92 protein-coding genes and 18 pseudogenes (1 of these 110 cut by a window edge) are annotated in these 114678 nt (G+C 69.7%); 56 read left to right on the top strand and 54 right to left on the bottom strand.

Annotated elements, in window-relative coordinates:
• Positions 1-446: 446 nt before the first annotated feature.
• Positions 447-1255 (bottom strand): annotated as a pseudogene (locus ACFPIH_RS23915) (IS5 family transposase); the annotation flags it as partial.
• A gap of 45 nt (positions 1256-1300) precedes the next feature.
• On the opposite strand from ACFPIH_RS23915, the pseudogene ACFPIH_RS23910 reads away from it, so the two are divergent.
• A pseudogene (locus ACFPIH_RS23910) lies at positions 1301-1616 on the top strand (transposase); the annotation flags it as partial.
• Positions 1617-1640: 24 nt separating this feature from the next.
• Here the strand turns inward: ACFPIH_RS23910 and ACFPIH_RS23905 are convergent.
• Positions 1641-2288 (bottom strand): TetR/AcrR family transcriptional regulator, encoded by a 648-nt coding sequence (locus ACFPIH_RS23905; protein WP_381174864.1) that lies wholly within the window; start codon positions 2286-2288, stop codon positions 1641-1643.
• A 94-nt stretch (positions 2289-2382) separates the two neighbouring features.
• Between ACFPIH_RS23905 and ACFPIH_RS23900 the strand changes: the two genes are divergently transcribed.
• Complete coding sequence (locus ACFPIH_RS23900; protein WP_381174866.1) at positions 2383-3819, top strand: amidase; 1437 nt, start codon at positions 2383-2385, stop codon at positions 3817-3819.
• Positions 3820-4096: 277 nt separating this feature from the next.
• Here ACFPIH_RS23900 and ACFPIH_RS23895 read toward each other — a convergent pair whose 3' ends face one another.
• Entirely contained in the window at positions 4097-4399 is a 303-nt protein-coding gene (locus tag ACFPIH_RS23895) for a thioredoxin domain-containing protein (RefSeq protein WP_381174868.1), read from the bottom strand.
• Positions 4400-4646: 247 nt separating this feature from the next.
• Here ACFPIH_RS23895 and ACFPIH_RS23890 point away from each other — a divergent pair, with 247 nt between their 5' ends.
• The 3 genes from ACFPIH_RS23890 to ACFPIH_RS23880 are packed head-to-tail and all read left to right on the top strand — an operon-like array spanning position 4647 to position 8162.
• Positions 4647-6395, top strand: a complete 1749-nt coding sequence (locus ACFPIH_RS23890) for a bifunctional phosphatase PAP2/diacylglycerol kinase family protein (RefSeq protein ID WP_381174870.1) — start codon at positions 4647-4649, stop codon at positions 6393-6395.
• Positions 6396-7349, top strand: a complete 954-nt coding sequence (locus tag ACFPIH_RS23885; protein WP_381174872.1) for a YihY/virulence factor BrkB family protein — start codon at positions 6396-6398, stop codon at positions 7347-7349. It begins immediately after the preceding gene.
• Entirely contained in the window at positions 7350-8162 is an 813-nt protein-coding gene (locus ACFPIH_RS23880) for a phosphatase PAP2 family protein (protein WP_381174874.1), read from the top strand.
• Between the two features lie 247 nt (positions 8163-8409).
• On the opposite strand, the gene ACFPIH_RS23875 is transcribed toward ACFPIH_RS23880, so the two are convergent.
• The gene (locus ACFPIH_RS23875) at positions 8410-8757 is read right to left on the bottom strand and encodes a hypothetical protein (protein WP_381174876.1); all 348 of its coding nucleotides are present in this window, start codon (positions 8755-8757) and stop codon (positions 8410-8412) included.
• A 236-nt stretch (positions 8758-8993) separates the two neighbouring features.
• Positions 8994-9215: pseudogene (locus ACFPIH_RS23870) on the bottom strand (MarR family transcriptional regulator); the annotation flags it as partial.
• 12 nt (positions 9216-9227) lie between these two features.
• Here ACFPIH_RS23870 and ACFPIH_RS23865 point away from each other — a divergent pair.
• The 5 genes and pseudogenes from ACFPIH_RS23865 to ACFPIH_RS23845 all read left to right on the top strand — a co-directional run.
• A pseudogene (locus tag ACFPIH_RS23865) lies at positions 9228-9428 on the top strand (VOC family protein); the annotation flags it as partial.
• Positions 9413-9682 (top strand): annotated as a pseudogene (locus tag ACFPIH_RS23860) (IS701 family transposase); the annotation flags it as partial. The pseudogenes ACFPIH_RS23865 and ACFPIH_RS23860, both read left to right, overlap by 16 nt.
• 10 nt (positions 9683-9692) lie before the next feature.
• Positions 9693-10758, top strand: a pseudogene (locus ACFPIH_RS23855) (transposase); the annotation flags it as partial.
• A 193-nt stretch (positions 10759-10951) separates the two neighbouring features.
• Positions 10952-11785, top strand: a complete 834-nt coding sequence (locus ACFPIH_RS23850) for a PIG-L family deacetylase (protein ID WP_381174878.1) — start codon at positions 10952-10954, stop codon at positions 11783-11785.
• 606 nt (positions 11786-12391) lie between these two features.
• Positions 12392-13510 (top strand): NADAR family protein, encoded by a 1119-nt coding sequence (locus ACFPIH_RS23845; RefSeq protein ID WP_381174880.1) that lies wholly within the window; start codon positions 12392-12394, stop codon positions 13508-13510.
• A gap of 452 nt (positions 13511-13962) precedes the next feature.
• Here ACFPIH_RS23845 and ACFPIH_RS23840 read toward each other — a convergent pair whose 3' ends face one another.
• Complete coding sequence (locus tag ACFPIH_RS23840; protein ID WP_381174882.1) at positions 13963-15312, bottom strand: tetratricopeptide repeat protein; 1350 nt, start codon at positions 15310-15312, stop codon at positions 13963-13965.
• A gap of 353 nt (positions 15313-15665) precedes the next feature.
• Positions 15666-16205 carry a hypothetical protein gene (locus ACFPIH_RS23835; protein ID WP_381174884.1) on the bottom strand — a complete coding sequence of 180 codons (540 nt, stop codon included), beginning with the start codon at positions 16203-16205 and terminating at the stop codon, positions 15666-15668.
• 540 nt (positions 16206-16745) lie between these two features.
• On the opposite strand from ACFPIH_RS23835, the gene ACFPIH_RS23830 reads away from it, so the two are divergent.
• The 3 genes and pseudogenes from ACFPIH_RS23830 to ACFPIH_RS23820 all read left to right on the top strand — a co-directional run.
• Positions 16746-17651, top strand: coding sequence for a hypothetical protein (locus tag ACFPIH_RS23830; RefSeq protein WP_381174886.1), 906 nt, complete (start codon positions 16746-16748; stop codon positions 17649-17651).
• Positions 17652-17840: 189 nt separating this feature from the next.
• Positions 17841-18053, top strand: a pseudogene (locus ACFPIH_RS23825) (hypothetical protein); the annotation flags it as partial.
• Positions 18054-18471: 418 nt separating this feature from the next.
• Positions 18472-19077: pseudogene (locus ACFPIH_RS23820) on the top strand (Nramp family divalent metal transporter); the annotation flags it as partial.
• A gap of 15 nt (positions 19078-19092) precedes the next feature.
• Here ACFPIH_RS23820 and ACFPIH_RS23815 read toward each other — a convergent pair.
• Positions 19093-19509 (bottom strand): annotated as a pseudogene (locus tag ACFPIH_RS23815) (transposase); the annotation flags it as partial.
• A gap of 244 nt (positions 19510-19753) precedes the next feature.
• Between ACFPIH_RS23815 and ACFPIH_RS23810 the strand changes: the two are divergent.
• Complete coding sequence (locus ACFPIH_RS23810; RefSeq protein ID WP_381174888.1) at positions 19754-20092, top strand: cupin domain-containing protein; 339 nt, start codon at positions 19754-19756, stop codon at positions 20090-20092.
• Positions 20093-20324: 232 nt separating this feature from the next.
• Positions 20325-21143: pseudogene (locus ACFPIH_RS23805) on the top strand (ADP-ribosylglycohydrolase family protein).
• A 147-nt stretch (positions 21144-21290) separates the two neighbouring features.
• Here ACFPIH_RS23805 and rox read toward each other — a convergent pair.
• From rox to ACFPIH_RS23785, 4 genes are all read right to left on the bottom strand, one after another.
• A complete protein-coding gene (gene rox / locus ACFPIH_RS23800; RefSeq protein ID WP_381174890.1) occupies positions 21291-22835 on the bottom strand; it encodes a rifampin monooxygenase in 1545 nt (514 codons plus the stop codon).
• Between the two features lie 587 nt (positions 22836-23422).
• Positions 23423-23755, bottom strand: coding sequence for a hypothetical protein (locus ACFPIH_RS23795; RefSeq protein ID WP_381174892.1), 333 nt, complete (start codon positions 23753-23755; stop codon positions 23423-23425).
• Positions 23756-23810: 55 nt separating this feature from the next.
• Entirely contained in the window at positions 23811-24236 is a 426-nt protein-coding gene (locus ACFPIH_RS23790) for a hypothetical protein (RefSeq protein WP_381174894.1), read from the bottom strand.
• A complete protein-coding gene (locus ACFPIH_RS23785; RefSeq protein ID WP_381174896.1) occupies positions 24208-24696 on the bottom strand; it encodes a hypothetical protein in 489 nt (162 codons plus the stop codon). Before ACFPIH_RS23785 ends, ACFPIH_RS23790 begins: the two co-directional genes overlap by 29 nt.
• 421 nt (positions 24697-25117) lie before the next feature.
• On the opposite strand from ACFPIH_RS23785, the gene ACFPIH_RS23780 reads away from it, so the two are divergent.
• A complete protein-coding gene (locus tag ACFPIH_RS23780; RefSeq protein ID WP_381174898.1) occupies positions 25118-25648 on the top strand; it encodes a hypothetical protein in 531 nt (176 codons plus the stop codon).
• An 873-nt stretch (positions 25649-26521) separates the two neighbouring features.
• Here ACFPIH_RS23780 and ACFPIH_RS23775 read toward each other — a convergent pair.
• Positions 26522-27799, bottom strand: a pseudogene (locus ACFPIH_RS23775) (ISAs1 family transposase).
• A gap of 167 nt (positions 27800-27966) precedes the next feature.
• Here ACFPIH_RS23775 and ACFPIH_RS23770 point away from each other — a divergent pair.
• Positions 27967-29739: a serine/threonine-protein kinase gene (locus ACFPIH_RS23770; RefSeq protein WP_381174900.1), complete on the top strand. Its 1773-nt coding sequence runs from the start codon at positions 27967-27969 to the stop codon at positions 29737-29739.
• Here ACFPIH_RS23770 and ACFPIH_RS23765 read toward each other — a convergent pair.
• Positions 29690-30479 (bottom strand): annotated as a pseudogene (locus tag ACFPIH_RS23765) (MmyB family transcriptional regulator). The gene ACFPIH_RS23770 and the pseudogene ACFPIH_RS23765 sit on opposite strands and share 50 nt — an antisense overlap.
• Positions 30480-30643: 164 nt before the next feature.
• On the opposite strand from ACFPIH_RS23765, the pseudogene ACFPIH_RS23760 reads away from it, so the two are divergent.
• A pseudogene (locus ACFPIH_RS23760) lies at positions 30644-30858 on the top strand (tautomerase family protein).
• A 403-nt stretch (positions 30859-31261) separates the two neighbouring features.
• Here ACFPIH_RS23760 and ACFPIH_RS23755 read toward each other — a convergent pair.
• Entirely contained in the window at positions 31262-32131 is an 870-nt protein-coding gene (locus ACFPIH_RS23755) for a helix-turn-helix domain-containing protein (protein WP_381174902.1), read from the bottom strand.
• 186 nt (positions 32132-32317) lie between these two features.
• Here ACFPIH_RS23755 and ACFPIH_RS23750 point away from each other — a divergent pair, with 186 nt between their 5' ends.
• The 9 genes from ACFPIH_RS23750 to ACFPIH_RS23710 all read left to right on the top strand — a co-directional run bounded on the left by ACFPIH_RS23750 (position 32318) and on the right by ACFPIH_RS23710 (position 40839).
• A complete protein-coding gene (locus ACFPIH_RS23750) occupies positions 32318-32644 on the top strand; it encodes a carboxymuconolactone decarboxylase family protein (protein ID WP_381175154.1) in 327 nt (108 codons plus the stop codon).
• Positions 32645-32693: 49 nt separating this feature from the next.
• Positions 32694-33113: a (R)-mandelonitrile lyase gene (locus ACFPIH_RS23745; protein ID WP_381174905.1), complete on the top strand. Its 420-nt coding sequence runs from the start codon at positions 32694-32696 to the stop codon at positions 33111-33113.
• A 23-nt stretch (positions 33114-33136) separates the two neighbouring features.
• On the top strand, positions 33137-34123 hold the full coding sequence (locus ACFPIH_RS23740; RefSeq protein ID WP_381174907.1) for a quinone oxidoreductase family protein: 987 nt from the start codon (positions 33137-33139) through the stop codon (positions 34121-34123).
• Between the two features lie 105 nt (positions 34124-34228).
• Positions 34229-35263 carry an alcohol dehydrogenase catalytic domain-containing protein gene (locus tag ACFPIH_RS23735; RefSeq protein ID WP_381174909.1) on the top strand — a complete coding sequence of 345 codons (1035 nt, stop codon included), beginning with the start codon at positions 34229-34231 and terminating at the stop codon, positions 35261-35263.
• A gap of 469 nt (positions 35264-35732) precedes the next feature.
• On the top strand, positions 35733-36059 hold the full coding sequence (locus ACFPIH_RS23730; protein WP_359718245.1) for a carboxymuconolactone decarboxylase family protein: 327 nt from the start codon (positions 35733-35735) through the stop codon (positions 36057-36059).
• Positions 36060-36072: 13 nt separating this feature from the next.
• Positions 36073-36486 (top strand): (R)-mandelonitrile lyase, encoded by a 414-nt coding sequence (locus ACFPIH_RS23725; RefSeq protein ID WP_381174912.1) that lies wholly within the window; start codon positions 36073-36075, stop codon positions 36484-36486.
• Positions 36476-37606: an alpha/beta hydrolase gene (locus ACFPIH_RS23720; protein ID WP_381174914.1), complete on the top strand. Its 1131-nt coding sequence runs from the start codon at positions 36476-36478 to the stop codon at positions 37604-37606. The genes ACFPIH_RS23725 and ACFPIH_RS23720 overlap by 11 nt, the downstream gene beginning before the upstream one ends.
• A complete protein-coding gene (locus ACFPIH_RS23715) occupies positions 37603-38520 on the top strand; it encodes an alpha/beta hydrolase (RefSeq protein WP_381174917.1) in 918 nt (305 codons plus the stop codon). The genes ACFPIH_RS23720 and ACFPIH_RS23715 overlap by 4 nt, the downstream gene beginning before the upstream one ends.
• A gap of 21 nt (positions 38521-38541) precedes the next feature.
• Positions 38542-40839, top strand: coding sequence for an FUSC family protein (locus ACFPIH_RS23710; protein ID WP_381174919.1), 2298 nt, complete (start codon positions 38542-38544; stop codon positions 40837-40839).
• 147 nt (positions 40840-40986) lie between these two features.
• Here ACFPIH_RS23710 and ACFPIH_RS23705 read toward each other — a convergent pair whose 3' ends face one another.
• From ACFPIH_RS23705 to ACFPIH_RS23685, 5 genes are all read right to left on the bottom strand, one after another.
• Positions 40987-42381 carry a glucose-6-phosphate dehydrogenase gene (locus ACFPIH_RS23705; RefSeq protein WP_381174921.1) on the bottom strand — a complete coding sequence of 465 codons (1395 nt, stop codon included), beginning with the start codon at positions 42379-42381 and terminating at the stop codon, positions 40987-40989.
• 50 nt (positions 42382-42431) lie between these two features.
• Positions 42432-43646: an MFS transporter gene (locus tag ACFPIH_RS23700; protein WP_381174923.1), complete on the bottom strand. Its 1215-nt coding sequence runs from the start codon at positions 43644-43646 to the stop codon at positions 42432-42434.
• Between the two features lie 317 nt (positions 43647-43963).
• The gene (locus ACFPIH_RS23695) at positions 43964-44941 is read right to left on the bottom strand and encodes an aldo/keto reductase (protein WP_381174925.1); all 978 of its coding nucleotides are present in this window, start codon (positions 44939-44941) and stop codon (positions 43964-43966) included.
• 203 nt (positions 44942-45144) lie between these two features.
• The gene (locus ACFPIH_RS23690; protein ID WP_381174927.1) at positions 45145-45309 is read right to left on the bottom strand and encodes a hypothetical protein; all 165 of its coding nucleotides are present in this window, start codon (positions 45307-45309) and stop codon (positions 45145-45147) included.
• 165 nt (positions 45310-45474) lie between these two features.
• Positions 45475-46446: an aldo/keto reductase gene (locus ACFPIH_RS23685; protein ID WP_381174929.1), complete on the bottom strand. Its 972-nt coding sequence runs from the start codon at positions 46444-46446 to the stop codon at positions 45475-45477.
• Between the two features lie 245 nt (positions 46447-46691).
• Here ACFPIH_RS23685 and ACFPIH_RS23680 point away from each other — a divergent pair, with 245 nt between their 5' ends.
• Positions 46692-47594: a helix-turn-helix transcriptional regulator gene (locus tag ACFPIH_RS23680; RefSeq protein WP_381174931.1), complete on the top strand. Its 903-nt coding sequence runs from the start codon at positions 46692-46694 to the stop codon at positions 47592-47594.
• Between the two features lie 102 nt (positions 47595-47696).
• Here the strand turns inward: ACFPIH_RS23680 and ACFPIH_RS23675 are convergent, their stop codons facing one another.
• The 6 genes from ACFPIH_RS23675 to ACFPIH_RS23650 form a co-directional block, all read right to left on the bottom strand.
• Entirely contained in the window at positions 47697-48080 is a 384-nt protein-coding gene (locus ACFPIH_RS23675; RefSeq protein WP_381174933.1) for a nuclear transport factor 2 family protein, read from the bottom strand.
• A 21-nt stretch (positions 48081-48101) separates the two neighbouring features.
• A complete protein-coding gene (locus ACFPIH_RS23670; protein ID WP_381174935.1) occupies positions 48102-49694 on the bottom strand; it encodes a Na+/H+ antiporter in 1593 nt (530 codons plus the stop codon).
• A 51-nt stretch (positions 49695-49745) separates the two neighbouring features.
• Complete coding sequence (locus tag ACFPIH_RS23665; RefSeq protein WP_381174937.1) at positions 49746-50129, bottom strand: DUF2255 family protein; 384 nt, start codon at positions 50127-50129, stop codon at positions 49746-49748.
• A 311-nt stretch (positions 50130-50440) separates the two neighbouring features.
• The gene (locus ACFPIH_RS23660) at positions 50441-51484 is read right to left on the bottom strand and encodes an NAD(P)-dependent alcohol dehydrogenase (RefSeq protein ID WP_381174939.1); all 1044 of its coding nucleotides are present in this window, start codon (positions 51482-51484) and stop codon (positions 50441-50443) included.
• Between the two features lie 74 nt (positions 51485-51558).
• Positions 51559-51942 (bottom strand): DUF2255 family protein, encoded by a 384-nt coding sequence (locus ACFPIH_RS23655; RefSeq protein ID WP_381174941.1) that lies wholly within the window; start codon positions 51940-51942, stop codon positions 51559-51561.
• Complete coding sequence (locus tag ACFPIH_RS23650) at positions 51939-53345, bottom strand: MFS transporter (protein ID WP_381174943.1); 1407 nt, start codon at positions 53343-53345, stop codon at positions 51939-51941. Before ACFPIH_RS23650 ends, ACFPIH_RS23655 begins: the two co-directional genes overlap by 4 nt.
• Before the next feature lie 187 nt (positions 53346-53532).
• On the opposite strand from ACFPIH_RS23650, the gene ACFPIH_RS23645 reads away from it, so the two are divergent.
• Positions 53533-54432 carry a helix-turn-helix transcriptional regulator gene (locus ACFPIH_RS23645; protein ID WP_381174945.1) on the top strand — a complete coding sequence of 300 codons (900 nt, stop codon included), beginning with the start codon at positions 53533-53535 and terminating at the stop codon, positions 54430-54432.
• A 26-nt stretch (positions 54433-54458) separates the two neighbouring features.
• Here ACFPIH_RS23645 and ACFPIH_RS23640 read toward each other — a convergent pair whose 3' ends face one another.
• The 5 genes from ACFPIH_RS23640 to ACFPIH_RS23620 form a co-directional block, all read right to left on the bottom strand.
• The gene (locus tag ACFPIH_RS23640) at positions 54459-55493 is read right to left on the bottom strand and encodes a zinc-binding dehydrogenase (protein ID WP_381174947.1); all 1035 of its coding nucleotides are present in this window, start codon (positions 55491-55493) and stop codon (positions 54459-54461) included.
• A gap of 30 nt (positions 55494-55523) precedes the next feature.
• Positions 55524-55922: an aldo/keto reductase gene (locus tag ACFPIH_RS23635; protein ID WP_381174949.1), complete on the bottom strand. Its 399-nt coding sequence runs from the start codon at positions 55920-55922 to the stop codon at positions 55524-55526.
• Positions 55919-56116 (bottom strand): aldo/keto reductase, encoded by a 198-nt coding sequence (locus tag ACFPIH_RS23630; RefSeq protein ID WP_381174951.1) that lies wholly within the window; start codon positions 56114-56116, stop codon positions 55919-55921. The genes ACFPIH_RS23635 and ACFPIH_RS23630 overlap by 4 nt, the downstream gene beginning before the upstream one ends.
• A gap of 209 nt (positions 56117-56325) precedes the next feature.
• A complete protein-coding gene (locus ACFPIH_RS23625; RefSeq protein ID WP_381174953.1) occupies positions 56326-56739 on the bottom strand; it encodes a (R)-mandelonitrile lyase in 414 nt (137 codons plus the stop codon).
• A gap of 142 nt (positions 56740-56881) precedes the next feature.
• The gene (locus ACFPIH_RS23620; RefSeq protein ID WP_381174956.1) at positions 56882-57868 is read right to left on the bottom strand and encodes an aldo/keto reductase; all 987 of its coding nucleotides are present in this window, start codon (positions 57866-57868) and stop codon (positions 56882-56884) included.
• Positions 57869-58128: 260 nt separating this feature from the next.
• Between ACFPIH_RS23620 and ACFPIH_RS23615 the strand changes: the two genes are divergently transcribed.
• Together ACFPIH_RS23615 and ACFPIH_RS23610 are read left to right on the top strand one after the other, a co-directional pair.
• Complete coding sequence (locus ACFPIH_RS23615; protein WP_381174958.1) at positions 58129-59064, top strand: helix-turn-helix transcriptional regulator; 936 nt, start codon at positions 58129-58131, stop codon at positions 59062-59064.
• Between the two features lie 224 nt (positions 59065-59288).
• Entirely contained in the window at positions 59289-60497 is a 1209-nt protein-coding gene (locus ACFPIH_RS23610; RefSeq protein WP_381174960.1) for a low temperature requirement protein A, read from the top strand.
• A 438-nt stretch (positions 60498-60935) separates the two neighbouring features.
• On the opposite strand, the gene ACFPIH_RS23605 is transcribed toward ACFPIH_RS23610, so the two are convergent.
• Together ACFPIH_RS23605 and ACFPIH_RS23600 are read right to left on the bottom strand one after the other, a co-directional pair.
• Complete coding sequence (locus tag ACFPIH_RS23605; RefSeq protein ID WP_381174962.1) at positions 60936-61784, bottom strand: SDR family oxidoreductase; 849 nt, start codon at positions 61782-61784, stop codon at positions 60936-60938.
• Positions 61785-61959: 175 nt separating this feature from the next.
• Complete coding sequence (locus tag ACFPIH_RS23600) at positions 61960-62970, bottom strand: hypothetical protein (RefSeq protein WP_381174964.1); 1011 nt, start codon at positions 62968-62970, stop codon at positions 61960-61962.
• A gap of 753 nt (positions 62971-63723) precedes the next feature.
• On the opposite strand from ACFPIH_RS23600, the gene ACFPIH_RS23595 reads away from it, so the two are divergent.
• Positions 63724-63951, top strand: a complete 228-nt coding sequence (locus tag ACFPIH_RS23595) for a hypothetical protein (protein WP_381174966.1) — start codon at positions 63724-63726, stop codon at positions 63949-63951.
• Between the two features lie 384 nt (positions 63952-64335).
• Entirely contained in the window at positions 64336-64512 is a 177-nt protein-coding gene (locus ACFPIH_RS23590) for a hypothetical protein (RefSeq protein WP_381174968.1), read from the top strand.
• Between the two features lie 40 nt (positions 64513-64552).
• Here ACFPIH_RS23590 and ACFPIH_RS23585 read toward each other — a convergent pair whose 3' ends face one another.
• Positions 64553-64816 (bottom strand): hypothetical protein, encoded by a 264-nt coding sequence (locus tag ACFPIH_RS23585; RefSeq protein WP_381174970.1) that lies wholly within the window; start codon positions 64814-64816, stop codon positions 64553-64555.
• Positions 64817-64949: 133 nt separating this feature from the next.
• Positions 64950-65240, bottom strand: a complete 291-nt coding sequence (locus ACFPIH_RS23580; RefSeq protein WP_381174972.1) for a hypothetical protein — start codon at positions 65238-65240, stop codon at positions 64950-64952.
• 302 nt (positions 65241-65542) lie between these two features.
• Between ACFPIH_RS23580 and ACFPIH_RS23575 the strand changes: the two genes are divergently transcribed.
• The 8 genes and pseudogenes from ACFPIH_RS23575 (at position 65543) to ACFPIH_RS23540 (ending at position 74330) form a co-directional block, all read left to right on the top strand.
• Positions 65543-65860, top strand: a complete 318-nt coding sequence (locus ACFPIH_RS23575) for a hypothetical protein (protein WP_381174974.1) — start codon at positions 65543-65545, stop codon at positions 65858-65860.
• A gap of 22 nt (positions 65861-65882) precedes the next feature.
• On the top strand, positions 65883-66335 hold the full coding sequence (locus ACFPIH_RS23570) for a hypothetical protein (RefSeq protein WP_381174976.1): 453 nt from the start codon (positions 65883-65885) through the stop codon (positions 66333-66335).
• Positions 66302-66528 (top strand): annotated as a pseudogene (locus tag ACFPIH_RS23565) (LysR family transcriptional regulator); the annotation flags it as partial. The gene ACFPIH_RS23570 and the pseudogene ACFPIH_RS23565, both read left to right, overlap by 34 nt.
• A gap of 834 nt (positions 66529-67362) precedes the next feature.
• Entirely contained in the window at positions 67363-68919 is a 1557-nt protein-coding gene (locus ACFPIH_RS23560; protein ID WP_381174978.1) for a S8 family serine peptidase, read from the top strand.
• A 1473-nt stretch (positions 68920-70392) separates the two neighbouring features.
• Positions 70393-70662 (top strand): annotated as a pseudogene (locus ACFPIH_RS23555) (GNAT family N-acetyltransferase); the annotation flags it as partial.
• Between the two features lie 99 nt (positions 70663-70761).
• Positions 70762-71412, top strand: a complete 651-nt coding sequence (locus ACFPIH_RS23550; protein WP_381174981.1) for a uridine kinase family protein — start codon at positions 70762-70764, stop codon at positions 71410-71412.
• 816 nt (positions 71413-72228) lie between these two features.
• Positions 72229-73494 carry a glycosyltransferase family 4 protein gene (locus ACFPIH_RS23545; protein WP_381174983.1) on the top strand — a complete coding sequence of 422 codons (1266 nt, stop codon included), beginning with the start codon at positions 72229-72231 and terminating at the stop codon, positions 73492-73494.
• Positions 73491-74330 carry a transferase gene (locus tag ACFPIH_RS23540; protein WP_381174985.1) on the top strand — a complete coding sequence of 280 codons (840 nt, stop codon included), beginning with the start codon at positions 73491-73493 and terminating at the stop codon, positions 74328-74330. Before ACFPIH_RS23545 ends, ACFPIH_RS23540 begins: the two co-directional genes overlap by 4 nt.
• A 364-nt stretch (positions 74331-74694) precedes the next feature.
• Here ACFPIH_RS23540 and ACFPIH_RS23535 read toward each other — a convergent pair whose 3' ends face one another.
• Positions 74695-75555: a helix-turn-helix transcriptional regulator gene (locus ACFPIH_RS23535; protein ID WP_465270377.1), complete on the bottom strand. Its 861-nt coding sequence runs from the start codon at positions 75553-75555 to the stop codon at positions 74695-74697.
• 154 nt (positions 75556-75709) lie between these two features.
• Here ACFPIH_RS23535 and ACFPIH_RS23530 point away from each other — a divergent pair, with 154 nt between their 5' ends.
• From ACFPIH_RS23530 to ACFPIH_RS23520, 3 genes are all read left to right on the top strand, one after another.
• The gene (locus ACFPIH_RS23530; protein WP_381174989.1) at positions 75710-75958 is read left to right on the top strand and encodes an SDR family NAD(P)-dependent oxidoreductase; all 249 of its coding nucleotides are present in this window, start codon (positions 75710-75712) and stop codon (positions 75956-75958) included.
• Between the two features lie 219 nt (positions 75959-76177).
• Entirely contained in the window at positions 76178-77170 is a 993-nt protein-coding gene (locus ACFPIH_RS23525; protein ID WP_381175156.1) for an aldo/keto reductase, read from the top strand.
• 428 nt (positions 77171-77598) lie between these two features.
• Positions 77599-78579 carry a threonine ammonia-lyase gene (locus tag ACFPIH_RS23520; RefSeq protein WP_381174991.1) on the top strand — a complete coding sequence of 327 codons (981 nt, stop codon included), beginning with the start codon at positions 77599-77601 and terminating at the stop codon, positions 78577-78579.
• 118 nt (positions 78580-78697) lie between these two features.
• On the opposite strand, the gene ACFPIH_RS23515 is transcribed toward ACFPIH_RS23520, so the two are convergent.
• On the bottom strand, positions 78698-78883 hold the full coding sequence (locus ACFPIH_RS23515; RefSeq protein ID WP_381174993.1) for a hypothetical protein: 186 nt from the start codon (positions 78881-78883) through the stop codon (positions 78698-78700).
• Positions 78884-79402: 519 nt separating this feature from the next.
• Positions 79403-79770 (bottom strand): annotated as a pseudogene (locus ACFPIH_RS23510) (transposase); the annotation flags it as partial.
• Positions 79771-80329: 559 nt separating this feature from the next.
• On the opposite strand from ACFPIH_RS23510, the gene ACFPIH_RS23505 reads away from it, so the two are divergent.
• From ACFPIH_RS23505 to ACFPIH_RS23495, 3 genes are all read left to right on the top strand, one after another.
• Positions 80330-81124, top strand: a complete 795-nt coding sequence (locus ACFPIH_RS23505) for a CAP domain-containing protein (protein ID WP_381174995.1) — start codon at positions 80330-80332, stop codon at positions 81122-81124.
• A 333-nt stretch (positions 81125-81457) separates the two neighbouring features.
• Positions 81458-82171, top strand: a complete 714-nt coding sequence (locus ACFPIH_RS23500) for a GntR family transcriptional regulator (RefSeq protein WP_381174997.1) — start codon at positions 81458-81460, stop codon at positions 82169-82171.
• A gap of 36 nt (positions 82172-82207) precedes the next feature.
• A complete protein-coding gene (locus ACFPIH_RS23495; protein WP_381174999.1) occupies positions 82208-83374 on the top strand; it encodes an NAD(P)/FAD-dependent oxidoreductase in 1167 nt (388 codons plus the stop codon).
• A gap of 487 nt (positions 83375-83861) precedes the next feature.
• On the opposite strand, the gene ACFPIH_RS23490 is transcribed toward ACFPIH_RS23495, so the two are convergent.
• On the bottom strand, positions 83862-84503 hold the full coding sequence (locus ACFPIH_RS23490) for a nucleotidyltransferase domain-containing protein (RefSeq protein ID WP_381175001.1): 642 nt from the start codon (positions 84501-84503) through the stop codon (positions 83862-83864).
• 341 nt (positions 84504-84844) lie between these two features.
• Entirely contained in the window at positions 84845-86509 is a 1665-nt protein-coding gene (locus ACFPIH_RS23485; protein ID WP_381175158.1) for an FAD-dependent oxidoreductase, read from the bottom strand.
• Between the two features lie 56 nt (positions 86510-86565).
• Between ACFPIH_RS23485 and ACFPIH_RS23480 the strand changes: the two genes are divergently transcribed.
• Positions 86566-87288 carry a TetR/AcrR family transcriptional regulator gene (locus tag ACFPIH_RS23480; RefSeq protein ID WP_381175003.1) on the top strand — a complete coding sequence of 241 codons (723 nt, stop codon included), beginning with the start codon at positions 86566-86568 and terminating at the stop codon, positions 87286-87288.
• A 409-nt stretch (positions 87289-87697) separates the two neighbouring features.
• Here ACFPIH_RS23480 and ACFPIH_RS23475 read toward each other — a convergent pair whose 3' ends face one another.
• The 3 genes from ACFPIH_RS23475 to ACFPIH_RS23465 form a co-directional block, all read right to left on the bottom strand.
• On the bottom strand, positions 87698-89296 hold the full coding sequence (locus ACFPIH_RS23475) for an FAD-dependent monooxygenase (protein ID WP_381175005.1): 1599 nt from the start codon (positions 89294-89296) through the stop codon (positions 87698-87700).
• Positions 89297-89409: 113 nt separating this feature from the next.
• Entirely contained in the window at positions 89410-90036 is a 627-nt protein-coding gene (locus tag ACFPIH_RS23470; protein ID WP_381175007.1) for an acyl-CoA-like ligand-binding transcription factor, read from the bottom strand.
• A 492-nt stretch (positions 90037-90528) separates the two neighbouring features.
• The gene (locus ACFPIH_RS23465) at positions 90529-91539 is read right to left on the bottom strand and encodes a questin oxidase family protein (RefSeq protein WP_381175009.1); all 1011 of its coding nucleotides are present in this window, start codon (positions 91537-91539) and stop codon (positions 90529-90531) included.
• A gap of 112 nt (positions 91540-91651) precedes the next feature.
• Between ACFPIH_RS23465 and ACFPIH_RS23460 the strand changes: the two genes are divergently transcribed.
• Positions 91652-92062 (top strand): VOC family protein, encoded by a 411-nt coding sequence (locus tag ACFPIH_RS23460; RefSeq protein ID WP_381175011.1) that lies wholly within the window; start codon positions 91652-91654, stop codon positions 92060-92062.
• 187 nt (positions 92063-92249) lie between these two features.
• On the opposite strand, the pseudogene ACFPIH_RS23455 reads toward ACFPIH_RS23460, so the two are convergent.
• Positions 92250-93200: pseudogene (locus ACFPIH_RS23455) on the bottom strand (IS30 family transposase); the annotation flags it as partial.
• A gap of 38 nt (positions 93201-93238) precedes the next feature.
• Between ACFPIH_RS23455 and ACFPIH_RS23450 the strand changes: the two are divergent.
• Positions 93239-93429 (top strand): annotated as a pseudogene (locus ACFPIH_RS23450) (IS701 family transposase); the annotation flags it as partial.
• Between the two features lie 60 nt (positions 93430-93489).
• Here ACFPIH_RS23450 and ACFPIH_RS23445 read toward each other — a convergent pair.
• Both ACFPIH_RS23445 and ACFPIH_RS23440 read right to left on the bottom strand, forming a co-directional pair.
• Positions 93490-94116 (bottom strand): TetR/AcrR family transcriptional regulator, encoded by a 627-nt coding sequence (locus tag ACFPIH_RS23445; protein ID WP_381175013.1) that lies wholly within the window; start codon positions 94114-94116, stop codon positions 93490-93492.
• A gap of 550 nt (positions 94117-94666) precedes the next feature.
• Positions 94667-95455, bottom strand: a complete 789-nt coding sequence (locus ACFPIH_RS23440; protein WP_381175015.1) for an enoyl-CoA hydratase/isomerase family protein — start codon at positions 95453-95455, stop codon at positions 94667-94669.
• Positions 95456-95900: 445 nt separating this feature from the next.
• Here ACFPIH_RS23440 and ACFPIH_RS23435 point away from each other — a divergent pair, with 445 nt between their 5' ends.
• The 5 genes from ACFPIH_RS23435 to ACFPIH_RS23415 all read left to right on the top strand — a co-directional run bounded on the left by ACFPIH_RS23435 (position 95901) and on the right by ACFPIH_RS23415 (position 102754).
• Positions 95901-97259, top strand: a complete 1359-nt coding sequence (locus ACFPIH_RS23435) for an FAD-dependent oxidoreductase (RefSeq protein ID WP_381175018.1) — start codon at positions 95901-95903, stop codon at positions 97257-97259.
• A 164-nt stretch (positions 97260-97423) separates the two neighbouring features.
• Positions 97424-98293 (top strand): branched-chain amino acid ABC transporter permease, encoded by an 870-nt coding sequence (locus ACFPIH_RS23430; RefSeq protein ID WP_381175020.1) that lies wholly within the window; start codon positions 97424-97426, stop codon positions 98291-98293.
• Positions 98294-98306: 13 nt separating this feature from the next.
• Entirely contained in the window at positions 98307-100850 is a 2544-nt protein-coding gene (locus ACFPIH_RS23425; RefSeq protein ID WP_381175023.1) for an ATP-binding cassette domain-containing protein, read from the top strand.
• 26 nt (positions 100851-100876) lie between these two features.
• Entirely contained in the window at positions 100877-102088 is a 1212-nt protein-coding gene (locus tag ACFPIH_RS23420; RefSeq protein WP_381175025.1) for an ABC transporter substrate-binding protein, read from the top strand.
• Positions 102089-102394: 306 nt separating this feature from the next.
• Positions 102395-102754, top strand: a complete 360-nt coding sequence (locus ACFPIH_RS23415; RefSeq protein ID WP_381175027.1) for an MmyB family transcriptional regulator — start codon at positions 102395-102397, stop codon at positions 102752-102754.
• 220 nt (positions 102755-102974) lie between these two features.
• Here the strand turns inward: ACFPIH_RS23415 and ACFPIH_RS23410 are convergent, their stop codons facing one another.
• From ACFPIH_RS23410 to ACFPIH_RS23400, 3 genes are read right to left on the bottom strand one after another with little or no spacing between them, the layout of a single operon-like run.
• On the bottom strand, positions 102975-103997 hold the full coding sequence (locus ACFPIH_RS23410; RefSeq protein ID WP_381175029.1) for a TolB family protein: 1023 nt from the start codon (positions 103995-103997) through the stop codon (positions 102975-102977).
• Positions 103994-105268, bottom strand: coding sequence for an MFS transporter (locus tag ACFPIH_RS23405; RefSeq protein WP_381175031.1), 1275 nt, complete (start codon positions 105266-105268; stop codon positions 103994-103996). The genes ACFPIH_RS23410 and ACFPIH_RS23405 overlap by 4 nt, the downstream gene beginning before the upstream one ends.
• A gap of 5 nt (positions 105269-105273) precedes the next feature.
• Positions 105274-106164, bottom strand: coding sequence for an alkaline phosphatase family protein (locus ACFPIH_RS23400; RefSeq protein ID WP_381175033.1), 891 nt, complete (start codon positions 106162-106164; stop codon positions 105274-105276).
• 193 nt (positions 106165-106357) lie between these two features.
• On the opposite strand from ACFPIH_RS23400, the gene ACFPIH_RS23395 reads away from it, so the two are divergent.
• Positions 106358-107023, top strand: a complete 666-nt coding sequence (locus ACFPIH_RS23395; RefSeq protein WP_381175035.1) for a nitroreductase — start codon at positions 106358-106360, stop codon at positions 107021-107023.
• 18 nt (positions 107024-107041) lie between these two features.
• Here the strand turns inward: ACFPIH_RS23395 and ACFPIH_RS23390 are convergent, their stop codons facing one another.
• From ACFPIH_RS23390 to ACFPIH_RS23370, 5 genes are all read right to left on the bottom strand, one after another.
• Complete coding sequence (locus tag ACFPIH_RS23390) at positions 107042-108301, bottom strand: SGNH/GDSL hydrolase family protein (RefSeq protein ID WP_381175037.1); 1260 nt, start codon at positions 108299-108301, stop codon at positions 107042-107044.
• Positions 108298-110661, bottom strand: a complete 2364-nt coding sequence (locus ACFPIH_RS23385; RefSeq protein WP_381175039.1) for a glycosyl hydrolase family 95 catalytic domain-containing protein — start codon at positions 110659-110661, stop codon at positions 108298-108300. Before ACFPIH_RS23385 ends, ACFPIH_RS23390 begins: the two co-directional genes overlap by 4 nt.
• A gap of 50 nt (positions 110662-110711) precedes the next feature.
• Positions 110712-112532 carry an alpha-galactosidase D gene (locus ACFPIH_RS23380; RefSeq protein WP_381175041.1) on the bottom strand — a complete coding sequence of 607 codons (1821 nt, stop codon included), beginning with the start codon at positions 112530-112532 and terminating at the stop codon, positions 110712-110714.
• A 42-nt stretch (positions 112533-112574) separates the two neighbouring features.
• The gene (locus tag ACFPIH_RS23375; RefSeq protein ID WP_381175043.1) at positions 112575-113756 is read right to left on the bottom strand and encodes an ROK family protein; all 1182 of its coding nucleotides are present in this window, start codon (positions 113754-113756) and stop codon (positions 112575-112577) included.
• A gap of 145 nt (positions 113757-113901) precedes the next feature.
• Positions 113902-114678 carry the 3' portion of an alpha-L-rhamnosidase gene (locus ACFPIH_RS23370; protein ID WP_381175045.1) on the bottom strand. The gene runs 2436 nt beyond the window's last position, so only the last 777 of its 3213 coding nucleotides appear in the window; the start codon falls outside the window, past its right edge — the gene reads right to left on this strand; it ends in the stop codon at positions 113902-113904.

The raw sequence follows: 114678 nt of genomic DNA, 5'->3' as shown, positions 1-114678 counted from the left end.
CTGGGCATGAGATTGTCCTACGGTTTTGGCGCGGGATTACTCCGCTCATTCGTAGGTTCGGCGAGTTCGAGAACTCCGGGTACGGCAGTTGGCTTGTCGCCGTTCAACGGCTGAAAACTTGGCCGCTCGGGAACTGCTGACGGTCAGTCGCGTTGAACCTCGGGGGAGGTCGACTGTCCGCTCCTGCGGGAGCTTCGACGGGTGATCTGCCTGGCTATAGGGGTGATCGCGACCCAGGTGATGAGCGATTCCGATTCTCTGAACTATTAGTGTGCAAGCCGGAGGTCAGGGACGCGGTGCTGCCGAGCCTTGCCGACTGAGTGGCGCCGTGGGAAAAGTGGAGGACGAACCGCGCCGCGGCTGGAGCGGAGTGGCGGTGGTCCGGGCGACCGTCAGTCCCTCTCGTTCTCGCGGGATGCCGGCTGGCTGGTGCGGCGGGACTGCCTGCGGGTGATGCGCCTGGTCATGAGCGTGATGGCAGCCCAGGTGATCAGAGACTCCGAGTGCTGGACAAGCCGTTCGTAGTCGCGGGCGTATCGGCGGGCGTGCATGATCCAGGCCAGCGAGCGTTCGACGACCCAGCGGCGGGGCAGGATGACGAACCCGACGGCGTCCTTCGGCCGGCTGATGGTCTTGAGCGTCAGGTTCAGGTGCTTCTTCGCCCAGGTCACCGCCCTGTCCGGCATAGCCGGAGTCCGCCCAGACGATGGTGACCTCCGGGTGCATCAGCCGCAGCCGGAACAGCACTTCCTTCGCTGCCTCGCGGCCTCGCGGTCGGTCATGTCGGCCGGGGTGACCAGGACGAACAGTGGCAGGCCCTTGGTATCCACGACCAGGTGCCGCTTGCGGCCGTTGATAATCTTCGCGCCGTCGTAGCCGCGCGAGTCCTTTCCGACGGTCTCCGCGGCCTTCACTGACCGGGAGTCGCTGACGGTGGCGACCACGCCGGGCGCCCGTCCCATTTCACGGCGGATGCGTTTGCGGAGCTGGTCACGGATCTGTCCGACGACGCCGCAGGCGGCCCAGCGGGCCATGAATCCGTAGCAGGTCCGCCAGGGCGGGAAGTCCCGGGGCAGGCCCGCCACTTGCAGCCGGTATCGACGACGTACCGAATCGCGTCCACGATCTCGCGGCGGGGACGCTTTTCCGGGCGTCCCCCCTTGGGCAACTCGCAGGCCGCGGTGGGCAGCAGCGGTTCGAGCAGGACCCATTCGTCGTCGAAGGTGTCCGAGGGGTAGCCGCGTCGCCGTGCCAACGTGTCCCTCCCCGAAGACGGGGCGGTACCGGCCGCGCTTCGCGGGGAATCCCCTGGAAATACCTCCCGCACGACTTCCCGAACCACGGCACCGTCTACGCCTACTACGCGGCGTGGCGCGACGAAGGAATCTTCGCCCAGCTCAATGACGACCTGACCAGCCAGGGAACCGATGCGGCCAAGAAGATCGTCGGCAGGAAGCGCGGCATCCATCGGTTGGATCATGATGCACCGCCGTCTCGCCCGCGACTACGAGACCCTCACCGCCAGCTCCGAAGCCATGATCCACATCATCTCGGTCGACAACCTCACCAGGCGCATAACGGACGAGACCACCCCTACCTGGCGAGGAACTTACTAGGGCATCAAGGGTAATCTGCCTACTTCAAACGCCCTCTGAGACGGCCTCTCCGGGACGGCTGGTGGGGAGGCGTTCCCAGAGGCGGACCAAATGCGCGTGCAGGGCGTCCTCGGCCTCCTCGGTGGTCAAGTGCCCTATGAGCACATGGCTGGTCAGGCCGTCCGCGAGGGCCAGCAGGGCCCGGGCCTCGCGCTGCGGATCGAGCGTCGCAGCGTCATCGTCGGCCGGGCCGCTCTCGCCAGCCTCCGTGATGAGGCGGCCGAGTAGACCATGGAGAGCCGCGTAACTGATTCGGAGTTTGGCGGCGAGTGGCTCGCTGACGGCGGCCTGGGCGACGAACGCGAGCCACACCCGCGCCTCGGCGCGGTGCTGTCTGCGGAGCAGGGCGATCTCGGTGGCCGCGTGACCTAGGGCGGTAGCGGCCGACTGGGCCGGGCTGCTGGACAGGCGGGCCCGTACACGTTCGGTGATGCGCTCGCCGACGTGGTCGACGGCGAACAGGAGCATCTCCTCCTTGTTGCGGAAGCAACGCTGAACGGCACCCAGGGAGACCTCCGCGCGGGTGGCGACGTCGCGCATGGTCACTCCCTCAGGTCCGTGTTCGTCAGCGAGGAGGCAGACGGCCTCGGCGATCCGTCGGCGTCGGCTCTCGTAGTCCACCTGCTTGGGCATGTTCGGGCGCCTCCTTTTCCAATACGATCGTATCGCTTCTGGGTTATGGTTCCGACGCGAGCGCTTCGACACATGAATCGGGAGGACAGGAATCGTGCGGGACGCCCTATGGAAGATGCCGGCCGCAGCCCAGGCAGAGGCAGTCCGGAATGGAGACGTATCGGCTGTCGAACTGGTCGACAGCCACCTGGACCGCATCGCCGACGTCAACCCGCAGGTCAACGCGGTCACTCAGCTGATGGCCGAGCGCGCCCGTGAAGCCGCGGCGCAGACGGATTTACGCCGGGCCGCAGGCGAAGAGCTGGGGCCTCTGGCAGGGGTGCCGTTCACGGTGAAGGAGACCACCGCCGTCGAAGGTGTGCCGACCACGATGGGAATCGCGCGCTTCCGCGATCTGGTGGCGACGACCGACGCACCCCCGGTGGCCCGGCTGCGTGCCGCCGGAGCCATACCGATCGGGCACAGCAACATACCCACCCTGATCCTGGCCGGGATGCACACCCGCAGCGAACTGTTCGGCGACACCGTCAACCCGTGGGACCGGAGCCGGACTCCGGGAGGCTCCAGCGGCGGCGACGGAGTGGCCGTCGCCACCGGCATGGCCGCGCTCGGGCTCGGCAACGACTCCGGCGGATCAGTACGGATCCCGGCCTCGTTCTGCGGCGTGGCGGGACTGAAGCCCACCGTCGGGCGATTCCCCGCCGACCACCGTATTCTCGGCCCGGACGACCCAGGACCGGCCTCACAGATGCTGGTCACCGACGGGCCCCTGGCCCGCAGGATCGCCGACCTGCGGCTGGCATACGAGGCGCTGGCCGGGACCGACCCGCGGGACCCGCGGGCCGTACCGGTGCCCGTCCGTGGTGAGCCGCTGCCGGGACCGGTGAAGGTCGCGGTCGTCGCCGATCCCGGCGGCCACGGCGTCCACCCCACGGTCCGCGGTGCTGTCGCGGCCGCGGCCGACGCGCTGAGGGACGCCGGGTACGCCGTGCGGGAGATGGCGGACGTTCCGCGGCTGGACGAGGCACTTGAGGCGTACCACCGGATCGTCGTGACCGAATTCGCCCCGACCTGGCCGGTGGTGCGGACACTGCTCGGCGAGGGCGGAGATCGCTACATCGAGATGACGATGGAGAAGACCCCGCCCGCCACCGCAGCGGAGTTCATGCAGCTGATGGGCGTCTGGCTGGGCATCCGCCGCTCCTGGGCGGAGTTCCTCGACGAGTACCCGCTGCTGCTCGGGCCGGTGTTCACCGAGCCGGCCGTCGAGCCGGGGCTGGAGTCACGCGACCAGGCAGGACGGGAACGAGTCGGCTCGGCCATGCGCCTGTGCACGGTGACCAGCTTCGCGGGCGTTCCCGGGGTCGCCGTACCGACCGGAGTGACCGACGGCCTGCCGTCCGGCGTGCAGATCGTCGGGCGCGCGTTCCGGGAGGACCTGTGCCTGGATGCTGCCCAGGAGGTCGAGGACCGCCTCGGAGTGCTCACACCGATCGACCCTCGCCCGGAAGTCCCAGCGGCCACGCGGTAGGCAGTCCTACGACAGTGGGCAGCGAAACAGGCCTCCTTTCTGGCCGAGTGCCATCGTCTGCCGACAGCTGATCCTCGACAACAGCGCCTGCACCCCATCGGACGTAGCGCGCCGAATCGCCGACGCCATCCCACAACTGCCGCTAGCGTCTGCTCTCTCGCCAAGCCCTCCCCCCAAGGAACATGAGCGGACAACCAGCACAACCCGTCATCGACACCCACGTCATCGTCCGCGACGGCGACAAGATCCTCTTCTCGCAGTGAGGCGGCCCGTACGGCTACGGCCGGCGGCACATGCCCTCCGGCAAGCGACTGCGCTCCCCGTGTCTTCTGGCCGTCAGTGTCGGCCTCGTCGCGCTGGGACATACCGTGAAGTCCCCTTGATGGCGCGGGCCAGCCCTCGAGGTTGAACGCCAGGCTGATCCCGGCTCACGGCCCCCTGTCCTGGCCACAGCCGCCTCGCCTCTGTTGAACAGCAGCAGCGTGGGAAGTCCACGCACACGGTACTTCGAAGCTGTGGCCCGAATTTCGTTGACGTTGAGCTTCGCGATGGTCAGACGTCCCTCGAACTCCGCGGCCATCTAGTCCAGGGACGGGGTCACGGCGGCTCCTCGTCCGCCGTGAGCGGCGAGGACCGGTGTCCGGCCCCGAGCCGTCGACCGACACCCCACCGGCATCGTCCGTGCGTCTCAGGGGCGCGGCGCGGAATCGTGGATTCCCACGTCACGGAGCGTCTGCGCCTCCGCTTCGGGGGCACACGACGGTGGATCGGGTGCGAATGCCACCCAGCCGAAGACCGCCGCGAGCCGCAGACCCGTGGGAGCCCCGATGCCGACCACCGTGCCGGAAAGAGCCGCAGGAGCGACTGGAGAAGGACCCGAAGCGGTCCGGCCGGACCGCTCGTCCGTCCTGCCCCGCGGTACCGGCAGGACCGTCGCGCGCATCGGCGTACTGACCGTCTGCCAGGGCGCCCTGATAGTGGGCTTCGGGCTCCTGATCACGGGCCCCGCCCGGAAGGTGTGGCCGCTGACGGTCGAGGACAAAGTCAACGAGGGATTCGAGCGGATCCGTACGGGCCCGCTCACCACCCTGTCGTACCTCGGCTCGGAGGCGGGCAACACCCTCACGGTGATCACCATCACCCTGCTGAGTTGCGTGGCCCTCCTGCTCATACCCCGGCTGCCGATGTGGCGCCAGGCGGTCTTCCTCGCCCTCGCCGTCTCACTCCAGTCGCTGGTGTTCCTGGCTGTCACCGAGTCGGTGGACCGCACTCGCCCCGACGTGCACCGTCTCGACGCCTCCCCGCCCACGTCCAGCTACACCTCCGGCCACACCGGCGCGGCCACCGCGCTCTATGCCGGACTCGCGGTACTCGTGCTGTCCCGGGTCCGCAGGCCGTGGCGGTGGCCCCTGGCCGGGCTGCTGTTCCTCGTGCCGCCGGCTGTCGGCGTCGCCCGCCTCTACCGGGGCATGCACCACCCCACGGACGTGATCGGCGGAATGGCCAACGGCGCCCTGTCCCTGCTGGTCGTCGGCCGTGCCCTGTTCACCGACCGGTCCGTGGCCGCCGTCCCCTCACCACGGACCGGGCACACGGACGCGACCGCCGGGACCGAGGAGCGCGAGCCCGGCAGCACCGCCGTGATCTTCAACCCCACGGCGACCGGCGGAGCGGCCCGCGAGAAACTGCGGCGGATCCTCGAACAACACGGCCACCGCGCACCGGCGTTCATCGAGACCACCGCCGACGACCCCGGCACCGGCCAGGCGGCTCGCGCGGTCCGTGACGGAGCGACACTGGTCGTGGTCTGCGGCGGCGACGGAACCGTCAGGGCGGCGGCGGACGCCCTGGCCGGCAGTGGGGTACCGCTCGTCGTGGTGCCCTGCGGCACCGGCAACCTGCTGGCCCGCAACCTCGGCCTGCCACTCACCCCCGCCGCCGCGCTCAACGCCGCGCTGTCCGGCACCCCGCACCGTCTCGACCTCGGCCGCATCGAGGGCGACGGCCTCTCCCCCACCCACTTCGCCGTGATGTCCGGGGCCGGGCTCGACGCCGCGATGCTGGAACACACCGACGACCGCGCCAAGTCCGCCCTCGGCTGGCCCGCCTACGTACTCGCCGCCCTCGGCACACTGCGCACGCCCCGGATGCGGCTGACGGTCCGGCTCGACGACGCGCCCGTCCTGCACCGCACGGCCCGCATGGTGCTCGTCGCCAACGTGGGCGCCGTACAGGGCGGTCTCACGCTCCTCCCGGCGGCCCGGCCCGACGACGGACTGCTCGATCTGCTGATCCTCGACCCTCGCGGCCCAGGCGGCTGGATGCGTGCCCTGGGCGTCCTGATGAGCGGCGGCAGGCGGAACTCCCGGCCCGCGACCGTGGACACGCTCGCCCCCGAGGGCACCGGCACGAAGGGCGTTCCCGTGGAGTTCCTCACCTTCCGGCGGGCCGAACTCACCTTCGCCGCACCGCAGTCGCGCGAACTCGACGGGGACCCGGTGTCCCACGGGCGACGTCTCACCGCCGAGGTCAGGCCCGGCGCGCTGACCGTGCTGCTGCCCAACCGGGAGAAGTGAATGGGCACCGCCACCAAGGTCCCCGAGACCCGCGACATGACCGGCGACGAACTCTCGGCCGACGAGGCGCTGGCGTCGCTGCGCCGCTACGGCCGCTGGCCGCTGCTGCGCGACTCCTTCGTCCGGTTCCGCTACGCGGACGGCTTCAGCCACTCCCGCGCGCTCGCCCTCCAGACGGTGCTGTCGGTGATCCCGCTGGCCATCGCCTTCGTCGGGCTCTCCACCACGCTGCACACGGAGAACATCGGCAGACTCGCCGAACTGACCATCCACCGGATCGCGCAGGGGCCCAGCGCCGACGTCGTCGACGACGCACTGGCCCGAAGCCGCCGCAGGGCGGGCGACGGTGCCCAGATCGCCCTCTGGTTCGGCCTTGTCTTCTCACTGGTCAATGTCACCACCGCGATGTGCCAGATCGAACGCGGCGCCAACCGGATCTACGGGAACGAACGGGACCGTCCCTTCCACCAGAAGTACCTGCGCGGGCTCGTGATGTCCCTCAGCGCCGGGATCCCCCTCGGCCTCGGGTTCATCGTGATGGTGGCCGGCGGCGACCTGGCCGCAGAGGCGGTGACGGTGTATCACCTCGACGGCGACGCCAGAACCGTCTGCGAGATCCTGCGCTGGCCCTTCGGCCTGCTGTTCGCCCTTCTTTCGGCCAGCGCGATCTTCCGCCGTTCCCCCCGGCGCCGACAGCCCGGCTACACCTGGCTGGCCTTCGGCGCCGCCGTGTATCTCGTGCTGTGGACGGCCCTGACCTGGCTGCTGAGCCTGTACCTGGGCATCAGTGGGTCCTTCGACGCGGTCTACGGCCCGCTCAGCGCCTTCATGTCGCTGCTGATCTGGTCCTACCTGACCTCCATCGCCCTCTTTCTGGGGCTGTCCTTCGCCGCGCAGCTGGAGGCCGCGCGGGCGCTGCGGCCCTGTCCGATCACAGCCGACCCGGGAGTCTGAATGGTGGTCCGCGCCACGGCCCAGCGCCTTCGTGACCGTCGCCGCCGGGCGGCCGACCGGAGATTCGGCATCCGTCTGCTCGGTTCGGCCGCCGTCGCCGCCTTCGCCGCCGTCCCCTTCGGCCTGCTACTCGTCCTGGTCGAGGTTCACTGGCAGCCGCTGCGCCGTCTGGACGCGGGCGCGGCACGGCGGTTGCACGAGACCGCCCTCGAACACCCGGCGTGGACCGACACCCTGCGTTTCCTGTCCGACTGGGTGTGGGACCCGTTCACCCTGCGGGCGGTCGTCGCGCTGCTGACTGTGTGGCTGGTGTACCGCCGGGCCTGGCGACTCGCCGCCTGGGCCGCCGTGACGGCCGTGGCCGGCGGAGTCGTCGGGCTGCTGGTCAAAACGGTGGTCGCACGGGTCAGGCCCTCCCTGGAGGACCCGGTCGCGCACGCCCCGGGATTCTCCTTCCCCTCGGGGCACGCGATGACCGCGACCACCTCGTTCGCCGTTCTGCTGCTGGTCCTGCTGCCCGTGGTGCCGCGCGCTCTGCGGGTGCTGTGCTGGTGCGCCGCGGTTGTGTCTGTGCTCGGCGTGGGCTTCACCCGGATCGCGCTCGGCGTGCACTGGTTCAGCGATGTCGTGGGCGGCTGGCTCCTGGGCCTCGCCGTCGTCGCTCTCACCGCCTGGGCCTTCGAGGCCTGGCGCGCCGACGCAGGCCGCGGACATGCCAGGTTGAGGGAGGGACTGGAGCCCGAACTCACCGGTGCCCACCCCGAACCGGGCCCCTCCGGCCGGGAACACGGCGACGGGTCCGTACGCGACTGACGGCCGAGTCGGCCGAGTGAACTCGTCTCCGAGCGGCAGGGCCGGTCCCATCGGAACCAGCCACCAGGTCATCATCAACGGCCCCAGCTACCGCCCGAACAAGCGCCCCGAGAACCGGAGCGCCAAGCCGGACATCACAAACATCAAATAGCCGCTGTCGTGACGCCGGCAGGCCAACGGATGATGCGGCTGCGTGCAACGCTTCGAACACACCAGCAGTCCACTTCCGGAGGAGCCCATGTCCTGGTCAGCCGGCCACAGCGCGGTCGAACACGAAGACCTGCCGAAGCTTCGTGACCTTCTCGACGACGGCTACGACATCGAGGACGACAACGGTGACGGCTGGACCCTCCTGCGACACGCCGTCGATGTCGAAGTCGACGGCCACATACAAAGCGGCGAACCCTTGCACATCGACATGACCGCGTTCCTCCTCGCCCGCGGAGCAGATCCTCTCCGCAGAACCAACGGCGTCCTCCCAGAGGACGAGGCAGTCTCTCGCGGACACTGGCTGGCTGCCGAACTCATCAGGGCCTGGACCACACGACCAGCCGCACCTGGCGACAAGCTGGGCTGAGAACCCGATCGCCGACACTGCCTTCTCGGGCTGCCGGGGCGAATGCCGCGGCGGTCCGGGTGACCTCGTCGTGGCCGCCGTAGTTGATGCAGATAGTGAGCCTGAGGGAATGGACGAGGCCCTCGGGCAGCTTGTCGGCTCATCGCAGAGTTGGGTGTGGTCGGGGGCTGTCGGTTTTCGAGGTCGCCTGCACGGATTTCCACGCTGGGCTGCGCTCCTGTCCGGGCGTGGTGAGACGGGCGCCGGGGAGCGAGCTATGCACCGTCGTTGTCATCGCGCAGGGAATGAATCATGCTCGGCAGGATCCGGAACGCGGCTGACTGCTCGGTCCCGGTCATGCCGGCCAGCATTCTGACCTCGACGGACCGGACCGCTACGGTCGCCTTCTCCAGGCTCCGTCGGCCGCGAGGCGTGAGCCGCGCGGCAAGCACGTTCATCGACTGCCGTGTCACGAACGCGCCACGCGCGAGAAGAGAAGGAGCATCATCATGCCCGCCACCGGCCCCGACTTCATCTCGCTCCAGGCGCGCGACCTCGACGCTTCGCAGGCGTTCTACGAGCAGTACCTCGGCCTCGTCCGCTCGCAGGCCGGACCTCCGCACGCCGTCGTCTTCGAGACGAAACCGATCGCGTTCGCACTCCGCGACATCGTTCCCGGCACCGATCTCGCATCCGCCGCCCAGCCTGGAGCCGCTGGGTCACCCTCGCCATGCTCGCTCATGCCGTCCTCGCCGTCGTGCGCGCCGACGAGTACGCCCGTCGCACCGGACCGGAGGACCTGGCCCCGCTGACCTGTAAGGAGATCCAGCACCTGTTCCTCGCCATCACCGTCCGGCCGCTGAACGGTCTCGTCCAACGGCTCGGCTGGTCCGACTGGCGACGCCGCCATCAGGCACGATCACAGACCAGCCCCTACCGACGACAGGCCGCAGCCCGGACATGAAGATCACGATCTACAGCTGGACCACGCCGTGTTGCTCTGCCGAGTGGTCGAGCCTGACAACTGGTGCCCTTCCTGCGACTGTCCGGGGGTGCCTCGCGGCAGCGTGCTGTGCCGACCGGCGCACGTCCCGCTCGGCCGGCGGGCAACGATCCCGCACGTCCGCATCCGCCGCTACCGCTGCCCGGGCTGCGGGCAGGTCTGGCGTCAGGACGCGACCGCGGCCGACGCGCCGAGGGCGAAACTGTCGACGCAAGCGGTGATGTGGGCGTTGAAGGTTGAAGAGTGTCGTCATAGACCGAATGTCGATCTCCCGGATCGCCGCCGGGCTCGGGGTGTCCTGGCACACCGCCAACGACGCCGTCTTCGCGATCGGCCAGCAGTTGCCGATCCCCGACCCGACCCGCTTCGACGGTGTCCAAGTCCTGGGCGTGGATGAGCACGCGTGGCGCCACACCCGCCGCAGGGACACGTTCTTCACCGTCGTCATCGACCTCACCCCGGTCCGCGACGGCGCCGGACCGTCGAGACTGCCGGACATGGTCGAAGGCCCGTCCCAGCAGGTGTTCAAAACCGGCGATGCGCTGGACCGACGCCGCCAACGCGTCCAGCAAGAGACCTGCGGGCACCACAGCCGGGTCGGTGATCCGCTCTACCGCATCCGCAGCGTGCTGCGCACCGGCGTCGGCCTGCTCACCGACCGCCAACACGCCCGACTCGCCAGGGTATTCACTGCTGATGAGCACACTGCGGTCGAGGCAATCTGGGGCACCTACCAGCGCATCGTGTCCGCCTGCCGACATCCTGACCGCCGCGTCGGCAAGACCGGCCTCACCGCCGTCATCAAACAATCAGCCACGGCGTCCCGGCCGGACTGCCCGAGCCAAGTCGACTCGGCAGAACGCTGAAACAACGCGCCGCTGACATGCTGGCCTGCTTCGACCCACCCCGCACGTCCAACGGCCCGACCGAGGCCATCAACGGCCGACTCGAACACCTCCGCGGCACCGCCAATCGGCTTCCGCAACCTGACCAACTACATCAGCCTCAGCCTGCTCGACACCGGCGGCTCAGGCCCCGACTACACCCCCTTCCGCGATGAGCCAGTTTGTCGGGACGGCCGGACCGGCGGAGGCGCACGTCCAGGTCACGGAGGGACCCTCGTCGAGTTCGCGCTGGACTGCCTCCATAATCGTCATGATTTTGAGAGGCGACCGCTCATACGCCCGCCGCGGACTCAGACCGAGGCCTTTTCACACAGGAGGATGTTTCATGAATGACTGGCCCTTGACGCTCATGGCGGTACACGCCCACCCCGACGACGAGGCCACCGGAACAGGAGGTGTCCTCGCCCGGTACGCGGCGGAGGGCATTCGCACGGTCCTCGTGACGTGCACCGACGGCGGTTGCGGTGACGGACCGGGGGGTGCCAAGCCGGGCGGTCCCGGGCACGATCCGGCGGCCGTCGCCTTGATACGGCGTGAAGAACTCGAGGCAAGCTGCGAAGTCCTGAAGATCAGTCATCTGGAGATGCTGGACTACGCCGACTCCGGGATGATGGGCTGGCCTACCAATGACGCCCCCGGCTCCTTCTGGCAGACACCGGTGGAGGAGGGCGCTGCCCGACTCGCGGAACTCTTGCGGCGCTACCAGCCCGATGTGGTGGTCACCTACGACGAGAACGGCTTCTATGGCCACCCCGACCACATCCAGGCCAACCGCATCACGATGGCGGCGCTGGCGATGACCGCGCTGACACCGAAGGTGTACTGGACGACGGCACCCCGCTCGATGATGCAGCGGTTCGGGGAGGTCATGCGCGAGTTCGGGGTGGACGGGCAGGAGCCGGATCCCGCTGAGGCCGCCGCGATGGCCGAGATCGGACTCCCCGACGAGGAGATCACCACCTGGGTGGACACCACCGCGTTCGGCGGCCAGAAGTTCGATGCGCTGGCCGCGCACGCCAGCCAGGGCGAGAACATCTTCTTCCTCAGGATGGGCCAGGAGAGGTTCACCGACTTGATGGGCGTCGAGACCTTCGTACGTGTCCAGGACACCACCGGCGCGGCCGTGCCCGAGAGTGACCTCTTCGCCGGACTGCGCTGATCCGCCCGCCCACCAGGGGTCAGAGAGCTCATGGTCCGTACGGCTCGATCGGGCGTGCTCGCACACCCGGAGGCTCGTTCACGTGGGTTCCGCTCCGGCGGCCCTTGATCATCAGGGTGGCACTGCTCGGTCGCGTGGCGGTTACGAGGACGCCAGTCCCCCGAGGCTGCTATATCGCGTCAAGCCGCTGGGGCGAGATTCCCGGAGTCCCTGCCGGCGTCTCGGTCGGAATGTTCGAGGATCTTGAAGAGCTGACGGCAGATTGCTCGCTTGAGGCAGCGTTGCGCGTCGCGAGAGGTCTTCGGTGCGGGGGTGATACGGGATCTTGAACCAGTCCGGGGAGGAACGACGGCCGGGATGTTGCCGTAGTAGTGCGCGCCCCAGCCCGCGTGCAGAGTCGGTCAGGTGCAGGCCGTGCCGGGCGGCCCGTACATCGGCCATCCCTAGCTCGCGCAGCGGGACGCGGACGGGTACCAGACGTAGGCCACCATGCGGTTTCCCGCCCACCAGGCGTCCTTGTGGCCCATCTCCAGCTTGCCGTCAAGTACGTCCGCACGGCGCGAAAATTCAAGATCACCTCGGCGGCCACTGCGACACAATCACCGGATGATCGGCAACCGGATCACCTATCGCACCGCGGACGGCGTCCGCATACCCGGAACCTGGCGACACGCCTTCATCCGCAACGGCAGCTACTTCCTGACCGACCTCTTCATCTATGCCGACGGACTCATCGACTGCTGGGGCCTGGTCACCATCGAGGAGTTCGAGGAGAAGCTCCGGTCCGGGTGGGTTGCTACGACCCTGCCGGACGGTGCTGAGGCATCCGCGCATGACCTGGCGTACTGGAGGTTCAGCGAGCCCCGGAGCTGGCTCACCCCTGAACTGCTGGTCGCCGAAGTCCGCGACACCATCGACCAGCTCAACGGGCGCCCCGACTCGACGGGTCGCTGCCTGGCCGCCGTCGACACCTTCCTCGCCGATCGGACAGAGGAGAACAGGGCCGCAGCCCGCTTGGCGTTCCTGGCCATCCCCGCCTCCCAGCGCCGATACGCGCTGGGCGACATGGACAGCAAGGACGGGCCGCTGCGGGTACTGGTGGCAGGGCCCGGAGGCCGGACCTACCTGCCCATCGACCCGACGGTCACACAAGAGGCCTACGACAGGGCCCTCGCGTACTTCGAGGAGCGGGCCCACTGGAGGGCCGAGCGGCAAGCCCACGTCTCAGCTGACGGGCCGGCAGCTCCGCACGCTCCCGCGGTCCACCTCTACCACTCCCATCCGAACAAGCCGGTGCCCGACCCCGGCCTACTCGGCCTGCGCAACGACTACCCCGCCCCGATCACCGTAGGAAAGGTCAGCTACCCCTCGGTCGCCCACGCCTACTGGGCCCTGTCGGTCGCTCAGCCAGAGGTCGGCGTCACGGTCGCGACGGCGGACACCGCTGCCGCAGGACGCAAGATCGCGGCCGGGGCACCGCGCCGCGAGGGCTGGGAGCAGGCCCGCACCGCCGTTATGACCAGCCTGCTGCGCGCCAAATACGATCAGCATCCCGAGCTGGCCGAGATCCTGCTGGCGACGGACGACGCCACGGTGATCTACGACGACGTGGACTCGGCCTTCTGGGGTGACAACGCCGGCCGAGGCCGCAACTGGACCGGCCGTCTCCTCGAACTTGTCCGCTCCGAACTGCATATGCGACGAACCACGATTCCCGGGCTGTAGGCGGAAGGTCCGTGTTCGCCGGCTGTCGGCCTCGGTGGGCGCCGTGCCCGTCGACCACCGAGGCCGACGTCGTGCACGAGTGGCTGACATGGGCGTGGGTCGGGATGGAGGCGTTGGTCTTCAAGAAGCTGGACGACGCCTACCAACCCTCGGTCAGAGGCTGGCAGAGATACAAGATCCGCGAGACGAGCGAGGCGATCGTCGGCGCGGTCATCCGTGGGCAGGCTGGGCGTCGACGTCGCCCGCGGCACCTCCGGCCGGTGGCGCCACCCCGCACGCCGGCACCTTGCCCGCCCGGCCTCTCCCCACGCCGGGACCCCGTGCCCGCCCGGCCTCTCCCCCGCCGACGCGCAACCGGCTGAGCAACGACGGCACAGTTCAACTCCGGGCAACCGGCACACCGCTCTCCAGGTGACGGGACGCTACCCAGCGGGCCCGGACCGGGCAGGGCCTCAGAACGGGGGATCGTCGTGCCAGGGGCCGTCCGACAGCTCTGGCGGGCGGGGGGTGCGCCGCTGGAGGACGGCCAGGGCGTCCTCGACGCGGCCGAGGTCGATGAGATGGCCGGCCAGGTCATCGCTGTTCGCGGGGGCGTGGGGGCGCAGGACGGCGACGGCCTCCCCGGTGCGTCCGGCGCCGGCGAGCAGCTCGGCGATGCGCGACGCCGCGTACGAGGTGGCGCCCTCGGGGTGGGAGCGGGCCTGTGCGATCGCTTCGTCGACGCCGTCGCGGGCGGCGATCAGCGGCAGCCGTATCCAGTACAGGTCCCAGTCCTCCTCGCCCCCGCGGGCGGCGGCGAGGGCGTCGAGGTGTGCCAGGCCGTCCTCGGGGCGGCCCTGGCCGAGGCACAGGTCGGACAGAGTATGGAGGATCCAGTCGTCCCCGTTGCGGGCGTCGGCCTGGACACGCATCACGTCGATCGCTTCGTTCCCCCGACTGTGCCGGGCCAGGAGCTGCGCGAGCTCGAAAGCCGAGTTGGGGTCGTGGGCCACGGGTCCGTCGGCCTGCCGGTATGCCGCGATCGCCCCTTCCACGTCGCCGCGCTCCTCCAGCAACCTCGCGAGCCGTTGTACGGCGTACCCCGAGTCATCAGTCGCCGCAGCTGCCCGAAGGTCGTCGAGCCGGCCGTGCCGCGCGAGCAGCGCGGCCAGTTGCTCACGGTTGTTGAGCAGCATGGTGCTGCCGGTGCGCAGCAAGGCGATCGCCTCGTCGGTGCGGCCCTGGCGCTCGCGGATCCTGGCGAGGAGCCCGATCGCCGTGTCGCGATCGAGGCCTCGGCAGCACCACGGGAAGTCGGAACACCGGTGCTCGGTCCGGGCGGAGACCAGCGCGGCGGCTTCCTCGTCGCGGCCGGCGGCGGCCGCGACGTCGACCAGTACCACACCGAGGGACAGCTCGCCGATGTGCGGGCGCAGCAGGGTGAACGCCTCCTCGGCGCGGCCGTGCCGGGCGAGCAGGCGCGCGTAGGACTCCAACGCCATCGGGTGTCCGGCCTCCATACGGACCCGGGTGATCTCGATCGCCTCGTCGACGCGGCCCCAGCCCTCCAGCAGCTCGGCCGCGGCTACGACGGCCGTCCACCAGCCGGTCGCCAGGTACGGGGCGAGCACCTCCAACGCGTCGGCCTGCCGGCCCTGCTCACCCAGCAACCGCGCCCACGCCAGCGCGCAGAACCACTCCCCGCGCCCGGCCTGCAGCTCCACCACGTCGACGTGGCCGCGTTCGAGCAGCCGCGAGACCAGCTCCGGCGGGATGCAGCCGGACCGCGTCCGGGCCCGGTAGTCAAGATCAGCAGCGTCCACGGCCACGCACCCTAGCGCTCGCCCCCGACACCTCGCCGACACCCCCGGCAGTTTCGATTACAGCACGGTTGGAAAGACGCTCCCCGCCAATCGGGGCGTCGGCGTGGAAGGCCGCCCGGCGCGAGACGTACGCCACCGATCAGGGAACACCGACCTCGCTGATCGCCTGTACTCCGCAGTGCCGATCGACGCCTTCCACCTACAGATCTGGGCTGAGCCTCAAAGCGATCCAGAAGGCCTTCAGTTCATCCGCCAGGGCGTAAGAAAGGCGCTCCAGGGGGCACCTGACGGCCGCCGCGGTACGCCGACCTTGCTTGACCTGGCTTAACTCCCTGAGCTCGAAAAGGGGTTGGTCACTCGGGCGGTGTATCCGTGGCGGTTCGAGTCGGTGGCGACGACCTGACCGGGGAGTACGAGAGCTCCCACGGACTGTCCGGGACGTGTCCCCGCCACAACAGCACCGCGTTCCTCTTCTCCCAGCGTGCTGCGATGCCGGCCCGGATCAGCCAGTCCAGTGACATCCACAGGGGGGTCAGGGATAACCAGGGGCTCAAGGTCAGCCCCATGACCAGTGTCGGCACCAGCAGCACGGAGAAGAAGCCCCTATTGACGAGGTTGTGACGCAGGGAGTAGTCGGCGGGTCGGAGGATTTCGGGGTTCTCCAGCGGAACTGCTTCCTCGAAGATGTGAACCTCACTGACCCACTTGAGCCGGGAAGCCTCGAGCATTCCGAAGAGCACGTTGCAGCCGAGCATGAGAAGGATGACCTTCCACACCGTGCCGTCGGCCACGGCAGGTATCCCGCGCACCCCGAAGGCCACCGGCGCACTGACGACGCAGGCGCACACCGCCATGGCGACGCCCATCAGTTGATGGTGAACGTACCTGGTCATCGCGCCCCTGTACTCCCGGCGCCGAGGGTCACCCCCCACCTCCGACATCTCCGCCCCGCACCGCGGCATCCAGCCCAGGCCCAGCCTCCGTAGCAGTCCCGTGAGAGCAGCCGCGCCGGGTGCCGTATGTCCTGAACGCCACCAACCGTAGTTTCAGCGGCCCGGTTCAACCACCCCGTTTGCCGTTCGGTATACACCCCCACTCCGACGGTGCCCACCAGAATGCCCGCGGCGAGCTGATCTTGAAGTATCAAGATTTACTCGGCGGTTGGGACAGATGACCCTGGTGCCGGAAGTGTGCCTCCTCCGAACATACGGCCTGTGGGGTTGCTGTGATTCGAGGGGCTGGTGCAACAAGCCCTCGTCCGCCTCTCCCCGAGTGGTCGACGGAGACATCGGAAGGAAGGGAGGTGGGCACGCTCCGCCCCCGATGCGATGCCTCGCGGAGTTCACGCAAGCGTCACCCGCCCGCCGGATGGCCGACGCGGCCCGACAAGCCCACGGTCAGCAAGATCACGATCCAGGGAGCAACCAATGGAAATGACCCCACCCCCCGTCGCTGGACGGGCGTCCGGCGTAGGTGCGCACAAGCGCCGTTCCCGGTGGCTCAGCGGGAAGTTCCTGGTGCTCTTCCTCGCCGTGGCGACACTGCTGGGCGGCGGAACGTGGTTTGCCACGTCCCAGGGACAGCAGGCGAGCGCCGCCGTCGACGACGGTAAGGTCTTCCAGTTCCCGACGGAGAAACTGGATACCGCGATCGCCTACTGGATGAGCCGGGGTTTCCCCTTCGGCAGGCGGACCGACAGAATCGACATGACCGACCCCAACGATCCCACGAACTCGGCGACAAACCGGGTCGGCTTCATCATGCGCGGAGGCTTCTTCCTCGACGCCGCCTCCGGGGATCTCACCGAGTTCATCCGGAACATACCCGGGACGCAGGAGCCGCAGCTCCTTGAGTACGACATCGACATCCGGCCGACCCGGGGCACGAATCGCGGTGACGAGCGGATCGTCCGGGACAACGTCAACGGCTTCATTTTCTACACCCCCAACCACTACACGGACTTCCACCTCTATCAGTACCTGGAAGGCCCCAACGCATCGGACGTGACCATGCCCGTGCCCGCCCCCGTGTGCCGGGAGAGCGGAGGAGCCATCACCTGCCCCAACCCCACAGCAGGCGCCGCCGATCTGCAGGTCACGGAGGAGACGCCCACCGCCGAGGAACTGGCCGACCAGCCCGCAGAAGGGCCCACGACCCCCGGCCCCGACAGCAACGACGCCCCCGTCAACAACCCGGAGTTCGAAGCAAGCAACAGTGACCTCCTGGGGATAGCGCAGCAGAGGGGCGACAACCAGGCGTCGGAGTGGGCGGTCCTCATCACCGCACTCTGGAAACTGTTCCTGGACCCCAGTAACAGCAGCCCCAAGACCGAGCTGTGAGCGTCGGCCTGAACGCTTCACCCGGGCCTTTGTCCGGACCACGAGTGGTGAGATGCCGTTGTCCCATCGATCACGAGGACGATCCGATCGAACCGGGTATCTGACCGGGGTATCTCGACCGGTGCCGCGCATGGCCGCAGAGCCTCTTGGTAGCCCGGGGATGTCGAAGTCCGCGGTATCAGGAGGCCCTGCGGCGCTCGTTCTCGGACCCAGCTCAGCCCATCCCTCAAGAGGCACTACCCCCATCCCCTCTCGGAACGAAATCACGCCTGCACCGTGCGTGGAGCCGTTTCCCCCAGGAACAAGAACTCCGCCCGCGTGATGCTCTTCCGGGCCGATCCGGCCCCGGCTGGTGCTGATCGCAGAAGACCAGGCGGGGCGCTGCCCTACCTGGCAGTGTGAGCTGGAATTCCCCGGTCAGCCCTGGAGGGTGGGGAATCTCCTCTCCTCAGGGAGGAGAGCGTCAACACCTTGTCTCTGGTTCATGTCCCGATCGGCCTTTCGTTGATGGTTCCTTGTGAAGGTGGGGGGTCACAGTGGTGTGGTGTTCTCCGTCTGTGTGCGTGTCGTTTCTCGGGGGCGTAGCGGAGGGTGTCGGGGTTGTCCGGACGGTGTTGGGCGCCATGAGTTCGCTGACCGCGGCCGGGCGGTGCACTTCGCCAGGTGGCGCAGGACTCGCAGGATCGTGGTGGTGGAGGTGCTGGTGACCGGGCGGTTGCGCGGTGCTCAGTACAGACGACGGCGTCGTTCTCCTCGATGCCCGCGCCGACGATCGACGTGTAGGCACGGCAAGCCGGCGTACATCGTGAACACGTTCTCCATGGGTCGCTTCGTCGCCGACATGCCCGGACTGGCAGGAGGGCGGCGATGCGTTCTCCGTCCCGTCGCCGACCCTCGGCGAAGTCGGCCAGGAAGAACCGCAGCAGCCCCGGCCCTCGCACCGGCCCCCTCCGTCCGCCGAACCGTCCGGCGTCGTCGACTGGCCTTCTACGGCCCCGCGTTCGTCGCCGCCGTCGCCTACGTCGATCCCGGAAACTTCGCCACCAACTTCCAGGCGGGAGCCCGGCACGGCCACCTGCTCGTGTGGGCCCCCGTCTCGGCCTGTGCGGTCGCGATGTTCATCCAGTACCTGTCCGCCAGGACGGGCCTGGCCACCGGCCGTGACCTGCCCACACTGTGCCGGGACAGCTTCCGCCACCCGGTCGTCGTGGGGCTCTGGGCGCAGGCCGAGGCCGGTGGTCATGGCCACCGGCCACGCGGAGTTCGTGGGTACTGCCATCGGCCTCTACCTGCTCTTCCCCCCGTCCCCAAGCTGCCCGCCGCGCTGATCACCGCCGTGGCGAGCTTCGCGATCCTCGCCCTCCAACGGCGCGGATACCGCCCGTTCGAGCTGGCGATCGTCTTCCTGCTCGCGGTCATCGGCCTGGGCCTCGCGTACACCCACCGCGGCCACCACCGAGTGAGGCCAGCCCGGGACCATCTGATGCATGCCCTCGCCCCGGCCGAACGTGTGGCAAAAGGCCCGGTCAGCGAACGTGTTGGCGTCCGGCCGCAGCCGCGGCGAGACATCCACAACCAGCCAGCACCAGCCGACCATCCGCTGCCCTCGACAACGGCACCCCGAACAGGGCTCGATGCAGCCCGTGCGACATCGATCCGCCCTTGGTTCAGCCCGCCGTACAGAGCCCCGTGACCACGACGGTGCTCTGGCGCGAGCGCGAGATCAACCAGCGTCCGCACCGGCCCGTCCGTGCACAACAGCGCGTCGCACAACTCGAACAACGCCTCGCCCCGCGCCGTCAGACACGCGTACAGCTCCGACCGGAAGTGTGACACTTCCGCGAACGCAATCCCGCAGGACGCCTTGATGCACCAAACTCACGACCACGGCCTTCGCGCTGATCCCCTCTGTGACGGAGCACAGGATCAGACGGAGGCCACCTTCACGTCCGCTGGACTGCGAAAACGCCGACCGAGTTCGAGCCGCGTTCGACACCGGACCACAAATGACAAGCTTAGGCTCCAGTCTCCGACCCGTACGTCACGTCTCCAGCGGGCTCCGGCCGACCCCGGCTCCTTGCTGCTTACAGAAGGTCACTGTCGTGAAGAACGAGCGGGAATTCTTTTCACCGGACGCCGAACAGTGGCGCACCGGGCCGCAGCCCGGGACCGCCGAGAGGATTCTGAGCAGGGACAAGGCTGATCCGGAGGTGCTGACCCGGCTGGTGCGCTGGGATCCCGGCCTCGACACCTCGCTCTCCGGCGTGATCCGGCACGAGTGGTTCGAGGAGGTCTATCTACTCGAAGGCGACCTGCACGACCTGACCCTGGATCAGACCTTCTGCGCCGGAGACTTCGCCGCCCGGCCCCCGGGCATGGAACACGGCCCATACCGGACAACCGGAGGCTGCGTGATGTTGGAGATCCGCTACCGGCCGTAGGTGCGCGGCGGCGGAAACGTCGCTTGCGGAGCGGCGAGGGCCGCGTCAATGGCGAGTTTGATGTCCCAGCGGAAGAAGTCGCCGAGATCGCGGAGCATCTCCAGCGCCCGCGCGGTGGCTTCACCGAGCCGGACGCGCTACACGGTCTGCCGCGGACGGGATGTCCACCGGCTTGAGGCACGCCATCTCCATCGCATGGTCGGCCCGGTAGGGCCGCGCGGTCGTCGGCTCAGTGGTGGGTGACGCCCTGGGCGGCCCCTTCGAGTTCGGTCCCCAGGGAGCGTTCTCCGCGGTTTCCCGCGCCTGGTGCCGGTGGCGAGATGTGCGGAGGCGGTGGCTGGGACCCCGGCTAGGCCACTGACGACACGCAGATGGTCGTCCTGGTCGCGGAGTCACTGCTGGAGCGGGGCGGACTGGATCTGCCGGACATCCTCGCCCGCTTCCAGCGGTGGGCAGCATCAGAGCCGAAGGGCATCGGCTTGCAGACCGAAGACGTCCTGACCAACGGCATGCCCTGGGACCTCGCCGCCGCGATCCGCTTCGCGGCCGCCGACCAAGAAGCCACCATGGACGCGGCCCGCCGCATCGCTGCCCTCCCCCACGGTGACCGCGCGGCCTGGGAAGGTACCGCGATCTTCCACGAACTCATCCGCGTCACGTTCGAGGACACCGACCCCCTCACCGCGCCCCCGGACATCCTGGCTGTTGTCCACCGCGACCACCGCGACCGCTACGCCACAGTCCTCGCGCCCGACTGGCACCCCGATCAGGCAACCGAGTTCAACGGTGCCATCTGGCCCTGCCTGGGCTCCGCCGTCTGGGCCTGCGCACCACCACCAGTTCCGAAGACGCGATACGCGCGGCGATCGACCTCGGCGGTGACACGGACACCGTCGCCGCCGTGACCGGAGGCCTCGCGGGGGCGTGCTACGGGCTGGATGCGATCCCCGCCCGCTGGACCCAGCCGCGCCATGTCCCCCTCCCAGGATTCGATGGACGGGTGCTGCACCTGGCAGAGTTGCTGCACCTTGCCCACCGCCTCGGAGGCTGAACCGGGCGCCACTCGGAGGCTAACCTCCTCGCAGGCCGACCCTGGAGCCAGAGCACCACGGCTGATGCTGCCTCCAGCCTTCCGATGGTCAGTCGCTACGGGCCGTTCCGATCCTCCTCACGGGCCTTTTCGGTTGCTCGGGCGAAGTCAGTTGGCGGGCTTGCCGAACCAGCGGGAGAGGTGGTCGTCCAGGTCCTGCTGATCGTCGCCGATCCAGGCGACGTGGCCGTCGGGGCGTAGCAGGACGCACGGCACATCCAGTGCCGCAGTGGGGTCCGCGAGGTAATCGACCCGGTCTGACCAGCCGCCGACGGTCAGGCGTTCGGTGCGGTCCAGCAGCAGGCCGCGGCCGCGATGCAGCAGACCGTAGAGGTGGCCGTGTTTCACATCGATGTCGGGCAGGCGGCGGCCGAGCAGGTCGGGGCCTTCGCCAAAGTCGTAGCGGATGCCGATCGCGGTGATCTTCTCGATGAGATAGCGGTTCACCTCGTCGAAGTCCATCAGTTCGGTGAGCAGCCTGCGCACGGCCTGCGGGCCCGGTTCGGTGGAGTGCAGTTCCATCTGGGCGCGGGTGTTGTCCAGCACGTCCTCGGCGACCGGATGGCGTTCGGCCTGGTAGGTGTCCAGCAGTGTTTTTGGCGCCCAGCCGCGGATGTGTGCGGCCAGTTTCCAGCCGAGGTTGAATGCGTCCTGAACGCCCAGGTTGAGGCCCTGTCCGCCGGTGGGTGGATGGATGTGTGCCGCATCGCCGGCCAGCAGCACCCGCCCGACCCGATAGCTTTCGGCTAGCCGGGTGGCATCCCCGAAGCGGGACAACCAGCGCGGTGAGTGCACGCCGAAATCGGTTCCGGCGATGGTGCACAGCTGTTGTCTGAAATCCTCGAGGGTGGGTGGTTCCGTGCGATCGCTGACTCCCGCGGCGGGGACTACGACGCTATATGCCCCTTCACCGAAGGGCCTGAGCCAGAATCGCTTATTGATCTCACCGATTTCGGCCACCTTGGCGGCGATCTCCTCCTGCGGCACACCCACTTCCATCTCGCCCATCAGCGTCTCGGTCCGCGAGGGCTCACCGGGGAAGCCGACGCCGAGCAGTTTGCGCACCGTGCTGCGCCCGCCGTCACAGCCGACGAGATAGCGCGAACGCAGTTGTTCGCCGTCGGCGAGCTCGACGGTCACCCCGTCGTCGTCCTGCTCGAAATGGGCCACCGCGCAACCGCGCCGGACCTGCGCACCCAGTTGGGTCGCATGTTCTTCGAGCAGGTGAACGATGACCGGCTGCGGGATGCCCAGCAGATAGGCGTGCGCGGAATCCAGGCCCTGGGGCGCGGGTTTGTTGATGGCGGCGAAGAATCCGCCGGCCGGACGCTGTCTTCCGTGTTCACGAATGCGATCCAGCAGTCCGCGCATTGCCATCAGCTCAAGACTGCGAATGTGCAGACCGACGATGCGGACGAACGACACGGGCTCGGTTTCCTTCTCCAGAACGAGTACCCGCACATCGTGCAGCCGCAGTTCGGCGGCCAGCATCGCGCCAGTCGGCCCGCACCCGGCAATGATCACATCGAACATGAGGGGCGCGCGATCGGCGCCGGAGCCCGACGACCGGAGTCCGGGGACGCCGCCCAGGGTGAAGTCGCGCTCGACCGTGTCGTTCGAGGACGGCTCGGCGGTGAACTGCGAAGAGGGCATAGGTGTTGCCTTTCGGGAGTGCCTTGTTGGCGAGGCTCTCCCGGCGACACCTACGTCAATCGCCCGCCCGTGACGGGAAGGGGGAGCACCCACATCGATACAGCGTTCATGGGTCTCACCTCCTTGGGTGGTGTCACGGTCGACTGCAAGCTACAAGCCCGAGCATCACCCCGTCCAGTCCTTTCCCAGCCACGTGATCACGACTCCGAACGGGCCCTACGTCCTGGCTGCCCCCCGAGGCGGACCGGGTCTCGGAAGGCACTGAAGCGGACGCCAAGTCGGGCACCCGTGAGGTTGCATGCGGCTATACCGAGCCCGAGCAGCCACAGGACTCTGCCCTCCGCGGCCAACGCAAACGGAAGATCCGCATCCCCGAAACCTGGCCCTGGCCCACCAACTCGCCACCCGCATCGAGTTCCTGCACCGCACACGGTCAGGCGCCGCGCGCCGATCGAGATGTGAGCCCCACCCCCCAGTGGGCTGTCGCCACGATCGACGCCTACCCCGACGTCGCACGGAAAGCCGCGTGACCGGCCGCCCCTCGCGGCTACTTTGCACCGTGGGCCAGAGATAGGAGACCGGGGCCGTCACGGGGAGGGATGCCACGGTGCCGCCGGCCTGGCGGAGAGCGTGTGGTTGGCGTAGGCGGTGATGGTTTCACGCGCCTCCCGCTGCTCGGCCGCGTGTGGGGAGCGCAGCGTGCGTTCCGCCTTCTTGAGGCGGGCGATGTCCGCCGTCACGGTGTCGGTCTGCGGGCGTGGCGGGTCCGGTGTCCGGAGCAATCCGGTGATGATCTTCGCCGAGCGTGAGCGGTAGTAAGTGGCGCGCGAGATACCCGCTTCCGTGCACAGCGTGGAGACGGTCAGGGCGCCGCTGGTGTGTTCGGGGTTGCCGATCACGATCCGCTCGAAGGCATGCACGACAGCCTGGTCGGTGCCCGGCCCTACGGGAACACCGACTGTTCCAGGGTGCGCCTCAGCCGCAGCGCGGTGAAGTCAGCGCGGCCGTCTGGAGGCCGGACAGTCCCGCCGGGGCGTCGAGCGGGCGCTGCGCCTGGGCGCGGGCGGTGGTCAGGCGGGGCAGGTGGACGCTGGGGCGGCGGGCATTGGGGCAGGTCAGGCACATGGTCAGCAGCGGCAGGGGCCGCCCCGTGTGCTGGGCCCGCTTCGCGCAGAGGGCGGTGGAGTGCTGGTAGAAGCAGTCGTTGTGGACGCCGGGGTGAAGAGTCTTCGTCAGGTGCTGGAGCATGATGCGCGGCCGGGCGGGGCTAGCGGCGATGCCGGGCAGGTCGCCCAGCTCCCGGCGGATCCGGTCGAACTCGGCATCGACAGGGCCGGCGGCGCCGCCGCTGGTGCGGTGGCCGTCGTTCCAGTCACGGTAGAGGTCCTCGACGTAGTCCAACTGGGCGATGGCGCGCTCGGCAGCGAACCCGGAGGCCGAGGTGTCCGCTTAGCCTTCGAACAGGGCGAGTTCGGCGTGCCGGGGGCAGGGCGACGGCCTGGTGGACGACGTCGAGCACGACCCATTCGGCTTTGTCGCCGGTGAGTTTGCGGTCCTTGAGGGCCCTGCCACGCAGCTTGTGGCGGATACGGCCGTCCGGGCCGTTCTCGGTGAACGCGCAGTCGGGGGCGAGCTCCCGGACTTCGGTGTCCCTCATTCCGGACAGGTACGCGATCACGATCCAGCAGGCCGTGCGCATCTGGACCACTTCGGTGGTCAGTTCCAGCGGGCCAAGGCCCGGTCGCCAAGGGCGTCCGCTGCGGGGCCAGTTCGACAGCGCGGTCCGCAGGCCGCCGGTCTGGTAGCCGAGTTCGGCGGCAGCCTCGGTGAGGTATCGGCGGACCTCGGCTGAGCTGGACACTCCGGTCAGTCGCGCGAGAAGGGCGAACTTGGGCGCATGCAGGACCCTGTCGATCGTGGGGACGCCCGAGTGGTGAAGGGCCTGGCGTGCGGGCAGGGCGAAACACCGCGGCCGGTGGCATGCAGCTCGGCCACGTACGCCTCGATCCGGGTCCGGGCGGAGCCATCCGGGTCGTAGAGCGAGTACTGAAGCGCTCGGACGACGTCGCGCCAGGTGCAGGGCATCCGCCGTACAACCCTTTGAGCGTCCAACGGGTCTCACCTTACGTCCGAAGTGTTCCGGGAAATCCGGAGGTGGCCGCTTCGCGCTACGGGGACCTGCGCTGACCACGCATGCCTTGTCGGTGTCCCCCACATCGGAGCACGTCTCAGCACGTGTCATGACACATGGCTCAACCACAACGAGCAGGGGGAAACACCACATGCGTCATCTCAAGATCGCCACTGCGGCGCTGGCCTGCGCCTTCGCCCTCATCCCGGCCGGAGTCGCCACCGCCGGGACCGGCCCGGCGCCCGCACCGACGGCACGCACCACCACTGCGGCGGCCTCCACCGCGCCGTCTGCCGACGGTAACCCGGCGAGCCTGCGGGCCCGGGCGGCCGGGGTGTGCGCGGACGCCTACCAGATCGGTTCCACCGGGTACATCACGCGCGCCGGCAAGACGGTCGCCTCCGTCAAGCAGTTCTACTCGCCGTCCTGCGGCAAGAACTACGGCTACGTCTGGGTCTGGCAGAGCTTCCGCGACGCCGTCGGAGACTACGACGTGACCTCCGCCGTCTACAGCTACTCTCAGGACGAGGTCCTGGGCAAGCGGTCCTGGACCAACACCACCGCCCAGGAGTTCTGGTCCAACGGCACCAGCACCGTGAGCGAGTGCACGGCCGGGTCGGGCACCGTACGGGCCGCCGGTGACCCCGCACCTGTGGGGGGTTACTCCAGCAAGCGCTGCTGAACTCATGCCCTCGGCGGGGGAGGTGACCAACGGCTTCCCCCGTCGGAGGGACAGCGCCATCGGCTCCGACATCATGGTCGGCGGGGCTGCGCCATCGCGGTCTTCTTCGCCATGGAATTCCGGTACTCCAAGTTTATGAGCGCGTTCCAACATCCCGTGTTCGCATGCTTTTCTACCCATCCTCGATCCTGGTGGCGTTACCCTCGACCGCTCGCGGGGTGTGGGTGGTGGTGAGGGCCCCGAGGACAGCTGCGCGGTCGTGCCGCGTGCCGCTGTGCGGAGTTCTCGTTGTCCGTCCAGGCGGACGTCCGCGAGCCAGATGTCGAAGGCCAGGTGCTCATTGCGCCGCTCCCCCACAACAGGGACAGGCGCCGGGCGTACTCGGTGGTCGTGGCCAGCGCGGGACTGCGTTCACACAAGTCGTCGAGGCATTTACGCTCGCGGAACAAGGTGTCCTTGCCGGTGGTGATGGCCATACGCCCGGACAGACGTGGTCCCGCACGGCCGCCCAGGAAGGGGGCGATGTCCGTGAGTTGGGCGGTGAGAGCGTCCGTGCGGCGCGCGTGCCGCCGGGTCGGGGCGGGGATCTGCTCGGCGAACGTCCTATGAGAACAACGGTCGTTCCCGCACACGAGACGACGTGTTCGCAGATCAAGTCGTACGTGTCGGCCGGCGACAGGACGGTCTGCCAGACACCGCTGGCAACAGCAGTGCACCCGCGAGGATCTCTGCCCGTACTCCGGACAGGCAGCCGACACCGCCAGCGACCGCACGACAAGACGGACCTCGGTGTCCTCGACTGCCAGCTGCTCGACCGGCACCCCGATACCCCGATACCCGGGAGGTGAATGTCGGCGACGTCTACCGCATCCATCACACCCAGGTGATGCCCACCCGTCCACGGTCGCAGCGCTCCCCCAAATCCAGGGCCCTTCGGCGTCCGGCGGCGGTGTTGACGTACCCGGCGAGCTTGAGCGCGCCGCGGATCAGGTCGCGGACGGCAGCGAGCACGGCAGGTGCATTGCGGGTTCTGACCTGGGATTTGTCCTCGCCGAAGACGACCTCGCGCACCCAGTGGACGGTGTTCTCCACGGTCCCATGACCGCGGGCCCAGGCGGCGACCTCGGCCGCGTCGGCCTGCTCGGCGGGCAGGTCGGTGATGGCGTAGACGGTCTCGCTGGACCACTTCTTCGCCCCATGCAGGCGGCGTCTGCGCTGGATGCGCAGGACCTGGCGGGCGTGCGGGAAGAGCAGGCCGTCAACCGTGACGACCTGCACGTAACGCTGCTCGTGGCGGCCGTGGCCGCGGGCGTCGTCACGGTGGATCACGGGCACCTCCTTCCATGGCAGCCGGTGGAGTTGGCGGGCCTGACCGCGCTGGTTGTTCTTGATCGTGAGGAGGTAGTGGGCGCCGCGTTCGCGCAGGTAGACGGCGTGAGCGTGCTGGGCGTGGAGAGCATCGGCGGTGATGACCGCCCCGGCGGGGTCGGCATCGTCGACATGGTCGAGCAGGGGCGCGAACTGGGGGATTTCGTTTGTCTTCGCGCCGATCTCACGCGAGGCCAGGGTGATGCCGTCGCCGTGGCGGACCGCGGAGAGCACGAAAACCTGGCTGCCGTCCGGGCGTCTTGGCCCGCGCGGGCACTTGCCGTCCACCGCGATGGCCCGGCGCCTGCGGCGCACCGGATCGGCCTGGACGGCAGCCCGGTGGGTCCGGCGCTGCTCGCGCTCCGGGCCGCCGTCGGGCATCAGCGGCGCCGGAATCGCGCGCTCGTCGGGAAGCAGGTACGTCACGTAGGCGAACCCGGCCGCGCTGAGCCCGGCCGGATCGAGGCGTCCCAGCACGGCGCGCAGGGTTCTCGCTCGGCACTCGGTAGCGGCCCAGGAGCGGGTGGTAGGCCAGGCCGAAGGCGGCCAGTTCCTCGGGGGCCGCATGCCGGCACCACTCCGCTGCCGCGGTGATCGAGTTGTGGCCCGCGGCGGTCATCGCGCAGACCACCGGGCCAGCAGGGAGGAGAGCCGGTAGCGCACCCCGCCGGCTCCGCGCGGATCGGTGAGCGACTCGAACTCGGCGACCAGGCTGCGGACTTGATCCCGATCGGCATCCTCGCGCAGGGCTTGCAGACGGGGTACGGGGCAAACGGGCTCCAGATTCGAACAAGCGGCAGTCGCAGCGGGGCCTCTCAGGCTCAGTTCTGGGTCACCGCGAAGGGGTCGATCCTAGGGCGGCGCAGCCACCGCGGGTCAGCTTCTGTTCGAACCGGTAATGTCTTCGCCGCGCAGGGCAAGTTGACGCATACGGGGAGAGCGGGGCACGGATGCAGGTCCTGGAGCCGGGGGATCCGCGGCGGATGGGGGACTTCACGCTGCTCGGCAGGCTGGGTTCCGGCGGCATGGGCCAGGTCTTCCTGGGACGTTCCGCGGGCGGGCGGGCCGCGGCGGTGAAGGTGGTCAAGGCGGCGCTGGCCGAAGTCCCCGAGTTCCGGGCCAGGTTCCGCCAGGAGGTCGCCGCGCTGCACCGGGTGGGCGGTGAGTGGACGGCGCCGGTGCTGGGCGCCGACACCGAGGCCGCGGCACCCTGGGTGGCCACCGAGTACGTGCCTGGACCTTCACTGCACCAGGTCGTCGAGTCGAGCTATGGGCCGCTGCCCGAGGCCACACTCCATTCCTTGGCCGGGCGGCTCGCCCGCGCGCTGCGCGCCATCCACGGCGCGGGCCTGGTCCACCGCGACATCAAACCGTCGAACATCCTGCTGACCGTCGACGGCCCGCGCATCATCGACTTCGGTATCGCCCGGGCGCTCGACACCGTGGCGGGCAGTCTGCGTACCTCCACCGGGGTCGTGCTCGGCTCGCCCGGTTTCATGTCGCCGGAGCAGGTGCGCGGGCAGCGGGTGACGCCTGCCGCGGACATCTTCAGCCTCGGCTCCGTGCTGGTGTATGCGGCGACGGGGCGGCTGCCGTTCGGCGCCGCCGAGCTGGGACTGCACGCGCTGATGTTCCGTATCGCCGAGGAGGAGCCGGACCTCACCGGGGTGCCGCAGACGCTCACCGGTCTGGTTACCTCCTGCTTCGCCAAGGACCCGCAGCGGCGGCCCACAGCCGAGCAGCTCGCCGTCCACACCCGCACCGACGCGGACGGCCCTTGGCTGCCCGCAGAGCTGCTGGCTGAACTCGGCCAGCTCGCCGCTCGGATGCTCACCGCCGAGACACCGCCGCAGGGCTCGCCGACGCACTCCAAGCGGCGGTGGCGGCCAGTCCTCGCCGGAGTCGTGGCACTCGCCGCGGTGGCCACGGGCACGGCGCTGGCGCTGCGTGGCGACGGCGAGAAGGACCCCGCGGCGGGCGGCGCACCCTCGGCGACCGCGTCAGCCTCGGAATCGGCGTCGCCGAGCGCCGAGCCGGGCATCCCGGACGAGTTCGTCGGCGCCTGGGAAGGCGTACTCGAGGGCAATTCCGAACTGCCGAAACGGGTACTGCGACTGGAAGTCTCACCGGGTCGGCCGGGCGACAAGGTCGCCGCGTACATCGACACCGACGGCGATCTGCAGTGCACAGGGCGCAGCAAGCTGGTCTCCGCCGATGCCGACACACTGGTCGTCGGCAAGGGCCAGGTGACGGCGGGGGTGCCGCAGGGACGCTGCACGCCGCTCTCCCAGCAGACTCTCACGGTGCGGTCGCGGGACGTACTGGTGTGGAAGTCCGGCGGCCTGACGGCCGATTTCTACCGGTCGACCGGCGGACGGGACGCGGTGCCGGACCAGTACGTCGGCACCTGGGTGCCGGCCAACGAGACCTATCGAGAGCAGGAGTTGATCCGGATCACCCAGGGCCCGGTCGGTGGCCGCCTGGTGCGGATGTCGGTCACGGCGGGCATGGATGACGGCACGGAACAGTACTGCGACGGCACCTTCGTCATCGGTGCTGTGTCCCCGGTGCTGGCGCTCAGCCCTGCGACATACACCGCGGAGTCGGGCAAGGGCTGCCGCCAGCCCGACTCGGTCTTCTTCACCGCCGCCCGCGACGGCCACCTGCTGCTGTTCAGCATGGACGCGGACGCAGAGCCGGCAGAGTACGTGCGGAAGTCCTGACCGCCGCGCCGCCTTCGGTGCGGGAGGCGCCCTCAGCCGTCGCCGTGTCCTGCGTGCCGATGACGCCGAGCAGTTCAAGCTGAACGGCGCCCTCGGCACCGGGCGGGGCCGTGAACCACAGGAGGCGTTGGCGGCCGTCATCCCGGCGACCTCGGTGTCGCGGCTCCGGCGGGCGGCGACTGCCTGTAGGTCGGCGACGAGGACCCGTGAGTGGGGCGGATGGTCCTCGGGCGGGTAGACCGCGCGGGCGGCCGGGTCGGTGAACCAGCGGTACGCGAAGCCGGTGGCGGGGCCGCGCGGTTCCGGAGCCCGGCCGAGCAGTGCCGCGGCCGGCTCGTTCTGGACGAGGGTTTCGTGCGGGTCGGCGATGACCTGGGCCGGGGTGGTGGTGACCGGCCGGTCCAGCAGCCCGAGCAGGGCGGGCTGGACGTGTCGCGCGCTCGCGCCGTGCGCCGACGCGGGCAGCGGCCGGTCGGCGAGATGGAACAGGTGGTCGCGCTGGTCGCCGCCCAGCCGCAGCGCCCGGGCGAGGGGCGGCCAGTGTCAGGGACGAGGGCTGGGCGCCGCGTCCGCGCTCCAACTCGGTGTAGTAGTCGGCCGACAGGCCCGCCAGCTCCGCGACCTCCTCGCGCCGCAGGCCGGGCACCCGGCGCCGGGACCCGGCGGGCAGGCCGACGTCAGCCGGGCCGGATCCGATCACGCCGGGACCGGAGGAACGCCGCAAGCTCGGGAAGATTCACCCTCTCGTCGTCGCCTCTCCGGCAGGGTCCGAGCCAGGGGCTGGTGACCCCTGCGTGGGCTCAGCCCTGGCCAGAGCAGGTGACTCGGACGGATGGTTGCCCACCGGGGTCGGCCTCCTGCTCGTCGTGAGCAGCTCCGGCGGCCCCCGTACGAAGAGAGCACCATGCCCTTCGCGAACTTCAAGGTCCCCGCCGACGCCTCACCGCAGAGCAGAAGGAGCAGATCATCACGCGCACCACCGACCTGTACACCGGGATCTTCGGCAACGGCGCCCGGGCCACCACCCTCGTACTGGTCGAAGAGGTCGCCGACGCCGGATGGGGCATCGGCGGCGGTGTCCTGACGCTTGCCAAGATCCGGCAGACGCCGCGGGAATGACGGCGCCCCGGCCGGTCGCCGCCCGCAGCTCGGCCGTATTCGTCGCCACATGGAGGGCGGCGCGGATCTCGACGAGGCCGCGCCCACGGCGCGGTGCCGCGTCCCGGCACGCGCCGCCGCCCGTGGCGCGGGAACTCGTCGACGGTCATGAAGCCGTCCGGGAAGCCCTTCGGCCGGAACCGGGCGCGGTGGCGGGGTCGGCGGGCGGCTCGACGGGTGGGCCGCCGTCTCGGCCCGGTGCGCGAGGGAGCCCGGACCGCCGCCGAAGACCCGGGCCCGGCAGCGATCCCGGTCGGACATCCAGGACTCAGCGCTGCCTCGCTGCCTCCACGGCCTCCACGGACTTCCCCGCCGGACGATGACCGGGCGCCTGGGCCGGCGCATACCGTGTGGGTGGGGCCGGTCAGTCCGCCGGGCGGGTGACGGACTGGGGCCGGCCGGCGGCCCAGGAGGCAAGGATGCGCAGTCCGTCGTGGGTGGGGGAGCCGACTTCGGCAGTCCAGACCACCAGTTGCTGGTCGGGGTCGGTGCTGGCGGTCAGGGTGTCCCAGTCGAGGGAAAGCTCCCCGGCGACCGGATGGTCGAGGACTTTGGTACCGACGCTCAGCATGGCGACATGATGAGCCGCCCACCACTTGCGGAAGTCCGCGTCCTGTACGGACAGCTCACCGACCAGAGAAGTCAGTCGTGGATCGTCCGGGTACTTCGCCGCCGCCATGCGCAATTGCGCCACGCAGGTGCGGGCCACGCTCTTCCAGTCCGCATAGAGGGTTCGCATGGCCGGGTCGGTGAAAAGGATGCGCACATAATTGCGATGCTTTTCCGGAATGGCGCCGAAGTCGGTGATGAGAGCCGCCGCGAGAGGATTCCAGGCGATGACATCCATCCGGCGGCCCATGACGATCGCCGGGGTGGAGGTGAGGTCGTCCAAAACCCTGCGCAGCTGCGGCTGGACCTTCTGCAAAGGGCGACGGCGGGGCCTGCCGGTTTCCTTTCCCGCCAGGCCGAAGAGGTAGCGGCGCTGGTCGTCGTCCAGGTGCAGCGCCTCGGCCAGCGCTTGCAGAACAGGCGCTGAGGCGGGCATACGGCCCTGTTCCAGCCGGGTGTAGTAGTCCGTTGAGATCGCCGCGAGCTGGGCGACCTCCTCTCGGCGCAGCCCGGCGACCCGGCGGGGCCCGGAACTGTCGGGCAGGCCCACGACACGGGGGCTCAGCTCGGCCCTGCGGGCCTTGAGGAACTCGCCCAGCTCGTTGAGGTGCGGTGTCGGACTCATGCCTCCAGTGTGACAGCGGACCGGCCCAGGCTGAGGGGGAGAAAACTCTCCCAGGATGTTTTTCTCCCAGGAGGTAACCCTCCTCTGCACAGGGGAGCGCACGCGTGCAAGCCTGGAGCGCAGAACGGCAAAAAGGATCAAGCGGAATCGGCCGGCCGATGAATCAGCATGGAAGGAAATGCGTTCATGACCGAAAAGGAATCACCGGCGCAAAGGGCGCTGGGTGATGTGGCGCCGAAGATGGTGGAACTGACCGACGAGGTGCTTTTCGGAGACGTGTGGGAGCGACCCGGACTTTCTCCCCGCGACAGGAGTCTGGTGACGGTCACGACGCTGGCCGCCCTTTACCGGGGCGAGCAGCTCACCTTCCACTTGCGGCTGGCGCTGGACAACGGGCTGAGCCGCGAGGAGCTCGCCGAAGCACTGACGCACCTGGCCTTCTACGCGGGCTGGCCCAACGCCATGGATGCACTCACCCGCCTCAAGCACATCACCGCCCCGACCACCGCCTGAGTCGGGCCCACCCCGCACCCGGCGTCGGTCGTACGAGAGGAACAGCGAGATGGAATTCGTCAAGCCCCAGTCCACCGGCAAGGGACCGCAGGACTGGTTCAACGGTGACGTCTGGTTCGACGTCATCCACGCAGGCCAAGAGCCCTCCCGGATCCGGGCCAACATGGTGCGCTTCGCGCCGGGCGCCCGCACCGCCTGGCACCACCACGCCGTCGGCCAAACCCTGCATGTCGTAGCCGGCATCGCCCTGATCGGCACGCGGGACGGCACCGTTTTCGAAGCGCACCCCGGCGAGACGGTGACCTGCCCGCCCGGCGAGGAGCACTGGCACGGCGCGACTGAGGACCGTTTCATGCAGCACCTCGCCCTGTGGGACGGCACCGCCCCCGGCGGCCACCAGCCGGAGACGACCTGGCTGGAGCACGTCACCGACGAGCAGTACCGCGCCTCCCGCACCCGCAGCCACTGAACCACGCGAAGGGAAACCCGCTCATGCCCGTCACCATGACCGCACTGTTCGGCGGCATCGGACCCGACTGGGCCCCGCGACAGGTCCCCGTCCCCGAACCGGGCCCGGGGCAGGTCGTGGTGCGCGCCCGCGCGGTGGCGCTCAACAACGCCGACGCCTCCATGCTGGCCGCCGCCGACCCCACATCCGGCGGCACGGGCAACGAGTACCAGGCCGGCTACGAGTTCGCCGGTGAGGTCATCGCCATCGGCGACGGAGTCCAGGCGCCCGCGGTGGGAACCCGGGTGATGGGCACGACACCCGGCAGTTTCGCCCAGTACGTCCTGGCCGACCACCGGCACGTCCTTCCCGTGCCCGACGAACTCGGCCACGAGGAGGCGTGCGCGCTGCCCACCGGCATGCTCACCGAACACGGAGCCCTCTCCGTGGCCGGATTCCGAGCCGGGCGTTCGGTGCTGATCACCGGTGCCACGTCCAGCATCGGCCTGATCGGCGTGCAGATCGCCCGCGCTCTCGGTGCGAGCCGGATCATCGCCACCACCCGCAGCGCCGCCAAGAGCGAGCTGCTCAAGCGGGCCGGCGCGGACACCGTCGTGGTCTCCGGCGAGCAAGACCTCGCCCGGGCCGTGCTCGACGCCACCGACGGCGAAGGCGTCGACGTGGCCCTGGACCACGTCGGCGGTCAGACCTTCGCCGCTTGCCTGCCCGCCACCCGCACCGACGGCGCCGTGGTCAACATCGGTCGACTCGACCAGGCCGCTTCCACCATCGACCTCGATGCCCTGTCCTACCGCCACCTCCGCGTCTGCGGAGTGTCCTTCGGCTTCACCCGCGCTGCCGAACTCGGCGCCGTCATCGCGGCCGCCGGCAAGGCGCTGCTTCCCGCCGTCGCCGAAGGACGGGTACGGCCCCTGGTCGACACCACCCTGTCCTTCGACACCGCTGCCGCGGCCGCCGAACGGCTCCGCTCCCACCAGGCCCACGGAAAGATCGTCCTCACCGTCCCCTGAACGCCGGCCGGCAGCAGCCTGCTGCGACGGCCGCGCCCCTGCCGTCCCTGCACCCAGCTGACAGCCCGACGTCCAACCCCCTGCAACGAAAGCGAGTTGTCCCCCATGCGGGCCACCTTCATGTACGAAGCCGGCGACGTACGCGTCCAGGACATATCCGACCCGGTCATCGAACAGCCCACTGACGCGATCGTGCGTGTCGTGCGCTCCTGCGTGTGTGGGAGTGACCTGCACCCGTACCACACCATGTCGGCAGCCGACGGGCCCGTTCCCATGGGCCACGAGTTCCTCGGCACGGTCGAGGAAGTCGGCTCCGAGGTCTCCGCTCTGAGGCGCGGCGACCTGGTGGTGGCGCCGTTCGCGTTCGCCGACAACACCTGCGAGTTCTGCCGCGCGGGCCTGCACACCTCCTGCCCCAACGGCGGCTTCTTCGCCGCAGGCATCGGCGGCGCCCAGGCTGAGGCCGTCCGCGTCCCCCAGGCCCAGGGCACCCTGGTCAAGCTCCCGGGCGATGTCGACGAGAAGCTGCTGCCCTCTCTGCTCACCCTCGCCGACGTCTACGGCACCGGCTACCACGCGGCCCACCAGGCCCGCGTCAAGCCCGGTGACTCGGTCACCGTCATTGGTGACGGCGCCGTGGGCCTGCTCGCCGTCCTGTCGGCCAAGCAGCTCGGCGCCGAGCGGATCATCCTCATGGGCCGACACAAGAGCCGCACCGACCTGGGCCGCTACTTCGGCGCCACCGACGTCGTCGCCGAGCGCGGAGAGCAAGGCATCGCCAAGGTCCGCGACCTGACCGGCGGCCGCGGCACCCGTGCCGTCCTCGAAGCCGTCGGCCACCTGCCCGCCTACGAGATGGCCGTCGGTACCGTCCGCCCCGGCGGCGTCATCAGCCGCGTCGGCGTCCCCCAGTACGACGACGCCCCCGTCGGCTTCGGCAGCCTCTTCGGCCCCAACGTCACCCTTACCGGCGGGCCGGCCCCCGTACGCGCTTACATCGAGCAGTTGCTGCCCGATGTTCTGAACGGCACGGTCGACCCGGGTCGCGTCTTCGACCGCACCGTCACCCTTGAGCAGACTCCGGAGGGCTACCGCGCCATGGACCAGCGCGAGGCGCTGAAGGTCCTCGTCACTCCCTGACCGACGAACGACCGGCTACTCCTTGTGCGGTGAGAACGCAGTACCACCGCGGAACCCGCACGCGAAGCGCGCTTCCCCGCAGCGCCCCGTGCGGGTTCAGTGCTGTGATCGCGGTAGGAGGCAGGTATCTGGAACCGACCAGTCTGCGCTCGGCTGCCGTGCATGTGAAGGGCCCTGTCATGCCCCTGAACGCTGCTCCCCGGCACGGCGCGGTCTGTCACGCGCCGCCACCGGCGAGCAAGCTGTACACGAAACGAAGATCACCTCTCCGGGCAAGGGCCTCGTCTGCGTGCAGCGATTCCGGTCGTCGCATCTCCACCATGTCGCGAAGATACCGAATTCGCCGGACTGCCCGACGCGCAGGCAGGCCGGCCTGCCGCGCCTCGAGCGGTACAGCGGCAATCGTCCCAAGACTGCCGCCCCATGGCGCCCGAGCGCGAGACGGAATACGAAGAAAGGCGGCACACACATGGCACAGGAACCCTCGCGGGCCCAGCAACTCCTCGGCGACCTCGCGCCGAAGATGGTCCAGCTGACCGACGACGTGCTGTTCGGCGACGTGTGGAAGCGTGAAGGCCTGTCCCCGCGGGATCGCAGCCTGATCACCGTCTCCGTGCTGGCTGCGACGTACCGCCCGGAGCAGCTGAACAGCCATCTGCGTCTGGCGCTGGAGAACGGGCTGAGCAGGGACGAACTCGTCGAGGCCCTCACCCACTTGGCCTTCTACGCCGGATGGCCCAGCGGGATGGGAGCGCTCACCCAGCTCAAGGCCATCGTCGACGACGAGACGAAGTAGCGGGGCGGGGTCCATGAGGTTCCTCGAGAAGAAGCCCTCGGCCATGGCCCCTCCGGAACGGTTCACCGGTGATGTGTGGGTGGACACCATCACGGAGGCCCAGGAGCCCTCGCGTCTGCGTGCGGCCATGGTGCGGTTCTCGCCCTGCGCCCGCACCGCCTGGCACCGGCACGCGCTCGGGCAGACCCTGCATGTCACCTCGGGTATCGGCCTGGTTCAGTCCCGCGGCGGTGAGGTCCTGGTGATGCGCCCGGGCGACACCGTCCACACACCCCCCGGCGAGTGGCACTGGCACGGTGCCGCCCCCGACCACTTCATGACCCATCTCGCCCTGTCGGACAGCACCGGAGATCCCGCCGTGCCCGACGTCGAGTGGGGCGAGCACGTGCGCGATGACGAGTACGAAGGAAACACCAGTGAAGCGTAGAGACATGGTCATGGGGCTCACCGCAGCCGCTGCGGCTCCGGCGGTCGGACTCGCCTCCAGCGCGCAGGCCTCCAGCAAGGGTGAAGACGACGACATGACAGCAGCCGCCGACGGACACGGTTTCGCGCCGCTGACGATTCAGGAGCAGGGCAGCTTCGCGGTCGGCGGGACCGTGGTCACCAGTCCCGGGACCTTCGATCCCCGCAACCCGACCAACCCCGCCGGCCAGACGCTGCACGGCGACCACGCCCGCGTCTTCTTCCAGAAGCCGGTGCGCGCCCGCAGGCTGCCGCTGGTGCTGTGGCACGGCTACAAGCAGTCCGGAGCCGGTTGGGGCACCACCCCGGACGGACGCGAGGGCTTCCAGACCATCTTCCTGCGCCGCCGGTTCGGCGTGTACACCCTCGACCAGCCCCGCCGGGGCAGCGCCGGGCAGACCACGGTGAGCACCGCCACCGACGCCTCGACCTCCGACCAGTGGTTCTACAACCAGTTCCGGTTCGGCCTGTGGCCCGACACCTATCCCGGCGGGCAGTTCCCGAAGGGCCCGCAAGCGCGCGAGCAGTTCTTCCGGTCGATGCTCCCCGACACCGGCCCGATCGACGGCGAGGTCCTCGCCAACGGGGTCTCGGCGCTCTTCGACGAGATCGGCCCGGGCATCCTCGTCACCCACTCGCACGCCGGCGGCTTCGGCTGGGACGCGACGATGAGAAACCGGAACATCAAGGCGGTCGTCGCACTGGAGCCGGGCAGCGGCTTCGTCTTCCCCGAGGGCGAGGTGCCGGACCCGATGCCGAGTTCCGCGGGCACCCTCACGGGCGAGTCCGTACCGCTGAAGGAGTTCCGGCGGCTGACGAAGGTCCCGATCGTCGTCTACTACGGCGACAACATCCCGACCGAGCCGACCGGCATCGCCGGCCGGGACAACTGGCGCGTCCGGCTCGCGATGGCCCGGCTCTTCGTCGACGCCCTCAACCGCCACGGCGGCGACGCCACCCTCGTCCACCTCCCGGAGATCGGTATCACCGGCAACTCCCACTTCCTCTTCTCGGACCTCAACAACGTCCGGATCGCCGACCAGATCTCCGACTTCCTCGCCGAGAAGGGCCTGAACCGATGACTCAGAAGGTCAGCTTCCCGCACGGCACGCACCAGGTCGTGGGAAACCTCTTCCTGCCCCCGGGCTTCGACGAGGGCAGGACGTACGCCGCCGTCGTCGTCACCCACCCGTTCGGCGGTGTGAAGGAGCAGACCTCGGGCCTGTACGCCGAGAAGCTCGCCGAGCAGGGCTTCATCGCCCTGGCCTACGACGCCTCCCACTACGGCGAGAGCGGCGGCGAGCCGCGCCTGTACGAGGTCCCCGGCGACCGCGTCGAGGACATCCGGTGCGCGGTCGACCACCTCGGCAACCACCCCCAGGTGGACCCGGACCGCATCGGCGCCCTGGGCATCTGCGCGGGCGGCGGCTACACCGTCAACGCGGCGCAGACCGAGGCGCGGATCAAGGCCGTCGGTACCGTCAGCGCCTTCGACGTCGGCTCGGCCCGCCGGGAGGGCGTCCCGCGCGGGCTGTTCTCCGAGGAGTTCCGCGTCCGGCGTCTCAAGGAGATCGGCGAGCAGCGCACCAAGGAGGCGGCGGGCGAGCCTCTCCGCATGATCAACTTCGTGCCCATGTCCGCCGAGGAGATCACGCAGGACACACCCGAGCTGTACCGCGAGGGCTACGACTACTACTGCACTCCCCGGGGGCAGCACCCGAACGCGCCCGGCAGGTACGTCTTCACCAGCCTGGACAAGCAGATGGCGTTCGACGCGTTCGCGCATGTCGAGTCGATCTCTCCGCGGCCGCTGCTGATGATCGCCGGTTCCGAGGCGGACACCCGCTACTTCAGCGAGGAGGCCGTCGCCCGGGCCAAGGAGCCCAGGGAGGTGTTCGTCGTCGACGGCGCCACGCACATCGACCTGTACGACAAGCCGGAGTTCGTGCCGCAGGTGGTCGCGAAGCTGACGGACTTCTACGCCAAGCACCTCTGACCCGGACGGATCGTGAGAGCGGTGCAGACATTCAGCCGTATCCGGCTCGGGCCGGCCGCATCGTGGCTGCGTGACCACGATCCCGAGCTGGCGGCCACCCGGCGTGCCGGGCGGACGGCCGTCGTGATGCCCGCCCTGTTCGCCCTGTGCAGCCAGGTCATCGGCTCGCCGACGATGGCGACGTTCGCCGCGTTCGGTTCGTTCTCGATGCTCCTGCTCGTGGACTTCACCGGGCCGATGGTGCAGCGACTACGGGCACACCTCGGTCTGGCGGTGGCCTGGGCCGCCCTCATCTGCCTGGGGACGCTCGTGGCCGACGAGACCTGGCTCGCGGTCGCCGTCATGGTCGTCATCGGCTTCCTGGTGCTGTTCTCCGGCGTGGTCAGCTCCGTCCTCGCAGGCGCGTCCACCGCGCTGCTGCTGGCCTTCGTCCTCCCGGTGACCTCACCCGTCCCGTTCTCCGACCTTCCCGACCGGCTCGCGGGAACGGGCCTCGCGGCAGCCGCCTCCATGCTGGCGATCACCTTCCTGTGGCCCCGCCCCGCCGCGGACCCGCTTGCCGCACCCGCCGCCCAGGTCTGCCGTGCCGCTGCCGGGCAGCTGCGCACCGACGCATCCCTCCTGGCAGGCGGTCCGGGCGCGCCGAGCACCGGACAGTGCCGCGCCACGGCCGACAAGGCCTCCGCCGCGGCAGCCGATCTGCGCACCGTGTTCGATGCCACCCCCTATCGCCCCACCGGCCTGTCCACCAGCTCGCGCGCCACGGTCCGTCTCGTCGACGAACTGACGTGGCTCAGTGGCATCCTGGCCGACAGCGCCCCCTCCCCCGACGGCCACCCGGCGTGCGACGCCGACGCCCAGACCGTACGGCGATCCGCTGCCGCCGTGCTCGACGAGGCGGCCGCCCTGCTCGATGCTCCGCACGGCTCGCCGGACGGGCTGCGCTCCGCTTCGGAGTGCCTGCGTACGGCCATGGCCGACATGGAACGCAACGCCACGGCCCGCCTGCCCGTGCACCGGGGCGGAGCCGGTACGCCGTCGCAGGTGCACCCCGTCATCGGCGCCCTGGACCTGTCGTTCCGGGCGCAGGAGCTGGGGTTCGCGACGCTGCAGATCGCCGGCAACGTGGACCGGGCCGCGGCGGCCGAACGCAGGAGCTGGTTCGAACGTGTGCTCGGCGGCGAGCCCGGTGCCGCGGCCACGCCGCTGACCTCGGCGCGTGAGCGGGCCGCCGCCCACCTTCGACCGCAGTCCGTCTGGCTGCACAACAGCCTGCGGGGAGCGGTAGGTCTCGGTATCGCGGTCGCCCTCGCGAACGTGACGGGCGTCCAGCACTCGTTCTGGGTACTCCTGGGCACGTTGTCGGTGCTGCGCTCCAACGCCCTCAACACCGGGCAGAACGCGGTGCGCGCCCTGGGCGGCACCGTCGCGGGTTCGATCGTCGGCACCGTGCTGCTGCAGCTCATCGGTCACCACGGCACGGTTCTCTGGTTCCTGCTGCCCCTCGCGGTGCTCCTCGCCGGCATCGCCCCCGCCGCGATCTCCTTCGCCGCCGGTCAGGCGTCCTTCACCATCACGCTGGTCATCATGTTCAACATCGGCCAGGACCCCGACTGGCACATCGTGCTCCTGCGGATCCAGGACATCGCGATCGGCTGCGCGGTGAGCGTGCTGGTGGGGCTCTTCTTCTGGCCCCGTGGCGCGACGGCTGCGGTCGACCGTGCTCTGGCCGAGGCGTACCGAGAGAGCGCCCAGTACCTGGCGGTCGCGGTGGAATACGCCGTCGGCCGCTGTGGCACCGAGCCCGTCTCCGCCGATGCCGCGCTGCAAGAACGCTTCGAAGCCGCGGCAGCCGCACGGAGGCTCGACGACGCCTTCCGCAGCTACCTGGCCGAACGCGGCCCGAAACCGGTGCCCCTGGCCGAGATGACCACCCTGGTCACCGGCATCGTGGGGCTGCGCCTGGCGGCGGACGCGGTGCTGGGACTGTGGCAGCGTGCCGGCGCCTCGCAGCCCGAGCCGGACCGGGCCGGTGCTCGCCTCGTCCTCCTGGGCGCGGTGGGCCGCGTCTCCGGCTGGTACCGGGACCTGGCCGCCGTCCTGGGCCAGGACACCCCCGTCCGGGATCCGCTGCCGCGCAATCCCGTGGCCGAAGCGGAGCTGGTCGAATCCCTCCGCCGCGATCTGAGCGACGAGCACGGACAGGCCACGGACACCGCCGTACGCATCATCTGGACCGCCGACCACCTCGACGCCGCCCGCCGCCTCCAGCCGAGCCTGGCGGCCGCCGCGGGGGCGGGGGTGGGCAAGCCGTCCTGATCCAGCCCGAACAGAGTCCCCGTCGCCGGAACGACTCTCCGACCGAGCTGGGTACGCGGGTCGCCGCGGTGGTACGTGCGGCGTCGAGTCACGCCGCGTCTCTGCCGGTTCTTCACGCTTGCGCCGATCACGGATGCGGACCGGCGGCTACACGTTCTCCAGCGGAAACCAGCGTTCGTCGGTGACCAGCCGGTCGGCCTCCGCGGGGCCCCAGCTGCCGGGCCGGTAGACGACGGGCTTCCCTTCGGAGGTGAGGAGGCCGCCGACGATGCGCCAGCACTCCTCGACCATGTCCATCCGGCAGAAGCGACGCGGGTCGCCGGTGAGGGAGTCCTCGAGAATGTGCTCGTACGCGCTGGTGTCGCTGCCGGTGAGCCGGGTGAAGTCGGTGGTGACGGTGACCTCGTCCAACAGCGTTCCGTCGCCTCCGTGTTGGGCGAGCAGGCTGAACGTGACGCCGGAGCGGGGCATGAGACGGAAGCGGACGAGGTTGGGGCCGGCGGTCTGCGCGCCCTGTGTGTGATGGTGGCCGGGCACCGGCCTGTCCAGTTCCACGACGATCTCGGTGGAGGTGGTCTCCATGTCCTTGCCCGCGCGGATGGTGAAAGGGACACCGGACCAGCGGTCGGTGTCGACGTAGGTGCGCAGGGCGGCGTACGTCTCGGTGGTGGAGTCCGGCTTCACGCCCTCGGTGTCGAGGTAGCCCGCGTACCGGCCGCGTACGTAGTCCTCGGGGCGGACGGTCCGGACGGCCTTGAGGGCGCGGGCACGTTCGGTGAGAGTGTCGGCGGCCGAGCCGGACCGGGGAGCCTCCATGACGAAGTAGGCCAGGGTCTGCAGAAGATGGTTCTGGACGACGTCGCGCAGGCAGCCGACAGCGTCGTAGAAGCCCCCGCGGTCGGCGACGTCGAAGTCCTCGGCCATCGTGACCTGGACGCTGCGCACGTGGTGTCGGTCGAGGACGGCGCGCATCAGCGTGTTGGCGAAGCGGAAGGTGAGCAGGTCCTCGACGACGTCCTTGCCGAGGAAGTGGTCGACGCGGCGCAGGCGCTCCTCGGGAAAGTACTTCGTCAGTTCGCTCTGCAGTTCGCGGGCGGAGACGAGGTCGTGTCCGAAGGGCTTCTCCACGACCAGGCGCGCGTTCTCGTTCAGTCCGGCCCCGGCGAGACAAGTGGCGGCCCTGGCGTACAGGACGGGCGGGATCGCCAAGTAGTGGGCGAGATGGCCACAGCCCGCGGTCTGCTCGGCGATCGAGCGGAAGCTGCCGGGGTCGTCGTAGTCGATGGTGGCCAGCCGCAGCAGGCCGGAGAAACGTGTGAACGCGTCCTCGTCGACAGGGCCCTGGGCGGCGACGGCGTCGTGGGCGTGCCGGCGCAGCCTGTCCAGGGTCCAGCCGCCGCGGGTCACGCCGACGACCGGCTCGGTCAACGCGCCCCGCCGGGCGAGCTGGTAGAGGGCGGGCAGCAGCATCTTCCTGGCGAGGTCGCCGGTGATGCCGAACAGGACCAGGGCTCCGGCGCGCGGAGCAGTCGGATCGGACATGGCACGTGTCCTGTCTCTCGGGTTCTGCTGCGGGTGCGTGCCGCGGTCGCTCACTTGATGCCGCGTACGCCGACGAGGGTGAAGGCGGCGGCCGCGGAGCAGACGGCCCCGACGGTGAACAGCAGGGGGTAGTTGTCGTCGGAGCCGATCAGCACCGGGCCGTACAGCGGAATCAGCATCTGCGGCAGGACCAGGCCGAGGTTGTAGACCCCGAGTTCCTGGGCGGCGTCGTGCGGGTCGGGAAGCACCCGGGTGATCATCGGCAGGTCGTCGGCGAGGGAGCCGCCCTGCGCGATCCCGACGATCAGCATCCCGGCGAGGAAGATCCCGAAGCTGTCGTCGATGGTGAGGACGAGCAGACCGGCGGCAGCGGCGGCCGCGCCTGTCCGCAGGAAGGGCTTGAGCCGTCCGGTGCGGTCGCCGAGCGAGCCGAAGAGGACGGAGGCGGCGATCGATCCGGCCACCATGACCAGCGTCGACTGGAAGACCTTGTTCGCCGTTGCGTCCGCCGTGTATCCGATGCGGTCGGAGACGATGTAGGTCTGGTAGGTCAGGATGATGAAGACGCCGGAGAACATCAGGAAGCGGCTCAGGAAGGCCCATGAGTACGCCGGATAGCGGCGCGGGTTCACGTAGAAGGTCTGCAGCAGTTCCTTCGGCCCGAGGTGGGGCAGGGATGCCTTGTCGGCCGGTGAGTCGGGGACGACGCCGACGAGCAGAGCCGCGGCGGCGACGCCGATCAGGCCGGGCACGAGCAGCATCAGAGCGGGGCTCGAAGCGGTCAGACTGACGGTCAGAGTGCCGCCGACCATGCCGATGGGCATCCCCGCACCCATCAGCCCGCTGATCCGGCCGCGCATCGTGTCCGGCACGTGCTCGGGCAGGATCGCCTGGCAGACCATCAGCGTGCCCGACCAGCCGGCCTGGGCCAGCACCCAGCCGACGATCAAAAGGGCCACTCCGTCGCCGAAGCCGATCAGGGCGAGTCCGACGAACCCCAGTACGGGGCCGATCACCAGCCACGACCGTCGCTTGCCGAACCCCAGCGTGGTCCGGTCCGACAGCCGGCCGAGCAGTGGCGAGGCCACGGCGCCCGCCAGTGCCCCGACGGACAGGACCGTGCCGAGCACCGAGACCTTGCGGTCGGCGCCCACCACGTCCACGACGCGCAGCGCCATGCTGACAGTCGGCGGGGTCATGACAGCTATGTACGCGCCGTAGTAGGCGAGGACCAGGGCGATGGGGACGATCCGGCGGGTGCTCACGGGACCAGCCGGGGCCGACGAGGAAGCGGCCGGTACCGAACAGGTGGGGGACGACGTGGAGATGGGCGGGGTGGGGGGACCCGGTGCTGCGGCCTCCACATGGTCCTCGGCGGTCATGCGGTCCTCGCTTTCGTAGGCCTTGGCCCCGGTCCCTTTCGGATGGTGAGGCGGTCTTCCCGATTTCCCCGCTGACGGCCGGCTCGCGGGCATGGACAGGACTCCGAGTGCGGTGCGGCCTGACGGACTTCGGGATCGTGGACAGGCCGTTCTCGATGTGCCGGCGGAGGATGAGCCGTGTTTGTTGATGCGGGCGGCTGTCAGCGGCCGAGCAGCCGCGTGCCCGCCTCGTCGTGGTGGTCGCCGACGGCCGGGGTGAGGTTGTCGAGCTTGGCGAGCTGCTCGGCGCTCAGTTCGATGCCGTCGGCGGCGGTGTTCTCCTCAACGCGTTCGACCCGCTTGGTGCCGGGGATCGGGGCGATGTCGTCACCCTGGGCCAGCAGCCAGGCCAGGGCCACCTGCGCGGGGGTGGCACCGGCCTCGTCGGCGACGGCCTTGACCTCGTCGGCCAGGCGCAGGTTGCGCTGGAAGTTCTCACCGGTGAAGCGCGGGTTGTTCTTGCGCCAGTCGTCGTCGGCGAAGTCGTCCGTCGAGCGGATCTGTCCGGTGAGGAAGCCGTGGCCCAGCGGGGAGTAGGGCACGAAGCCGACGCCCAGCTCGCGCAGCGTCGGCAGTACCTCGGGTTCCGGGTCACGGGTCCACAGGGAGTACTCCGACTGCAGAGCGGTGATCGGGTGGACGGCATGGGCACGGCGGATGGTCTCGACCCCCGCCTCGGACAGCCCGATGTGGCGGACCTTGCCTTCCTCGACCAGCTCGGCCAGCGTCCCGACCGTCTCCTCGATGGGCGTGTCCGGGTCGACCCGGTGCTGGTAGTACAGGTCGATGTAGTCGGTGCCCAACCGCTTCAGGGACCCCTCGACGGCGATACGGATGTTCTGCGGGCTGCTGTCCAGGGCGCCGGCGCCGTGGTCCGTGTGCGACATGAAGCCGAACTTCGTCGCCACCACGACCTGGTCACGACGCCCCTTGAGGGCCCGGCCCACGAGCTCCTCATTGGTGTACGGGCCGTAGACCTCGGCGGTGTCGATGAGGGTGACGCCCAGGTCGAGTGCCCGATGGATGGTACGGATCGACTCGGCGTCGTCCGAGCCCGCGCCCGTGTAGGCGTGGGACATCGACATGGCTCCCAGACCGATACGGGAAACGTCCAGGTCTCCCAGTTTGATGTGCTTCATGAGTGCCGCTCCCTGGTTCCCGGGTGCCTGTCACGCGAATCTGATCTTCAAGCTGATGACAGTCTGCTGCCTTCGCTCACCACGAGGGAGACCGTGCTGTGCCGGGGAGTGGTGTTCCAGGGTGTGACAGGGCCCCTTAGAACCACCGAGCCGGGTAGCATGCTGTCCTGATTTTCTGATGCGGGTTCTGTTGTGCCGTGCCCTCAGGCGAAGAGCCGCCCGTCGAAGCTTCGGGAGATCTCGGCGTGGCCGTTCGCGTGCATGCGCACCGAACCGTCGCCAGTCCGTCGGCCCACCGCGGCCTCCTCGGCGATGACCCGCGTGGCCACCACCTGACGGACCGGGATGCGCGCCCTCGTGTCGAGCACGTGGTGCGGTCCGTTGCACCAGGCACGCCGGGAGACCCCGGACGCGCACAGCGCACGGCCCCGGAGGTTCGCCACACCCCGTGATATCGGGAGCCGCCCGTCCACGCCCCCGTGTCGTCGGACGGGGACGGGGACGGGTACGGGGACGGACGGCCGGGGTTCGAATCAGCGGTCGGACAGCCCCATGGCCGCCTCGTCGAGGCGCTCGCCCGCGGCCGGGGTGAGGTTGTTCAGCTTCTCGATCTGCGCGGCAGTCAGTTCCACGCCGTCGGCAGCGGTGTTGTCCTCCAGGTGGGCCACGCGCTTGGTACCGGGGATCGGGGCGATGTCGTCGCCCTGGGCCAGCAGCCAGGCCAGGGCCACCTGGGCCGGGGTGGCTTCGGCCTCGTCGGCGACGGCCTTGACCTCGTCGGCGACCCGCAGGTTCTGCTCGAAGTTGCCGGGGAGGAACCGCGGGTTGTTCTTGCGGAAGTCGTCATCGTCGAACCAGTCGGTCGAGCGGATGGCGCCGGTCAGGAAGCCGTGGCCGAGCGGCGACCAGGGCACGAAGCCGATACCCAGCTCCCGCGTGGTCGGCAGGATCTCCGCCTCCGGGTCACGCGACCACAGGGAGTACTCGGTCTGCAGCGCCGTGATCGGGTGTACGGCGTGGGCGCGGCGGATGGTGTCCGGCGCGGCCTCGGACAGACCGATGTGGCGGATCTTGCCCTCCTGGACCAGCTCGGCGAGGGCCCCGACGGTGTCCTCGATGGGTGTGTCGGGGTCGACGCGGTGCTGGTAGTACAGGTCGATGTAGTCGGTACCGAGGCGCTTCAGCGAGCCCTCGACCGAGATCCGGATGCTCTCCGGGCTGCTGTCGAGGCCATCGCGGCCCGTGTGCGAGATGAACCCGAACTTCGACGCCAGCACCACCTGGTCCCGGCGGCCCTTGAGTGCCTTGGCGACGAACTCCTCGTTGGTGAAGGGGCCGTAGACCTCGGCGGTGTCGATGTGGGTGATGCCCAGCTCGAGGGCCCGGTGGACGGTGCGGATCCCCTCGGTCTCGTCGGTGTCCTTGCCCGTGTAGAAGGCGTTCATCGGCATCGCGCCGAGGCCGATACGGGAGACCTCCAGGTCGCCCAGTCTGATGTGCTTCATGCCTGCCGCTCCGTGGGTTACTCGGGTGCCCGTGGGTCTCCGGCACGCCGCATGGGTGCCGGGGGCCGGGGTGGGGACGCGGGCGGGTCTCCCGCGTGAGAGCCTGGTCCTCAGGCCGACTCCAGCCTGCTGGCCGGGCTCGCCCGGTGGCAGGGCGAACTGTGCCGGGGAGCGGTATTCCGGGGTGTGACAGGGCCCCCCAACCGCCTACCGGGCAGGTCACGGGGCACTGCACACTCGACGGCATGACACCTCAGCAGCAGCACGGCACCGAGCTGGGCCGCTTCCTGCGCGCCTGCCGGGCCCGGGTGACCCCCGGGCAGGCCGGCCTGCCGACCGGCGCCGGCCTGCGCCGCACCCCCGGCCTGCGCCGCGAGGAACTGGCCATACTGTCCGGCATCAGCATCGACTACTACTCCCGGCTGGAGCGTGGCAAGGAGACCCGCCCCAGCCCCTCCGTCGTCGACTCTCTCGCCCGTGCCCTCCTGCTGGAACCGGACGAGGCGGAGCATTTGCGCAGCCTGGCCGCCATCGCCGCCAGGACGGCACCGGAGCCTGTGGCCGCACCTAGCCGGAACGTACGGCCCGGTGTCAAGCTCCTGCTGGAAAGTCTGCGGCCGGCCCCCGCGTACGTGGTCAGCCGTACGAACGACCTGCTCGCCGCGAACCCTGCCGGGCTCAGGCTCCTCACCGGGATCGAGGAATGGCCGGCCAAGGAGCGCAACATCGCCCGCTATGTCTTCCTGCACCCCGCCGCCCGCGACCTGTTCGGCGACTGGGGCAACCAGGTCCGTGGCTGCGTCGCCCACCTCCGCACGCTGGCCGGCACCGACCCCGACGCCCCGGACCTGACCCGGCTGGTCGGTGAACTCCTGCTGAAGAGCCCGGAGTTCGCTCGCCTGTGGAAGCGCTACGACGTCAAGAACCGCTCGTACGGCAGGAAGGCCTTCCACCACCCCGAGGTCGGCGACCTCACTCTCGGCTACCAGGCCCTGCAGTTGGAAGGCACCCCCGGCCACCACCTGCTCGCGTACAACGCCGAACCCGGCACCCCCGACCACGACGCGGTCGCCCTCCTCGACCTCCTGGCCCGCCAGCCGACTTCCAGGCCGGCGACACCGGGTACGACATCGTCCACCTCGTCCTGACCCCAGGCCGGTGGGTTCCGTGTCAGGACGTTGGCATGTCGGCCACGACTTCGGCATACCCGCTCGCCGATCTCCGCCCTCGGCGGGCCGACCGCCTATGTGTCACCAGGTCGTTGCCACTGAGCGCAGCGCGGTCCACGTTTCGCCGTCCCGGGCGTAGTTCATGGTGAATTGCAGCGGCCAGTCGGCGTGGGTGCCGTAGACCGTTGCCTCCGTGACGATGCGGCCGACGAGCCGGGCCGTGTCGTCCTCAACGTCGACGGCGACGTACTTCTCGTTCACGCTGTGGTAGATGAACTGGCCGGCTCGCATCTGGGACAGCCACTCGGCCTTGGGCTGTTGGTACCCGGTGATGTGGGTGAGGGTGAAGCCGCTGTCGAGCAGGTCGTCCAGGGCGTCGGTGTCACCGTCGGCCATCGCCCGCAGGTGGGCGCGGTAGGCGGTGAGGACTTCTTCGCGGGCGTTCGCGTCAGGGGATGCGGGCATGGTTTCTCCTGTCCTCGTGGGTCATTCGGCGGCTTGGCGTCGGGACAGCCGTACTTCTTCGATGTCGAGCTGGCGCTGGACGTGGCGCAGCACGGTGTCGTCGATCTCGTGGTCGTCGCGCAGGCGGACCAACGTGGCGCGTTTGTGGGCGAGGAGGGCCAGGCGCAGGGCGGTGTAGTGCCGGTGGTGGCGCAGGACGTCCTCGTCCTCGTCGTCGCTGTCACCGCCGCCGGCCCGGACGACGAGCAGGTGGGTCTCGTACTCCTGGCGCATGCGTTCGGCGACGGCCGGGGCGGTGCCCAGGTCGTCGACGAGTTCCGGGAGGGCTTTGAGGGCCTCCTCGGTGGCGGTGGTCTCGGCGAGGAAGCGTTCTTCCTCCACCGACGTGTCGTGGGGCAGTCGGGCCCAGCGCACCACGGCCGGCAGCAGCAGCCCCTGTACGACCAGCGTGGTGACGATGACGCCGGAGGTGACGAACACGATCGTGTCGCGGTCCGGGAAGGGCGCGCCGGAGTCGAGCGTCGTCGGCACCGACAGGGCCACCGCCAGCGAGACCGCGCCCCGGAAGCCCGCGATCGAAGTGACCACCCGGGCGCGGTGGTTCATCCGGCGCAGGCGCTGCTGCGGACGCCGGTCGAGCAGGCGGATCAGGTACGGGACGGAGAAGTTGAACGCGAAGCGCGCCGCGACGACCACGGCGGAGACGGCCGCGACGGCGATGAGGGCATGGGTGAGTTCGCTGCCGTGCAGCTCGCGTACGGCGGCCTGTGCCTGCAGGCCGACGAGGACGAACAGGGAGCCGTTGAGCAGGAAGGTGGCCAGTGACCAGGACTCCTCCGCCTGACGGCGCATCGCGGCGCCGGCCACACGTGGTCCGGCCTGGCTCATGATCAGGCCCGCCGCCACGGCCGCGAGGACGCCGGAGGCATGGATCAGCTCGGCGAGCAGGTAGGCGGTGAACGGGGTGAGGATCATGGCCACGTTGCCCAGCAGCGGGTCGTCGAAGACCCGCCGCACCCTGATCACCAGCCACGCGGTCACCGCTCCGGCCGCGGCTCCGCCGACATAGGAGACCGCGAACAGCCAGGTGACGTGTGGGAGGGTGAAGTGCTCCTCGCCGACCGTGATGCCGACGGCCAGCCCGAAGACCACGAGCGCGGTGCCGTCGTTGATGAGGCTCTCGGCGCGCAGCAGGGTGACGTTGCGGCGCGGCAGTGCCTTCGCGAGGACGCCGACTGCGGTCGCGTCGGTCGGGGCCACGGCCGCACCGAGGACCCAGGCCGGACCCCAGGCCAGGCCCAGTTCGTGTGCCACGGTCGCCACGGCTCCGGCGGTGCCGATGACCAGCAGGGTGCTCATCAGGATGATGCCGCGCAGGTCACGGCGGATCTCCCGCAGGGAGGTGGTGAGGCTCTCCCAGTACAGCAGCACCGGCAGGAAGATGAGCAGGACGGCTTCCGGCGGCAGTTCCACCTCGCGCAGCGCGGGCACGAAGCCGAGCAGCGCGCCGAAGACCAGCAGCACGACGGGAGGGGCGATCCGGAAGCGGTCCCCGGCGGCGTTGCCCAGGAGTACCGCCATGCCGAGGACCACGACGAGTTCGAGACCGATCACGGCATGTCTCCCAGCGCGTTGACAGTGAACATGGGCCTTCTCCCGCGGCGTTCAGCGTGGCAGGAGCCGCATGGTCGTCGAGCCCGCGGTGGAGCTCGTGATGCGCTGGATGGTGTTGGCGGAGTAACGGCCGTACTTGGTGCGGTAGGCGGTGTCGACCGCGTCGTTGATCTCGCCGTCGACGTCCTCGAACGCCACGTCCTTCTCGACCCCGCCGGCCTCGATACGGCCCTCGTGGCGGGCTCGGGTGCCGCGGAACCATGCGGAGGTGGGGCCGTTCACGGAGCGGACGTAGATGTCGTCGTCCACGCGCACGACCCAGATGGTGCGCCAACCGCCCAGCTCGCCGTCCCGGCGCCGGGAGGCGACCTCCAGTTCCTCGGCCGATCCGACCCGGTCGAGTTCGTCGTCGGTCCAGGGAGCAGTGGTGGTCATCCGCTCATCTCCTCGGTTCTCGTGTGGCTGTTTCTGCGGGGCGGGCTTGAACAGGCCGGGGAGCGCGTCGGCCGGAGCAAGGGAGATGGACAGGTGGACTCCCGTAGGCGCAACAGGATCTTCGATGAGTGTCGAGCCTGGTCACCGTTCTCGCATCACGGCACCGTGCCATGCCGGGAGCCGGCGTTCCAGGGTGTGACACGGCCCCCCACGCCGCCCCCGCTCCTCTCTGTTCGGCGGCACCCCGTACGAGGGCTCTCGGGGGGCGCGGCTCCTCGTACGGGGTGGTCTCAGGTGGACGTGGCCGTTGGTCAGGCCAGCGTCGAGGTGTCGATGACGAAGCGGTAGCGGACGTCGGAGGCGAGGACACGTTCGTACGCCTCGTTGATCTTCTCGGCGGAGATGACCTCGATCTCGGAGCCGATGCCGTGCTCGGCGCAGAAGTCGAGCATCTCCTGGGTCTCGCGGATGCCGCCGATCAGCGAGCCGGCGAAGGACCGGCCCCGCATGAGGAGCGAGAACACGTTGAGCGACAGGGGCTCGGCGGGGGCGCCTACGTTGACCAGGGCACCGTTCACGGCCAGCAGGCCGAGGTATGCGTCGAGGTCGAGCTTGGCGCTGACCGTGTTGACGATGAGGTCGAAGGTGCCGGCGAGCTGCTCGAAGGTGGCCGGGTCGCTGGTCGCGCGGTAGTGGTCGGCGCCCAGGCGCAGGCCGTCGTCCATCTTCTTCAGCGACTGGGACAGCACGGTGACCTCGGCGCCCATCGCGTGCGCGAGCTTGACGGCCATGTGGCCCAGGCCGCCGAGGCCGATGACGGCGACCTTCTTGCCGGGTCCCGCACCGTAGCGGTGCAGCGGGGAGTAGGTCGTGATGCCCGCGCACAGCAGCGGGGCCGCCTCGTCGAGGTCGATGCCGTTGGGGATGCGGACGACGAAGTCCTCGGTGACCACGACGTGGGTGGAGTAGCCGCCCTGGGTGATCGTGCCGTCCTTGTCGATGCCGCCGTAGGTGAGGGTGTTGCCCTTCAGGCAGTACTGCTCCTCGCCCCTCAGACACGACTCGCACTCGCGGCAGGACTCGACCATGCAGCCGACGCCGACCCGGTCGCCGACGGCGAACTTGCCGACCTCGGCGCCGACCTCGGTGACGATGCCGGCGATCTCGTGGCCGGGCACGATCGGGTAGACCTGCTCGCCCCACTCGCTGCGGGCGTGGCTGATGTCGGAGTGGCAGATACCGCAGTACTTGATCTCGATGAGGACATCGTGCGGGCCTACGTCACGGCGCTCGACGGTGGTCGGGACGAGGGGTTCGGCAGCGGCCGTGGCGGCATACGCGTTGACGGTGAGCATGGTTTCTCCGGTCTGGTGGTTCTGGTGGAACTGGTGGAACTGGTGGAACTGCCGTTGTCCGTAAGGAAATTCGGTCAGCGGGGTTCGAGCCGCATCGTGGTGGAGCTCGCCTCGGGGCTGGTGATGGCCTTGATGATGGACGCGGCGTAGTGCCCGTACTTGGTCCGGTAGGCGGAGTCCACGGCGTCGTTGACGTCGTCCGCGGCGTCGGTGATCGTGACGTCCTTCTCGATCCCGCCGGCCTGGATACGGCCTTCCTGGCGGGCCCGGGTGCCGCGGTACCAGTCGGAGCCGGGACCGTTGACCGAGCGGATGTAGATGTCGTCGCCGACCCTTACCACCCAGATGGTTCGTCGGCTGCCCAGCTCGCCGGAGCGTCGCAGGGAGGCGATGTCCAGTTCCTCCGCGTTTCCGATGGCGGCGAGTTCCTGGCTCGTCCAGGTCGATGTCGTGGTCATGAGGTCTTCTCCTTGAGGAGCAGGGACGCCGCCGCGGTCGCGAGCACGAGGAGCGCGGCGATCAGGAGGCTGGTGCGCAGCCCGTGCAGGAAGTGCGCGTGGTTGGAGACCAAGGCGCCGAAGACGGCGACGGACAGGGCGCCGCCGAGCTGGCGGGAGGCGTTCAGCACGCCGCTCGCGGTGCCGGCGCGCTGGGCGGGGACGCGGTCGAGGAGCAGTGAGGTCACCGCCGGTACGGCGAGGCCGCCGCCGGTTCCGACCGGGACCATCAGCAGGACCAGCAGCCAGGCGGGCGCGGACGCCGGCGGGACGCAGAGCGCCACCAGGCCCGCGGCCATCAGGAGCTGCCCGGCGACGACCGGCGTCCGCGGCCCGAACCTCGCGGCGAACCAGGCGGCCGTGGGGCTGACGACCGCGGTCAGCAGCGTCATCGGCAGGAACGCCAGCCCGGTGGCCATCGGCGACAGGCCCCGGTCCTGCTGGAGGTACAGGCCGAGCAGGAAGATCATCCCGTAGAAGCCGACGTTGAGCGCGAAGCCCACGGTCGCCGAGAGCGCCATCGTCCGGGCGCGCAGGAGCTCCAGCGGCACCATCGGGTTGCGGCCGCGCGCCTGGGCCAGGAGGAAGGCCACCGCCGCGACCACGGCCACCGCCAGCGCGAGCAGCACGCGCGGCGCGCCCACGCCCACGGCGCCGGCCTCGATCGCCGCGTAGGTCAGGCCGCCCATCGCCGCCACCGCGGCGATCTGTCCGGTCCAGTCGAAGGGGGCATCGCCCCGGCGGGGCGAGCGGGCGGTCCGGGTGAGCAGGAACAGCGCCAGCACACCCACCGGCAGATTGACGAAGAAGATCATCCGCCAGCTGAGCTCACTCAGCACACCGCCCAGCACCGGCCCGGCCGCGGCGCCCACCGAGCCGCCCATCGCCCATACCGAGATCGCCCGGGCCCGCCGGGCCGGGTCGGGGAACGCCTCGCGGATCAGCGCCAGCGACGCCGGCACGATCACCGCGGCTCCCGCGCCCTGGACCAGCCGCGCCCCGACCAGCACACCCAGATTCGGTGCGAAACCGCAGGCCGCCGAGGCGACGGTGAACACCACGAGCCCCGCTCCGAACGCCTGCCGTGCACCGACCCGGTCGGTCACCGACCCCGCGGACAGCAGCAGCGCGGCGAACATCAGCGTGTAACCGTCCACCACCCACTGCAACCCCGTCATCCCGCCACCGAAGCCGCGCCCGATCTCCGGCAGCGCGACGTTCACGATCAGGGCGTCGAGTGTCATCACGAAGAAGCCGAGCAGCGCCGCCGCCAGCGCCCAACGGGCACCGTTCGCGGTGCCGCGCTGCCCGGCGGCGGTATCGGCCGACGCGGACGGCCTGTCCGAGGTAACAGAACTGGACACTGATGGATCTCCTGATCACGAAACGAGTTCTCGGTACGGAATGTGTTCCTCAACCGCCGTCCAGCCTGCTCGCCGGACGCGTCGCGTGGCAGGCCGAGCTGTGCCGGGGAGCGCTGTTCGGGGGTGTGACAGGGCCCCCCTGGTCCAGCGCATGGATCCGTCCTGCCCGGCCTGCCACACTGGCCGCATGGCACGTGAGCAGCGCAACGGCAGTGACGGCACTGAACTGGGCCGCTTCCTGCGCGCCCACCGCACCCGGGTGACACCCGAGCAGGCCGGTCTCAAGGTCGGCCCCGGCCTTCGCCGCACGCCGGGGCTGCGCCGCGAGGAGCTGGCCACCCTCGCCGGCGTGAGCATCGACTACTACACGCGCCTGGAACGCGGCAAGGAGTCCCACCCCAGCCCGTCCGTCGTCGACGCGCTCGCCCGTGTCCTGCTGCTGGACAAGCACGCGCACGACCACTTGCGGGACCTCGCCGTGTGCGCCGCCCGCCCCGCCGCCTCCGCGCCCCCGACGGCGCCCACCTCGTCGGTAGGACCCGGGATCACCTTGCTGTTGGAGAGCCTGCGACCCAACCCCGCGGTCGTGGTCAGTCGCACGATGGACCTGCTCGCCTGGAACCCGGGCGGGCTGCGGCTGTTCGTGGGGATGGAGCAGTGGCCGGCCGAGAAGCGCAACGTCGCGCGCTGGGTGTTCCTCAACCCCGGCGCCCGAACGGTCTTCGACCACTGGGACGAGCAGATCCGCGCCTGTGTGGGGCGCCTGCGCGCCCTGGCCGGCACCGACCCGGACGCCCCCGACCTTGTCGGGCTCGTCGACGAACTGCTCACCGAGAGCCCGGAGTTCGTACAGCTCTGGGACCGTTACGACGTACGGGCGCACACCCACGGCAGCAAGACCTTCCACCTCCCGGACGTCGGCACTCTCACCCTCGACTACCAGTCCATGCAGCTGGAAGGCGCCCCCGGCCACCGGCTGGTCGCCCACTACGCGACCCCCGGCACCCCCGACCACGACAAGATGGTCCTGCTGGACATGGTCGCCACCGGGTCGAACGTGGAACCCGCCGAAGAGAAGCGGAATTGACGGCGGCGGAGTCGCTCTCGACTGGGTCAGGGCCGGATCAGGACCTTCAGAGCGGTCCGGTCGGCCATGGCCCGGTAGCCGTCCGGTACCCCTTCGAAGCCGACGGTGTGATCGAAGACCCGGCCCGGCTCGACCGTGCCGTCGAGGATGTCGGGCAGCAGTTCCTCGATGTAGGCACGGGCCGGGGCCGCGCCACCGGTGACCGTGATGTTGGCCATCATCGACGGGAACCCGAGCGGGATGTCGGTGTACTGGGCGACACCGAGCCGGCTGATCACACCGCCGTCGCGGACGATGCTCAGCGCCGTGTCCATCGCCTGCGTCGCGCCGACCGCCTCCACCACCGCGTGCGTACCGTCGCCCCCGGTCAGCTCGCGTACCCGCTCGATGCCTTCCTCGCCGCGCTCGGCGACGACGTGGGTGGCGCCGAAGTCGCGGCCCAGGTCGGTACGGTCCGTGTGTCGGCCCATGAGGATGATCTGCTCGGCGCCGAGCCGTTTGGCGGCCAGTACCGCGCACAGGCCGACCGCACCGTCGCCGATCACCGTCACCGCCTTTCCGGGCCCGACCCGGGAGGTCACGACGCCGTGGTGGCCGGTGCAGTACACGTCGGACAGGGTCAGCAGGGACGGCAGCAGCGCCGAGTCCTCGGCGACCGGCAGCTTCACCAGCGTGCCCTGCGCCTGCGGCACGCGCACGGCCTCGCCCTGACCGCCGTCCACACCGTTCGGGCCCCACTGGCCGCCGTGGCGGCAGGAGGTGTGCAGCCCTTCGGTACAGAAGTCGCAGGTGTTGTCCGCCCAGACGAAGGGTGCGACCACCAGGTCACCGGACTTCAGCCCGGCCACCTCCGAGCCGACGTCCTCGACCACACCGAGGAACTCGTGGCCCATGCGCCGGCCCTCTTCGGAGGAGGGCATCGATCCGTACGGCCACAGGTCACTCCCGCAGACGCAGGAACGCACGACGCGTACGACGGCGTCCGTGGAGTTCTGGATCTTCGGGTCGGGTACGTTCTCGACGCGGACATCGCCGGCGCCGTACATCACTGTTGCTCGCATGAGCCTTCTCCCAACGTGCGATGGTGCTGATCAGAAATAGCGGCCGCCCGTAGGCACAGGCAGCGCATCGAGTTCGGCGAGGTCCGCGGCGCTCAGTTCGACGTCCGCCGCCCCGGCGTTGTCCGCCAGGTACTTCGGCGTCTTGGCCCCGGGGATGGGGACGACGTACTCACCCTGCGCCAGCACCCACGCCAGCGCCACCTGCGCCGGAGTCGCCCCCATGCGCTCGGCGATCTCCCGCACCCGCTCGGCGATGGCCAGGTTGGTGCTCAGCGCCTCCTGCTGGAAGCGGGCCAGGCCGCGCCGGAAGTCGTCCTCGGGCAAGTCGTCGTGGGACGAGAACCGGCCGGTGAGGAAGCCCTTGCCGAGGGGCGAGTACGGCACGAACGCGATGTCCTGCTCCTGGCAGTAAGGCAGCACCTCCGTCATCCAGCCCCGTGTCCACAGCGACAGTGCTCCGGGCGGTTGTTGAGGCCCATCACGGGGTTGCCCCGGGTGTCGCGGGTGAGAGCGCCGACCTTGGTGGCCAGCACTGCCTGGTCACGACGGCTCTTCAGAGCCCGGCCGAGGAGTTCCTCGTTGGCGAACGGGCCGTACACGTCGGAGGTGTCGAGCAAGGTCATCCCCAGGTCCAGGGACGATGGGGGTCCCCCCGGTCGAGCGAAGCCGGGACTGGGGGAGGATCGCCGAGATCAGGGTGGCCTCGTCGCGCGGGGTGGCCTGGTCGTAGCTGAAGCTCATGCCCATGCAGCCCAGGCCGATGACACCGACCTCGGGTCCGTCGGGGCCGAGAGTGGTGGTGCGCATATGTCGTTCCTTCGGGGTTGGCCGTTCAGCGGGTGCTGCTGCTCGGCGCGTTGTATTCGGCGTCGTCGACCTTCTCCAGCCAGGTCGTCTCAGGGCTGCCGTCGCCCGTGCCCTCCCACATCGCGAGGTGGGTCATGAAGTGGTCGGGGGTCGCACCGTGCCAGTGCTCCTCGCCCGGCGGCGTGTGGATCGTGTCGCCGGGGTGAGCCTCGATGACCGTGCCGTCGCGCGTGCCGATCAGGGCGATGCCGGAGACGATGTGCAGGGTCTGGCCCATGGCGTGCGAGTGCCAGTCGGTGCGCGCGCAGGGCGAGAAACGCACCATGTTGGCGCGTATCCGCGAGGGCTCCTCACCGGCGTGGATCACGTCGAACCAGACGTCGCCGGTGAACCAGTCGACGGGCGCCTTGACGGTGGGCTGCTTCTTCAGGATTTCCAACGCTCCGCTCCTTGCTGTCTTGCTCTGGCTCACTCGTTGCGTGATCGCGCTTACGGCGTTGAGTCACCCGGCGTGGAACGCCAGGTGGGTGACGGCCTCGACCAGCTCGTCCTTGTCGAGCCCGTTCTCCGGGGAGTCGGGTTCAGTTGTGGTCGATCATGTCCATGTGGTCCTTGCCGAGGCGGTCACCGACGGCCGGCGTGAGGGTGTCGAGTTTCTGGAGGACCTCGGCCGTCAGCGTGATGCCGTCGGCGGCGACGTTCTCCTCCAGGTGGGACACATGCCGGGTTCCGGGGATCGGGGCGATGTCGTCGCCCTGCGCCACCAGCCACGCCAGACACAGCTGACCGGGCGTGATGCCGACCTCGTCGGCGATCGCCTTGACCTCGTCGGCGACGCGCAGGTTCTGCTGGAAGTACCCGGCGTCGTTGAAGCGCGGCATGGTCGCGCGCAGGTCGACCTCGGCGTCGAACCAGTCCGTCGTACGGAACCCGCCCGCCAGGAAGCCGTGGCCGAGCGGCGCCCAGGGCACGAAGCCGATGCCCAGCTCGCGCGTCACCGGAAGGATCTCCGTCTCCGGGTCACGGAACCAGAGGTTGTACTCCGTCTGCACCGCGGTGAGCGGGTGCGTGGCATGGGCGCGGCGGATGGTTCCCGGCCCGGCCTCCGAAAGGCCGAGGTGGCGGACCTTGCCCTCCTTGACCAGGTCGGCCATGGCGCCGACGGTCTCCTCGATGGGCGTGGCCGGGTCGACCCGGTGCTGGTAGTACAGGTCGATGTAGTCGGTGTCGAGCCGCTTGAGGGAGCCCTCCACCGCGGCCTTGACGTTGGCCGCGGTGCTGTCGAGGCCCTCCCGGCCGGTGTACGAGACGAAGCCGAATTTCGACGTCAGCACCACCTGGTCACGGCGGCGACCCTTCAGCGCCTTGCCGACCAGTTCCTCGTTGAGGAAGGGGCCGTACGCCTCCGCCGAGTCGATGTGCGTGACGCCCAGGTCGAGCGCGCGGTGGATGGCGCGGATGCCTTCGGCGTTGTCCGCGTTGGCGCCGGTGTAGAGGGCGTTGATGGGCATCGCGCCCATGCCGATCTGGCTGACGTCCAGCTCGCCGCCAAGCTTGATGTGCCTCATGTGGTGCTCCCTGTGGGGTCGGGTGCTGTTCGCGGAGGCTCTCAACCTGCGGCCAACCGAAGTTCCGGGCCGGCGCTCCGGACGCAGGCTGTCGGCGCCGGGACCAAGGAATCTCCGACGGAGATCTCCGATGGCATCGACTCTCTCCGCCTCGCGCGCCACGTGACAGGGCGGGCTGTGCCGGGGAGCGGCATTCCGGGGTGTGACAGGGCCCCCCACGCATATGCCGCGGAGGGAGCGGGGACCGCAGACTGGATGACATGAACAGCGAGCAGCAAAGCGGTGGGGGCACCGAGCTGGGGCGCTTCCTGCGCGCCCGCCGGGCCCGGGTGACCCCGGAGGAGGTCGGTCTGACGGCCGGTGCCGGCCTGCGCCGTACGCCCGGGCTGCGCCGCGAGGAACTGGCCACCCTGGCCGGGATCAGCATCGACTACTACGTCCGCCTGGAGCGGGGCAAGGAGACCCGGCCCAGCGCGTCCGTGGTCGACTCCCTCGCCCGCGCCCTCCTGCTGGAGGACGACGAGCACGAGCACCTGCGCAGCCTGGCCGCCCGCGCCGCGCGCACCGCGCCCGAGCCTCCGTCCGCGCCCAGCCGCACCGTCCGGCCCGGCGTGAAGCTGCTCCTGGAGAGCCTGCGCCCGCACCCCGCGCACGTCGTCAGCCGCACCAACGACCTGCTCGCCGCCAACCCCGGCGGAATGCGGCTCCTCCCCGGCATCCAGGACTGGCCGGCCAGGGAGCGCAACATCGCCCGCTACCTCTTCCTCCACCCCGCCTCGCGTGAGCTGTTCCACGACTGGAACATCCAGGTCCGCGGCTGCGTGGCCCGGCTGCGCGCCCTGGCCGGCACCGATCCCGACGCCCCCGACCTCACCCGGCTCGCCGGTGAACTCCTGCTCAAGAGCCCGGAGTTCGCCCGCCTGTGGGAGCGCTACGACGTCAAGGGACACTCCTACGGCCGCAAGACCTTCCACCACCCCGACGTCGGGGACCTCACCCTCGGCTACCAGTCCATGGAACTGGAAGGCACCCCTGGCCACCGCATGGTGACGTACTACGCCGAGCCCGGCACCGCCGATCACGACGCGATGGTCCTGCTCGACCTGCTCGGGCAGGAGCAGCCCACGAAGAGGACGCCGGCGCACGACGACCGGTTGGCGGCTGTGGAGGACGATCCCGCCTCCCCCTCGTCCTGACCCTTCCTCGGCCTTCCTCGGCCTTCCTCCCGATCGAACGCGGTCGTGTTGCCACCCGCTCCCCCGGCGGACAGCCTGAAGGCCGGCCCTGACGGCAAGGAGCCGGCCGAAGCGGCCTGCCGCGCCGATGCATGCCTTGCCCCACCCCCGTCATCCAGGCCGTCTCCAGCCCCGAGGCGGGTTCCACGACCACGCCGCTCGACCCACGCTCCGAGGACACGTAGTTGGAAAACGAGCAGTACGGACCGCTGCAGGGCAGCCCGCTGACCGGCGCACGCAAGGCACTGGCGAGCAGCCGGGTGACCACCTTCGAGCTGTTCTTCGACCTGGTGTACGTCTTCACGCTCACCCAGATCACGCAGTACATGGCCCACCACCACACCGGCACGGGTGTGCTGCACGGAGTGCTTCTGCTGGCGCTGGTCTGGTTCTCCTGGTCCGCGTACGCCTGGCTGGGCAACCAGGCCCGGGCCGACCGCGGCGTCGTACGCGCGGGCATGGCGTTCGCGATGGCCGGGGTGTTCGTGGTCGCGCTGACCGTCCCGGAGGCGTGGGAGGACCTGCCCGGCGGTCTGAACGGTCCGCTGATCCTGGCCTGCGCCTACCTGTTCGTACGTGTCGTGCACCTGGTCCTCTACAGCGTGCTGGCGCGTGGCGACCGTGGGCTGCTGCGGCAGATCGCCGTCTCCTGGCCGCCGGTCCTGGCCGGCTCCGGGCTCCTGATCGCCGGCGCGGCGGTCGGCGGCCGGTGGCAGACGGCACTGTTCACGGTGGCGATCGCGGTGGACTGGGGCGGTGTGTACGCCACCTCCCGCCGGGGCAGCTGGCGCATCCACAGCGCCCGCTACTTCGCCGAGCGGCACGAGCTGTTCATCATCATCGCGATCGGCGAATCCCTGCTGGCCATGGGCGCCGGGGCGACGGACCACCCGGTCGGCGCAGGGCTGCTTGCCGCAGGCGTCCTGGGCGTGGCCGCCGCGACGGGCCTGTGGTGGCTGTACTTCGATCTGGCGACCCTGATCGGCGAACGCCAGCTGGACAAGGCCCAGGGCCAGGCCCGCCTCGGCCTGGCGGTCAACGCCTACGGCTATGCCCACTTTCCCATCATGGCCGGTGTCGTCCTGACCGCCCTCGGCGTCGAGGGCGTCGTCGCCCACGCCGACGACGGCAAGGTGCTGGGCGGCTTCTACGCCTGGGCCCTGTGCGGCGGAGCCGCCCTCTACCTGGGCGGGTTGCTGCTGTTCGGCCGGATCATGCTGAGCGTATGGGGCGGCTTCCGCCTGACGGCCCTGTGCCTGCTGCTCGCGGGCACCCCCGCAGCGGCCGCACTCCCGCCGGTCGCCGCCCTGGCGGGCGTCGTCGTCATCCTGGCAGCGGTGGCCGCCGCGGAGACCCGCTGGTACGCGGAGCTGCGCCGCCACGTAGTCCGGTGAGCTTCTTGACGGGATCGTGGTCGGGCCGGGCGGGAAGCACGCGAACCTGATGCCACCCCGCGTCTCCGGGTCGGCAGCGATCAGGTCTTCGGGTGTCGCCGGCCGGCTGTAGGTTCGCGTTTGTGTGTCCCCTGTCGCCGCCGCCTCGCTTCTTATTGCAGCACGGCCGCTGCACGGCAGATGCGCGGACAGGTGTCCAAGCGGACTGGATGTAGGCAGGTCACAGGGGTGAAGCCGGGCAATCCGAAGGACGGCAGGCGAGGCGCTGTGCCGCTGCCGCGCAGGCAGCCGTGCATCGCCTGCGGGGCCCGGGGGTGTCAGCGGTGAGGGCCAGCCGTCCGCCCGGGGCCCCGGACTGCGGGCCCGGACTGCGGGCCCCGGCCCGGGCGGAATCGCGGCCTCGGCCCGGGCGGAATCGCGGCCTCGTCTCTCGGCTCGTTACGGCGTAGTGAGCTCACCGGCGCGCAGCGCCGCGGTCACGCCGCCGTCCATCAGAAGGTCGGCTCCGGTGATGAAGCCGGCCTCGCGGCCGAGCAGGAAGGCGGCGGCCGCGGCGACCTCCTCGGAGGTGCCGAAGCGCTTGGCGGCCGAAACCTCGCGCACCGTCTCGAACCACTCGCGGCGCGGCCCGGAGAGCTCGTCAAGAGCCAGCGGGGTGATGATCACGCCGGGGCTGACGGCGTTGACGCGGGCTCCGCGCTTGCCCCAAGCGGCGGCGGCGGTCTGCACACGCAGAGAGTTGGCCCGCTTGGACACGGCGTAGGCGTGGACGGAGGAGCCGATCTGGTCTGGCTGCAGGAACGGCAGCGCGAGCAGCTTCGAGGTCTCGGTGGTCGCGAGCGCGTGCTCGATCTCGCGCGTGTAGGGGCTCTCCCGGTGACCGGCCATGCTGGCGACCACGATGCCGGCCCCGCCGGGCGCGATCACACGGGCGAAGGCGTCCAGGACATACGCCGTACCGAGCAGATCGACGTGCAGCAGCCGCTCGATGGTCGCCTGGGTGGGTGAGACGCCGGCGGCCTGGATCACCTGGGTGACCGCGCCCATCTCGGCGGCCGTGGCGGCCAGCGCTTCGACCTGGGCGAGATCGGAAATGTCGGTGGTCTGGACGGCCACCTCGTAGCCCTCGCCGCGCAGCTGGTCGGCGGCGGCCTCCGAGGCCTTTTCGTCGTGAGCGGCCAGGAGCAAGGTGCGGCCGGTGCCGACCCGGCGGGCGATGGCCAGGCCGATGCTCCCGGGGCCGATGACGACGACGATTTCCTTGGCCGCCCTGTTTTCGTTGCTCATGTTTCAGACTCCTCGTTCCATGTTCTCAAGGTGATCGGGTGCCCGGGAGGCGGCCGGCGCACCGGTCAGCTGTTCGTTGCCGGCGCACCGCTCGGCGTCGCCCTCGTGCTGCGAGATCCGTCGGTCCCGCCGGGACCCGGAGCGAGCCTTGCTGCTTCGGGTCCCGGCCGACCGACTACGACGCGGAGTCGGCGAACAGGGCAGAGAAGTTGATCTTCCCCTGTTGCAGTTTCGCGTCGCGGGACTCGGCGAACCCGCCGTCGGTGATGTACAGCCGCTGTCCGCGCACCACGGTGGCGGTCGGCGAGGCGAGCCCGTCCGCGCTGGTCAGGACGGTCTTCTTGGCGCCGTTCGGGTAGACCACGGCGATCTCGTTGGGGCTGTTCAGCGCGGCGAACACCACGTCGGACCTGCCGTTCAGGAAGTTGAAGTCATCGATGCCCACGACACCGCTGGTCACGACGTGGACCCGGCCGGCCGAGCCGGTGGCGGTGACCGGCACGCGCAGCAGCGTGCCCTGGCTGAAGTTGGAGACCCACACGGCGCCGTTGTGGAAACGGAGCCCGTTCGCGCCCAACGGCAGCGGGGACTCCGCCGGCGCGAGGGAGGCGTCGGCCAGCCAGCGAGTCGCCGTTCCGCCCGAGACCGGAACGGTCCAGACGGCGCCCTGATAACTTTCGGCGAGGTACAGGGTGCGTCCGGCCGGGTCGATGGCCAGCCCGTTGGGAAGCGCGCCCGCGGGCAGGGCGGCGATGCGTCGGGGGCTTCCGCCTGGAGGCAGCTTCCACACGCCGGACCGGGCAGCGTCGGTGGAGGACACGTTGTAGTAGACGCTGCCGTCGTGTCCACGCGTGTTGCCGGTGATCATGTCACCGGGCTGCCCGGCTACGAGCACCTCACGGTGCCCGGACACATCGACCCGCACGAGCGCCGGCCGCCTGCCCGCCGAACCGCCCAGCATCGAGACGGTCAGAGAGCCGTCCGGGTTGAGGGTGACGTTCTCCGGCGCGTCGCCGACGGCGAAGTCGAACGAGGCGACGGTCTTCACGTGGGTGACGACCGGCTTCGGCCGTGCCTGGCCCGTCGCGGCGGACGCGTACGGCGCGGAGACGAGGACGGCTGACGTCGCGGCAACAGCCGCCGCGAGTCTGAAACGCTTCTTCAGGGGGATTCGTCCGTGGTTCATCGCATTCTCTTCATGTTGCGGCCGTGCCCTCACCCAGCCCTGCGCGGCCCTCAGCAGGGTGCGGACAGAGCTGGAGGAGAAGCAGCGGCTCCAGTAGGGCTGCACACGAGAGTGCGCAGTTCGTCGGGCGTGGCCAGTCGGTCGAGTTCAGTTCGATGTCCCCCGCGCCGGCGTTGCCCGGACGCATCGGCCGAATTCACCGCGGCAGGGCACCGTTCGCTACCTGGTCCGGTCGGGTGGCGATGACAAGACCGAGCGAGCACAGACGATGTGTCTGCTTGCCCTCGGTCTGAGGTGTCGCGCGTGGCTACTCGGCCCAATGCCAAGCTAGGGGGCTCGGCCCGGTAGGTGACAGGTCGGACTGTGCCGGGGAGCGGTGTTCCGGGCTGTGACACAGCCCCCCACCCGCCGAACAGACGGGTCAGGGCCCGGGTGGCATACGCGCTGCTCCCCAGGGCCGGCGCTCACCGTCTCAGCTGGACGTGGCTGATCATCGCCGCCCACACCCAGCTCCGCCTCCTCCACCAGGCCGCCGGGCCGGGCGGCCTCGGGCGGCAGCGATCCAGCAGCAGCTGGGCGCCCTGGTCGGATCCCAACCCGTCGAGGCCATTCCCACGGGACTTGGCGACACGACGTGGACGGTGCGGGATTTACTCCCGTGCAGTTGCTTGTTCCTGGCCCAGGTTCGCCCCGTTCGGCAAAGGCCCGGACCAGGAGCAGTTGCTCAGCGCATCCCCCCGTGCCGGTGCGGAAGTGATCGAGTCGCTGTCCCGCGCGGTAGCCGACGGCACCTACCACCACACCGTCGAGGGCCCGTTCGGGCAAGCCGTGGCGAAAGCGCGGGAGCTCGCGCGCTGGGGCGCCGTGAACGAGGCGTGGACCGTGCTCCGCGAAGGCATGCGAGCTTGGCGCCCCTACGACGAGCAGGAACATGTGGCCCCACTGGGACTCAAGGCGGATGGCGTCCTGGGACCTTGCTGACACCCCGACGAGCCAGGGAATTGCTGTCCGTGCCCCGCGGGGATGCCATGTCAGAACACCAGGCGGACAATCCCGAGACATCACCCGACCCGACCGCGCGGGACGGCCTGTCCTGGCTTGTGGAGGAGTCCAGGGCACTCACCAGGTGGTGGCCTGTGCTGGCACACGGGGCGGAGCCGACGAACCTGCCACGCATCCTCGGCACGGAAGGCACTATGTCCCCCACCCTGTCACCGCCGCCAAGCGGAACGAAACCGCCTATCCCCCGGCGCCGGCCCCCGAGAAGACGGAAGGCCGGCCCGGCCACGCCTCGGCCGTGCCCGTGTGCTGGAACGGAGACGCGTCAGCGGCAGCGGTGGGGCGAGCCGGAACAGGTATGACGCGGTGCAGCAGTACTTCGCCACCCACCCGTCCACCCCCATCCCGCAACGGCGGATCGACAGGACGCTGACCAGCTTCCAGGCGGTGCAGCGCCAGGTCGGCCCGGCCGTTGCGGACCGGCGGCTCCAGTGGCTCGCCGAGAAGTCGGTCAAGGCCCGCCGGGTGGAGGTGTTCGCGTAGTTCGGCAGACGAACTCCCGCGCCTGCGCAGCTGGATACGCTCACGCGAACGTCGACAGGGGTCCTCGGACGATCCGCAGGTGCGTCGCATCACCCAGCGTCTTTCCGGGGAGGTCGCCCGGGAGCTGTTCGCCGCCCGGGGCGCCGGCGCGGGTGGTGCACCGGCCCAGCAGCAGCATCTCGACGTGACACGCCGAACGCAGCCGCCTACCCCAGCGCATGCCGACGGCACGCCAGACCTTGCCGGTCCGCTCGCGCCGCCTTGGCTCTGCGACTTCCTGCCAGTGCGGCGCAGACGGACTCACACAAGCCCGATGTGGACCACTGGGCTGGGCTCACGGATGTTAGCTGGGTCGGATTCGCCCGGTGCTACCGCCGGATCCGCCTCATGGCGGCAGGGTCGGTACCAGACCCCGGCGAACTGATTGAACGCCAAGCTCAGGTTTCGCCAGCGACCTCGCCAACGTTGCCGGCACCGGCCGCTTCGTCCCGCGCCATGCCAAGGAAGCGCCGGATCACTTCGACCGGCATATCGAGCCCCTCGGACGCGGACTTCTCGTCGCCGAACACTTCCACCGCCTCAGCAACAGCCACGGCCAACTCGGCCTCTGCCTTGCGGACCTTGACCTCAGCCTTGTCCACGGTGTCGACCACCGACAACTGGCGCCGCTGTTTCTCCTGGAGTCGCTGTTTACGGGAAAGCGTCTTGTCAGAGTTCTGCACAGTCACGACGAAGATCATAAACAACCGCCTACGCACCCACGAAATCGGCAACTCCCCCTGCCCTACAGGCGGGTTCACGGTAAAAGGGCTCAGCGGCGAAGACCCCGTCAAGCTGCGCTCAGAGACAGCATGGTCGTCGACTTGGTCGCGGTGTCGCCCGGCCCGTCGCTGCCCTGGAGCACTGGTCGGACCAGAGGATGAGCAGCCGATGACGCCGTTGGCGTGGCTTGCGGCCATGACCGCAACCGGCTCGGTCCCTGCACGCCTCATGTTCGGCAGAACCGCCACCAGCTGATGAGGAGACCACCATGACCACCACCGCCTTCGAGCACAGTGTCCCCCGCGCCTTCGTCGACCCCTATGCCGTCGATGCGATGGACATGCTCTGGCCGGGCTCAGCCGCCCCGCAGCAGGACACGGACTCTCTCCTGCCGCCGCCGAACCCCGCCGAGCGCCTCAGCGTCATCATCTGCCCGCGCGACCAGCGCCGCATCGACCTGTATGCGGCCCTCACCGCATCCGGAATTCCGCCACACCCCGAAGACCGGGACGCCATCGACCAGCTCAGCGCCCTGTCCGGCAGCGTCAACGCCGCCCTCCAGCGCTGGCTCCACCACACCGCTTGACCCCACGCACTACGTCGTCTCTGTGCGCTTCGGGTACCGGTGCGACGAACGTCCGGTGTACGTCTCGGGCTCGCCGCATACCGTCGGCCCGGCGTTCGCTCCGGGGGCGCAGGCCCTGCGGAGGTTCATGCAAGGGATCCGGCGTACCGGTCAATCTCCGGACGCCGGACTGGAGAACATCGCCTACCGTCGGCCCGCCGAGCGCTACGCGCAGCAGCCGCCGAGTCTCCTCGATGACCTCGATGACCTCGATGACCTCCGGGTGCACCGTGCCCCAGGCGGGGCCGCCAGGTGTCCGGAATGCCTCCAGGCTGAGTGCGTGGCCGCCGAAGACGACGATGACGCCGACGACACGGTTCCCGGCGTTCAACGGGTGCGACTCCGCGCCGGACAGGCGGGGCACTTTCAGCACGCCGAAGTCGACGCGCTCACAGTCCGCGGGAAACATCCGACGTCGACGACTGGCTCGCCGTGATTTCCAGCGGGTGCCGCATCGGCATGACGGCGGAGTCCACCGCCCACCAGTACCCCAGGCCCGGCATTGCCTGTCGGCCGGTCCGCGATGCCGAACCCGTCGCCGTACGCCTCGCCTGGGTAGCGGGACGAACCGCACCCCGCCCCCCCAGGCGGCCATCGAACCGCGCACGGCTTTGTACAGCAACAGCTGACCAGCCCTGGTCAGTCGGGCGAGTCGTACCACTCGTACATTCCGGCCCGGCCGGCGTCGGGGTTGACCACGGCCAGGATCGCAGCGGCCGACGCGGCGCTCTGACCGCCCCGAGCAGCCGCCCCTTCGACAGCACGCGGTCCCGATTGCGCAGCAGCACCGCCCGTCCCCGCGGCTGAAGCCCGACCGCCTGCCCACCCACCGTGCAGTCCCCCGACTCGGGGTCCACGTGAGCCCGCCATGGCTGAGCAACCGCGGCCGAGGCGTTGTCCCCCTCCGCACCAGCGCCGTCAGCCGGGCGACCAGCACTACAAACGAAAACGGCTTCCGCAGGTAGTCGTCCGCTCCGGTGTCCAACCCGTCCGCTTCGACGTACTCGCCGTCCTTCGCCCTCCATCGCGTGAGCATCAGCACCGGCGTCCAGACCTGCTCCGCCCGCAACCGCCGCGCGATGTCCAGCACGATGACGTCATACGCTCCCTCGCACGCCTGCCGGTCCCCCTCCAGGCCGTCGTGCACGACATCGACACCGAACCCCTCGGCCACCAGCCCGGCGAACGACATGTCCGCCAACCGCACGTCGTCCTCTCCGCCCTGGACGACGGCGGCTTTGCGCGCGAACCCAGAACCCAAGCCTCGCTCGACGCAAGACATAGAGGCCCCGGACCCGTGCGGTTGCCCCCGTTCCAAGACGCGAGGAGACTGGCGGTAAAGGGGTTTTTGTACCTCAACGGGGTTTTCTCTCTCGGGCTGCGTCCTGCCGCCGTGACGTATCCGGCCGCCAGGACAGCCGCACACCTGAGGACAGCCACGTCCAGGAGAAGAGGCGAGTGTGATGTCGCGTCAGTACTACCAACGTGGCAACCTCGTCGAGGCGGAGGAACTCGACGATGTCGTCGCGGTGAAGGTGGAGTCGGACGGTGTCAGGGCCGCCGCCGACACGGAGGCGGAGCTGGGAACGAGCGCACGGGGAGCGATGCGCGACGCGGGAATCGACGACGAGACCACCGCCGCCTTCGCCCGCGCCCACTGGGTGTTCGTCAGACCGAACCGGCAGACCCGAGCGGCGGTCGACGTGGGCGAGGCGATCTCCGGGGCGGAGGCAGCGGGCAAGGTCATCCGGCGGCCCAACGGCAGGATCGGTATCGCGACCGACGCGCTGAACGTCCAGCTGCGGCCGTCGCTCTCGGAGGAGGAGGCAGAGCGCGAGATCGAGGCGGCCGGTCTGACCGTCGTCAACAAACTCGGGTTCGCGACGAATCTGTACGAGGTGCGGGCCAGGGCCGCCGAGGACGCCCTCGCGGCCTCCGTGGAACTCCACGACAACGACCGTTTCGTCTTCGCCGAACCGTCGTTCATCGAGCACGTCCCGACCCGGTTCCACCCCTCCGACCCCGGGTACCCCAAGCAGTGGCAGTGGGACAACACCGGCACCAATGGCGGCAAGCCGGGCGCCGACGTCCACAGCGAGAAGGCGTGGGACCGCACTCTCGGCAACGGCATCCGCGTCGCCGTCATCGACAACGGCTTCGATGTCCGGCACAACGATCTCGCCAGTGGGCTACACCCGGGCTCGGGCTTCTACAGCGACGGCGTGGTGGGCGTGACCTTCACCCAGAACACCGTGGGCATGCCCGACGAGGACCACGGCACCTTCTGCGCCGGAATGGTCGGCGCCCGGCACAACGGCACGGGAGGGGTCGGTGCGGCCCCCGAGTGCGAGCTCATGCTGGTGGCGTGCCTGGGAGACCAGGTCGGCACGCAGACGACCCTGGCCCGTGCCGTGGCGTACGCCGCCGACCCCTCGACCGAGTCCGGAATCGGCGCACAACAAGGCGCGGACATCCTGGTCAGCAGCCTGGGCCCGAACAGTGCGGAGTGGGACCTGACCGCCACGCTGCAGCTGGCCCTCGAATTCGCCGCCGCCAACGGACGCCAGGGCAAGGGGCTGCCGATCTTCTGGGCGGCCAGCAACGGCAGGAACGTCGACATCATGCTGGACGAGGTGGTCTCCCATCCGGATGTCATCGCGGTGGTCCGGTCGAACAACAAGGACCGGGAGGACAACGCGGCCCGCGGCCCGGAGGTCGAACTGATCGCCCCCGGAGTCGATGTCTTCAGCACGACGTCCGGAGGCGGCTTCGGCCCGAGCACCGGCACCAGCTTCGCCGCCCCCTGCGCGGCCGGCTGCGCGGCGCTGGCGCTGGCGGCCAACCCCGCCCTGACCCGCGACCAACTGCGCGAGATCATGCACCAGTCGGCCGACAAGATCGGCGGCCCGGGCGTCGTCTACGACGGCAACGGCCACAACGACGACTACGGCTTCGGCCGGGTGAACGCCGCCCAGGCCATCGCGCTCGCCCAACTGGTCGCGGGACAACCGACGCGATGAGCGACGCGGGCGGAACAGGCGGGGCGGGCAGCACGGACGAGGTCCCCGCGGTGTTCCGCTGCCACGTCGTCGCCGAGGACGCCGAGGCACTGCGGAAGTTCATCGAGGAGACCCGGCCCGACACCGGCTGCCGCCCCGCCGCCCGGGGCACCGCGGCCGGCCTCGGCCTGACGATGCTGCGACGCGCGTTCGAGGCCAAGTTCTGGCCGCACGTCACCACGATCCAGGCGGTCCTACCGCACCTCACACCGGACGGGTCTATCACCCTGCTCAGCGCCATCACCGCGCGGACCGGCATGCCAGGAACCGCCGGCATCGCCGCCCTCAACGGCGCCGTCGAGGCACTGGTCAAGCCGCTGGCCGCGGAACTTTCACGCTCGGCGAAGACCCTTCGGCGACGAGGGTGGCGTAGATGGACCGTGGCATCGCGCAGTAGACGGCCGAGCGCAGCAGCACTTCGGCGATCTCGGAGGTGGCAGGCCACGTTGAGCGCGGCGTTGATGCGTACTTCGAGCTCGATCTCACAGCCGCCGAGCGCGGCGAGCCGGGGTGATCAGCGGCCAGTCGCGCAGCAATGGATACCACCGGCAAGACCGAGTGATCAACCCCCGAAGGACTTCCAGGCGAGACCGCTAAGCCGTTGGACGTGGCGGTAGGTGATCAGGCAGACGGCGAGTCCGAGGAACCCCTCGCGGATATCGTCGGGGTCTTTCCCAGCGGATGCGCAAGCGTCGGAAGCCGTGGAGCCAGGAGATCGTGCGCTCGACGGCGTAGCGAAAGATGCCCAGGCCGGTGCCGCGGGGCTGGCCTCGCTCCGTGATCACCGGGCGGATTGCGCTTCCGGAGCAGACAGCGGCACTTGTCGTGGTCGTAGCTGCGGTCGGCCAGCAGCGCATCGGGCCGGTTGGCGCGGTCTGCCGACCAGGCACGCGACGACCGGAATCTTGCCGAGCGGCGGCAGGAGCTGGGGGACGCCGTTGCGGTTGCCGCCGGTCAGCGACACCTCGAGCGGGATGCCCTGGCCGTCGCTGAGGACGTGGTGCTTGCTGCCGGGCCGTGCGCGGTCGACCGGGCCGGGCCTGCTTTGGCCTCGCCGGGCCGCATACGATCAATAGCTATTTGTTGGAGCCAGTCAGTGGAACGACATCAGAGGCGCCCCCGCCGTCACGGGCACTCCTCTCCGAGACGTCTTCTCCGTTGACGGCACATCAGCGCACCATCGCCCTCGGTACCCTGGGCTTCGGCACGGCCACCGACGAGGCGGAGCGCTTCCGGATCCTCGACCGTTTCGTGGACTCCGACGGCAGGCGTCATCGACACCGCCAACAAGTACGCGTTCTGGAGCGGCGGCGCGACCGGCGACGAGAGCGAGACGGTCGTCGGGCGCTGGCCGGCCGACTTCAGCGCCCGGGACAGGGTGGGGCTCAGCACCAAGGCCGGAGCTCGGCCGACACCCCGGGACCGGCCGATCTGATGGACGCCGGCCGAAGACCGGCCGCGCTGCACGCTGACGGCTTCGGCCACCCGGTCGCTCAGACCGACCGGCGAGCACGACTTGAGCGCCACAGCCTTGCCTGGGTCTGCGCGGGGGAAGAACACGGCTCCTTGGTCGGCTTCGTCAACGTTGTCCGGGACGGTGGAGTCCACGCCTTCATCCTCGACACGGTGGTCGCACAGCATCGCCGGGCGAGAGGTGTCGGCGCCGCGCTGGCCGCAACCGCAGCCCACGAAGCCCGCGCCGCGAAGCGTGGTCTCCCGACCATGACGTCGATAAGGTCAGGCGACCGGCGGACCGTCCGGGCAGGCCGGACCCGTGTCCTCACCTCCTGAGACAGGTTGTCGATGCGTCTACATCCAGGCGAGACCGAGGCCGTTGGCTGGCGGGTGGTGACCGTACTCGACTCCGTCCGGCAATTGCGCGATGCATCACCCGACGTCACCGGACGTCCGCGGGTGATCGCGATCGACGGCCGGGGCGGCGCGGGCAAGACGACCCTGGCCGAGCGGCTACGCAAGGTGGTGCCCAACTCCGCCATCGTGCACACCGACGACATCGCCTGGAACCACGCCTACTTCGACTGGGGCGCCGTGCTCGTCGAGAACATCCTGCAACCCCTGCACCGCGGCGAGGCGGTGGACTTCCGCCCTGCTGCCTGGATCACGCACGACCGGCCCGGATCGATCACCATCCCCGCCGGTGCGGACTTCATCTGGGTCGAGGGCACCGGCATCATCCGCGCAGAGCTTGCCCCATGGTTGGACGCCTCGGTGTGGATGCAGGGTGACCTCGATGACCAAGAGCGCTTGTTGGCCGTCCGTGACGGCGACTCCCCCGAGCAGCTGCAGCACGTGGCGGACTGGCTGCTGGAGGAACTCCCGTTCATGTTGCGAGAACAGCCGTGGGCCCGAGCCACCATGATCGTCTCCGGCCCTCCGCAGATCGACCACGACCCGGACACCGAGTTGGTCGTCGCCCCGCCGACCGGCCTTTAGGTCGCCCGCCCCACGCGCAGAACGCCGGTGATCGGGGTGCCGCTGCTTCGGCGGCGCGTCCAGATCCGCCGCACCCACGGGAGAATCTCAGCGGGCGCCAGCGCGTAGTGCCAGGCAAGAGGAAGATCGATGAATGCTTCGACGCCCTACCTTGATGGCCTTGCAGACCTTGCCCCACCGGTGAGTTGGGGTTGGTGTCCCGGGGGGGGGAGGCAGGTGGGGCGGTTCCTGGTGGGGCAGTCGATGTCCGCGCAGCCGCCGGAGGGGGTCGGAGACGGTGACGGGGGTGTCATCGGCGTAGTCGTACGCGTTCCTGGACTGCGGGATGCCGGAATCCAGGATCGGGTCGGGCCGGCTCGGCGAGGTCGCCCTCGTCGTCGTAGCTGAGCGGGTCGGTGCCCGCCCGGGTGCTGCGGATGCTGCGGATGCTGCGGATGCTGCGGATGCGGACATTGCCGTCGGCGTCGTAGGTGTATGCGTCGGTGGTGTCGGCTGCCGCGTCGCCGGTGGTGACCTTGTCGACCTGGGCGACAGCGTGGGCCGGGCCTTCGTTCGCGACGAAGGGGGTCGGATGCCTGGCTCAAACTGCCCGACCTCCGCGCCGGGCTCGGGATCGGCCCGCTCTTCGATCGAGTTCGGCTATGCGGGACTTGCGCTGTGCCGGGAATCGGCCGTCTCGGATGCGCCTCCCACCAATTGGACAAATCTCCCTATACTCGACATTGCGTCGCACACATTCAGCCAATAGCCACGGGCTTTTTGCCTCTTCATCAGTAAGAAGCAACCTTCCATTAGACAAGAAACGTCCAGCCGATCATGAAGATCCGTTTTCTCATCCACAACGCCTACGGGATCGGCGGCACGATCACCACCACCTTCAATCTGGCCCAGGGGTTGATGGAGAGACACGACGTCGAGATCGTTTCGGTGCTGAGACACAGACAGAGACCGAATTACACGCTCGACCCCAGAGTGCGGCTGCGGCCACTGGTGGATTTGCGGACCGAGCAGGACCATCCCCTGCACCTCAAACCGGCCCGTGTCTTCCCGGAGGCCGAGTACCGCTACAGGCAGTACAGCCAGTTGACGGACCAGCGGATCGAGGAATGGCTGGACGGCACGGATGCCGACGTCGTCATCGCCACGCGTCCCGGACTCAATGTCCACCTTGCCCTTCAGGGTCCACGGCGGATCGCACGAGTAGGGCAGGAACACCTGACGCTGGACAATCACTCCCCACGGCTGCGTCGTGCCCTGCGCCGGGCATACCCGGGGCTGAACGCACTGACGACCGTCACCGAGGCGGACGCCCGCGTCTACCGGCGCAAGATGCATCTGCCGGGGGTGCGTCTGCAGTGCCTGCCCAACAGCGTGCCCGATCCCACCCTTCCGGTCGCCGACAGCAGCTCGAAGATCGTCATCGCCGCCGGGCGGCTGGTACCGGTCAAGCGCTTCGATCTGATGATCGAGGCGTTCGCACGCGTGGCCGCTCAGCACCCGGACTGGCAACTGCGCATCTACGGGAGCGGGGAGGAACACGAGCGTCTGCGTGCGCTGATCGAGCGGCTCGGGCTCTACGACAACGTGCTCCTCATGGGAGCCGCCACGCCCATCGAAGCGGAGTGGGTCAAGGGTTCCATCGGGCTTGCCGCGTCGAACTTCGAGCCCTTCGGCATGACCATCGTGGAAGCGATGCGCTGCGGACTGCCCGTGGTCAGCACCGACTGTCCGCACGGGCCCGCCGAGATCATCCAGGACGGAGTCGACGGGCGTCTGACGCCGGTGGGTGATCCGAACGCCCTGGCCGCGGCACTGCTCGAACTCATCAATGACGACTCTCTGCGTCGCCGCACGGGACAGGCCGCAGTGCGCAATGCGCAGCGGTTCGCTCCCGCCCTCGTGGTGCGTCAGGCGGAGCAGCTGTTCGATTCGCTGCTGGAGCCGGGCACGGGCGAGGGCGCGGGAGCGCCGTCCGGCGCCGGTCTGTGCCGGACGCTGACGAGTAGAAGTCATGCCCTCAAGGACGGCGCCTACGTGGCGGCCGGCAACGCGCTGCGCAGAGTACGGAGTTCTGGCCGATGACCAAAGACTCGAACCAGCAGCAGCACGAGCCGCGCTGCCACTGCACCATCGACGAAAAGGCGAACATCACCTGGTCACTGGAGCTGCCGGAAGCGCGTGAGCCGCGGCTGCTGCTGCGCCTGCGAACCACGCCCAAGGGGACGGCCGCCGAGGAACGGCCTTCCCACTCCCTCGCCCTTGAGGAAGTACAGGAAGGCAAGTGGATCGCGGTGCAGCCCGACCTGCCTTCGCTCGCCGAGGGACGATGGGATGTCTACGTCGTCGACCAGGGCAAGGACGAACGACGGGTGCGTCCCGGTTTGCGTGACCTTCGGCTGCTCCTCAACGGCAGCCACCGGGACTTGACTGCTCCGGTGGCCATCCGCATCCCCTATGCCACAAAAGACGGTTACCTCGCGGTGCGGACCTGGCTGCGCACGGCGCACGCGGAGACGCAGTCGCTTCGTATCGACGACGACGGCATGACCGTATCGGCACGGCTGCACGGAAGGCGGCTTGGACCTCGTGCAACCGTCGTGCTGCGGCACCGCCAGGAGCGGACACTGCACCCCGTGCTGTTGCAACAGGCCGACGAGGACCAGTTCGTCTTCCGCGTCGACTACGCGAACCTGCTGCGGCCGGGGCCGGCGGGCCCGTACGCCTGGGACGTATTCGTGCAACCGGAGGAAGAGGCGGACAAGGTGCGGGTGGGCAAACTGTTCGACGACATCCCGGACCGCAAGAAGATCTTCGTCTACTCCGCCGCGCGGCTGGGCGAGCGCGGGGAGTACGAGGTCCGCCCCTACTACACGGTGGACAACGATCTGTCCATCGAGGTCAGTACGAGGTCCGCGTGAACCGCTTCACGTTCTCGACGTTCCGCTCCCGAAGATCCTGGCGGCGGATCACGCAGGACGCGACGCCTTCGTGGTCGGGCAGGTTCCGCCCAGGTGTACCCCGCCTGAGCCGGCAGCGGCAGAAGGTGGCGGCTGTGAGCAGGGGGAACACCCGGGAAGCCGCCGCGACCGCAACACGTCATGGTGGACGGTGACCGGTGCCGGCGCCTCTGTGACCGGGCTCGTTGTGGTGGCCGGGCCCGGGCGAGGGCGGTGATCTTCATGGCGGACGTGGCCGACCGGATCGGCAATGCCAACCGGCAGCGTGACGAACCGGTTCGGTCGGATCCGTTCCGATCGGGTGTGGCCGGCGCCGTGGGGGGCGTCACTCGGTGTCGGCGGCGAATTGGTCGGTGCCCAGCACGGTGAGCAGGGCGAGTTTCTCGTGGCTCTCCGTGCCCGGAGTGGCGGTGAATATGAGAAGCGACTGGCCCTGGTCCGGCTCAAGCAGGAGTTGGCAGTAGAGGTCCAGCTGTCCGACCTGGGGATGGACGAATCGCTTGGTCTCGCTCCACCGCAGGCCCACCTCATGGCGCTCCCACAACCGGGCGAACTCGTCGCTGGTGCGCAGCAGGATGTCCGCCAGGTGCGCCGCGGGAGAGCCGGGCCCGTCCCGAGTGACAGCCGCGCGCAGCAGCGCGGCGTTGGTCCGGCTGTTGTTGTCGTGCTGCTCGGGGTGGTACCGCTCACGGGCGGCCGGGTCGGTGAACCATCGGTACGTCGCGCTGCGGGCGTTGCCGGTGTACTGGGTCTGTTCGCCGAGCAGTGCCACGGCGGACGGCGTCTGCAGCAGGGTCTCGCTCAGCGGGCCCATGACCTGCGCGGTGGTGCCGGCCAAGCCGTCCATGACCCGCATCAGTCCGGGGCTCACATGCTGAAGCCGCAGGTCACGGCGGCCGGTGCGGTAGCCGGCGAGCAGGAACAGGTGATCGCGTTCGTCCGGGGTCAGCCGCAGGCCGCGGGCGATGGCCGCGATCATCTGCTCCGAGGGTTGGGGCCCGTCGCCGCGTTCCAGTCTGGCGAAGTAGTCGGCGGACATGGTGCACAGCTCCGCCACCTCCTCGCGGCGCAGGCCGGGAGCGCGCCGGCGTTGCCCGCGACGCAACCCGACGTCCTCCGGTTGCAGCGCCGTGCGCCGGGTGCGCAGGAAGGCGCCCAGGGAAGAGCGGTCGAACGTATGGTCCATGGTCCCCATCGTTGGTCATCCGGCGCGGCTTATCCACGACCTGCCAGTCAGTGGTTGCGCGTGTCCTTCCAGCGCCCGTGGTGCGGCGAGTTCACTGGCGATGCGATCACCGGTCGCCGCGAACCCACAACCACGAACCACGGAGCCAAGATCCATGACCAGTTGGACTGCGAACGATCTCCCGGACCTGACCGGCCGTACGGTGGTGATCACCGGTGCCGGCCGTGGCCTCGGTCTGATCACGGCACGCGAGCTCGCTCGTGCCGGGGCCCGCGTCGTGCTGGGGGTACGCCACACCGGTAAGGCCCGCCACGCCGTCGCCGGCCTGCCCGGCGCCTTCGACATCCGACCGCTCGACGTGTCGGACCTGACCTCGGTGCGCGCCTTCGCCGACTCCTGGTGAACATCGGACACCCGGACGGCGAGGAACCCTGGCTCGAGCGGCAGCCGCGGCTCCCCGGCGACGAGGCCCTGCGCTGGGCATAGGTCCCGCCCGGCCCCCTGGACGGCACCTAAACGATCACCGATGGCGCCGACCAATGCTTCCTCCTCGCCCCGGCGGAGCGAGGACCAGCACGGCGCCCCACCCATCCCGCCACAACCACAAGGTGGAGACATGACTCTGCAGACACACAAAATCGGCGAGCGCGGCCTGGTCGCCTCGGTCGAGGGCCTCGGCACCATGGGCATGACCGCGATGTACGGCACCCCGGACGAGGCCGAGGCGATCAGGACCGTTCACCGGGCGGTCGAACTGGGCGTCACGATGTTCGACACCGCGGACATGTACGGTCCTTTCAGCGGCGAGGAACTCCTCGGGCGGGCACTCAAGGGCCGCCCCGACGAACTGATCGTGGCAACGAAGGGCGGTGGCGTCACTCTCGACGAGACCGGGAAGATCGTCGGCGGCCCCAACGGGCGCCCCGACTATCTGAGGGCGTGCGTGGAAGGCTCACTGCGCCGGCTGGGCACGGATCACATCGACCTGTTCTACCTGCACCGCGTCGACCCGGGCGTGCCGGTCGAGGAGACATTCGGCGTCCTCGCCGATCTGGTGACGGAGGGAAAGCTTCGCTACCTCGGTATCAGCGAAGCCTCCCCGGCGAGTATCCGGGCAGCGCATGCGGTGGCCCCCCTGTCGGCGGTGCAGACCGAATACTCGTTGTTCAGCCGCAATGTCGAAGTCAACGGCGTGCTCGACACGGTCCGTGAACTGGGAATCGGCTTCGTCGCATACGCGCCGCTCGGCCGCGGCTTCCTCACCGGGGCCGTGCGATCGGTGCACGACCTGCCGACCCATGACTTCCGTCGCACCTCGCCGCGCTTCGCCGACGCGAACCTGGAACAGAACCTGTCGCTTCTCGACCGGATCCTCACGACGGCAGACAACCTCGGCGTGACGGCGGGTCAACTCGCCCTCGCCTGGGTGCTCGCCCAGGACGGAGTCACGGCTGTCCCCGGAACGAAGCGGCGCACCTGGCTCGAGCAGAACATCGCCGCCGCCGCCATCTCGCTCGACCCCGCGACCATCGCCGGACTGAGCACCGCGATTCCGGTCGGAGCCGCGGCAGGAGACCGCTACACCCCGATGGGCATGGCCTCGATCCAGGAGTGATTCCGCCACCCGCCCCGAGGCGATCGACAGCGTCGAACCGAGGGGCGAACACCGGCTGACGAGCCGAGTGTGTCTCCCCGCGACCGGCGAGACACACTCCGGCCGACAAACGCGGCCCTCACATCCGACAACTGCTCAAGGTGCGCCTTCCGCCTTCCTGCCTTCCCGTCTTGCCGCCTTCCCGAGTGATCGACTTCTGGTCATCGAGCAGGCCCGCGTAGCAGCGCGGGTCGGGAAGGCGCGCCCGTGCTGGCGTGCGGTCACCGCACCCCGTCTCGTCGCCCTCGTCCGGGCCGGCGCCCGCTTCGAGAACGGTCACCTCGTCGAACGCCCCGCGGAACCGGCCGCAGCGTGACACACCTCAACCGACCCACAACTCCTCACAGTTGCTCATGGAACCAGCGCCGGTGGCGCTACGCTGCTGTGTCGTGCAGGAGACGCGCCTCGACACTGCTCGGATCCGGGCAGCCCGCCGGGTAATCGACCCGGTCTTTCTCGACACTCCGCTGTACCGCTGCGAGGCGCTGGAGCCCGGCCTCGGGTGCACGGTGAGCATCAAGCTCGAAACGGCGAATCCGGTCCGCAGCTTCAAGGCCCGCGGCACCGAGGTGGTCGCGAGCCTGCTCGCCGACCATGGCTCGCCAGCGGTGGTGTGCGCGAGCGCGGGCAACCTTGGCCAAGCCCTCGCGTGGTCCGGTCGCGGCCGGGGGCTCGATGTCACAGTCGTGGCATCCCGCTTTGCGACTCGGGCCAAGCTTGATCGCATCCGCGCGTTGGACGCCAGGTTGGAGCTGGTGGACGGCGACCACGAGATGGCTCGCGAGCGGGCGGCGGCCATCGCACGGTACGACGGCATCAGGCTGGTCGAAGACAGCCTGGACATCGAGACCTGCGAGGGCGCGGCGACCATCGGCCTGGAACTGGTGGCCACCGCGCCGTCGTTCGACGCCGTCCTGATTGCTCTCGGCGGTGGGGCGCTGGCCACCGGCGTGGGTCATGTGGTGAAGGCATTGGCACCCGAAGTCGAGGTGATCTGCGTCCAGCCGCTGGGCGCACCGGCGATGACGCACTCGTGGCGCAGGCGGCGTGTCGTCACCACCGACTCGACCAACACCATCGCTGACGGCGTCGCCGGCCGGCGTCCCATCCCGGCCGTCCTGGACGACCTCCTCCTGGTCGCTGACGACGCCGTCCTGGTCCAGGAGGCGTCGATCATCGCCGGTATGCGGATGCTCCTCGACCACGCCGGCCTCGTCGTCGAACCTTCGGCCGCGCTGGGCATCGCGGCGATCCTCGAAGACCGTGACCGCTTCGTCGGCCGACACGTAGTCACCATCGTGTGCGGCAGCAACGTCGACGTAGACGCCTACCACCGCTGGGTCGGTACGGCTCCCGTCCACGGGTCTTGAGAATTGTGGCCAAGAACCAGGCCCCGCGCACCAAGCAGGGCGCCTCCGTCTGACATCGCCTGCGAAGGCACCACCGGGCAGAGCCAGTTGCGAGCTCGGAGCCGGGCGGGCAACTGACTTACGGCACCCTGAACTCGATCTGGGTGATGGCCGGGCCGTCGCCGGTGACCTGGCCTTCGCTGATTGACTCCGTCCAGGAGCCGTCCTTTTGGAGCTTCGCCAGAACCGTGGGGGAAAGACTGACCGTGATCTGGATGCCGCCCCCGGAGGACGGGGCACGGTCTATGTGAACGTCGTTACTCATGTTGACGAAGTTACATCCAACGCGCCGGCGGGAATGGGTCGTTGACGTTTTGTCCAAGGTCGTGAGGTTGCTGACGCTTTCACAGCAGTGATCATTTCCAGACGCCGTTGAGCGAGACGAGGATGCCGAACCCCGCGCCGATGTAGCCCTTGTCGGCGAGGGTGGGCAGGCCGTCGAGTATCGGCCTGACGGAACGGGCCGAGCGTGCGGCTGCCGCGTGGGGTGCCGATGCGCCGCCGGTATGCGACCAGCCGATCCGCGCTGGATCGAGTGGTTCAAGCCAAGCCTTCTCGGCGCGGATCGAATAGGCGACTCAGGAGATGAGTCCAGCCCGGTGACCTGCGCTCCTCATGCCGCCCACGACAGCGCGTCTCGGCCGTCTCGAAGTCCTTCAGCGAATTAGGCCGAACACGGAACCCCTCCATTTCGTAGAGGGCCGGGTTCAGATGAATGGGCACCCGCGCGTTCAAGTACGCCTTTCCGCACCCGCTGCGCGGCACGTACGGGCTCTCGGCGAGCCCTGGTGGTGGGGTCGATGCCGAGGGTGGCAGCGTGCTCGGCGAGGTGTTCGCGGTAGCCGCCGTCGGTCCAGGTCTTGCGGACGGTGGGGTGCTCGGCGGCCACCTTCTCGATGAGGGCCTGGCCGGCGGCGGAGTCCTGCACGCTCGCGGCCGTGACCAGCGAAGTAGACCTAGGCAGTGTTCCAGTGCGGGTAGTCGTACGGGAGGTAGCACCAGGTAGAGGAGGACGTCCAGGAGCAGGCCGTGGTCCGGCGGGCGGCCGATGTCCAGTCCGCGGCCGCGGCGTTCGGCCCGCCAGGAAGTCAGGACCGGCTCGACCAGCTCCCAGCGGGCATCGGACAGATCGCCGGGGAGCGAACAGAGCAGAACGGCGCTTCGCGTCGGCCGAAGAGCACCCGAAAGGGGTGCAAACGCCGTCTAATGGCGCGACCGTCGACACGGCCACCGACGCCGTCGTCCGGGATCCTGCGCCGAAGCAACCTGACGGGTGGCACAGGAAGCGCGAACCGGAAACGAAAGTCGCGATTCCATGACATCCGTCACACCAGCCAGGAGAACTAAGCGTCCCCAATAGTAGATGCCACTCCGGTGACATATGGGATTTGTCTGACTTGGCATACGCGCGTATCACGCCAGGCCCGACTCACGCCGACCGCTCGGAGCCTTTCTCCCGAACTTGCGGGCGGAGTGTTTCTGACGGAGTGACAGAACTCCTCGGCATGCGCAGAACCCGGAGCAGCACGCCCCCACATCTATTGCAAGGGCCGTCCAGACCTACGAAGCAACGTAGTACGAAAGGCCATTGCTCTCTGCGTAAAACCGTCCTGAGAATGACGACCCGCCGGGTGTCTCCGCAGTTCAGGAGCCGAGTCCGCACAGAGCCAGCCGGACAAGGGCGCTCGGCGATTACCGAGTGAGGTCACGCATGGGTAAGCATCGCAAAAAGGAACGTTACCGGCGAATAGTCATCGCTGCGGTCACCATGGGCATCGTGGGTGTGCCATCCGTCGCCCTGGCCTGTACCGACTGGCGGGACGGCGGAGGACATCACCTCTACGGTGCCGAGAAGAACACGTCCGGGGATTGGTGGAACGACGCCACCCGGGATCGCGCCGGGCACGTCGACCGGGGCCTCGGCTGGAGCGGCACCGAGCACAGTGAGCACAGTTCTGCAGCATCACAGACGCCCACCGCCTCTGCGAGCACTCCGAACTCCACCACGCCGAAGCCCAAGCCCAAGCCCAAGCCCACCACACCTTCGAGCACTCCGAAGGCCAGCGCCTCCGCTTCCGCCTCCGCGACCCCCGCGTCGCCCAGCACTTCGAACGCCGCCGCCCCGGCGTCCGGAACCAGCGCTCGCATCGTTCAACTCGTCAACGCCGAGCGCAGCAAGATCGGTTGCTCGCCCGTGACGCTGAACGCGGTCCTGGCCAAGGCCGCACAGGCACACAGCGAGGACATGGCAGCTCACCAGAACATGTCGCACACAGGGTCCGACGGGTCTTCCCCCGGCGACCGGATCACGCGTGCCGGCTACAACTGGAGCACCTACGGCGAGAACGTCGCCTACGGTTACGCCACACCCGAGCAGGTCATGGCGGGCTGGATGTCCAGCCCCGGCCACAAGGCGAACATCCTCAACTGTGCGTTCAAGGACATCGGCGTCGGACTGGCACAGCCCGGCAGCTACTGGACCCAGGACTTCGGAACCGCGCGGTAGACAGCACCAGGGCAACAGGCTCTCGGCATACGCCCGCGCAGTGCGAAGTACCGCACGGGTCGCCGAAAGCCCGTTGCCGCCGTGTGATGCGGGACGCGTCTCCCCTGTCCGTGATCGGGCTCGTGCCAACGGCTGCCCTCGCAGGCCGCGTGAGCGGATTCGCCCTCCTGCTTCGCCCTCCTGCTTCCCCTCACCGACCTGCTCATCGGCGCGGCAGCCACTGTTGCGGCGCAGGCCGGCAGCATCGTCGGCCGCCACGCCCCGCCCGAGCGGCCCGCCCGCAGCGGCGAAGCCGCTATTGACCGGTCAATTGGCCGAATGTACGGTCTAAGCATGCCCGTTCCACTTTACGTACAGATCAGGCGAGAGATCGAAGCGAAGATCCGGGCCGGGAACCTGCCCCCCGGCTCGCGGTTGCCGACCGAGATGGACCTCTCCACCCAGTACGGCGTCAGCCGCGCCACGGCCCAACGGGTCCTCAACGACCTGGCGGAGGCGGGACTGGCGATCCGCCGACGCCGCCACGGAACGTTCGTGGCGGACGTGACGCGGCAGATCAATCTGCTCAACTTCGTCACCCCCGCAGCAGCCGCGAAGGGCGCACCGGGCAGACACGAGGTCGTTTCCGCGCGGATCGTCAGGGCCGCCGACGCCGTCCTGGCGATCCCCGGCGCCTCAGCCGACACGGCGGTAGTGGAACTGGTCCGCCGCAAGCTCGACGTACGCGAGGAGCCACAGTCCGTCGAACGGCATGTCGTTCTCTTCGCGGTTGCCCCGGACCTGCTGAACGAGAACCTCGAAGACCTCGTCACCCTCCCGTATCTCCAGCGCAGAGGAGTACCGATCGACGCGATCCGGCTCTATCTCGACCCGGTGACCCTCGATGAGCACGACGCCACATTGCTGCACAGCGAGATCGGAACGCCTGCGCTGATGAGGCGCAGGGAATTGCGCGCCGATGACGGAAGCACCGTCGAGGTGGTCACGACCCTCGTCCGTCCGGGAACCGCCGAGTTCTTCCTGGAGCTTCCCGTCCCGGCCAGGTGAGCAGCGTGTCGCTGCCAGAGAGGAAGTGGGTAAGCAATGAAGGTCATCATCATCGGTGCCGGCGTGCTGGGCGTGAGCGTCGCGAGGCAGCTTGCCGTCGCCGGCGAGGACGTTCTCCTGCTCGATCAGTCGGGACCCGGCACCGGTACGACCGCGACCACCTTCGCCTGGACCAACTCCAGCCGGAAGCCCGACCCGGACTACCACCGGCTGAACCTCGCAGGGATGGAGGAGCACGCCAGGCTCGCCGGGCAACTGCGCGGCGCGCCGTCGTACTTCCCCAGCGGGGCCCTGCAGTGGGCGGACGCCGCCAGCGAGCAGCGGCTCGCCCGCAACGTGGAACGACTGCAGTCCCTCGGCTACCCCGCACGCTGGGTCACGCCTGGCGGAGCAACGCGGATCGCGGGCGACCTCCGGATCCCGGCTGCCGTCACGTCCATCGCACACTTCCCCAGCGAGGGATACGTGCTGCCGGATCTCTTCGTGGGCAACTTACTGGCGGACGCCGAGCAGCACGGAGCCGAGTGCGCGATCGGCGAGGTCGTGGCCGTCGACGACAGGCCTGATGGAGTGTCCGTCACCCTGGCCGGAGGCAAGGTCTGCAGGAGCGATCGAGTCGTCCTGGCGGCAGGCCGCTGGACAGAGCGGCTCGCCGCACGGGCCGGGATTCACGTCCCCATGGCGACGGATGCCGGTCGCGGAGCGCAGGCCGTCGGTCTACTCGGGTACGCCAGGTCACCGGAACTCGACCTGCGCTGTGTGATCCACAGCCCCGGCCTCAACCTCCGCCCCGCAGCCGGCGGGCACACCGTCCTGCAGGCTCTCGATCTGAACGCCGACGTCGATCCGGCAGACCCTCCGTCCGCGGACGGGGACATCGCGAGCACCCTCGCCCGGCGGTTCTCCGCACTGCTGACCGACCCGAGCCGGGCACCGCAGATCGACCTGCGCGTCGGCTTCCGGTCACTGCCCGCGGACGGCCACACCGTCGCCGGCTATGCCTCCGCGCAGTCCCGCGTCTACTGCCTCGTCTCGCACAGCGGGGTCACCTTGGCGCCGATTCTGGGACGCCTGGTCGCGGCCGAGATCACAACCGACCAGGAACAAGACCTCCTCCGGGCTTTCCGGCCCACACGATTCACCGGCTTACAGCGCTCGGACATCGAGGTGGATCAACATGCCACCAGTCTGGGTGAGCAGTAGCCGACAGCCCTCCACCGCAATTCTGGTGACCTTCGTCGAGACCGGCACCGGCTGAACGGTGTACGGCGTGTCGTTCGGGAGTGGCGGCATCGCCCGGCCAGGCGTCGGTCGCCGGGTCGTAGACGGCAACCGAGATGACGGCCTGCCCGGCTTCGTTCTTGTCGCCGACCGTGTACCACTTGCCGTCGACGAAGCCGTGGATGGGACCACGCCGTCCTTCCGGGGCATCGGCCCGCCGGGACCCAGGCGGTGGCGTCGTCCGCCGTCATGTCGGGTGGTGTCCTGCCGCACCGAGGCGGCGACGGCGGTCGGGGGACGGGGGACGGTGACCCGGCGGGCCGGCACGAACAGCCAGTACAGGCTGTCCGCGGTGACCGGGTCGGCGCGTCGGCGACGTCCCGGGGGGGGGCGGCGCTGTCGGTGAAGTCGTAGACGGGGCTGGCGAGTTGGCGCGCTTGTCCGTGGCGTTCCACAGGCAGGGTCCGCGTCACTGCCCCGCCAGTTCCGCCAGCCAGGGATGTCCGGGATGCACGCGCGTCAGCCACCCTCTGAGAACGTCGCGCCGCGACTGGCTCAACAGCGGTAGAACCTCGTCGAAGTCCGCATGATCCTTGGACCGTGCCTCCTTCGCTTTGAACAACAGCACCAGCTCCGGCACCAGATAGGGAATGCCGTCCGCGGTCCGCTCGATGATCGCGTCGTACGGCAGCCGCAGGCTCTCGTCGCGCCGACAGATCCACGTCCCGCCCTCGTGTGGCTCGCGGAAGACATCGAACAGGAACTGTCCGCTCGAGGGATCCCGCACCCAGGTCTGGTGCGTGGCCGCGAGCACCTCAGCTCCTGCGCTCGCCCACACCCGTCCCGAGCCCACCGCGTCGAACACGTACTCGGGGAGACGGTCCCGAATCTCCGCGAACCCCGCCGCGGGCACCGCGATCTCCAGATCACCGTGGAGCCGCGACTGCCCGCCGCGGAACAGATCCAGCGCCCACCCCGCCACGACGCACCAGGGCGCGCTGACGCCGCCCAACCGCTCCGCGACCTGTTCCGGCCGCCAGGCCTCCGCCCACCGAGCGCCCAGTTCATCCGCATCAAGGACAGCGCCGCCGGGCGGCACAGAATCGGTCATCGGAACAACGTACGGCGTCAGCTGGTAGTTCGGAGAGGAGTAGACCGTCGAGCGGACCGCCGACCGGTTCGGCGTAGGCGCGGCCGGAGCGTGGGCCGGGTGGGGATCGTCGGCGTCGTGGCCGTGGACACGGCCGCGCGGCAGCGGGTCGGGGAGCTGATGCGCCGGCTAGGGACTTCGAGCAGCTGGTCGTCCCCCGGTGAATCCGTCCAACGGCCGACGACCGAGAACACCACCCCCCAGGCGCCGCGTCCAGCAACTGTCCAGGAACGCCGAGCCGAAGTCCGACTACTTGAACAGGACCAGTCATGAGGCCTGAGGACGCGTCTGCGCGTTGGGGTTCAGCCCACCGGCTCGTGCGCGGGTGAGGACGACGGCGCGCCGGCCCAGCGGTGCAGGGCGGCTTCGAGGCCGGTGACGGCGGCGGTGTCGGTGGTGTCGGAGGCCCAGGCGACCACCCCGTCCGGGCGTACCAACACCACCACCGGCGTCGCGTGGTCGTCGGTCACGCTGCTCACCCGCCCGGCCCAGGCTGCGGCGAGGCGGGCGAACGCCCGGTCCGGGGTGCGGTCGAGCAGCAGGAACTCGCCGCCGTGACCGTGGTCGACCAGACGGGAGCCGTCCGTCAGCGACAGGTCGGGGACGAACCGGCCGACCAGCGGATGGTCACCGGGCAGGTCGATGCGCTGCGTGACGCCGGAGAGCTTCTTGACCGCGTAGGTGGTGCCCGCCCGAGTGCTCAGCAGATCGGCGACGACCTCCCGGAGGGCGGCCGACTTGGCGTCCCCGCGCATCACCCCGATCTGGGCCCTCGTCCAGTCCAGCACCCAGGCGCCGAGGGGACGACGCTCGGCGTCGTAGGTGTCGAGCAGCCCGTCGGGTGCCCATCCGGCGACCACGGCACCGAGCTTCCAGCCGAGGTTCATCGCGTCGCCGACCCCTAGATTGAGCCCCTGGCCGCCGAACGGCGAGTGCACGTGCGCGGCGTCGCCGGCCAGAAGCACCCGCCCCGACCGGTAGGTCGCGGCCTGGCGGGCGTTGTCGGTCCAACGGGTCGCGGCGCCGCGCAGCGCGGTCAGTGTGACGTCGGTGCCCGAGACCCGGCGCAGACTGGCCTGCAACTCCTCGAGGGTGACCGGCGCCGTGGGGGTCCCCCGGCGCATGGGGGTCCCCCCGCTCGAGCGAAGCCGAGAGTGGGGGAGGCCGGCGGGAGGGCCGTCGAACTCCACGGTGACGACCCGCCCGGGCTGTGGTCCGTAGCGGTACGACCCCCGGTTCGACCACGCCCATCCGTTCGCGAGCTTCTCCGGGTCGGCGATGTCGACGACCGCCAGGCGGCCGGTGAGCTCGGGGTCGGTGCCCGGGAAGCCGATGCCCGCGAGGCGGCGCACGGTGCTGCGCCCGCCGTCACACCCGACCAGCCAACCGGTGCGCACCGTGCCGGCGGTGGTGCCGACGAGCACGCCGTCGCCGGTGTCTTCGAGCGCGGTGACCTCCACCCCGCGACGCACCGGTACGCCGAGTCGCGCGACATGCTCGGCCAGCAACTCCTCCAGCTCACGCTGCGGCACCATCCTCGCTCCGTCGACCGCGGCGTGCGCGGCGAGGTCGGGATCGGCCCAGTCCACGAGGTCGGCGTCGAGGATCATTCCCGCGAAGTGCCCGGTGAACCGCGACTCGCGCGCTGGCCGGCCGCCACCGGGCGGCTGGTCGTCGGCCTTGGGGGCGAACGACCCCACCCTCTCGAGGATCTCTCGTTGCACCTGTTCGGCGGCGGAAAGCAGGCCGCGGCGGTCGAGTGCCTCGGCCGTCGGCACGTTGATCGACCCGGCCTTCATCGCCTCGTCCGGCTCGGCCCGTCGTTCCAGTATCTGCACCCTCGCCCCGCAGAGCGCCAGCTCCGCGGCGAGCACGAGGCCCACCGGCCCGGCTCCGACCACGGTCACGTCCACGTCTTGCTCCACGTCTTGCTCCACGTCTTGCTCCACATCCTGCTCCACATCCATGTTCACGAACACTGTTCTATGAACGAACGGCGTTCGTGTCAAGTTATAGTGGCCGGGTGAACCCGAGAGAGCGACGCGCGGCGCGACACCTGCCGCCGAATCCCGAGGCCGAAGCCGCCCCCAGGCCTCGGCGCCGCACGGCCCCGATCACCGTGGAGCAGGTCATCGACACCGCGCTGGGCGTCATCGCCGCAGAGGGGTACGAGTCACTGACCATGCGTCGGCTGGCCGGCGCGCTCGACACCGGACCCGCCTCGCTCTACGCCCACGTGGTCAACAAGGCCGACCTCGACGAACTGCTCATCGGGCGGCTGTGCGCCGAGCTCGTACTGCCCGAACCCGACCCCGCGGCCTGGCGGGAGCAGATCCGCGGTGTGTGCACCCAGATACGCGACCAGTACCTCAAATACCCCGGAATCTCCCGCGCCGCGCTCGCCATGGCCCCCACCGACCTCGACACCTTGCGCGTCAGCGAAGGAATGCTGGCGATCCTGGTCGCCGGCGGTGTCGCCCCGCAGGCCGCCGCCTGGGCCATCGACGCCCTCTTGCTGTACGTGGCCGCCTACTGCCTCGAAGCATCGATCGTGCGCCAGCGGTCGGCGCATGATGACGCCATCTGGGTCCTCGACCGCGACGAACTGCTGCACCGGCTCACCGCCCTGCCCGCCGAGACCTTCCCCCACACCACCCGCCACGCCGCCGAACTCACCGCGGGCGAGGGACACGACCGGTTCGACTTCACCCTCGCCCTGATGATCGACGGCCTCGCACACCGCTAGTGCATGTCCGAACAAAAGGGGTTGGGCAGATTCTGCCGTCAGCCGCTTTCCACGGGCGTGGACATCGCTCAGGGAAAGATCGGGCGGTGATCAATCAGGACGGCGACGGCACCTCGGTCCGTGAACTCATACTCGTGGACGGATTGCACCCGGCGGACGTCGTGCTCGTTCATCGCGAGGCGCTGCGCGTGATGCGGTCCGGCATCGACACAGCCCGCTTCGACGCGGTCAGCGACGATGCCTGGCGGGGGACCGGCTGGTCATCAGCGCCAGCGACACGGGAACTTCCCCGGACGCGCTGGGCATCCCGCCAACCGCGCCGGCCGTCCAGACACGTGGCAGCCAAAGCCTGTCCGACGGGTCGCTTGGAGCGGGGGGAGCACCAGGACGTTCCCACTTGCTGGCGGCCTCAACGACCCTCATGCCGTTCTGAGGGGTTCCGACTCGCAGCGGCAGGTTCAGTGACGCCGAACCACCGCTGGGTGGCCGTCCGGAGGGCGTCGAGGTCGGCCGGGTCGGGGTGGGTGGCGGCTGATGCCCATGCCACATAGCAGTCGGGCCGCAGCAGCAGAGCGGTGGCCGCGGGGGCGGGGTGCTGGGGCTGTGCGGTGACGATGTCCACCCGGTCGTGGCAGTGTGCGAGCGTCTGCGCAGCCGATGCGTCTTCGGTCAGGTCGAGCAGCAGGGGCCGGGCCGTTGTGGTGAGTTCCGCCAGCCGGACCGTCCCGGTGGGGGTGCGCAGTTCCATGTCCGGCGCGAACCGGCCGACCAGGGGGTGCGTGTCGGGGCCGCCCATGGCGTAGCGGACGTCGGTGCCCGCGGTGAGGTCGGCGAGGTGCTGGATGGTGTTCGGGTGGCCGAGGAGTTCGGTGAACAGTTCGCGCAGCGCGGTGACGTCGCTGCCCGGGGCGGTCAGCGCGGACTGTGCCTGGGCGTTGACGACCATGCGGTGGGCGGCTTGCCTGCGCTCGGCCTCGTAACTGTCGAGCAGTTCGGGCCCGGCCTTGCCGTGGATGGCGGCGGCGAGTTTCCAGCCAAGGTTGACCGCGTCCTGTAGGCCGAGGTTGAGCCCGGGGCCGCCCCCTGAGGCGTAGACGTGGGCCGCGTCGCCGACGAGGAACGCGCGGCGGTCCCGGAAGTGTTCGGCGACTCGGGTGTTGCCGCCTGTCAACCGGCGCAGCACATGTGGTCCCTCGCCGACGGGCGGGCTCAGGGGCAGGTCGGCGCCGAGTACGCGGCGGATGCTCGCCCCGAGTTCGTCGAGGCTGATCGGCGTCTCGGTCTCGGGCTGGTCCCACTCGGTGGTGCTGATCAGCGGCGGGTGGCCGGGGAAGGGCGCGTAGGAGAATCCGCCGTGCTCGGTGCGGTGGGGCAGGAACGGCAGGACGGGTCCGTAGCCGGGCACGTCGAGGGCGCCGGTCGTGGGATCCACCCATGCCGCCGGTACGTTCGCATGCGCCGTCCGGGTGGTCCTGCGGTCATAGCTGACGCCGGGGAAACCGATGCCGGACAGTTTGCGCGTGATGCTGCGTGCCCCGTCCGCCCCGACGACGTAAGGGACGCGTAACCGGTATGCCCCGTCCGTCCCCGCGACGTCCACAGTCGCCGCCTGGTCGTCCTGCGACAGGCCGACGGCCTCGTGCCCCCGCCGGATTTCCACCCCGAGTTCGACGGCCCGGTCATGGAGGACTTGGACGATGCGCTGCTGCGGCGCCGGAAGGCCGTAGATCGGGCTGTCCTGGAGCAGGCTCAGGTTCAGGCCCATCGCGGCGAACATGAAGTAGGCCGAGTTCGGCTGCGGCGGCCCCGGCACCCCGCTGAGGCGCTCGTGCAGCCCCCGGCGGTCGATCATTTTCACGACCTGGCCGAGCAGTCCGTTCGCTTTCGGCTCCTCGCTCGGCGCGGGCAGGCTTTCCAGCACGACCGGACGGATCCCGGCCAGGGCCAGTTCGCAGGCCAGCATCAGCCCGTTCGGGCCGCCGCCGACTATGACGACATCAGTGATCACCAGCGTGTCCCCTCTTACATGAGTGGAGTCTTACGTGGATGGAGGAAGGGCGGACCGGCCCGGCCTGGCACCCGGCCCGGCCGGTCCGGTTCGGTTCGGTTCGTACGCGTTCTTCAAGGAGTGGGAAGGCCCGCGGCGACCCGGTCGAACACCTCGCGCAGCGTCGGGGCGAGCGGGGCAGGCGGGTCCGCGCGCAGGCAGTGCTCCACGGCCACGGCGCTGCTCGCCCCGATCACCGCAGCAACCAGTTGCGGGTACACGTCACGGGTGACGTCGGTACCGGTGCGCTCGGCGATCGCCTTCGCCAGCTCCTCCTGTGCGGCCGCGTTCGCCTTGACGACCTCCCCCTGCAGGGCCGGTTCGGCCAGCATGAGCCGCAGTCCGTCCGTCCAGCGCCGGTCGCGGGGAGACCCCACGGTGTCGCCTTGCGGCACGAACTGGGCCTGCACGGCATGGGCGATCGAGTCCCACAGGGGCTCGGTGGCCGGCCGCGCGCGCAGTGAGTCGGCGATCCGCCGCATGCGCTCCAGGTGGCCGGCTGCGATCGCCTCGGCCTTACTGGAGAAGTAGTTGCGGAAGGTGCGCACAGACACGTTCGCTGCGGCGGCGATGTCCTCCACCGTCACGTTGTCCCACCCTCGCTGCACGCAGAGGCCGATCGTGGCCTGACTCAGTGCGACGCGGGTCTCCCGCTTCTTGCGCTCCCGCAGCCCGACGCGGGCGTCGTCTCCCTCAGTCATGTCAGCCACCGTAGGCAAATAATGCCGGATTGGCAATCTTGCCGGTGTGGCAACTTTCTATCGGTACCACTGGGCGAAGGTCCTGGAGGGTTTCCAGGAGGGACGAGGTGGGGAGGAAGCGGAATGCCCGCGCCGCGCCAGCGTCTTCACCGTCGCGGACGAGTACACGTCCACCAACGTCCGGTCTTTGCGACAAGCCACGACGAATCCGCGGTGACCTGCTTGATCTGGCGCCGCCGCAGGTAATGGCGGTTGCTGCGCCGGCCGGCCGTGATCCGTCCGCTGCTGCCCGTGCGGCATCGTATGGAAATTCCGCACTGGGACGGCCTGGCGGGATGTGCCTGAGTGATACGGCCGTGGGCCACGCTGCACACACGTTTCCGTCGGTGGGAGGTGGACGGTACCTTCGCGCGGATGCTCCAGCCGTCCCGGCACAGGCAGCCGTCACCCTCGCATCGCTGCGCATCTGGGCCTGAGGTTTCATGGCAGTGGCTACGCCAGCGGATCGCTCAGTTCGATGGAGCGCAATGCCGCAGCCAGGGCCCGTTCGTCGCCGATGTCGAGGGCCGTGTCGGTCAGCTTGATGACGTGTTCGTCGCCGTGCGCCAGGGCCCGTTCGAAGACTTCCTCCGGGGTGAAGGTGCCTTGCGGGGTATAGGAGACCGGGGCGTGGGGTGCGTACATCGCGGTCACCGCCGCAGATGCCGTCCAGGCAGCCCGCAGGCTCGGTACCCACAGGGCATGCGGGAGCGCGGGAAGGGTACGCAGGACGGCGTTCGGGGCCGTGGCGGCGTGGACCAGCATTGTCTCGTCGCCGTGGCCGTGGGTGGCGTAGCGGTGGGTGGCCGCCCGCACCAGTTCGCTGAGGCAGCGGTGCGCCTCATCCGCGTCCGTGACCGCGGGCGCCCAGACCGGCAGGCCCGTGACGCGGCCGAGCCGGGCGTCGAAACCGTCCTTTCGTTCGGCGATAGGCGTCACCGCGTCCAGAGCCGCGGCCGCGCCGTCGGCGCCGGGCAACTGAGCGACATCCGTGACGGGGTGGTAGCGGGCGGCCCAATAGCCGAGCCCGTGGGCGAGCTCGACCAGACGCGGCTCGCTGTCCTCACCGGTCAGAAGAGTGCGCACAGCGTGGCCCACCCTGATCACCGGGTGCGTCGAGCCGCCGTACATGCCGGGCAGAAGACGGGGCCACCACTCAGTCAGCACATCACGCCAGGGACGCTCGGCGATCTCACGGCCGAAGTAGTCAATCCAGTCGGCGGCGCGGCGCGCATCGCCGAGAGCCAAACGCCAGTTGGCGCTCGTGACCAGCTCGACGCCGGACGGGAACTCCTCAAGCTTGCTCGCGTACAGGTCGAGCCACCGGTGCACCGAGCCGGCCTGGCCATGCGCGGCCAGGGCTTCAACGGCCATCGGCGCGTGGTTGGTGAGCCGCCCAAGGTGCTCCGGCCCTGAACTGTGCAGTCGCTGGAGCGCCTCGTCGAGAATGCCCGTCGTGTCCATGCGGAGGACGTTAGGCGAGGCGCCACGGCGGCGTAACAGGCTGAAGGCTTAGGACCGGACCTAGGGCCTGTCTCAAAGTCCGGCTCATTTGATCTTATGGCAAGATCGCGGGATGCTACGACTAACCGACTTCATCATCGATTGCCCGGACACGATGAAGCTGGCAGCCTTCTACTCCGAGGTGATGGGGCTCCCGGTCAAGGAGGGCAGTAACGAGAACTGGGCCGGTATCCAGTTCGGCGAGATCGAACTGGCCTTCATCCAGGTGCAGGACTACCGCGCCCCGCAATGGCCCGACAGCGAGCACCCCAAGCAGTTCCACCTCGACTTCGAAGTCGACGACATCGAGGCCGAACAGCGCCGCGTCCTGGCCCTCGGCGCGACCCTGCAGCGGGACTGCACCGGCCCCGACGGCTACGGCTTCCGCGTCTACGCCGACCCCATCGGCCACCCCTTCTGCCTCTGCCGCAACAAGGGTGTCATCTGGACCGATCAGGGCCTCATCTGGCCCAAGCGCGACTAGGGCGTGTTTTGAGTGAGCTGAGCGGCGGCGTGTCCTGATCGGGAAGGAGTGAGGTCTCCGGTAAGGGTTCATCGACCAAGAAGAACCAGACACCGGAGACCTCGTGGCCACCTTAGCGGTGACGCGGCGGTTCGATTTGACCGACGCACAGTAGGCGAGCGATGGGCGGGTGCGGGTCGGCGGGACGTGCCCGCGTGCTACGGGGCGGCAAGGTTTTGACGGTGGTGATGAGGGCGTCGCGCACGGCTGCGGCGCTGTGGCCGTCGGGCAGGTGGACCAGCATCAGGTAGCGGGTGCTGCGTTCGACCAGGGTGGCGATCGCGGAGCGGGAGCTGGGGCCGACGATCAGGTCGCCTTCCCAGTGCCCGGGGACAGCGCGGTCGGCTGCCTCGGCGGGCCGTTCGCTGATCATGACCATGTTCTTGACGGCGCGGGAGCGACGCCGGTCGGCCAGGCGGTGAGGACGGCGGATGGCACGTCCCGTGCGCAGAGCCTGGGTTAGTTCGCGGCGGAGTTCACCGCGGCCTTGGACGTATAGGGCCTGGTAGATGGTCTCGTGGGTCACGTGCATCTCCGGCCGATGGGTGAAGCGCCTGCGCAGAGCGTGACAGATCCGCTCGGGACTCCAGCGCAGGGCCAGGTGGGACTGGATGAAGTCGTGCAGTTCCGGGTTCTGGCCGATCTTCCCGGTCTTGGGGCGAGGCCGCCGGGCGTCAGCTCGGCGCTGGGCGGCAAAGGGACGGTAGCGCCAGCGGCCGTTGGCCAGGGCGGTGCGGTTGCGGCGGACTTCGCGGCTGATCGTCGACGGGCTTCGGCCCAGCTCGGCGGCGATCGCCCGGATGGTGGCCTTCTCCCGTAGCCGGTCGGCTATGTGCACGCGGTCGGCTTCGCGCAGATAGCGCGAGGGGTCGGTCGGTTCAGTGACGGGTGCCGCGTTGATCGGTGGATATGCCTTGATCCGACCCGATGCGCCTCGTCCGTTGCGCCATCACTCGCCGGTGCGGGTGCTGATGCCGACGGTCCTGGCAGCCTCGGCGAAGCTCATTCCTTGATCCACAAGTCGGAAGTATGTCTCCCGTTCTCGGACCAGCGGTCTGTTCCCCTGAGGCCTCCGGCCACCATGAATCTCGAAGTCCATTGCCACCTCTGAGCTGAGGTGTTGCAACGACCACTAGAACTCAGGTCCTGGACGCCGGCCACCGGGCCGCCTGGGTCGCTGGGGACGAGGTCTGCGGCGGCAATCCGAAGCCGCGCTGGAGGAACGCGGGACCGGCTATGTCCTCACGGTGGCCTGCTCGCACGAAGTCACCAACGGCGCCGCGAAGTTCCGCGCGGACGCCCTGGCCAAGAAGGTGCCCAAGCGGGCGTGACAGAAGCCGTCCACAGGGGCCGGAGCCCACGGCCACCGTTTCCTCGCAGTCGAGGAGCTACTCCGCGACCATCCGCACGGCGCATCCCTCCAACACCTCTCTGATCTCCGGCAGGGGAATCACTCCGTTCGGGCGGTACCAGCGCCAGACACTGACGATCATGCCGAGGACCGCGAGACCGACGGTGTGTGCGTCACGGACCGGGAAGGCGCCCTTCGCCATGCCCCGCATCAGCAGGTTCGTCCAGTCCCGCTCAACCATATGGACCAGTTGACGGGCCGCGACGCGCTCCGCCTCCTCGCGCCTGGACTTCCGGGGGCTCGCGAGCAGCGACATGTTGGCCTGGAGGATACGCATTTGGCGGATCTCCTGCTCGGTCACCCCGAAGGCGGACCGGACCGCCGCGCGCACCGCCTCCACCGGGTCCTTCTCATCGGTCGTGGCCTCGACGAACTGGTCGTGGGAGCGTTGCAGTTCCAGGCGCATGATGGTGAGCAGACAGTGGGCCTTGGACTCGAAGTAGTGGTAAAGGGCGGTATGCCCGATGCCGACCCGGTCGGCCACTTCCGACCACTTGGTGTTCTCGTAGCCGTCCTCCCCGAAGCGTTCCACGGCGGCCACGAGGATCGCGCCGCGCCTCGACCTGGGACCCTCCTCCGGATCCGCTGTCCGGGCCTTTGCCATCGCCTCATCCCCTGCTTCACGGACGTGCCGGTCATCGTCCGGCCGTCTGGGAGTAGACCCAAATTCAATTCGGGTGCGAACCGAAGAACGGCCGATGCCCGTGAGAGGAGCGTGGTCACGCCTTCCCGGCCTTCCGTGAACGCCGTGACGACGGCCGGTGACGAGCCTCGGCGACGCCCTGGCTCACCGGTCTCGAAGCCGACGGCCAGGGCCACGTCCGCCGCGCATCCGTAGCGCACAGTGACGAACGACGCTTACGCCAGGCCGAGTTCGGTGAACAGCGCTTCGGCGTTCCCTGCCGCGCGTCGCTGCCGTCGTACGCCGTTCGGACCCGTAGCCGTGGCAGTCGCGGTCCGGCGTTGGGGACGGCGGGCGGGCGGCGGCTCGGGCGCCGACCGCCGCACCGTCCACGTCCCCAGCGTGTCCGTGTCCGAAAGGGCGACCGGTTCGGCCCGGCCCCCGGCGAGGGCCGCCGGATCTGCGGGACACACGGCCACACGGGCCACACGACACCCGGCGCACCAGGAGTCGTACAGCCGGCCGTCGACGCTCAGCGGCCCTTCCACTTCGGCTCCCGCTTCTCCAGGAAGGCCGCGACGCCCTCCGCCGCGTCGTCGGAGTTGAGGATCACGCCGACCGCGAGATGCTCCATGACCATCAGGGACTGGATATCGGCGTCGAGGCTCCGGTCGATCGTCATCTTGGTGACCCACATGGTGAACGAGCTCTTGTCGATGAGCTGGCCGGCGAACTCCTCGACCGTGGCGTCGAGCCTGTCCGCGGGCGCCGAGGAATTGATGAGGCCGAACCCGACGGCCTCAACACCGGTGAGCAGCTTGCCGGTGAGCATGAGTTCCTTGGTCTTGCGGACGCCGATCATGCGCGGCACGCGGTAGATGGGACCCGCGCCGCCGAACAGCGCCCGACGGATGTGGAAGTCGCCGATCAGGGCGTCGTCCGCGGCGATCGCGAAGTCGCAGGAGATCATCAGCTCGAAGCCGCCCGCGGTGACATGGCCTTCGAGGACGGCGATCGACGGGGTCTTCATCGAATACAGCCGGTCGCACACCTTCGCGGACTTCACAGCGACGTCGATGGCGTTGGACCGGCCGATGAAGTCGGCCTTGAGGCTGTCCAGGTCGAAGCCGGAGCAGAAGGTGTTGCCCCGCCCTCGCAGAACCAGCACGCGCAGTTCGGGGTCCTCGTCGACCTCGGTGATGATCTTGTCGAGGCGGTCGAGGATCGGCACGGTCACACAGTTCTTCTTGTGCGGTCGATTCAGCCAGACCCGCGCCACATGACCGTCCCGCTCGAACTGGATCTCGTCTTCGACAGCCATGAGCCCTCCAGTGTGAACTGAATTCAGTATGACTCTGGAGGCAGTGGATGCCCCTGTCAATGGATCGGACTGATGTGCAGGGCGCTCCCGGGCGAAGCCGATCCCGCCGCGGAGTGGGACGCGCTCCGCGGCGGGCCAACCTGCGGAGGCGTTCGCCGTGATCGGCTGCGTCGGCAGCCACGTCAGCCAGGAAGTCGCGGTGGGCGTACCTCGAACACGGGGAGGGAGCGTCGGCCAGCCATGGGAAGCGACCGATACGACCGATCCCCCGTCCACCGCTCCCGCCACTCCCCCGCCGCCGTCGGCCCGCCCGCTCCCGCCGCTCCCGTCCCGTCCGGCCGAAACCCCTGCTGCCGCATCGCATGTCGACCAGCCTCTCGACTCCAGAAGTGAGTTCAATTAGCGTCTTCTTCCAGTCAGCGACACGAAGGCGGTGGGACCCGCTATGGGTGCGGAGACAGTGGATCTGCTGGTGATAGGTGGCGGCATGGCCGGTCTGTCGGCCGCCGCTCGCGTGGCCGCCGAGGGCGGCTCGGTAGTGCTGGTGGAGAAGGCGGAACGCCCCGGCGGCTCCGCCCGCTTCGCCGGTTTCGTATGGACCGCCCCGACCCTGGAGGAGCTGCGCCGGGTCAACCCGGACGGCGATCCCGAACTGGCCGCCGCCCTGGTGAACGGGTTCGCGGACGGCGTGGCGTGGATCCGGTCGCTCGGCGTGGAGTGCAGGCCGCCGGTACCCGTGCTCGGCTTCGGCCGCGGGCATCAGGTCGACACCAACCACTACCTCGACACGTGCGAACGGCTGATCCGCGACCGCGGTCAGGAAGTGCTGACCGGCACCCGGACCCGCTCCCTCGTCACGGAGAACGGCGTGGTCAAAGGAGCGGACTGTCTTCTGCCCGACGGATCGTCGCGCCGGATCGAGGCCACCTGGACCCTGCTCGCCACCGGCGGCTTCCAGGGGGATCCGAGCCTGCTCGCGGAGCACGTCCACCCCCAGGCCGCGGACATCGGGCTGCGGGCCAATCCACACAGTCGGGGCGACGGCCTCAGGCTCGGGCGCGGCGCGGGCGCGGCGTTCGGCAAGAAGGATGCGGGGTTCTACGGGCATCTGATGCCGGCGGGCGTCTCGCTGGCCGACTCGGCGCGATTTGTCGACCTCGCGCTCTACTACAGCGAGCACGCACTCCTGTTCGACACCACGGGCGAACGCTTCGTCGACGAGACCGTCGGGGACCATCTGACCACCATGGCTCTGCTGGAACGGCCGGGGGCCCGTGGCCTGCTGGTGGCCGACGCCCGGGTGCACCGCGAGTGGATCAGCGCGTCATACGTGGAGGGCATCCCCGGCGTCGACAAGTTCCAGCTGTGCCATCGCGCGGGCGCCCGCAGCGCGGTGGCGGACAGCCTGGAGGACTTCGCGTCGATGCCCGAGGAGTGGGGTTATCCGGGCGCCACGATCCGCGACCGGATCAAGGAGTTCAACGCCACCACGGGCTCGAACGGCGCGACGACGCCCGGCCGTTCGCTCGACCGCCGCCCACTCGACGAACCGCCGTTCTACGTCGTCGAGGCGGTCCCGGCGATCACGTTCACGTTCGGCGGCCTGCTGATCGACCGGCGGGCTCACGCCCTTTCCGCGCACTCGGCCGGGGGGCGTCCCGTACCCGGGCTGCTCGCGGCCGGCGCCGACGCTGGCGGACTGTACCGGCGAGCCTATGCGGGCGGCCTGGCGCCCGCCCTGGTGTTCGGCCTGGCAGCGGCACTGACCGCACTCGCGGAGACACCGACGGTCGTCGGGCACTGAGCCCCGGTCGGACGCTCGGGCGCAAATCCCGTGCACGAGGCTTGCCCGTCCGGCACCGGAGTGCCTAGCGTACTGAATTGAGTTCACTTTAACCCGCCGCACCGTGAGGTGGTCATGGTTCACGCACGCATGGCGCGAAAGCGCTCTTCCCCGAAGGAGGGACTGTGAGTCAGTTCCTGCTTGTCCTGGTCAGCGGTGTGGCCAGTGGAGCCGTGTACGGCCTCATGGGTCTGGGGCTGGTGATCATCTACCGGGCCACGGATGTCGTGAACTTCGCGATGGCCTCGCTGGCGACACTCGGTCTGTACGTCGCGGTCTCGCTCCATGATCGCGGTGTGGCGATGGCGCTCGGTGTCATCGCCGCCGTCGTGATCACCGTGGCGGCGGGTCTGGTGGTGCGTGAAGCGGTGATCAGGCCGCTGGGACAGGGGCAGCTGTTCTCCGCGCTCGTCGTGACGATGGGCGTGTCCCTGGTCGCGGAGAGCATGGCCGGATCCATCTGGGGCGATCAGCCGAAGGCCTTTCCCAACCTGGTCGACGGGACGGTGCGCTGGTCGGGCGCGGCGGTACCGGTCCAGAGCCTGGTGACGATCGCCGTCGCCGGTGTGGCGATGGCGCTGGTCGGCTATCTGTTCTCCCGTACCACGCTCGGCTCGGCCATGCGCGCCGTGGCCGAGTCGGCGGACACCGCCAACGTGGTCGGGCTGAGCGCCCAACGACTGGCCAGGATCTCCTGGGCGCTCGGCCTCGGTCTCGCCGCGCTCGCCGCCTGTCTGTACGCGCCACGCTCCGGACTGGTGCCGACGGCGCTCGTCGCCCCCCTGTTCCGGGCCTTCGCGGGCATCTTCCTCGGCGGCCTGACGAGCATGTACGGCGCCGTCCTCGGCGGACTGACCATCGGCGTCCTGGACAACCTGGCGGCGAACTACGTCTCCGCCAGCTTCCGGGACACGTTCGTGTTCTCGTTCACCGTGCTGGTGCTGCTGATCCGTCCGCAGGGCATGTTCGGCACCCGCACCTTCCAACGGGTCTGAGGGGTCGCATTTCATGGTCTTCAACCGTTCCCTCCTGGCGAAGGCCGCCCTGGGCCCGGCCGCCGGCGCGGTGCTCATGGCGTTCATGGCCTCCGGGGCGATCCCCGCGTACCAGATGTACTCGGTGGGGCTCGCGGCCGTGTACACGATCGTCGTGCTGTCGGTCGGCCTGCTCGCCGGCTGGTCAGGCATCTGGTCGGTGGGCCACCCCGCGTTCTTCGCGATCGGCGCCTACTTCGCCGCGTACGGCAGTGGCCACGACTGGCCCCTGGAAGCGGTGGTGCTCGGTGCCGTCGCCGCCGGTGCCGTCCTGGGCGGCTTCCTGGGGTACGCGGGTGCCAGGTTCTCGATGCTGTACATCGCCCTGCTGACCCTCGCGTTCACCACGGTGACCCTGGAACTGGTCAACCGCTGGAGCAGCGTGACCGGCGGCGACCAGGGAGTGCCGGTGATCCAGCTGCGCAGCGCCCTGGGCCTGGGCACCCTCCTGGGTGGCAGTGCCGACTCCCAGTACCTCGCGGTCGGGGCCGCCGCCGTGGTGCTGACGCTGGCCGTGCCGGCCGCCGCATCGGGGCTGCGGATGCGCCTGGTGGCCGCCAAGTCGCATCCCCTGGCGGCCCGTACGATCGGCATCGCGCCGGAGGCGCAGTCGTCGCTGTCGTTCGCGGTGAGCGGGGCCTGCGCGTGCTTCGGGGGCGTGCTGCTCGGTCTGCTCACCGGGTTCGTGAGCCCGGATCCGTTCTCGCTGAACTTCGGCATCTCACTGATCGCGGCGTGCGTGCTCGGCGGGGTCGGCACCATCCTCGGCGCCGTGGCCGGCGGCGTCTACCTCACCTGGAACCCCTCGCTCTCGTCCGCCGTCGGACTGCCCCAGCCGGTCGTGCAGGGCCTCGTACTGATCGCGGTGCTCCTCTTCCTCCCGGGGGGAGTCGTTCCGTTCCTCGCGGCGCCCGCGCGAAGCCTGCTGCGGCGCGCGCGGAGGCGCCCGGACGCCGCCCGGGGCCCGTCGGCCGCCCCCGAGGCCTCGGCGGACCTCTCGCCGCTGCCGCTCCCGTCCCGGGCCGCCGACGACGGACCCGTCCTGCTGAATCTGGAGCATGTGTCGGTCTCCTACGGCGGACTCAAGGCCCTGGAGGACGCCTCGCTGTCCCTCCGTCAGAACGAGATCCTGGGGGTCATCGGGCCCAACGGGGCTGGAAAGACAACCCTGTTGAACGCCCTGTCGGGGCTGACCGGCAACGGCAGGGTGAGCGGGACCGCCGACTTCGACGGCCGCCCGCTGATGAAGGCCAGGGCGACCGCGCGGCGCCGGCTGGGCATCGGCCGCACGTTCCAGCACGCCGAGGTCTTCTCCGAACTCACCGTCGCGGAGAACGTGTTGTGCACCCGCCGCTGGATCACCGCCCGGGACCGGGCCGACGTCGCGCGGCTGCTGCACTCCGTCGGTCTCGCGGAGGTGGCCGACCGCCGCCCCGGGGAACTGCCGTTCGGCCTCCAGAAGCGCCTCGACCTGGCCCGCGCGATGGCCGAGGAACCGAAGCTGCTGATCCTCGACGAGCCGTTCGGCGGCCTCGACGCGGGTGAACGGGCCCTGCTCGCACGGCATATCAAGCGGCTGCACGCCGACGGCACGGCCGTGGTGGTCATCGACCACGTCCTCGACGACCTCTTCTCCGTCGCCCAGCGGGTGCTCGCGTTCGACTTCGGCCGCACGATCGGCGAGGGCACCCCCGACACCGTCCTGCAGGATCCGAAAGTCCGGTCGTCGTACCTGGGATCGGTCGAAGGGAGGACCCGGCCGCCCGAGCGCGGGGGTGACCGGAGCATGATCGGCCTGCGGAAGGTCGGCCACACGTACGGCGGCGTGGTCGCCCTGCGCGACGTCGGCCTCGACGTCCGCCAGGGGATCATGCTGGGCGTCGCCGGAGCCAACGGAGCGGGCAAGAGCACGCTGGCCGGTGTCCTGCACGGCTCACTCAAACCCGCCCGGGGCGCCCGGGAGACGGACGGCGCCGTCCGCACCAGCCTGGCGCCCGAGGGTCGGGCCCTGTTCAAGACGCTGTCCCTGCGCGAGAACCTCGAAGTCGCGGCGTACGCGGCGGGCATCACCGGCGCGCCCCTGCGGGAACGGCTGGAGGAGACCGTCGAGTGGCTGCCGGTACGGCTGCGCGACCGGTTGTCCGCACCCGCCGGCGGGCTGTCCGGCGGAGAGCAGCAGATGCTGGCCATCGCCCGGGCGCTGATCGTCCGGCCGGACGTCCTGATCGTCGACGAACCGGCACTCGGGCTGGCCCCCGCCCTGGTCGACGAGGTCTACGACCGGCTGGCCAGGCTGGCCCACGACGGTCTGACGGTCGTACTGCTCGAACAGCTGCTCAGCCGGGCCATGTCCGTCTGCCACGAGGTGGTCGTACTGCACGAGGGTGCCGTCGCCGCCCACGGGCGGCCGGACGACCCGGCGTTCGCTTCCCTGGCGGAAGCGGCGTACTTCAGCGGCGCCCACGAAGCGGCCGCCAAAACCGCGGCGACCCCCGCCCGCACTCCCCAAGTGAACTGAAAATCCCGTACTGAACGAGGTGTACCGTGTTCCGGACCATCAGAAGATTCCGCCGCGCCGCGGGAACGGCGGCTGTCCTGGCCGCAGTGGCGCTGACCGCCAACGCGTGCGCGGGTCAGGACGAGGCGGGCGCCGGCGACGGCAGTTCGTCGGAGATCCACATCGGCGCGTGGCTGCCCCTGACCGGTGCCACCGCCTCGTACGGCGTGCCGGAGAAGGCGGGCGCCGACGCCTACTTCAAGATGATCAACGCGCAGGGGGGCATCAACGGACGCAAGGTCCGGTGGACCGTCAAGGACAACGCGGCCGACCCGCAGCAGACCGTGCAGATCGCACGCGAACTCGTCGGCCAGGACAAGGTCGTGGCCATCGTGAACGCGAACGGCACCTCCCAGGCGGAGGCCGCCTTCCCGTTCGTCCTCAACCAGTCCAAGGTTCCGATCCTCAACGAGGTGGGCGGCAGCGAGGCCTGGTACAAGCCGCCGCGCCCCGGCCTGTTCGGCACCCAGACCCTCTACGAGGACCAGGCCGCGGCGATCGCCGCATGGGCGGTCAAGGACGGCGCGAAGAAGATCCTCGTCGTGCACAGTGACCCGGCCGCGTTCGTGAACGTGGCCAAGCAGGTCGAGCCCGTCGCGAAGAAGGTGGACCCCTCGGTCGAGGTCGACCGGCTGCCCGTCAAGTACCAGACCACCGACTACACGCCCGTGATCAGCAAGGTGAAGGCCGCGAAGACCCAGGCGGTGATCCTGATCCTCACCTCCCCCGAGGCGGCCGCCTTCCTCAAGGAGGCCAAGCTCCAGGGACTCTCGTTGCCCACCTACGCCTACGCGCCGGTGGCCGCCGAGTCGACGGTCTCGCTGGCCAAGGACGCCGCCGAGGGCCTCAAGGCCGTACAGCTGGTGAAGGCGCCCTCGGATCCGGACCCCGCGGTGAAGGAGTACCGGACCGCGATGGCCAAGTACGAGCCGGGGCAGGACGCCGGATTCCTCGCCCTGTGGGGCTGGAGCAACGCGAAGGTGTTCGCCGAGATCGCGAAGACCATCAAGGGCCCCGTCACGTCCCAGACCATCAGCGCGGCCTACCAGAAGGCGTCCGACGTGGACCCGGGTGTTTCGCCGGTGATGAACTTCAGCGCGAGCAACCACCTCGGCACGCGCAGTGTGCAGCAGGTGGTCGTGAAGAACGGCGTCTGGACATCCGTGGGCGACTTCTACACACCCCCGGCACGCGACTGAGCGCCGCCGCGGCGGCGGCCGCAACGGGCTGACGATCCTGTTGCGCAGGTCGTCCCGGCCGGGGGCTGGGTTTCCTCTCCCCCGGCCGGGACGGGCGCTCGGGCGTCAGGACGGGATCAGCGCTCGTGAGGTCCCGTCCGTAACCGGATCCCGTGATCACGGGCCGAAGATCTCCTCGCGGGCGGCTTCGGCTCCTTCGGGTACGTCGACCAGCACGGTCGGGACCACGAAGTAGCGGGGCCGCCGATGGCCCCGCCTCCTGTCGCGACGCGGACGCCTTCGGACTTCGCACGGTCCAGGTACCCCGTGGCCCATGAACAACCCCGTCGCCTGCTGCGCACGGAGGCCGGCCGCAACCCCCACGACAAGGGCCTGACCGACCTCGTCGGTGAACTCGTCACCCGCAGCGAGGACTTCCGTTCGGCTTGGGCCCGGCACGACGTGCGCCTCTCCTACAGCGGCCAGAAGCACTTCCGCCACCCCGTCGTCGGCGACCTCACTCCCGGCTTCGACGCCATGCAGCTGCCGGCCCAGCCCGCGCTGAGCCTGACGGTCATGACTGCCGAAAGCAGGCACGGCCGTCGAGGACTCCCTGAAGCTACTGGCCAGTTGGGCAGCCACCGACGAGGCGCAGCCCAAGGAGGTTTCCGTGCCAGGCGAGGGTGAGTTCGCCGACGACCAGGGCTCCTTGTCGTGGGGGTTGCGGTCCGCCTCCGGTGTGCGGCACGTTCACAGTCATGTCGGCGATGAGGTCCCAGCCGGGGTAGAGGCGACGGGCCTCAGGGTCCGGAAACCGGAAGCGGGCCGTGTTCGGCGGCCGGGTGCCGACTCCGGTGGGGCGGCGGCGGACGCCCCTGAGGCGGGCCCGGTCCCCCGCATCGGCCTGTCACCCCAGGTAGGCGGGGGCAACGGCGGACGTCATCAGTCGGCGGGCCGTGCCGGTGCCGTCGGCGGGGACGGTCCACAGGTCCGAGCCGTAGTCGCCGGGGAGGGCGTAGACGAGGGTGGAGTCGCCGGCCCACAGGGCCTGGTCGTCGATGTTGCGCCGCTCGGCGGTCGCCGTCTCCTTCATGGTGCGCAGGTCGAGGACATACAGGCGCCAAGGCGCGTCGGGTGAGGCTCCCTTGACGCGTTTCTTGTAGGCGATCCGGGTGCCGTCGGGCGAGAGGGAGGGGCATTCGACGTTGCGGTGCAGGGTGGTGAGGGTGCGTGCGCCGACGTCGCCCCGCACGAGGTAGGTCTGGCCGCCGGTCGCCAGCGTGGCGTAGAAGCGGGTGTCGTCGGCGAAGGTGACGCCCCAGATGTTGGTGTCGGCGGCGTGGTAGGGGCGGCCGTCCTTGGTGACGTGGAAGGTCTCCAGGTTGTCGTCGATCGCCCAGGTGCGGGTGTCGACGATGGCGGTGCGGGTGGAGAAGTCGGTGCCGGCATAGGAGTCTCCGCTGACGAACACCGTCCAGGCCACCATGTGCCCGGAGGGCGAGACCCGGGCCCGGGTGGGGATGCCCGCTGCCGGGAAGTGGTGCAGTTCGTGCAGGTGCGAGTCGAGGACCACCGCCCGGTAGCTGTCCTCCAGTGCGCCGTGCACGGCCTGCAGACAGATGCCGGTGCCGGCCGCCGCGTGGAAGCGCAGGCACTTGACGCCGGACGCGGTGCGCGGGCCCTGCGGGTGGTCGGCGGGCACGGTGGCGATCTCGTCACGGTGCGGGCCCCAGGCCAGGTTGCGCACCAGCAGCCGGCGACCACTCGACGGCTGGAGGGAGACGGTCCCGGCCCGCACGGTCGGCCCGTCCGCCTGCTGCTCGTCGCGCATGCCCGCCCGGTGGGCGGCGTGCAGCACCGCACCGGTACCGACGGTCCCCAGCAGCAGCACGGCGGCCAGCAGGATCACAAGGCGGGTGGTTCTGGTCATGCGGGCACCTCATCGGTGGTGCGGAGGAGGAACGAGGCCACGACCGCGCTGACGGCCAGGGCGACGGCGGTGACGGCCAGCGCGGTGTGACCGCCCCACAGGGTCCAGGCGGCGCCGAAGGCGAGCGAGCAGGCGAACCGTGCCAGCGCCTGGCCGGTGCCGACCAGCGCCTGCCCGGCACCCTGGTGCCGCGCCGGGACGGCGCCCGCGGTGGCGGCCGCGAGGACTCCGTCGGTGGCCGCGTAGAAGGTGCCGTGCAGCACGAGGACGGCGATCACGGCCGGGACACCGTGCCAGGGGCTGAGGACCAGGCCGTAGCCGAGCAGCAGGACGCCGTGGCCGGCGAGGAAGAGCCAGCGGCGGTTGATGCGGTCGGCGAGTGCGCCGAGCGGGACGGCGAGGGTCAGGAAGACGGCGGCGGTACCGAGAGGCAGCAGCGGGAACAGGTGGGCGGGCAGGGCCCCTTCGCGCTGGAGCAGCAGATACAGGAAGGAGTCGCTGACGGTGGTCAGGCCGAGCAGCGCGGCGCACAGGGTGAGCCGGCGCAGTTGCGGGCGGCGCAGCAGCCCGAACGCGTCCAGCAGGGTCGGCGGGCGGTCCGGCTCGGGCAGCCGTACGGGGGCTGCGGCGGGGATGACGCGGCCTGGCACGAAGAGCACCAGAACCATGACCCCGAGCATGGCGACGCAGGCGCTGACCGCGAAGACGGCGTCGTAGCCGTCGACGGTGGCCCGCAGTACGGCGAAGGCGACGAGCGGGCCGAGCAGCGCGCCGGTGGTGTCCATGGCGCGGTGCACCCCGAACGCCCGTCCCCTGCGCGCCGGTTCGGTGGCCAGCGAGATCATCGCGTCCCGGGGGGCCGTCCGCAGCCCCTTGCCGGTGCGGTCGGCCGCGAGAACGACGCTGATCACGGGAAGGGTGTGCGCGAGCAGCAGCAGCGGCTTGCACACCGCCGACAGGCCGTAGCCGAGGCCCGCGACAACCTTGTGCCGGCGGCCTCCGCGGTCGGCGAGGTGTCCGCCGGCCAGCCGGACCAGGGCCCCGACGCCGTTGTTGATGCCGTCGAGCAGCCCGAACCCGAGCGGCGAGAGGCCGAGGCCCGCGACCACGTAGAGCGGAAGGACGGCGGTGACCATCTCCGAGGAGACGTCGGTGATCAGGCTGACCGCACCCAGGGCCAGCACGGTGCCGGGCACGGCGGCCGGCCGCCGCCCCGGACGGGTGTCCGGGACGACGGCGGCCTTGGTGCTGCGGGAGTCCGCGAGATACACGGGCGTCAGTTCCAGATGCCGGTGATGTCGGACGCCGAGGCGGCGTTGCCCGCGTGCGCGCTCAGACCGGCCAGGTCCTCCACGGTGCGCAGCACGTTGTAGTGGTTGTAGGTGGTGGAGCTGGAGCTGCCGGGCGTGACGTGCTGCCCGTAGAAGAGGGTGGGGATGCGGTTGCCGGAGAGCTTGTTGTCCTCGTCGAAGGTGACGGCGAGGATGCTGTTGTGGGTCTTGGCCCAGGTGGCGTACGCGCCCAGGTTGTTCTTGATCCAGGTGTCGCCCGTGGAGACCGAGCAGTCGTGCATGTCACTGCACAGGTTCGGGGTGACGAAGGAGACCTTCGGCAGGGTCGTGTAGTCGGTCGGGAACTGCGCGAACGTCTTCGCGGTGCTCGTCGGCACGTTGGAGAAGCCGAACCACGGGTTGTGCTTCTGTGCGTAGTTGCCGCTGCTGCAGGTCGTCGAACCCTGGCTGGGCAGCGACTCGTTGTAGCTCGCCCACGTCTTCCCCGCGGCGATCAGCTCGGAGGCGATGTTGGGCGTGGAGATGGAGCCGACACCGACACAACTGTCGTCGGTACGGCCCTGGTTGGAGCCCGAGAACAGCATGTAGTAGTTCGGCTCGCTGGGGTGGGTGAGACCGTAGGACTGGGTGAGGCTCGCGCCACCCGCCTTGAGGGTGTTGTTGAGGTACGGGGCGCTGGAGCTGCCGATCACCTGCGAGTAGGCGTGGTTCTCCATCACCACGACCACCACGTGGTCGGGGGCGGGGAGCGCGGCGGCTTGCGCGGTGGAGGCCGTGGCAGCCCACACGCCGATCGACGTGGCGGTGAGGGCGACAGCCCCGGCGAGGGCGGTGAGGGGGTGTCTGGTGCGCTGGGGAGCCTTGACGGCGGCCATAACTGTCCTCCGGACAGAGCGACGGAAGTACACGGCGGTACGGGGAGCGGCGCCGCAACCATAGGAGCCCCAGGCCGGCCATGAGTGAAGGGCAGACGAACGGTGAACCCCGCCAGGCAAAGGTCCCACCAGACACAGGTCACACACAGCAAAAGTCAGGGCTGGTCGTCGTTGAGGGAAGGGACGAGAAGACGTGGATGTGTATGAAGCGGTGGACAGTCGACGGGCTGTGCGGGCGTTCAGCGATGAGCCGGTGTCCAAGGAGGTACTCGAACGCGTGCTGGCCGCGGCGACGCGGGCTCCGTCGAGTGGGAACCTCCAGCCGTGGCACCTGTTTGTCGTGACGGGTGAGCCCCTGACCGAGTTGAAGGGGCGCGCCACGGCCAGGGCACTGGCGGGTGACCCGGGTGATGAGCGGGAGTATCCGATGTACCCGGCCGGTCTGACCTCGCCGTATCTGGACCGCTTTTCCGCTGCGGCCGCCCAGCGGTACGAAGCGCTGGGCGTCGAGCGTGACGACCCCGACCGGCCCGTGAAGATGGCCGCCTTGAACTCGGAGGCGTTCGGGGCGCCGGTCGTACTGTTCTGCTATCTCGACCGGACGATGGGGCCCGGACAGTGGGGGGACGCGGGGATGTACCTGCAGACGGTCATGCTGTTGCTGAGGGCGGAAGGGCTGCACAGCTGCCCCCAGGTGATGTGGACCATGTACCGCGAGACGGTCAGCCAGACGGTCGGAGCCGATGACGGGCTCGTACTGTTCTGCGGTGTTGCCGTGGGATTCGAGAAGGAAGGCGTGCCACGGCTGCGTACCGGGCGAGCGGAGATGACAGAAACAGTGAGCTTCATCGGTGTGTGAAATCCACTCCTGTTACGTCTAGCAGGCGAGTGCCGTGAGGTCGACGGCGTCGGCCATCGCCTGCATCCCCTTGTCGTTGGGGTGGATGTGGTCGCCGCCGTCGAGGAACGGCAGGATCCGCTCGGGGTCGTAGGGGCTGCGCAGAATACGGTCGAAGTCGGTCACGGCGTCGAACTCCCCGCTGTTCCTGATGAAGGCGTTGACGTCCTGCCGTACGGACTCGGCGGCCGGATCCCATTCCGGCCAGCCCTTGAAGGGGGCCACGGTGGCGCCGATGACGCACTTCCCCGCCGCGTGTGCCCGCCGGACGATCTCCCGGTAGCCGGCGATCATGTCCTCTGCGGTCACTCCCGTGTGTGCCTTGATGTCGTTGACGCCCTCGAAGAGGAACACCGTCCGCACGCCGGGGTGGGACAGCACGTCCCGCTGGAGCCGGTTCAGCGCGCTCAGGCCTGCCCCGTCCGCCAGGACCTTGTTGCCGGATATCCCCGCGTTGGCGACGCCCTTGACCGCGGTGTCCGCCTGTCCGAGCCGGCGGGCGAGGTAGTCGGGCCAGCGGCGGTTCAGGTCCGTGGTGGACTGCCAGCCGTCGGTGATGGAGTCGCCGAGCTCGACCACCGCGCCCGTCGCCTCGCTCGTCCGCACGGACACGGCGTCCAGGTAGAACCACGAGCCGGTGGTCCCGCCGGTGCTCCCGGTCCAGTGGTCGGCGCTCTCCTCGGCGGTGTGGTCGCCCTGAGTCGTGTACGACGTCTGCATCGCCATCCCGTGACCGCTCGCGGGACCCGCCGCGTCCGGTGAGTGCAGGCTGACCACCAGGTCGGTCGCGGCGGGCAGCCGGCCGGGCAGCGCGTCGCTGATCGCGGTCGCCCCCGCCGGGACGGTCACGGAGCCGGCGCCGTCGAAGCCGAGCCGCCGGTTGCTGCCCGGCACCAGTGCCGCGCCCTGCTGCCGGATGCCCGCATAGACGCTGTCGAAGGTCACCGGCCGGTCGCCGAAGGCGTTCGTCAGCCGGATCCGCAGGTCGCTCCCGCCGACGCTGGTCCGGACGACGAGGCGGTAGCCGCGGTCGGCGACGCCGTCCCCCATCCGGTCGGCGGAGGCCGCCCAGGTGACGACGTCGTGCCGGGAGTCCGCCGCGTGCGCGACCGCCGCCGGGACGGCCTGGAGCACCAGGAGCAGCGTGGCGGAGAGCAGAACAGCGGCGAACCGGCGAACCCGGACCCGGCCCCGGACCCGCCATGCGGTCACCGGCGTCACCGGCATCACTGGCGTCATCGGGTGAAGCCCTTCAGGGTGACGGACCGTCCCGGCCGCAGGTCCACCGTCCGGGACGTCCCCGCGTACGTCACCGCCGTTCTCCGGCCGCCGACGCTGCGCACCGTCGCCGAGGTGGGTCTGCCGTCCCGCCAGCGCAGGTCGACGACGAAACCGCCGCGCGCGGGCAGGCCGGTGACGTAACCGGAGGCGGCCCAGGCGTCGGGGAGGGCGGGAAGCAGGTCCAGGTGCCCGGGGCGGGAGTGGAGGAGCATCTCGGCCATCGCGGCCGGGGTGCCGAAGTTGGCGTCGATCTGGAAGATGCCGCGGCCCCGCTCGACCTCGTAGATGTCGAAGAGGTTGAAGGCGGTGCCGTTGCCGCCGCCGGTCGACGGGCGCAGGTTCGTCACGACCAGTTCGTAGGCGTTCTCCGCGTTCTTCAGACGGGCCCAGCACAGGGCGCGCCAGGCGTTCGCCCAGCCGAAGCTGTTCATGCCGCGCGCGGTGAGGAGGGCGGTGGCGCCGTCGACGATCTCCTTCGGGGTGGAGCCGTCGGGGCGGATGCGGTCGCCGGGGAACAGGCCGACGAGCGGGGAGAGATGCCGGTGGGTGGTCTCCCCCAGGTTGTCGGGCGACATCCACTCCTCGAGCCAGCCGGTCTCCGGGCTCACCTGCGGCAGGTACAGCCGCTCGCGCAGGCCCGCGACGGTGTCCGCGTAGGCGGCGTCCCTGCCCAGTTCCGCCGCTGCGGTGGCGTAGTGGCCGAACAGCTCCCACACGAGTTCCTGCGCGTATGTGATGCCCTTGGCGTCCAGCGGGCCGTGTTCGGGCGACCAGTCGCTGTCGGCGACGAGGACCTCGCGCGAGGTGCCGGGGAGCGTCGTGGTGAGCAGCCGTGCCTCCCAGAACTCGCAAGCGCCCTTCAACAGCGGGTAGATCTTGTCCAGATGGGTGCGGGAGCGGGTGAACTCGTAGTGTTCCCAGAGGGTGTTGGCGAGCCAGGCGTTGCCCGCCGGGTGCCACCACCAGCCCATGCCGCCGTGCGGGTTGGTGGAGATCGCGACGGTCCAACCGGCGTTCTTGCCAGTGGAGTTGCGGTAGCGGTTGCGCGGATCGTTGAACAGGGAGCGGGTGAGCGCGGTCCAGGACGGCAGTTGGGCGAGGCAGTAGTCGGTGAGGGCGTCGAAGCACGGAGACAGGCCGGTGCGGTCGGCCATCCAGTAGTTCATCTGGAGGTTGATGTCGGTGTGGTAATCGCCCATCCAGTCGGGGTCGTTGCCGTCGAGCCACAGCCCCTGGAGGTTGAGGGGAAGACTGCCACGCGACCCGGAGATCATCAGGTATCGGCCGAACTGGAGGTATGCCGCCTCGAGTTCGGGATCCGGCGTCCTGTCGCGGGCGCGTGCCGTGAGCCGCTCCCAGGTGTCCAGGGCACGCTGTTCGGCGGTCGATGTGCCGAGCGAGAGGTCGAGCCGGCCGTAGAGGGCGCCGTAGTCGGCGGCGTGGGTGCGCAGCAGGGTGGCGGCCGGGTGGGCGGCGGCCGCGCGAACCTTCGTACGGGCCAGCTTCTCGGGGTCGAGGGAGGGATCGCGGTACTGCGCCTCGGCGTCCGGTGCGTAGTTGGTGCCGCCGCTGACCACCACCGTGAGGTCCGTGCAGCCCGAGAAGTCGACGCGTGTCCCGTTCACCCGGACCCGGCCGCCTCTTCCGTGCGCGGTGACGGCGGCGCCGTAGCGCAGGCCGCCCGGGAAGGACGCGCCGAACGACTCCGCCCTCGTCCGGGTCTCGCCGTGTGTGCCGTCCAGGGTCACGGACCCGGTGTAGTGACCGCCGCCGCTCTGGGTGAAGTGCAGGACGATCACGTCGTCGGGACGGCTGGCGAAGATCCGCCGCCGGTACGTCACCCCGGAGCGGACGTACGTCGTCGTGAGCACGGCCTGGGAGAGGTCGAGGGTGCGGCGGTAGCCGTTGACGCCGGACAGGTCGTGGTCGGGAATGTCCACGGTGAGCCGGGCGAGCAGGGTGAAGGAGCCGAAGTCGGCCCGCCCGTAAGGGAATTGGCCGTCGGAGTCCAGCTCGTCGTTGAGACCGCCGGTCCACATCGTGGCGTCGGTGATCAGCAGCAGCTCACGGCCGGGGTCGTTGCTCGCCAGGGCGCCGAGGCGGCCGTTGCCGACGGGCAGCCCCTGCTCGATCATGGAGTGCTCGTCGGCGGGAGCCTGCCACCACAGTGTGTGGCGGGAGGTGTCGGTGGGCGACGGCGCGTCGGTGGGACGCCGGGGTGCGGCGGAGGCGGTGAAGGTGGGCAGCCCGGCGAGGGCCGCGGTGAGGGAGGCGGCGAGGAGGGTGCGTCTGCCGGGGTCTGTCGGGTGGGGGTTCATGGCGGCTCCGGAGATCTGCGGGCCCGGCGCGGGGGCCGGGCCCGGTGGGGTCAGTTCGCGGCGGAGGACTTCGGTACGTCGATCCGGTCGATGTCCGGCGCGTAGCCGGAGCCGCTGTCGAAGGTGATCGTGTTGGCGCCCGCCTTCAGCGTCACCGGCACGTGGACGCTGTCGACGGTTCCCCAGTCGCCGGTGGCCGGGAAGGCGTGGCGGGTGGCGCCGCCGCCGTTGGCGGAGACGTCGGCCGCGCGGGAGTCACCGCTGATGTAGTCGACCTTGATCTGGTAGGTGCCGGGTTTGTCGACCACGACGTCGGTGAAGGTCAGCTTGCCGCCGAGGTAGAGGTTGCCGACCTTGCGGTCGCCGGAGCAGGCCGAGCAGTCGGCTACGGAGGCGTTGCCGCCGAGGGTGTTGGCCGGGGCCTCGGCCTCGTAGCCGGTCCGCTCCAGCGCGCTGCCGCGCGGGGTGACGGTGAACAGGCGGGAGCCGTGCGCGGGCAGCGCCTGAGTGATCCTGTTGCTGTACGTGCCGAGGTTCTCGTGGTTCCACAGGTCGCGGACGGCCGCCTTGCCGGTGAAGCCGAGCATGCTCCAGTCGGCGCTCACCGAGGCGGGCGCGTCGGCCAGGTTGAACAGGGCGACGGTGTAGGTGCCGTCGGGGTTCCCGGCGGCCCACACCCGCTGGGGATCGGACGGGGTCAGCGGGTGCGCGGGCGGCGCGTCCCCCTGGTTAACGGCGATGACCTCTCGGTTGGTCAGCAGCGACAGGCCGTAGGCGTCCAGGCGGGTGAGGTCGTCGCCGGTGTAGAGCGGGGACTTGGCGATGGCCCACAGGGTGGCGTAGGTCTGCCGCTCGGCCTTGGTCAGACCGTCCATGCCGCCGTTGCCGACGTTGAGCGAGTCGAGGTCGTTCCAGCCTCCGGGGCCGGCGTGGCGGGTCCAGGCCGGGGTGTCGTCGAAGCGGTCGTCGACGGAGTTCTCCCAGGAGACCAGCGTGTTGCAGTAGCACTCGACGTCGGTGTCGATGCGCCAGCCGTTGGAGTACTTCTTCCAGTCGGCGGCGTGGCCGATGTCGAGGGACCAGGACACCTCCAGGTGGATCGGGCGTCCGGTTGCGGCGATCGCCTTCTGCCAGGCGGCGACGTCGGCAACGTTGTCGTAGTTGTCGCCGCTCTTGAAGGAGCCGGGGCCGACGCCGTCGAGCTTGAGGAAGTCGTAGCCCCAGTCGGCGAACAGCCGCGCCTGGGAGTCGATGTACTTCTGGGCGCAGGGGTCGGAGAAGTCGATCTTGTAGGCGCTGTCCCAGCCGTTGGTGGTGCGCAGGTCGTCGTGGACGATGTCGGCCGTGGTGCAGCCTTCGGCGTTCCAGATCGGGGCCTCGCCGCCGGCGTACGCCTCCTTCTCCAGTCCGACCGGCAGGTAGATGCCGGCCTTGAGGCCCTTGGCGTGGATGTGGTCGGCGACGGCCTTCATGCCCCGGGGGAAGCGCTGCGGATCGGCCTGCTGGCGGGCGTACTGGTCGTACCCCGGTTTCCAGGTCTTGTCGCGCCACCAGCCGGCGTCGAGGTTGACGTACTCGTAGCCGTAGGTCTTGAGCTTCGCGGCCAGGGCGTCGGCCTGTTTCAGGACGTTCGCCTCGGTGAGGTAGCTGTAGTCGCCGTCGGGGTTGAGGCCCGGGTACTTGGAGGACTGCATGCTCCAACTCGTCCAGCCCATGTACGGCTTGGCGGCGAGCCGGGGCGCGGTGGTGACGGTCGCGGTGCTTTCGGCGTGCGCCGCCGGGGTGACGGTCGCGGTGCCCGCGGCGAGCGCCAGCACGACGACGGCTCTCAGGGCGCGTGGGGGCAGGACGGAAAGCGAGGGTGACCGCATGGGTCGTACCTCCTGGGGGTGGGGTGGATGCTCCTCGTACGGTCAGTTCGGGGCGGTGATGAAGGACTGGATGGCGGTGGCCGCGGCACCGCGCGCCCACTCCTCGAACGGCAGCGGGCGGGTCTGTACGTCGCACTGCGCGGCCGAGCCGAACGCGGCCGCAGCGAAGGCGTCCCGGATCTGCTCGGCGAACAGGTCGTAGGCGGCCAGGCCCTCGCCGGAGATGAGTACGAGTTCGGGGCCGAGCAGGTTGGCCACGGTGGCGATGCCCCGGCCGATCGCCTCCCCGGCCCGCGCGTACGCCTCGCGCGCGCCGGCGTCGCCCCGGCGGGCCAGGTCGACGGCCTCGGCGCTGTCGGCGACCTCGACGCCGGTTGCCTCGCGGATGCGGGCGACGATCGCCGGATCCGCGGCGATCGCCTCGACACAGCCGCGGTTGCCGCAGTGACAGAGCGGGCCGTTCGGATCGACGGTCACATGACCGATCTCCCCGGCCACCCCGTGCGCCCCGGCGACCACCCGGCCGTGCACGACCAGGCCGCAGCCGATGCCGGCGCCGACGGTCACCACCGCGAAGTCCGCCAGGCCCACTCCGGCGCCGAACCACTGCTCGGCGACGGTGAGGGCCCGTACGTCGTTGTCGACGGTGACCGGCAGGCCGGTGACGGAGGAGGCGAGTTCGGCGAGCGGCACGTCGTTCCACTCCAGGAACGGCGAGTAGCGCACCACGCCCTCGACCCGGTCCACGTCACCGGAGGCGGCGATGCCGAGACCCACGACCCGTACCCCGTAGCCGTCCGCCTCGGTCAGCAGCTCCCCCACGATCTCCGCGGTCGAGGCCAGGACCGCCTTGGGGTCACGGTCGGCGAGGGGCAGGCGCCGGGCGAGCAGGATCCGGCAGCACAGGTCCGTGAGGACCCCGATGATCTCGTCGCCCGTCAGCTTGAGGCCGATGAAGAGGGCGCGGCCACCGTCGACCCGCACCAGGTTCGCGGGCCGCCCGAGTGCCGGACGCGCCCCGGCGTCCGCGTCCTCCACCAGATACCCGGACTCGATCAGCGGCCGGACCGCCTTCGTCACGGCCGCCGCGGAAAGACCCGCCCGACGGGCCAACTCCAGGCGGGTCAGGGGCCCCTGGGACAGAACGGTCGTGAAGATCTGCGAAGCGGCCGGCGTACCGCCGGGGAACGTCTCGGCGTGGGGCGAGCGGGAGGACGAGGGCATGGCCGGGAACCTAGGGCTCTTATTTTCCGCTGTCAATGAAAGAAGCAAGGATTCCCTGAGGACTTGCTGTGCGCCCTGACTGACTTTCAAGAACCCGTGCGGTTCCGGGCATTGCCCATGAGATCGAAGGCGGGCCAGGCGCGCGTCAGGTCGTGAAGCGGTGGCTGCCGGAGCCGACCCGGTACACCACGCAGCCGTCCTCCTGCCGCAGGAACGTCGCGTGGGTGTGGGTGACCGCCTCCGGAACATCCGCCGGGATCCATACCTGGGCCGTCGTGTTGGCCGGAACAGTGCACGTCAGGTCGAAGCCGTCACCCGACCGCCGCCGCCATCGTGTGGAGACCGGGCCGTAGACCGAGGCGAACGTGGCGCGGGCGGAGGTGACGCCGCCACCCGGGCGGGGACGGACGACGATCTCGCGGTAGCCCGGGCGGCCCGCCGAGATACCCGCGATGTTCGTGTACATCCACTCCCCCACCGAGCCGTAGGCGTAGTGGTTGAAGGAGTTCATGTCCGGAGTCTGGAAGCCGCCGTCGGGCTGGATGGAGTCCCAGCGTTCCCACATCGTGGTGGCGCCCTTGTCGATCTGGTAGCCCCAGCTGGGGAAGGAGCGTTGCTGGAGCAGCCGGTAGGCGACGTCGGTGTGGCCGGTGTCGGTGAGAACGGGCAGCAGCCGGGGCGTACCGAGGAATCCGGTCGACAGGTGCCAGTTCTTGAGTTCGATCAGCGCGACGAGACGGTCGGCTGCCGCCTTGCGCAGCGCGTCCGGCAGCAGGTTCATCGACAGGGCGAGGACGTAGGCCGTCTGTGTGTCGCCCTTCACCCTGCCCGCGGCGGTGACATAGGCGTTCTGGAACGCGGAGCGTATGCGCTCGAAGAGGTCGAGGTAGGGCGCGGAGTCCTGGCCGAGTTCGTCGGCCAT

It is taken from the genome of Streptomyces vulcanius, from assembly GCF_042653945.1.
In the GTDB taxonomy this organism is placed as follows: domain Bacteria; phylum Actinomycetota; class Actinomycetes; order Streptomycetales; family Streptomycetaceae; genus Streptomyces; species Streptomyces mangrovi.
This window is presented reverse-complemented; position numbering and strand designations above follow the sequence as displayed.

Bases quoted from the DNA above. Each gene is read 5' to 3' on its own strand.
- ACFPIH_RS23880 (WP_381174874.1), top strand. From the start codon at position 7,350: ATGGTGGTCCGCGCCACGGCCCAGCGCCTTCGTGACCGTCGCCGCCGG.
- ACFPIH_RS23550 (WP_381174981.1), top strand. From the start codon at position 70,762: ATGCGTCTACATCCAGGCGAGACCGAGGCCGTTGGCTGGCGGGTGGTG.
- ACFPIH_RS23665 (WP_381174937.1), bottom strand. From the start codon at position 50,129: ATGACCACCACTGCTCCCTGGACCGACGACGAACTCGACCGGGTCGGA.
- ACFPIH_RS23830 (WP_381174886.1), top strand. From the start codon at position 16,746: ATGACCCCACCCCCCGTCGCTGGACGGGCGTCCGGCGTAGGTGCGCAC.
- ACFPIH_RS23655 (WP_381174941.1), bottom strand. From the start codon at position 51,942: ATGACCACGACATCGACCTGGACGAGCCAGGAACTCGCCGCCATCGGA.
- ACFPIH_RS23385 (WP_381175039.1), bottom strand. From the start codon at position 110,661: ATGAACCCCCACCCGACAGACCCCGGCAGACGCACCCTCCTCGCCGCC.
- ACFPIH_RS23745 (WP_381174905.1), top strand. From the start codon at position 32,694: ATGGAATTCGTCAAGCCCCAGTCCACCGGCAAGGGACCGCAGGACTGG.
- ACFPIH_RS23390 (WP_381175037.1), bottom strand. From the start codon at position 108,301: ATGACGCCAGTGATGCCGGTGACGCCGGTGACCGCATGGCGGGTCCGG.
- ACFPIH_RS23445 (WP_381175013.1), bottom strand. From the start codon at position 94,116: ATGGCAAAGGCCCGGACAGCGGATCCGGAGGAGGGTCCCAGGTCGAGG.
- ACFPIH_RS23535 (WP_465270377.1), bottom strand. From the start codon at position 75,555: ATGGACCATACGTTCGACCGCTCTTCCCTGGGCGCCTTCCTGCGCACC.
- ACFPIH_RS23835 (WP_381174884.1), bottom strand. From the start codon at position 16,205: ATGACCAGGTACGTTCACCATCAACTGATGGGCGTCGCCATGGCGGTG.
- ACFPIH_RS23410 (WP_381175029.1), bottom strand. From the start codon at position 103,997: ATGACCAGAACCACCCGCCTTGTGATCCTGCTGGCCGCCGTGCTGCTG.
- ACFPIH_RS23435 (WP_381175018.1), top strand. From the start codon at position 95,901: ATGGGTGCGGAGACAGTGGATCTGCTGGTGATAGGTGGCGGCATGGCC.
- ACFPIH_RS23545 (WP_381174983.1), top strand. From the start codon at position 72,229: ATGAAGATCCGTTTTCTCATCCACAACGCCTACGGGATCGGCGGCACG.
- ACFPIH_RS23680 (WP_381174931.1), top strand. From the start codon at position 46,692: ATGACACCTCAGCAGCAGCACGGCACCGAGCTGGGCCGCTTCCTGCGC.
- rox (WP_381174890.1), bottom strand. From the start codon at position 22,835: ATGCCCTCTTCGCAGTTCACCGCCGAGCCGTCCTCGAACGACACGGTC.
- ACFPIH_RS23725 (WP_381174912.1), top strand. From the start codon at position 36,073: ATGAGGTTCCTCGAGAAGAAGCCCTCGGCCATGGCCCCTCCGGAACGG.
- ACFPIH_RS23755 (WP_381174902.1), bottom strand. From the start codon at position 32,131: ATGAGTCCGACACCGCACCTCAACGAGCTGGGCGAGTTCCTCAAGGCC.
- ACFPIH_RS23605 (WP_381174962.1), bottom strand. From the start codon at position 61,784: ATGAGCAACGAAAACAGGGCGGCCAAGGAAATCGTCGTCGTCATCGGC.
- ACFPIH_RS23540 (WP_381174985.1), top strand. From the start codon at position 73,491: ATGACCAAAGACTCGAACCAGCAGCAGCACGAGCCGCGCTGCCACTGC.
- ACFPIH_RS23780 (WP_381174898.1), top strand. From the start codon at position 25,118: ATGCGTCATCTCAAGATCGCCACTGCGGCGCTGGCCTGCGCCTTCGCC.
- ACFPIH_RS23560 (WP_381174978.1), top strand. From the start codon at position 67,363: ATGTCGCGTCAGTACTACCAACGTGGCAACCTCGTCGAGGCGGAGGAA.
- ACFPIH_RS23890 (WP_381174870.1), top strand. From the start codon at position 4,647: ATGCCGACCACCGTGCCGGAAAGAGCCGCAGGAGCGACTGGAGAAGGA.
- ACFPIH_RS23530 (WP_381174989.1), top strand. From the start codon at position 75,710: ATGACCAGTTGGACTGCGAACGATCTCCCGGACCTGACCGGCCGTACG.
- ACFPIH_RS23630 (WP_381174951.1), bottom strand. From the start codon at position 56,116: ATGACCTTGCTCGACACCTCCGACGTGTACGGCCCGTTCGCCAACGAG.
- ACFPIH_RS23515 (WP_381174993.1), bottom strand. From the start codon at position 78,883: ATGAGTAACGACGTTCACATAGACCGTGCCCCGTCCTCCGGGGGCGGC.
- ACFPIH_RS23695 (WP_381174925.1), bottom strand. From the start codon at position 44,941: ATGAAGCACATCAAACTGGGAGACCTGGACGTTTCCCGTATCGGTCTG.
- ACFPIH_RS23640 (WP_381174947.1), bottom strand. From the start codon at position 55,493: ATGCGAGCAACAGTGATGTACGGCGCCGGCGATGTCCGCGTCGAGAAC.
- ACFPIH_RS23600 (WP_381174964.1), bottom strand. From the start codon at position 62,970: ATGAACCACGGACGAATCCCCCTGAAGAAGCGTTTCAGACTCGCGGCG.
- ACFPIH_RS23380 (WP_381175041.1), bottom strand. From the start codon at position 112,532: ATGCGGTCACCCTCGCTTTCCGTCCTGCCCCCACGCGCCCTGAGAGCC.
- ACFPIH_RS23885 (WP_381174872.1), top strand. From the start codon at position 6,396: ATGGGCACCGCCACCAAGGTCCCCGAGACCCGCGACATGACCGGCGAC.
- ACFPIH_RS23895 (WP_381174868.1), bottom strand. From the start codon at position 4,399: ATGGCCGCGGAGTTCGAGGGACGTCTGACCATCGCGAAGCTCAACGTC.
- ACFPIH_RS23905 (WP_381174864.1), bottom strand. From the start codon at position 2,288: ATGCCCAAGCAGGTGGACTACGAGAGCCGACGCCGACGGATCGCCGAG.
- ACFPIH_RS23735 (WP_381174909.1), top strand. From the start codon at position 34,229: ATGCGGGCCACCTTCATGTACGAAGCCGGCGACGTACGCGTCCAGGAC.
- ACFPIH_RS23505 (WP_381174995.1), top strand. From the start codon at position 80,330: ATGGGTAAGCATCGCAAAAAGGAACGTTACCGGCGAATAGTCATCGCT.
- ACFPIH_RS23635 (WP_381174949.1), bottom strand. From the start codon at position 55,922: ATGACGGAGGTGCTGCCTTACTGCCAGGAGCAGGACATCGCGTTCGTG.
- ACFPIH_RS23470 (WP_381175007.1), bottom strand. From the start codon at position 90,036: ATGACTGAGGGAGACGACGCCCGCGTCGGGCTGCGGGAGCGCAAGAAG.
- ACFPIH_RS23500 (WP_381174997.1), top strand. From the start codon at position 81,458: ATGCCCGTTCCACTTTACGTACAGATCAGGCGAGAGATCGAAGCGAAG.
- ACFPIH_RS23440 (WP_381175015.1), bottom strand. From the start codon at position 95,455: ATGGCTGTCGAAGACGAGATCCAGTTCGAGCGGGACGGTCATGTGGCG.
- ACFPIH_RS23730 (WP_359718245.1), top strand. From the start codon at position 35,733: ATGGCACAGGAACCCTCGCGGGCCCAGCAACTCCTCGGCGACCTCGCG.
- ACFPIH_RS23425 (WP_381175023.1), top strand. From the start codon at position 98,307: ATGGTCTTCAACCGTTCCCTCCTGGCGAAGGCCGCCCTGGGCCCGGCC.
- ACFPIH_RS23750 (WP_381175154.1), top strand. From the start codon at position 32,318: ATGACCGAAAAGGAATCACCGGCGCAAAGGGCGCTGGGTGATGTGGCG.
- ACFPIH_RS23845 (WP_381174880.1), top strand. From the start codon at position 12,392: ATGATCGGCAACCGGATCACCTATCGCACCGCGGACGGCGTCCGCATA.
- ACFPIH_RS23715 (WP_381174917.1), top strand. From the start codon at position 37,603: ATGACTCAGAAGGTCAGCTTCCCGCACGGCACGCACCAGGTCGTGGGA.
- ACFPIH_RS23375 (WP_381175043.1), bottom strand. From the start codon at position 113,756: ATGCCCTCGTCCTCCCGCTCGCCCCACGCCGAGACGTTCCCCGGCGGT.
- ACFPIH_RS23615 (WP_381174958.1), top strand. From the start codon at position 58,129: ATGAACAGCGAGCAGCAAAGCGGTGGGGGCACCGAGCTGGGGCGCTTC.
- ACFPIH_RS23465 (WP_381175009.1), bottom strand. From the start codon at position 91,539: ATGGACACGACGGGCATTCTCGACGAGGCGCTCCAGCGACTGCACAGT.
- ACFPIH_RS23485 (WP_381175158.1), bottom strand. From the start codon at position 86,509: ATGGATGTGGAGCAGGATGTGGAGCAAGACGTGGAGCAAGACGTGGAG.
- ACFPIH_RS23490 (WP_381175001.1), bottom strand. From the start codon at position 84,503: ATGACCGATTCTGTGCCGCCCGGCGGCGCTGTCCTTGATGCGGATGAA.
- ACFPIH_RS23645 (WP_381174945.1), top strand. From the start codon at position 53,533: ATGGCACGTGAGCAGCGCAACGGCAGTGACGGCACTGAACTGGGCCGC.
- ACFPIH_RS23620 (WP_381174956.1), bottom strand. From the start codon at position 57,868: ATGAGGCACATCAAGCTTGGCGGCGAGCTGGACGTCAGCCAGATCGGC.
- ACFPIH_RS23685 (WP_381174929.1), bottom strand. From the start codon at position 46,446: ATGAAGCACATCAGACTGGGCGACCTGGAGGTCTCCCGTATCGGCCTC.
- ACFPIH_RS23495 (WP_381174999.1), top strand. From the start codon at position 82,208: ATGAAGGTCATCATCATCGGTGCCGGCGTGCTGGGCGTGAGCGTCGCG.
- ACFPIH_RS23850 (WP_381174878.1), top strand. From the start codon at position 10,952: ATGAATGACTGGCCCTTGACGCTCATGGCGGTACACGCCCACCCCGAC.
- ACFPIH_RS23400 (WP_381175033.1), bottom strand. From the start codon at position 106,164: ATGGCCGCCGTCAAGGCTCCCCAGCGCACCAGACACCCCCTCACCGCC.
- ACFPIH_RS23705 (WP_381174921.1), bottom strand. From the start codon at position 42,381: ATGTCCGATCCGACTGCTCCGCGCGCCGGAGCCCTGGTCCTGTTCGGC.
- ACFPIH_RS23660 (WP_381174939.1), bottom strand. From the start codon at position 51,484: ATGCTCACCGTCAACGCGTATGCCGCCACGGCCGCTGCCGAACCCCTC.
- ACFPIH_RS23575 (WP_381174974.1), top strand. From the start codon at position 65,543: ATGACCACCACCGCCTTCGAGCACAGTGTCCCCCGCGCCTTCGTCGAC.
- ACFPIH_RS23740 (WP_381174907.1), top strand. From the start codon at position 33,137: ATGCCCGTCACCATGACCGCACTGTTCGGCGGCATCGGACCCGACTGG.
- ACFPIH_RS23770 (WP_381174900.1), top strand. From the start codon at position 27,967: ATGCAGGTCCTGGAGCCGGGGGATCCGCGGCGGATGGGGGACTTCACG.
- ACFPIH_RS23675 (WP_381174933.1), bottom strand. From the start codon at position 48,080: ATGCCCGCATCCCCTGACGCGAACGCCCGCGAAGAAGTCCTCACCGCC.
- ACFPIH_RS23460 (WP_381175011.1), top strand. From the start codon at position 91,652: ATGCTACGACTAACCGACTTCATCATCGATTGCCCGGACACGATGAAG.